The 113,083-nt window shown below is 69.2% G+C and carries 101 protein-coding genes, 2 pseudogenes, 1 riboswitch and 1 other annotated feature (1 of these 105 cut by a window edge); of the genes and pseudogenes, 33 read left to right on the forward strand and 70 right to left on the reverse strand.

The features are described 5' to 3' along the window. Window positions 1-108: 108 nt before the first annotated feature. The 7 genes from ACFQ91_RS00005 to ACFQ91_RS00035 form a co-directional block, all read right to left on the reverse strand. Complete coding sequence (locus ACFQ91_RS00005; protein ID WP_198499363.1) at window positions 109-378, reverse strand: integrase core domain-containing protein; 270 nt, start codon at window positions 376-378, stop codon at window positions 109-111. After that, window positions 362-1,432, reverse strand: a complete 1,071-nt coding sequence (locus ACFQ91_RS00010; RefSeq protein WP_198499364.1) for an IS110 family transposase — start codon at window positions 1,430-1,432, stop codon at window positions 362-364. Before ACFQ91_RS00010 ends, ACFQ91_RS00005 begins: the two co-directional genes overlap by 17 nt. Before the next feature lie 202 nt (window positions 1,433-1,634). After that, complete coding sequence (locus ACFQ91_RS00015; RefSeq protein WP_198499365.1) at window positions 1,635-2,402, reverse strand: IS3 family transposase; 768 nt, start codon at window positions 2,400-2,402, stop codon at window positions 1,635-1,637. Continuing rightward, window positions 2,310-2,438: a sequence feature (AL1L pseudoknot), on the reverse strand. (Overlaps the previous gene by 93 nt.) Further along, on the reverse strand, window positions 2,396-2,638 hold the full coding sequence (locus tag ACFQ91_RS00020) for a transposase (RefSeq protein ID WP_198499366.1): 243 nt from the start codon (window positions 2,636-2,638) through the stop codon (window positions 2,396-2,398). It overlaps the preceding feature by 43 nt. Before ACFQ91_RS00020 ends, ACFQ91_RS00015 begins: the two co-directional genes overlap by 7 nt. Window positions 2,639-2,743: 105 nt before the next feature. After that, a protein-coding gene (locus ACFQ91_RS00025) for an IS3 family transposase (RefSeq protein WP_137826983.1) occupies window positions 2,744-3,978 on the reverse strand; the annotation gives its coding sequence in 2 pieces (ribosomal slippage) (window positions 2,744-3,669 and window positions 3,669-3,978; 1,236 coding nt in all). Between the two features lie 507 nt (window positions 3,979-4,485). Next, window positions 4,486-4,812 carry a helix-turn-helix transcriptional regulator gene (locus ACFQ91_RS00030; protein WP_198499367.1) on the reverse strand — a complete coding sequence of 109 codons (327 nt, stop codon included), beginning with the start codon at window positions 4,810-4,812 and terminating at the stop codon, window positions 4,486-4,488. Continuing rightward, window positions 4,809-5,897, reverse strand: coding sequence for a tyrosine-type recombinase/integrase (locus tag ACFQ91_RS00035; RefSeq protein WP_198499368.1), 1,089 nt, complete (start codon window positions 5,895-5,897; stop codon window positions 4,809-4,811). The genes ACFQ91_RS00030 and ACFQ91_RS00035 overlap by 4 nt, the downstream gene beginning before the upstream one ends. A gap of 312 nt (window positions 5,898-6,209) precedes the next feature. Here ACFQ91_RS00035 and ACFQ91_RS00040 point away from each other — a divergent pair, with 312 nt between their 5' ends. The 4 genes and pseudogenes from ACFQ91_RS00040 to ACFQ91_RS00055 all read left to right on the forward strand — a co-directional run bounded on the left by ACFQ91_RS00040 (window position 6,210) and on the right by ACFQ91_RS00055 (window position 9,820). Next, window positions 6,210-6,740, forward strand: a complete 531-nt coding sequence (locus ACFQ91_RS00040) for a hypothetical protein (protein WP_162228944.1) — start codon at window positions 6,210-6,212, stop codon at window positions 6,738-6,740. 2 nt (window positions 6,741-6,742) lie between these two features. Then, window positions 6,743-8,524: pseudogene (locus tag ACFQ91_RS00045) on the forward strand (TraM recognition domain-containing protein). Window positions 8,525-8,606: 82 nt separating this feature from the next. Further along, the gene (locus tag ACFQ91_RS00050) at window positions 8,607-9,185 is read left to right on the forward strand and encodes a single-stranded DNA-binding protein (protein ID WP_162228823.1); all 579 of its coding nucleotides are present in this window, start codon (window positions 8,607-8,609) and stop codon (window positions 9,183-9,185) included. Window positions 9,186-9,205: 20 nt separating this feature from the next. Further along, window positions 9,206-9,820: a hypothetical protein gene (locus ACFQ91_RS00055; RefSeq protein WP_162228824.1), complete on the forward strand. Its 615-nt coding sequence runs from the start codon at window positions 9,206-9,208 to the stop codon at window positions 9,818-9,820. A 114-nt stretch (window positions 9,821-9,934) separates the two neighbouring features. Here ACFQ91_RS00055 and ACFQ91_RS00060 read toward each other — a convergent pair whose 3' ends face one another. Then, window positions 9,935-11,473, reverse strand: coding sequence for a recombinase family protein (locus ACFQ91_RS00060; protein WP_259864523.1), 1,539 nt, complete (start codon window positions 11,471-11,473; stop codon window positions 9,935-9,937). A gap of 38 nt (window positions 11,474-11,511) precedes the next feature. Here ACFQ91_RS00060 and ACFQ91_RS00065 point away from each other — a divergent pair. The 4 genes and pseudogenes from ACFQ91_RS00065 to ACFQ91_RS00080 all read left to right on the forward strand — a co-directional run. After that, a pseudogene (locus ACFQ91_RS00065) lies at window positions 11,512-12,030 on the forward strand (ABC transporter ATP-binding protein); the annotation flags it as partial. Then, window positions 12,030-12,377 carry a TraR/DksA C4-type zinc finger protein gene (locus ACFQ91_RS00070; RefSeq protein WP_198499369.1) on the forward strand — a complete coding sequence of 116 codons (348 nt, stop codon included), beginning with the start codon at window positions 12,030-12,032 and terminating at the stop codon, window positions 12,375-12,377. The pseudogene ACFQ91_RS00065 and the gene ACFQ91_RS00070, both read left to right, overlap by 1 nt. A gap of 3 nt (window positions 12,378-12,380) precedes the next feature. Continuing rightward, window positions 12,381-12,686: a hypothetical protein gene (locus tag ACFQ91_RS00075; protein WP_198499370.1), complete on the forward strand. Its 306-nt coding sequence runs from the start codon at window positions 12,381-12,383 to the stop codon at window positions 12,684-12,686. A 204-nt stretch (window positions 12,687-12,890) separates the two neighbouring features. Next, window positions 12,891-13,940, forward strand: coding sequence for a homocysteine S-methyltransferase family protein (locus ACFQ91_RS00080; protein ID WP_198499371.1), 1,050 nt, complete (start codon window positions 12,891-12,893; stop codon window positions 13,938-13,940). Window positions 13,941-14,017: 77 nt separating this feature from the next. Here ACFQ91_RS00080 and ACFQ91_RS00085 read toward each other — a convergent pair whose 3' ends face one another. Both ACFQ91_RS00085 and gndA read right to left on the reverse strand, forming a co-directional pair. Further along, the gene (locus ACFQ91_RS00085; RefSeq protein ID WP_198499372.1) at window positions 14,018-15,193 is read right to left on the reverse strand and encodes an aminotransferase class V-fold PLP-dependent enzyme; all 1,176 of its coding nucleotides are present in this window, start codon (window positions 15,191-15,193) and stop codon (window positions 14,018-14,020) included. Between the two features lie 44 nt (window positions 15,194-15,237). Continuing rightward, the gene (gndA, locus tag ACFQ91_RS00090; RefSeq protein ID WP_198499373.1) at window positions 15,238-16,704 is read right to left on the reverse strand and encodes an NADP-dependent phosphogluconate dehydrogenase; all 1,467 of its coding nucleotides are present in this window, start codon (window positions 16,702-16,704) and stop codon (window positions 15,238-15,240) included. A 123-nt stretch (window positions 16,705-16,827) separates the two neighbouring features. On the opposite strand from gndA, the gene ACFQ91_RS00095 reads away from it, so the two are divergent. Together ACFQ91_RS00095 and ACFQ91_RS00100 are read left to right on the forward strand one after the other, a co-directional pair. Then, a complete protein-coding gene (locus ACFQ91_RS00095; RefSeq protein WP_198499374.1) occupies window positions 16,828-17,385 on the forward strand; it encodes a gluconokinase in 558 nt (185 codons plus the stop codon). After that, the gene (locus ACFQ91_RS00100; RefSeq protein ID WP_198499375.1) at window positions 17,382-18,785 is read left to right on the forward strand and encodes a GntP family permease; all 1,404 of its coding nucleotides are present in this window, start codon (window positions 17,382-17,384) and stop codon (window positions 18,783-18,785) included. Before ACFQ91_RS00095 ends, ACFQ91_RS00100 begins: the two co-directional genes overlap by 4 nt. A 66-nt stretch (window positions 18,786-18,851) precedes the next feature. On the opposite strand, the gene ACFQ91_RS00105 is transcribed toward ACFQ91_RS00100, so the two are convergent. Genes ACFQ91_RS00105 through rsmA form a run of 3 tightly spaced genes read right to left on the reverse strand, consistent with a single transcriptional unit; the run spans window position 18,852 to window position 21,441 of the window. Then, window positions 18,852-19,583 carry a FadR/GntR family transcriptional regulator gene (locus tag ACFQ91_RS00105; protein ID WP_198499376.1) on the reverse strand — a complete coding sequence of 244 codons (732 nt, stop codon included), beginning with the start codon at window positions 19,581-19,583 and terminating at the stop codon, window positions 18,852-18,854. Continuing rightward, entirely contained in the window at window positions 19,583-20,533 is a 951-nt protein-coding gene (locus tag ACFQ91_RS00110; protein WP_198499377.1) for a 4-(cytidine 5'-diphospho)-2-C-methyl-D-erythritol kinase, read from the reverse strand. Before ACFQ91_RS00110 ends, ACFQ91_RS00105 begins: the two co-directional genes overlap by 1 nt. Next, window positions 20,530-21,441 (reverse strand): 16S rRNA (adenine(1518)-N(6)/adenine(1519)-N(6))-dimethyltransferase RsmA, encoded by a 912-nt coding sequence (gene rsmA, locus ACFQ91_RS00115; RefSeq protein WP_198499378.1) that lies wholly within the window; start codon window positions 21,439-21,441, stop codon window positions 20,530-20,532. The genes ACFQ91_RS00110 and rsmA overlap by 4 nt, the downstream gene beginning before the upstream one ends. A gap of 99 nt (window positions 21,442-21,540) precedes the next feature. On the opposite strand from rsmA, the gene ACFQ91_RS00120 reads away from it, so the two are divergent. After that, window positions 21,541-22,794, forward strand: a complete 1,254-nt coding sequence (locus ACFQ91_RS00120; protein WP_198499379.1) for a class I SAM-dependent methyltransferase — start codon at window positions 21,541-21,543, stop codon at window positions 22,792-22,794. 61 nt (window positions 22,795-22,855) lie between these two features. Next, the gene (locus tag ACFQ91_RS00125; RefSeq protein ID WP_198499380.1) at window positions 22,856-23,689 is read left to right on the forward strand and encodes a sulfurtransferase; all 834 of its coding nucleotides are present in this window, start codon (window positions 22,856-22,858) and stop codon (window positions 23,687-23,689) included. Here the strand turns inward: ACFQ91_RS00125 and ACFQ91_RS00130 are convergent. Then, window positions 23,626-24,837: a HAMP domain-containing sensor histidine kinase gene (locus ACFQ91_RS00130; RefSeq protein WP_198501043.1), complete on the reverse strand. Its 1,212-nt coding sequence runs from the start codon at window positions 24,835-24,837 to the stop codon at window positions 23,626-23,628. The two genes, ACFQ91_RS00125 and ACFQ91_RS00130, sit on opposite strands and share 64 nt — an antisense overlap. Further along, window positions 24,830-25,516: a response regulator transcription factor gene (locus ACFQ91_RS00135; RefSeq protein WP_198499381.1), complete on the reverse strand. Its 687-nt coding sequence runs from the start codon at window positions 25,514-25,516 to the stop codon at window positions 24,830-24,832. The genes ACFQ91_RS00130 and ACFQ91_RS00135 overlap by 8 nt, the downstream gene beginning before the upstream one ends. Window positions 25,517-25,603: 87 nt before the next feature. On the opposite strand from ACFQ91_RS00135, the gene ACFQ91_RS00140 reads away from it, so the two are divergent. Together ACFQ91_RS00140 and ACFQ91_RS00145 are read left to right on the forward strand one after the other, a co-directional pair. Continuing rightward, window positions 25,604-26,227 carry a M15 family metallopeptidase gene (locus ACFQ91_RS00140; protein WP_198499382.1) on the forward strand — a complete coding sequence of 208 codons (624 nt, stop codon included), beginning with the start codon at window positions 25,604-25,606 and terminating at the stop codon, window positions 26,225-26,227. A gap of 129 nt (window positions 26,228-26,356) precedes the next feature. Continuing rightward, on the forward strand, window positions 26,357-27,403 hold the full coding sequence (locus tag ACFQ91_RS00145; protein ID WP_198499383.1) for an iron-siderophore ABC transporter substrate-binding protein: 1,047 nt from the start codon (window positions 26,357-26,359) through the stop codon (window positions 27,401-27,403). Between the two features lies 1 nt (window position 27,404). On the opposite strand, the gene ACFQ91_RS00150 is transcribed toward ACFQ91_RS00145, so the two are convergent. Further along, on the reverse strand, window positions 27,405-29,036 hold the full coding sequence (locus tag ACFQ91_RS00150) for a glycoside hydrolase family 3 N-terminal domain-containing protein (protein WP_198499384.1): 1,632 nt from the start codon (window positions 29,034-29,036) through the stop codon (window positions 27,405-27,407). A 127-nt stretch (window positions 29,037-29,163) separates the two neighbouring features. On the opposite strand from ACFQ91_RS00150, the gene ACFQ91_RS00155 reads away from it, so the two are divergent. Next, window positions 29,164-30,291, forward strand: coding sequence for a glutamate--cysteine ligase (locus ACFQ91_RS00155; RefSeq protein ID WP_198499385.1), 1,128 nt, complete (start codon window positions 29,164-29,166; stop codon window positions 30,289-30,291). A gap of 48 nt (window positions 30,292-30,339) precedes the next feature. Here ACFQ91_RS00155 and ACFQ91_RS00160 read toward each other — a convergent pair whose 3' ends face one another. From ACFQ91_RS00160 to ACFQ91_RS00175, 4 genes are read right to left on the reverse strand one after another with little or no spacing between them, the layout of a single operon-like run. Beyond that, window positions 30,340-30,924 carry an NUDIX domain-containing protein gene (locus tag ACFQ91_RS00160; RefSeq protein WP_198501026.1) on the reverse strand — a complete coding sequence of 195 codons (585 nt, stop codon included), beginning with the start codon at window positions 30,922-30,924 and terminating at the stop codon, window positions 30,340-30,342. Continuing rightward, the gene (gene tsaD / locus ACFQ91_RS00165) at window positions 30,911-31,990 is read right to left on the reverse strand and encodes a tRNA (adenosine(37)-N6)-threonylcarbamoyltransferase complex transferase subunit TsaD (RefSeq protein ID WP_198499386.1); all 1,080 of its coding nucleotides are present in this window, start codon (window positions 31,988-31,990) and stop codon (window positions 30,911-30,913) included. Before tsaD ends, ACFQ91_RS00160 begins: the two co-directional genes overlap by 14 nt. Then, on the reverse strand, window positions 31,987-32,655 hold the full coding sequence (locus tag ACFQ91_RS00170; RefSeq protein ID WP_198499387.1) for a hypothetical protein: 669 nt from the start codon (window positions 32,653-32,655) through the stop codon (window positions 31,987-31,989). Before ACFQ91_RS00170 ends, tsaD begins: the two co-directional genes overlap by 4 nt. Continuing rightward, a complete protein-coding gene (locus ACFQ91_RS00175) occupies window positions 32,652-33,599 on the reverse strand; it encodes an aldo/keto reductase (RefSeq protein ID WP_376870801.1) in 948 nt (315 codons plus the stop codon). Before ACFQ91_RS00175 ends, ACFQ91_RS00170 begins: the two co-directional genes overlap by 4 nt. Window positions 33,600-33,729: 130 nt before the next feature. Here ACFQ91_RS00175 and ACFQ91_RS00180 point away from each other — a divergent pair, with 130 nt between their 5' ends. Beyond that, window positions 33,730-34,374 carry a heme oxygenase (biliverdin-producing) gene (locus ACFQ91_RS00180; RefSeq protein WP_376870798.1) on the forward strand — a complete coding sequence of 215 codons (645 nt, stop codon included), beginning with the start codon at window positions 33,730-33,732 and terminating at the stop codon, window positions 34,372-34,374. A 43-nt stretch (window positions 34,375-34,417) separates the two neighbouring features. Here the strand turns inward: ACFQ91_RS00180 and ACFQ91_RS00185 are convergent, their stop codons facing one another. Genes ACFQ91_RS00185 through ACFQ91_RS00205 form a run of 5 tightly spaced genes read right to left on the reverse strand, consistent with a single transcriptional unit; the run spans window position 34,418 to window position 39,046 of the window. Further along, window positions 34,418-34,906 carry a GNAT family N-acetyltransferase gene (locus ACFQ91_RS00185; protein ID WP_376870795.1) on the reverse strand — a complete coding sequence of 163 codons (489 nt, stop codon included), beginning with the start codon at window positions 34,904-34,906 and terminating at the stop codon, window positions 34,418-34,420. 8 nt (window positions 34,907-34,914) lie between these two features. Continuing rightward, complete coding sequence (gene tsaB / locus ACFQ91_RS00190) at window positions 34,915-35,628, reverse strand: tRNA (adenosine(37)-N6)-threonylcarbamoyltransferase complex dimerization subunit type 1 TsaB (RefSeq protein ID WP_376870792.1); 714 nt, start codon at window positions 35,626-35,628, stop codon at window positions 34,915-34,917. Window positions 35,629-35,640: 12 nt separating this feature from the next. Beyond that, window positions 35,641-36,273: a tRNA (adenosine(37)-N6)-threonylcarbamoyltransferase complex ATPase subunit type 1 TsaE gene (tsaE, locus tag ACFQ91_RS00195; protein WP_376870789.1), complete on the reverse strand. Its 633-nt coding sequence runs from the start codon at window positions 36,271-36,273 to the stop codon at window positions 35,641-35,643. Then, window positions 36,270-37,529: an alanine racemase gene (alr, locus tag ACFQ91_RS00200; RefSeq protein ID WP_376870786.1), complete on the reverse strand. Its 1,260-nt coding sequence runs from the start codon at window positions 37,527-37,529 to the stop codon at window positions 36,270-36,272. The genes tsaE and alr overlap by 4 nt, the downstream gene beginning before the upstream one ends. Next, a complete protein-coding gene (locus tag ACFQ91_RS00205) occupies window positions 37,526-39,046 on the reverse strand; it encodes a bifunctional ADP-dependent NAD(P)H-hydrate dehydratase/NAD(P)H-hydrate epimerase (protein ID WP_376870783.1) in 1,521 nt (506 codons plus the stop codon). The genes alr and ACFQ91_RS00205 overlap by 4 nt, the downstream gene beginning before the upstream one ends. A gap of 146 nt (window positions 39,047-39,192) precedes the next feature. Here ACFQ91_RS00205 and ACFQ91_RS00210 point away from each other — a divergent pair, with 146 nt between their 5' ends. Beyond that, entirely contained in the window at window positions 39,193-40,152 is a 960-nt protein-coding gene (locus ACFQ91_RS00210) for a hypothetical protein (RefSeq protein ID WP_376903998.1), read from the forward strand. Window positions 40,153-40,204: 52 nt separating this feature from the next. Here ACFQ91_RS00210 and ACFQ91_RS00215 read toward each other — a convergent pair whose 3' ends face one another. The 3 genes from ACFQ91_RS00215 to glmS form a co-directional block, all read right to left on the reverse strand. After that, entirely contained in the window at window positions 40,205-41,617 is a 1,413-nt protein-coding gene (locus ACFQ91_RS00215; RefSeq protein WP_376870777.1) for an amidohydrolase, read from the reverse strand. A 118-nt stretch (window positions 41,618-41,735) separates the two neighbouring features. Continuing rightward, on the reverse strand, window positions 41,736-42,158 hold the full coding sequence (locus tag ACFQ91_RS00220) for a holo-ACP synthase (RefSeq protein WP_137827059.1): 423 nt from the start codon (window positions 42,156-42,158) through the stop codon (window positions 41,736-41,738). A 150-nt stretch (window positions 42,159-42,308) separates the two neighbouring features. Further along, on the reverse strand, window positions 42,309-44,183 hold the full coding sequence (gene glmS / locus ACFQ91_RS00225) for a glutamine--fructose-6-phosphate transaminase (isomerizing) (protein WP_198499395.1): 1,875 nt from the start codon (window positions 44,181-44,183) through the stop codon (window positions 42,309-42,311). Window positions 44,184-44,449: 266 nt separating this feature from the next. Here glmS and coaA point away from each other — a divergent pair, with 266 nt between their 5' ends. Together coaA and ACFQ91_RS00235 are read left to right on the forward strand one after the other, a co-directional pair. Continuing rightward, window positions 44,450-45,487, forward strand: coding sequence for a type I pantothenate kinase (gene coaA, locus ACFQ91_RS00230; RefSeq protein WP_137827057.1), 1,038 nt, complete (start codon window positions 44,450-44,452; stop codon window positions 45,485-45,487). 169 nt (window positions 45,488-45,656) lie between these two features. After that, window positions 45,657-47,519: an ABC transporter ATP-binding protein gene (locus ACFQ91_RS00235; protein WP_198499397.1), complete on the forward strand. Its 1,863-nt coding sequence runs from the start codon at window positions 45,657-45,659 to the stop codon at window positions 47,517-47,519. Between the two features lie 439 nt (window positions 47,520-47,958). On the opposite strand, the gene ACFQ91_RS00240 is transcribed toward ACFQ91_RS00235, so the two are convergent. From ACFQ91_RS00240 to ACFQ91_RS00250, 3 genes are all read right to left on the reverse strand, one after another. Then, window positions 47,959-48,948, reverse strand: a complete 990-nt coding sequence (locus ACFQ91_RS00240; RefSeq protein WP_198499398.1) for a hypothetical protein — start codon at window positions 48,946-48,948, stop codon at window positions 47,959-47,961. 383 nt (window positions 48,949-49,331) lie between these two features. After that, on the reverse strand, window positions 49,332-50,021 hold the full coding sequence (locus ACFQ91_RS00245) for a phosphonatase-like hydrolase (protein ID WP_198499399.1): 690 nt from the start codon (window positions 50,019-50,021) through the stop codon (window positions 49,332-49,334). A gap of 22 nt (window positions 50,022-50,043) precedes the next feature. Next, on the reverse strand, window positions 50,044-50,796 hold the full coding sequence (locus ACFQ91_RS00250) for a GntR family transcriptional regulator (RefSeq protein ID WP_249121027.1): 753 nt from the start codon (window positions 50,794-50,796) through the stop codon (window positions 50,044-50,046). 189 nt (window positions 50,797-50,985) lie between these two features. Here ACFQ91_RS00250 and ACFQ91_RS00255 point away from each other — a divergent pair, with 189 nt between their 5' ends. The 4 genes from ACFQ91_RS00255 to phnE all read left to right on the forward strand — a co-directional run bounded on the left by ACFQ91_RS00255 (window position 50,986) and on the right by phnE (window position 54,889). Next, the gene (locus tag ACFQ91_RS00255) at window positions 50,986-52,134 is read left to right on the forward strand and encodes a TIGR03364 family FAD-dependent oxidoreductase (protein ID WP_211978883.1); all 1,149 of its coding nucleotides are present in this window, start codon (window positions 50,986-50,988) and stop codon (window positions 52,132-52,134) included. Window positions 52,135-52,328: 194 nt separating this feature from the next. Beyond that, complete coding sequence (locus ACFQ91_RS00260) at window positions 52,329-53,234, forward strand: phosphate/phosphite/phosphonate ABC transporter substrate-binding protein (protein WP_198499402.1); 906 nt, start codon at window positions 52,329-52,331, stop codon at window positions 53,232-53,234. A 2-nt stretch (window positions 53,235-53,236) separates the two neighbouring features. Further along, complete coding sequence (locus ACFQ91_RS00265) at window positions 53,237-54,031, forward strand: phosphonate ABC transporter ATP-binding protein (RefSeq protein ID WP_211978882.1); 795 nt, start codon at window positions 53,237-53,239, stop codon at window positions 54,029-54,031. After that, window positions 54,032-54,889 carry a phosphonate ABC transporter, permease protein PhnE gene (phnE, locus tag ACFQ91_RS00270; protein ID WP_376870769.1) on the forward strand — a complete coding sequence of 286 codons (858 nt, stop codon included), beginning with the start codon at window positions 54,032-54,034 and terminating at the stop codon, window positions 54,887-54,889. It abuts the gene before it with no gap. Window positions 54,890-55,016: 127 nt separating this feature from the next. On the opposite strand, the gene glmM is transcribed toward phnE, so the two are convergent. The 3 genes from glmM to rplM form a co-directional block, all read right to left on the reverse strand. Then, complete coding sequence (gene glmM, locus ACFQ91_RS00275) at window positions 55,017-56,369, reverse strand: phosphoglucosamine mutase (RefSeq protein WP_198499405.1); 1,353 nt, start codon at window positions 56,367-56,369, stop codon at window positions 55,017-55,019. Between the two features lie 180 nt (window positions 56,370-56,549). Further along, window positions 56,550-57,053 carry a 30S ribosomal protein S9 gene (gene rpsI, locus ACFQ91_RS00280; RefSeq protein ID WP_009376128.1) on the reverse strand — a complete coding sequence of 168 codons (504 nt, stop codon included), beginning with the start codon at window positions 57,051-57,053 and terminating at the stop codon, window positions 56,550-56,552. Window positions 57,054-57,087: 34 nt separating this feature from the next. Then, window positions 57,088-57,531 (reverse strand): 50S ribosomal protein L13, encoded by a 444-nt coding sequence (gene rplM / locus ACFQ91_RS00285; protein ID WP_137825630.1) that lies wholly within the window; start codon window positions 57,529-57,531, stop codon window positions 57,088-57,090. Window positions 57,532-57,798: 267 nt separating this feature from the next. On the opposite strand from rplM, the gene ACFQ91_RS00290 reads away from it, so the two are divergent. Further along, complete coding sequence (locus tag ACFQ91_RS00290) at window positions 57,799-60,360, forward strand: hypothetical protein (RefSeq protein WP_376870764.1); 2,562 nt, start codon at window positions 57,799-57,801, stop codon at window positions 60,358-60,360. Then, on the forward strand, window positions 60,357-62,696 hold the full coding sequence (locus ACFQ91_RS00295) for a hypothetical protein (RefSeq protein ID WP_376870761.1): 2,340 nt from the start codon (window positions 60,357-60,359) through the stop codon (window positions 62,694-62,696). The genes ACFQ91_RS00290 and ACFQ91_RS00295 overlap by 4 nt, the downstream gene beginning before the upstream one ends. Before the next feature lie 438 nt (window positions 62,697-63,134). Here the strand turns inward: ACFQ91_RS00295 and ACFQ91_RS00300 are convergent, their stop codons facing one another. From ACFQ91_RS00300 to ACFQ91_RS00315, 4 genes are all read right to left on the reverse strand, one after another. Beyond that, the gene (locus ACFQ91_RS00300) at window positions 63,135-65,729 is read right to left on the reverse strand and encodes a 5'-nucleotidase C-terminal domain-containing protein (protein ID WP_344251174.1); all 2,595 of its coding nucleotides are present in this window, start codon (window positions 65,727-65,729) and stop codon (window positions 63,135-63,137) included. Window positions 65,730-66,078: 349 nt separating this feature from the next. Then, window positions 66,079-66,672 (reverse strand): DUF1269 domain-containing protein, encoded by a 594-nt coding sequence (locus ACFQ91_RS00305; protein ID WP_198499408.1) that lies wholly within the window; start codon window positions 66,670-66,672, stop codon window positions 66,079-66,081. A gap of 223 nt (window positions 66,673-66,895) precedes the next feature. Continuing rightward, window positions 66,896-67,750, reverse strand: coding sequence for a tRNA pseudouridine(38-40) synthase TruA (truA, locus tag ACFQ91_RS00310; protein ID WP_211978880.1), 855 nt, complete (start codon window positions 67,748-67,750; stop codon window positions 66,896-66,898). Beyond that, entirely contained in the window at window positions 67,747-68,421 is a 675-nt protein-coding gene (locus tag ACFQ91_RS00315; RefSeq protein WP_376872963.1) for a LemA family protein, read from the reverse strand. The genes truA and ACFQ91_RS00315 overlap by 4 nt, the downstream gene beginning before the upstream one ends. Before the next feature lie 230 nt (window positions 68,422-68,651). Here ACFQ91_RS00315 and ACFQ91_RS00320 point away from each other — a divergent pair, with 230 nt between their 5' ends. After that, window positions 68,652-69,794, forward strand: coding sequence for a glycosyltransferase family 1 protein (locus ACFQ91_RS00320; RefSeq protein ID WP_137825635.1), 1,143 nt, complete (start codon window positions 68,652-68,654; stop codon window positions 69,792-69,794). A gap of 60 nt (window positions 69,795-69,854) precedes the next feature. Here ACFQ91_RS00320 and ACFQ91_RS00325 read toward each other — a convergent pair whose 3' ends face one another. The 10 genes from ACFQ91_RS00325 to ACFQ91_RS00370 form a co-directional block, all read right to left on the reverse strand. Further along, the gene (locus tag ACFQ91_RS00325) at window positions 69,855-70,196 is read right to left on the reverse strand and encodes a hypothetical protein (RefSeq protein ID WP_137825636.1); all 342 of its coding nucleotides are present in this window, start codon (window positions 70,194-70,196) and stop codon (window positions 69,855-69,857) included. A 200-nt stretch (window positions 70,197-70,396) separates the two neighbouring features. Then, window positions 70,397-70,951, reverse strand: a complete 555-nt coding sequence (locus ACFQ91_RS00330; protein WP_137825637.1) for a cysteine hydrolase family protein — start codon at window positions 70,949-70,951, stop codon at window positions 70,397-70,399. A 92-nt stretch (window positions 70,952-71,043) separates the two neighbouring features. Next, complete coding sequence (locus tag ACFQ91_RS00335; RefSeq protein ID WP_249356770.1) at window positions 71,044-71,628, reverse strand: CbiQ family ECF transporter T component; 585 nt, start codon at window positions 71,626-71,628, stop codon at window positions 71,044-71,046. A 160-nt stretch (window positions 71,629-71,788) separates the two neighbouring features. Next, entirely contained in the window at window positions 71,789-72,670 is an 882-nt protein-coding gene (locus ACFQ91_RS00340; RefSeq protein WP_376904000.1) for an energy-coupling factor ABC transporter ATP-binding protein, read from the reverse strand. After that, window positions 72,667-73,314 (reverse strand): biotin transporter BioY, encoded by a 648-nt coding sequence (locus ACFQ91_RS00345; RefSeq protein WP_137825639.1) that lies wholly within the window; start codon window positions 73,312-73,314, stop codon window positions 72,667-72,669. The genes ACFQ91_RS00340 and ACFQ91_RS00345 overlap by 4 nt, the downstream gene beginning before the upstream one ends. A gap of 223 nt (window positions 73,315-73,537) precedes the next feature. Continuing rightward, complete coding sequence (gene guaA / locus ACFQ91_RS00350) at window positions 73,538-75,118, reverse strand: glutamine-hydrolyzing GMP synthase (RefSeq protein ID WP_137825640.1); 1,581 nt, start codon at window positions 75,116-75,118, stop codon at window positions 73,538-73,540. A gap of 80 nt (window positions 75,119-75,198) precedes the next feature. Beyond that, on the reverse strand, window positions 75,199-75,636 hold the full coding sequence (locus ACFQ91_RS00355) for a DUF3817 domain-containing protein (RefSeq protein ID WP_137825641.1): 438 nt from the start codon (window positions 75,634-75,636) through the stop codon (window positions 75,199-75,201). Next, a complete protein-coding gene (locus tag ACFQ91_RS00360) occupies window positions 75,633-76,568 on the reverse strand; it encodes an SURF1 family protein (RefSeq protein WP_249356771.1) in 936 nt (311 codons plus the stop codon). The genes ACFQ91_RS00355 and ACFQ91_RS00360 overlap by 4 nt, the downstream gene beginning before the upstream one ends. Before the next feature lie 55 nt (window positions 76,569-76,623). After that, window positions 76,624-77,757: a GuaB3 family IMP dehydrogenase-related protein gene (locus tag ACFQ91_RS00365; RefSeq protein ID WP_198499416.1), complete on the reverse strand. Its 1,134-nt coding sequence runs from the start codon at window positions 77,755-77,757 to the stop codon at window positions 76,624-76,626. Between the two features lie 217 nt (window positions 77,758-77,974). Next, entirely contained in the window at window positions 77,975-78,874 is a 900-nt protein-coding gene (locus tag ACFQ91_RS00370; protein WP_211978872.1) for a LysR family transcriptional regulator, read from the reverse strand. A gap of 190 nt (window positions 78,875-79,064) precedes the next feature. Here ACFQ91_RS00370 and ACFQ91_RS00375 point away from each other — a divergent pair, with 190 nt between their 5' ends. Further along, window positions 79,065-79,781: a LysE family translocator gene (locus ACFQ91_RS00375; RefSeq protein ID WP_211978871.1), complete on the forward strand. Its 717-nt coding sequence runs from the start codon at window positions 79,065-79,067 to the stop codon at window positions 79,779-79,781. A gap of 970 nt (window positions 79,782-80,751) precedes the next feature. Here ACFQ91_RS00375 and ACFQ91_RS00380 read toward each other — a convergent pair. The 3 genes from ACFQ91_RS00380 to panB all read right to left on the reverse strand — a co-directional run bounded on the left by ACFQ91_RS00380 (window position 80,752) and on the right by panB (window position 84,622). After that, the gene (locus ACFQ91_RS00380) at window positions 80,752-82,401 is read right to left on the reverse strand and encodes a mechanosensitive ion channel (RefSeq protein ID WP_211978870.1); all 1,650 of its coding nucleotides are present in this window, start codon (window positions 82,399-82,401) and stop codon (window positions 80,752-80,754) included. A 437-nt stretch (window positions 82,402-82,838) separates the two neighbouring features. Then, entirely contained in the window at window positions 82,839-83,759 is a 921-nt protein-coding gene (gene panC, locus ACFQ91_RS00385) for a pantoate--beta-alanine ligase (RefSeq protein ID WP_249121022.1), read from the reverse strand. Further along, complete coding sequence (gene panB, locus ACFQ91_RS00390; protein ID WP_198499420.1) at window positions 83,759-84,622, reverse strand: 3-methyl-2-oxobutanoate hydroxymethyltransferase; 864 nt, start codon at window positions 84,620-84,622, stop codon at window positions 83,759-83,761. Before panB ends, panC begins: the two co-directional genes overlap by 1 nt. 224 nt (window positions 84,623-84,846) lie before the next feature. Here panB and nadA point away from each other — a divergent pair, with 224 nt between their 5' ends. The 5 genes from nadA (at window position 84,847) to ACFQ91_RS00415 (ending at window position 90,488) form a co-directional block, all read left to right on the forward strand. Next, entirely contained in the window at window positions 84,847-86,130 is a 1,284-nt protein-coding gene (gene nadA, locus ACFQ91_RS00395) for a quinolinate synthase NadA (protein ID WP_376870572.1), read from the forward strand. 1 nt (window position 86,131) lies between these two features. Next, a complete protein-coding gene (gene nadB, locus ACFQ91_RS00400) occupies window positions 86,132-87,931 on the forward strand; it encodes an L-aspartate oxidase (RefSeq protein ID WP_137825648.1) in 1,800 nt (599 codons plus the stop codon). Continuing rightward, window positions 87,925-88,881, forward strand: a complete 957-nt coding sequence (gene nadC / locus ACFQ91_RS00405; protein ID WP_137825649.1) for a carboxylating nicotinate-nucleotide diphosphorylase — start codon at window positions 87,925-87,927, stop codon at window positions 88,879-88,881. The genes nadB and nadC overlap by 7 nt, the downstream gene beginning before the upstream one ends. 1 nt (window position 88,882) lies before the next feature. Next, window positions 88,883-90,046, forward strand: a complete 1,164-nt coding sequence (locus ACFQ91_RS00410; protein ID WP_137825650.1) for a cysteine desulfurase family protein — start codon at window positions 88,883-88,885, stop codon at window positions 90,044-90,046. Between the two features lie 229 nt (window positions 90,047-90,275). Next, entirely contained in the window at window positions 90,276-90,488 is a 213-nt protein-coding gene (locus ACFQ91_RS00415) for a hypothetical protein (protein ID WP_376870567.1), read from the forward strand. Window positions 90,489-90,603: 115 nt separating this feature from the next. On the opposite strand, the gene ACFQ91_RS00420 is transcribed toward ACFQ91_RS00415, so the two are convergent. From ACFQ91_RS00420 to ACFQ91_RS00490, 15 genes are all read right to left on the reverse strand, one after another. Then, window positions 90,604-91,287, reverse strand: coding sequence for a hypothetical protein (locus ACFQ91_RS00420; protein WP_137825652.1), 684 nt, complete (start codon window positions 91,285-91,287; stop codon window positions 90,604-90,606). Between the two features lie 118 nt (window positions 91,288-91,405). Further along, entirely contained in the window at window positions 91,406-92,128 is a 723-nt protein-coding gene (locus ACFQ91_RS00425) for a TenA family protein (RefSeq protein WP_140954801.1), read from the reverse strand. Window positions 92,129-92,222: 94 nt separating this feature from the next. Beyond that, window positions 92,223-93,092: a bifunctional hydroxymethylpyrimidine kinase/phosphomethylpyrimidine kinase gene (gene thiD / locus ACFQ91_RS00430; protein WP_137825654.1), complete on the reverse strand. Its 870-nt coding sequence runs from the start codon at window positions 93,090-93,092 to the stop codon at window positions 92,223-92,225. Continuing rightward, window positions 93,089-93,814, reverse strand: a complete 726-nt coding sequence (gene thiE / locus ACFQ91_RS00435; RefSeq protein WP_137825655.1) for a thiamine phosphate synthase — start codon at window positions 93,812-93,814, stop codon at window positions 93,089-93,091. Before thiE ends, thiD begins: the two co-directional genes overlap by 4 nt. Then, on the reverse strand, window positions 93,811-94,671 hold the full coding sequence (gene thiM / locus ACFQ91_RS00440; RefSeq protein WP_137825656.1) for a hydroxyethylthiazole kinase: 861 nt from the start codon (window positions 94,669-94,671) through the stop codon (window positions 93,811-93,813). The genes thiE and thiM overlap by 4 nt, the downstream gene beginning before the upstream one ends. After that, a riboswitch (TPP riboswitch) is annotated at window positions 94,659-94,762 on the reverse strand. Its footprint overlaps the gene before it by 13 nt. An 86-nt stretch (window positions 94,763-94,848) precedes the next feature. Then, window positions 94,849-96,060 carry a sugar ABC transporter permease gene (locus ACFQ91_RS00445; protein WP_137825657.1) on the reverse strand — a complete coding sequence of 404 codons (1,212 nt, stop codon included), beginning with the start codon at window positions 96,058-96,060 and terminating at the stop codon, window positions 94,849-94,851. After that, window positions 96,057-96,893: an ATP-binding cassette domain-containing protein gene (locus ACFQ91_RS00450; protein WP_212743320.1), complete on the reverse strand. Its 837-nt coding sequence runs from the start codon at window positions 96,891-96,893 to the stop codon at window positions 96,057-96,059. The genes ACFQ91_RS00445 and ACFQ91_RS00450 overlap by 4 nt, the downstream gene beginning before the upstream one ends. An 18-nt stretch (window positions 96,894-96,911) precedes the next feature. Further along, a complete protein-coding gene (locus ACFQ91_RS00455; protein WP_376870560.1) occupies window positions 96,912-98,054 on the reverse strand; it encodes a substrate-binding domain-containing protein in 1,143 nt (380 codons plus the stop codon). 108 nt (window positions 98,055-98,162) lie between these two features. Further along, entirely contained in the window at window positions 98,163-99,230 is a 1,068-nt protein-coding gene (locus ACFQ91_RS00460; RefSeq protein WP_344251161.1) for a LacI family DNA-binding transcriptional regulator, read from the reverse strand. Window positions 99,231-99,370: 140 nt separating this feature from the next. Continuing rightward, window positions 99,371-101,971: a GNAT family N-acetyltransferase gene (locus ACFQ91_RS00465; RefSeq protein ID WP_249121021.1), complete on the reverse strand. Its 2,601-nt coding sequence runs from the start codon at window positions 101,969-101,971 to the stop codon at window positions 99,371-99,373. Beyond that, complete coding sequence (locus tag ACFQ91_RS00470) at window positions 101,968-103,536, reverse strand: lysine N(6)-hydroxylase/L-ornithine N(5)-oxygenase family protein (RefSeq protein ID WP_211978854.1); 1,569 nt, start codon at window positions 103,534-103,536, stop codon at window positions 101,968-101,970. The genes ACFQ91_RS00465 and ACFQ91_RS00470 overlap by 4 nt, the downstream gene beginning before the upstream one ends. Window positions 103,537-103,943: 407 nt before the next feature. Further along, on the reverse strand, window positions 103,944-105,458 hold the full coding sequence (gene guaB / locus ACFQ91_RS00475) for an IMP dehydrogenase (protein WP_211978853.1): 1,515 nt from the start codon (window positions 105,456-105,458) through the stop codon (window positions 103,944-103,946). Window positions 105,459-105,664: 206 nt separating this feature from the next. Continuing rightward, window positions 105,665-106,327: a GntR family transcriptional regulator gene (locus tag ACFQ91_RS00480; RefSeq protein WP_376870556.1), complete on the reverse strand. Its 663-nt coding sequence runs from the start codon at window positions 106,325-106,327 to the stop codon at window positions 105,665-105,667. 45 nt (window positions 106,328-106,372) lie between these two features. Further along, window positions 106,373-107,428, reverse strand: a complete 1,056-nt coding sequence (locus ACFQ91_RS00485) for a pseudouridine synthase (protein ID WP_198499442.1) — start codon at window positions 107,426-107,428, stop codon at window positions 106,373-106,375. A gap of 10 nt (window positions 107,429-107,438) precedes the next feature. After that, window positions 107,439-108,107, reverse strand: a complete 669-nt coding sequence (locus ACFQ91_RS00490) for a TetR/AcrR family transcriptional regulator (RefSeq protein ID WP_198499443.1) — start codon at window positions 108,105-108,107, stop codon at window positions 107,439-107,441. A gap of 186 nt (window positions 108,108-108,293) precedes the next feature. On the opposite strand from ACFQ91_RS00490, the gene ACFQ91_RS00495 reads away from it, so the two are divergent. Further along, a complete protein-coding gene (locus ACFQ91_RS00495) occupies window positions 108,294-108,692 on the forward strand; it encodes an SRPBCC family protein (RefSeq protein ID WP_198499444.1) in 399 nt (132 codons plus the stop codon). A 124-nt stretch (window positions 108,693-108,816) separates the two neighbouring features. Here the strand turns inward: ACFQ91_RS00495 and groL are convergent, their stop codons facing one another. The 4 genes from groL to ACFQ91_RS00515 all read right to left on the reverse strand — a co-directional run. Then, a complete protein-coding gene (groL, locus tag ACFQ91_RS00500; RefSeq protein WP_137827000.1) occupies window positions 108,817-110,409 on the reverse strand; it encodes a chaperonin GroEL in 1,593 nt (530 codons plus the stop codon). A 36-nt stretch (window positions 110,410-110,445) separates the two neighbouring features. Beyond that, complete coding sequence (groES, locus tag ACFQ91_RS00505) at window positions 110,446-110,739, reverse strand: co-chaperone GroES (RefSeq protein ID WP_009376237.1); 294 nt, start codon at window positions 110,737-110,739, stop codon at window positions 110,446-110,448. Window positions 110,740-111,210: 471 nt separating this feature from the next. Then, window positions 111,211-112,440 carry a resuscitation-promoting factor gene (locus tag ACFQ91_RS00510; RefSeq protein ID WP_198499445.1) on the reverse strand — a complete coding sequence of 410 codons (1,230 nt, stop codon included), beginning with the start codon at window positions 112,438-112,440 and terminating at the stop codon, window positions 111,211-111,213. A 382-nt stretch (window positions 112,441-112,822) separates the two neighbouring features. Further along, window positions 112,823-113,083, reverse strand: partial view of a TatD family hydrolase gene (locus ACFQ91_RS00515; RefSeq protein WP_198499446.1) — the end only. 816 nt of this gene lie beyond the right edge of the window; the window shows 261 of its 1,077 coding nt (coding positions 817-1,077); the start codon falls outside the window, past its right edge; it ends in the stop codon at window positions 112,823-112,825.

Genomic DNA, 113,083 nt, shown 5'->3' on the forward strand with positions numbered 1-113,083 from the left:
GCGATGGAGTCCTTCTTCGCGCTGCTGCAGAAGAACGTCCTGGACCGCAAGCGCTGGCGGACTCGAGAAGAGCTCCGCATCGCGATCATCACCTGAATCGCCCCGGGTTTAGTGGAGGGCGGGTTGTCCCAGCGACGGCTGTCGCTGGGAGGTGTTCTCACGGTAGTACTCGTTCTCCTTCTCGATCGGGGTGAGGTAGCTGATCGAGGAGTGCAGCCGGTTCTCGTTGAACCAGTGGACCCAGGACAACGTCGCCAGTTCGAGGTCATCCGGGCTGCGGAACGGGCCGTCGATCTTGACGCACTCGTTCTTGTAGAGCCCGACGACGGTCTCGGCCAGGGCATTGATGCTCCTATAGTTGTCAACTCGCGATTTCACCGGTTCGGGGGTCGGTCTTGACGAGGTGGTAGACCTCGCGGATCACGTAGCGCTTGAGGCAGCGGATGATGTCGCGCTTGCTCTTGCCCTCGGCGGTGCGGCGGGCGACGTAGGCGATCGTCGGCTCGTGGAACCTCATCCTCACGATCACCGTCCGGTAGATCGCAGCGTTGAGCTGCCGGTGCCCACCATGGTTGATCCTGTGCTTGCCGCTGGTCATGCCCGACCCGGTCGGGACGGGGCTGATACCGGCGAGTTTCGCGAACGCCGCCTCGCTCTTGATGCGCTCAGGATTATCGCCCGCGACGATGAGGATCTCCGCGGCAGTGTCGACACCGATGCCGAACTCGTCCAGCAGGTGAGGCGCGCGCTGGAGCACGAGCTGCTCGATCTGCGCCTCGAGGTCGGTGATCTCGTCGTTCAGCGCGATCCAGCGCTTCGCGATCGACCGCAGCGCGTGACGGTTCGCGTCCTCCGGGGTGTCGAGCCCGCGGGGTCGGAGTGCGGCGCAGTGGCGGGCGATCATCTTCTGCGTCTTGCGCGCCGTCTCCCGACGCAGATCCTCGGTGGCATGGACAAGCATCGCTTTGAGGGTGATCATCGCGCCCGTGCGGTCCTTGACCGCGGTGTCGTGGGCGACTTTCAGCTGCCGGATCATCTCGACGACGCCGTCTGCGGTCTTCGGGATCGCGGTCGCGAACCCGGCGAGTACCGCTCTGGCGGCGTTCTCCGCGTCGAGGGTGTCCGACTTGCCGTTGAGGCGTCGCAGTCGCCGGTCGGGTCGTGAGACCTCGGCGACCTTGTGACCGTGGCGGCGGACGAACGAGGTGAGCGCGGCCCCGTAGGAGCCGGTTCCTTCGATGCCGAACGCGATGATCTTCCCGAACCCGTTCGCCCACTCCAACAGCTGCCGGAACCCGGCCGTGTCGGTCGCGATCGTGAGGGTCGCGAGGATCCCGCCGATGGAGTCCATCACCGCGGCGACGTGGATGTGCTTGTGGGTGTCGACGCCGATGACGACGTGCCCCGAACGGGCGGCCTCGAGTGCGGTCATGTTGTCCTGTTCCTCCTGCGGGTTAGCGTGGTGTCACGCTGTCGCCGGCGGGTGGACAGGACTGTCATGGGGACGCGTTGTCGAGACTGCTCCAGGCTCCTATCAGGTCACGCCCGATCCGGCGGCAGCGGTTACTGCGCGCCCGGCCGGAGGCTCGACAGATCAACGCCAAGGCACCCTGCGGGCCAATCGTATGCAAGGGTCAGAACGCTCCGGCCAGGACTTCCTCATCCTCGCGGGATGCGGCAGAAACAGACTGACAGTCGTAGCTGTCGCCGACGGTGCCGATCGAGGCGATCGCGCCGACCTCGGCGAGCCGGTCCGAGTAGCGCAGGGCGGTGTACTGGGCCCCGGCATCCGAATGCTGGATGACGCCGGTGACATCCTGGCCGGCCCGATCTCTCACCCATAGCGCCATCTCGAGCGCATCGAGCGGCAGCTCGGTCGGCATGCGCGACATCGTCCGCCAGCCGACGATCCGGCGCGAGTAGACATCTGTCACGAACGCCGTGAACGCCATACCCGACCAGGTCGCCACATACGTGAAATCGACGACCCAGAGTTCGTTCGGGCGGTCCGCGCGGAACTGACGCTGCACATGATCTGGCGGCCGAAGCGCTGAGTCGTCGGGCCGGGTGGTGACGACCTGCTTACCGCGACGGATGCCGCGCAACCCCAGTCGGCGCATGAGGCGCTCGACGGTGCAGCGGGCAACCTCGATGCCCTCGCGGCGCAGCAGACGCCAGACCTTCCGCGCCCCGCTGATCCCACGGCCGAGTTTTCGGTCCCAGAACACCCGCTCGATCTCGATGATCAGCGCCTCATCGCGGACTGCCCTGGCCGAGGCGGGGCGGGTCTTGAACGCGTAGTAGCCGGACGGAGCGATCTGGACGCCGTGCTCGGTCAGCACGCGACAGATCGGCTCGACTCCGAACCGGTCACGATGATCATCGATGAACTGAACTACCACGGCAGTCGCGGGTCGAGCTCCCGCGCGAAGAACGACGAGGCCGCCAACAGGATCTCGTTGGCGCGCTTCAGCTCGCGCACTTCCGCCTCGAGCGCTTTGATGCGCTGCGCGTCGCTCGTCGTCGTCCCGGGACGCTCGCCCGCGTCGATCGCGGCCTGCTTGCACCAGCCCCGCAACGTGTCGGCGTTCACGCCGGTCCGCTGCCCGATCCGCACCACCGCCGCGTTCAACGACAACTCCGGATCTTCCTTCCTGGCCTCAGCGACAAGCCGCATCGCACGCGCACGAAGCTCCTGCGGATGGGGCCTTGACCCTCGATCGTGGACACGGTGTCGGTTCGGTTATGCCGCTTCCGCGAGGGTAGCGGATGCGGCGGCTTCGTAGGTGTTCGGGCTGATGTTGCCGATCGCGGAGTGGCGTCGGCGGGTGTTGTAGCGGTTCACCCAGCGGAACACGGCCCGGTAGGCGGTGGCCTGGTCCGGGAACGCCGCGCGTCCGGCGAGGAGCTCACGTTTGAGGGCGGCGTTGAAGCTCTCCGCGAGTGAGTTGTCGGCACTCGTCCCGATCGCTCCCATGGACTGGATGACCTTCAGGTCCTTGCAGAGCTTGACGTAGGCCTTCGAGGTGTAGACCGAGCCGTGGTCGCTGTGGAAGATCGCGCCGGCCAGTGAGCCACGCTCGCGGGCCGCGGCGCGGAGGGCGTCCTCGACGAGCTCGGTGCGCATGTGGTCGGCGACCTGCCAGCCGGCAAGCTTGCGGGAGCCGAGGTCGATCACCGAGACGAGGTAGAGGTTCGAGCCGTCCGCGATGGGCAGGTAGGTGATGTCTCCCACGTACCTGCGGTTCGGCTCGCCGACCGTGAAGTCGCGTTCGATCAGGTCCGGGAAGCGCCTGCCCGACTGGTCCGGGATCGTCGTCTTCACTCGGCGTCGCAGCCGGATTCCGGCGAGCTGGTGCTCGCGCATCACCCGGGCGACCCGCTTGCGATTGACCCGTTCGATCGGCGCGACGCCGTCGTTGAGGTCAGCGGTGATCCGCGGTGCACCATACGCGCGGTCGCCGCCCTGGTCGGGATCCTGCAGCACCCGGATCCGCGCCGCCAACGCCGCGTCCGCAGCGTGACGCTTGGCTCGTCCTGGCGCGGCTGCGAGCCACGCGTAGAACGAGGATCGGGCGATCTGAATGACCTCACACAACCGCTTCACGCCGTAGGCGTCCTTGTGGTCCTCGACGAACTGGAAGCGGTTCACCAGTTCGTCTCCCCGGCGAAATACTTCGCCGCCTGACGGAGTATGTCCCGCTCCGTCTCGAGCTTGCGGGCCTCGGCCTTCAGCGCTGTGTTCTCCGCTTCGAGCCGGGCCACCCGCGCCGCCTGCGACTCCGGCCGCGGCCCATCAGGCACCGCCATGCCACCGCCGACAGTCGTCCCGGAGCCGAGCTTGTCGATCCACTCCTTCAACGCGCCCCGCGAGACCCCAAGATCGCCCGCGATGCCCTTGAGCGTCGCGCCAGGCGTCGACTCGTACAGGTCCACCGCCCGCCGCCGGAACTCGTCGGTGTAGTTCTTCCTTGCCATCCTTGGATTCTCGCTTCCCCAGCATCGTGCTGGAATCAGCGTGTCCAAGATCAGGGGTCAAGCACCGATACTTCCTCGGTGCTGGCATAGTCATCATCCTCTCGGGGAATCAGACCCTCCACGACACCCGGGGCGATTCAACCTGGATCGAACGCACCTACCACCGTCGTCGCCGACAGGCCCGCCTGGGCCGATTGACCCCCATCGAATACGAGACCATCATGAACCCCGCCGTGGATCTCGCGGCCTGACACCCCAACTGTCACCTGAGCGTGCGGCAGTCCCAGCCGATGAAGCCGGGGCTGCCGGGGTGACAGTGGGCGCAGAGTCCTTGGCTGTAATACTCGGTTGATCCGCACTTGCTACAGGCCGGCGGTGTGAACGGGCCGCCGGGGATGCAGTCGTAGCAGAAGTCGATTCGGGGTGTGAGCCACGCGGCCGGCCTCACCCCGCACGCGGTGCAGGGCAACGGCGGACTCAAGGGTCCGTTTGGGCCGCGTGCCGGACTCATAGCGGCGGCGGCCGATCGTTCTTCGGACCGAACCGGGGCGCGACCATATTCGTGCTCCCATTCGCTTCTACCCGCCGACGGGTGCCGGGCTTGCGTGCTCGGACTTTCTCGGGCTCGGGCACCAGCAGATCAGTTGGCTTGCAGGCGAGGACATGGCAGATGACATCGAGATCGTCCAGCCGGATCGTGGTCGGCGTGCCCGTCCACAGCCCGGACATCTTGCCCTGGCTGATCTCTAGCCCGGCGTCGGCGAGCATCCGCCGCAGTTCCGCCGACTTCCAGATGCCGCGCTCGGCGGCCTGGACTCGCAGGTTCCATTTCATCGCGTGGTCATCCCTTCAAATCGGTCTTCCAGCCGTTGGTTGGCTTGCATCCACGAGTCCTCGACGTGCTCGCCCGGGACGTGGATGTACTGCGTCGTGGTCGAGAGCCATTGGTGCCCCAGCAGCTCTTGCAGCGCTTTCAAGTCCATGCCCGCCAGATACAATGATGACGCGCAGTAATGGCGGAGCACATGCGGCGTCATCCGTCCTCCGGCCCAGGCGGGCAAGAACCGTTCAGTCGCTCGGGTCAGGCCCCGCCGGAGCACGTCGTCGCTGGCCCGCCAGGAACGACCGAGTTCGTGGTCGAACCGCTCGGACGGGATCATCGGGGCATCCGGGTTGTCCCAGTCGGGGCCGAAGCGGTGTCGCACATCGCCGAGCCACCAGTCGATGAGCTTGTCCGCCCCGTTGATCGCAGGCACCAGACGCTGCTTCGACCCTCGTCCCCGCGAGCCTTTCCCGAACCGGACATGCAGTTTACCCAGCGCCCCGAGATCGGGCCGCCAGTCACGGATGTCGAGTTTCGTGCTCTCCGTGATGCGCACCCCGACCCTGCGCCAGAGCGACGCAGCGAAGTAGTTCCTCGCGGCGGGCAGATAACGTCGCTCATCTTGGAGCGAGGCGGCCCACCCGCCGAAGAGCCGGCCGATCTCCGCATCGGACGGAGGCACACGGACCTTGCCCAGCGACGAGCCCGACTGCCGGTTGTACTCGTCGACGGGCTGCTCGATCACCCAATCGGTCAGCGCATTGATGTCGCCCTGGTAGCGGGCGATGGCGAAGTCGTAGAACTGCGCGATCGCACCCGCCTTGCTCGCCCGCGTCGTGACCGCCAACCCAGCCCGACGTAGCCCGGCCAGAAAAGCGTCCGCGTCGGAGGGCCTTGCTTGCCACAGCGGGACGTCGAGATGGTGACGGAACTCGAACACGACTGCTCTGGACTGCGCGATGTAGCCGTCGCTGAGCCCGGCGGCAGCCATCGCGAGAGCGTACTGGTCGATGATCTCCTGCTCGAAGTCGGCAGCATCCTCCTCGGACCGCCAGCCCCTGGCAGTTCCGACACTCCGAACCGCAGCGAGCTTCATCACTCCGCAGCTTCACGAATCATGACCATGCATCAAGAATACTGCAAAAGTGTCAGGAATCATGATGGTTCGTCAGAATTCTCGACAAGCGGTAAGTCCGTTGCGGCGGCGGGCGGAGCGCACCTGCGAGGCATGAACCTCGGTCAGAAAGTTGCGGCTCTAGAGATAAACCCCCGCAAGTTCCCCGGATTTCTGACGGTTCTTCACTGTGGCTGACGGTTCGTCAGTATTCCTGAAGGTCTGTCGGAAGCTCTGACGGTTCGCGTGAACATGCGTGTCCGGCGCGGGACGGGCGGGGCGCACCTGGCGGGCATGAGAAAGAACCCCACCAGCCCCACTCCGGCCGCGTCCGCACCGGTGTCATTGCGATCCGTCGTCCTGGACGTCCAGCCGGACGGGTCGATGACCGTCACGATCAACGGCGCCCCGCACCCGCCACCGGAGAACACCGGGGCGTGGTCGCGGAAGATGTTCCCGCAGATCATCGACCAGGCCAGTGATGAGCGGGCGGTGCCGGTGCGGGTCGAGGTGCACGAGGCCGACGGCACCAGCTTCACCGACCTCATCCCTGCCGCGCCCCGCAAGCCCGCCGCCGCCGAACCGGTGCCGCAGAAGAAGGAGAAGCGCACGCCGGGCCGGCCGGTGCTGGTCGAGGTCACCGGGGACGGGTTCGTGCCCGGCGAGGACGTGGCGGTCGCAGTCATCGTCTCCCACACCGATGCCACCGGCGACGGCACCGCCCGCGCCCTGCTCGACCCGGCGCGGTTCGTCGGCTCAGGGGCGGATGAGGTGGTGTTGGTCGGGCGTATCTCCGGCTCCATCGTCGTGGAGACCCTGCGATGAGCATGGCGTCGCAGGGACGGCAGACCGGCAGCCTCGGCGACGAGCTGACCAACGCCGCCATGATCGGACTGGTCGGCCTGTTCGGCCTCGCGCTCATCCTGCGCGCCGCCGGTAGCATCGCCGCGTTCCTCACCGGCACCGACCAGCCGGCGGCCGGGCCGGCGGCCGGGGTCGGGGTGCTGTTCCGGCCCGGCGACCCCGCCGCCGCGCTCGACGCGGACGGGCTGCATCCGTTCGCCTACTGGACGGTCGCCGTCGTGCTGCTCACCGCTCTCGCCGCCGCGGGCGGCTGGGTGTGGGTGCGGCTGCGCCGCCACGCCCGCAAGGTCGAGACCGACCCGCACACCACCGCCGGGATCGCCACCTCGCATGAGATCACCACCACGGCCTCAGCGCGGGCGCTGCTCCAACGCGCCGCGAACCTCCGCCCCTCCCTGGACAACCCGACACCGGCAGACGTGGGGTACCGGCTCGGCACCAGCAAGGGCAAAGAGGTATGGGCATCGGTCGAAGACTCGATCCTGCTGATCGGGCCGCCCCGTTCCGGCAAGGGCCTGCATGTGGTGATCCCGGCGATCCTCGATGCTCCCGGCGCGGTGATCACCACCAGCACCCGGCCCGACAACCTCACCGCGACTCTGCGCGCCCGCAAACGGATCGGGCCCGTGGCCGTGTTCGACCCTCAACACTTGGCCGAGGGCGTGCCGGCGGGGATGCGCTGGTCACCCATCCGCGGCTGCGCCGACCCGCTCACGGCGATGATCCGCGCCACCGGCCTCGCCTCCGCTACCGGTTTGTCGGCGGGCGGGGTGGAGTCCGGCGGGTTCTGGGAGGGGAAGACCCGCACCGCTCTCCAAGCCTTGCTGCACGCCGCCGCCCTCGACCACCGGAGCCCGGAGGAGCTGTTCCGGTGGACTCTCGACCCCTCGGCGGCGGCCGAGGCGGTCGCGATCCTCACCAACCACCCCGACGCGGCGACCGGCTGGGCGGACTCGCTGGAATCCATGATCGACGCCGACCCCCGCACGCGGGACTCGATCTGGTAGGGCGTGTCCCTCGCCCTGGGTGCGCTGGCCGACCCGCGGGTGCTCGATGCTGTCAGCCCCGGCCCCGGCGAGGATTTCGACCCCGAACGGTTCATCCGCGACAAAGGCACCCTGTTCCTGCTCGCCACCGGCGCCGGTGCCGGCGCATCCGCCGCGCTGGTGGCCGCCCTGGTGGAAGACCTCGTGGAGACCGCTCGCCGGATCGCGGCCCGCTCGCCGGGAGCCCGGCTGGACCCGCCGGTGCTGCTCGCGTTGGATGAGATAGCCAATCTCGCACCGCTGCCGAGCCTGCCGGTGCTGATGGCCGAAGGCGGCGGCACCGGCATCACCTGCGTGCCCGTCTTGCAATCCCTCGCCCAAGCCCGCGACAAGTGGAACGAGAACCAGGCGAACGCGATCTGGGACGCCTCGATCGTGAAGATCATCCTCGGCGGCGCCTCCAACAGCAAAGATCTCCAAGACCTCTCCTCGCTGATCGGTGAGCGCGACGAGTACACCGACAGTGTGACCCTCGGCGATCACGGCACCCGGCAGAACCAACGCTCGGTACGGCGGGTGTCGGTCTTCCCGCCCGACCGGCTGCGGACCTTGCCCTTTGGCACTGCCGTCACCCTGCTGCGCGCCGCACCACCGATCGTCACCGATCTGACCCCGTGGCCGGCCCGGCCCGACGCCGCCCAGCTGAAGACGGACCGCGGCGAGATCGAGGCACTGCTGCGCCGCCCCCGTTCCGCGTAGAGCTCAGGACAGCGGGTGTGCACCTGCCTGTCACGACGGTCACCGCCCTCGGTGACCCGATGAGGCAGACAGGAGCAGAGCGATGGCCGAGGAAGCACACCCCGAGCAGGCCCCGGAGCCGGAGGCGGATGTCCGCCAGTCCTTCAAGGGACGCATCGTGTCCACCCCGTCGCTGGACACCACGTCGACGGGCAAGGCGAAGTTCTACGCGAAGGTCGAGCAGCGGCACTGGAACTACGAAAGCGACGGCACCTACACGCGGCTGCCGAACAGCTACCACGATCTGGTCGCCTACAAGGGCGCTGCCGTCCGCGCGTACAAGAATCTCCTCCGTGGCGACTACTTCATCGCCGAGGGTCGCATGGAGGAGTACACCAGCAAGTCCACCGGCGAGATGAAGGAGCGGTTCGTCGCCACCGGGCTCGGGCACGACATGGCCCACACCCGCTACGACGTCGACCGCAGTCCCCGCCGCGAGGTCGCCGAACGCGCCGCCGGGCAGCAGACCCCCGAACGAGACACGTCCCACCAACGGGCCCCGGAGCCGGAGGGGGCACGGTCGCGGCCGGCCCAGCCGCCGCCCGGGCCGCGGGAGCAGGTGTCTGCCTTCGAGGCGTCGGCGCGGCGTCCTGTGCAGCAGCCGCCGGCGATGGGCCTGTGAGGACGAGGGAGACCGCGATCATGAGCGACCTGACCTCCGACCACAACAGCCCCGCCGAGCCGCAGGCCGATGGCCTGCCCGGCGACGACTTCGACCTGGACGAGGACTACGACGAGTACGACACCGAAGAGGGCGAGGAGGATGCCGGCCCGCCTGGACCGGTGAACTGGTACCTGCTGCGCGCTGACGTGCTCGAAAAGGAGTGGTACGCCCTGAACCGGTGGGTCGAAAGGCTGCGCCGCACCTACGGGCTGCCCGCCAGCGTGATCCCGCCGTTCTGGCACCGCCACGACGAACTGGTCTGGGAACTGTCTGCTCTCCATCTGCATTGGCTGTGCGCCTACCACCCCGAGCAGGACGGGTCCGCCCCGTTCGGGTGGCATCGCGACTTCGCCGACGCCCGCGCCCGGCTGCGCGAATGGGTCGCCGCCTCCGGCACCCGTCTGGACCGCGACCGGCCCACCCGGCAGACCGCCTGGCCCGGCGAGGACCCGCCCGACCCGATCGAGGACGTGTTCGTCGCCGACCGCGACCGCGACTTCGTGGACTACGTCGCCGCACGAGTCGCCGAGCGCCGCGCCGCCGAAGACGCCTTCTACGCCGGCGCCGACCCCGAAACCGGAGAACTGCCATGACCACCACCACCACCGCAGTGCAGAAAGAGAACGCCGAGCTCTCGCGACTCCAGGATCGGGGGCGAGAGCTCGGCGCGTCGTTCCTGCCTCCGACCGAGCGGCAGGGCGCTGCGATCAGGACGATTCTGCTCGCTTCCACTGATACGTCTCGGGAACCGAGTAGCGAGGCGTGATCTTGATCCGATCCGGGTTGAAGTACGGCCCCATCTGGATCGCCTTCTCCACACGGATGTCCAGCAGCATCTTCAGCAGCCGACGCTTCTCGACCAGCTCCAGACGGTCCCATGCCGCCTCCAGATCGCTCTCCTGGATGAACGAGAGCAACTGCTTGTCAGCGACGGGAGGAACCGCAGCCTTCGCGGCCTGCTCGATCTGCGGAATCAGTCGACGTTCGATGCTGGTGAGCATCGTCATGCTGATCCGGCCCTCGGCGTACTCGCTCGCCGCCTCGTCCAGTCGCTGACGCAACGCAGCGGCCTGCTCCTCAGCCTCCCGGACCCGCTCACTCCAATCGTCCTCCGGGCCGATGATCACCGCCAAGCTCTCCGGCTTCGACAACCAGCCCAGCAACACGCCGGTGACGTACACGTCGGTGTTGCGCATATCGATGCTGACCTTGCGGCAGCCGGGGCGCCCGCAGCTGTAGTTGTCAGAACGCAGCCCGGTGCGCTTGCGCACCTTCGTGCCGTGAATCCGCACCAGCGGATGGAGGCAGTACCCGCACCTCGCTATGAACGTCAGCAGCCAGCGCGGATGGCTGGGGTTGTCCTCGGGAACGTAGCGGGTGCGCCTGGCTCGGTCATCGAGCAGATGGTTGACCTGCTCCCACTTCTTGACCGGAATGATCGCGGGCCAGTCCGCCTCGCCGATCACCTCGCCCTGGTACATCCGCAATCCCGCGATCGTCGGGCTCTTGATGATCTGCCGGATCGTGGCAGTCGTCCAGCCGCGCGAGTGATCAGAGGTCGCCTTCATCGGCGTGGGCACGCCCTGACGATTGAGGCGCGTCACGATCTGGTTGATCGACCCGCCGTCGAGAATCTCGTCAACCGCTGAGACGATGATCGCCGCCTTCTCCGGGTCTACCTCCTGGCGAACGAGCGCACGGGTATGCTCGTCGTAGACCCTCCGGTACCCGAACGGCAGCCGCCCGTGCGGGCGGCCCTTCTGCGCGTTCAGCCGCACCGTGCGCAACTGCCGGTCGCGGATGATCGCCGCGTCCTTCTCCGCACTCAGAAACTCCAGGCCCATCATGAAGCTGTCATCGTGGCGGGCGAAGTCGTAGACACGACCCTTCGTCAGGTACAGCACCCCGGCCTCCTGACAGGCGGCGCGCAGCTGCACATAGGCCAGGAGCTCACGACCGGCACGTGAGGGCTCCCACGTCACGAAGGCGTCGTACTCCTTCGACGCGATCAGTTCCAGAGCCTCCTCGAATCCTTCGCGCTCGCGGGTGCGCCAGCGCGACGCGGATCGGTTGGCGTCGGTGATGACCTTGGCGACCGTCCACTTCTCCTGCTCGCACCAGGCGCGGCAGTCGGTCTCCTGGTCGGTGGTGGATCGCATGAGGTAGTGGCGATCCATCGAGGCACGTGTGTAGATGAGTGCTCTGACTTCCGAGGCGACCGGCAGAGCGAGTGATTGAGTTTCCATGGCAGACAGGTGCTCCCTTGGGATCTGCCATCGAATTTCTGGGTGAGCCGACCAACGACGTCGACTCCGACATGCTCGCCGCGATGGAGGACCTCCTCGACTCGTGGCCGGGCACCCTCATCGTCGTCTCCCACGACCGCTACCTGCTCGAGCGGGTCACCGATCAGCAGTACGCGATCCTCGGCCACCGTCTGCGGCACGTGCCCGGCGGGGTCGACGAGTACCTGCGCCTGCGCGCGGAGGAGGCCGCGGGGTCGAGCCCGGCAACGAGGTCGAACAGTGCAGATCCCGCCGGGACCGCCTCGGCGGAGGAGTCGTCGGCACCGAAGCTCAGCGGCGCCGAACGGCGGGCCGCGACGAAGGAGGTCTCGGCGATCGAGCGGCGCATGGACAAGCTGAGCACGCAGGTGGCCGCCCTCCACGAGGAGATGGCCGTCCACGATCAGGCCGACTTCGAGGGACTCGCCGCGCTCACCGCGCAGGTCCGGGAACTCGAGGATAAGACGGCAGCGCTTGAGGAGCGCTGGCTCGAGGCCACCGAGGCGCTGGAGGCGTAGTGGACTGGCGTCAGCGGCTGGCCGACGAGGAGGCGGAGACCCGTGCGCTCCTCGCGTCGCTGAGCGCCTCGATCGACGGTCTCTCCGCTGCCCGGCAGGGCGACAACAGCGACGACGAGCACGACCCCGAGGGCTCGACGATCGCGTTCGAACGCAGCCAGGCCGACGCGCTGCGGCAGCAGGCCGGTGACCGCCTCGACGCGATCGCCGCGGCGATGACCCGGCTCGATGACGGGACGTTCGGGATCTGCGCCGCCTGCTCACAGCCGATCGCCCCGGCGCGACTCGACGCTCGCCCGTACGCGGCGCTGTGCGTGATGTGCGCGAGCAGGGACACCGGGAGGTAGACGATGGCCGCCGGAGTCGTCCTCATCGTTCTCCCCCCGCTGCTCCTGCTCCTCGCCGGCGTGCTCGTCCTCGTCCAGGCCGCCCGGGGCCGGCGCACCGGGTCGACGCCCGGTTTCGTCCTCCGCCTCATCGCCGGCATCGGCGTCCTCCTCTGCGCACTCCTCGCACTGTCGGGGCTGTGGCTCGAGATCAACTACGCGGTGGTGTTCTTCCCCGTCATCGCTCTCATCCTCGGCGGGGTGTGGCTCATCGCCTTCCTCGGCGCCGCGCTGCTCGCCGACTGGCTGACCGCCCGCGGCGGGAACTGACGAACTCGGGACGGAAGTCTAGGCGCCTGGGGAGGGCGGGCCGCCTCGGCGACATGACCTTCTGTGACGGAATGCGGCGCGAATCTGACCTTCTGTGACGGTCGACGGCGGACAGCGACGCTGCCTGTGATGAGCTGGCTGAGTCCTCAATGCGACGGAGCTCGGTCATCGGGCCCGACGATCTCAGCTCTACCGGGAGAACTCATGTCACAGTCCAACGCCCTCACCGAGCGCCTCGACGCCGGTCCCGTGATCTGCGCGGAAGGCTTCCTCTTCGAACTCGAGAAGCGCGGTTACCTCTCCGCGGGAGAATTCGTGCCCGAGGTCGCGCTCGAGTTCCCCGAGGCGCTGCGCAGCCTCCACGTCGACTTCCAGCGGGCCGGCTCCGACATCGTCGAGGCCTTCACGTACAACGGACACCGCGAGAAGATGCGGGTCATCGGCAAGGAGGACCTCCTCGAGCCTCTCAACCGCTCGGCCCTGCAGATCGCGCGCTCCGTCGCCGACGCCAAGCCCGGCAACTTCATGGCCGGCAACATCTCGAACTCGAACATCTGGGATCCCGCCGACCCCGCGAAGCAGGACGAGGTCCGCGCGATGTTCTCCGAGATGGTCGGCTGGGCCGTCGAGGAAGGCGCCGACCTCATCATCGGTGAGACCTTCTACTTCGCCGGTGAGGCCATCGCCGCCGCCGAGATCGCGAAGGCCAGCGGCCTGCCCGTCGTCCTCACCCTCGCGCCGATGGCGTTTCAGGAGATGGCCGACGGGGCCGGGATCGTCGAGACCGCCCAGCGCCTCGAGCAGCTCGGCGTCGACGTCGTCGGCCTCAACTGCTTCCGCGGACCGGCGACGATGCTGCCGTGGCTCAAAGAGATCCGCGCGGCCGTCTCGTGTCACGTCGGCGCCCTGCCGATCCCCTACCGGACGACCGAGGAGGAGCCGACCTTCTTCAACCTCTCCGACCCCCACGCCGCGGTGCCGTCCCCGCACGGCCGGACCTTCCCCACCGCGCTCGATCCGCTGCAGACCAACCGCTACGAGATCGGTGCCTTCGCGAAGGAAGCGCACGAGCTCGGCGTCAACTACCTCGGCGTGTGCTGCGGGGCGACCCCGATGCACATCCGCGAGGTCGCCGAGGCGGTCGGCCTGACGACGGAGGCGAGCCGGTTCTCGGAGAACATGAGCAACCACTTCATGTACGGCACGAACGAGCGCCTCGCCGACAACGTCGTCGCCCTCGGCGACCGGGCGTAGGAGCGCCTCGGGCGGACCAGCGCCTCGGGTGCAGCAGCGTGTGAAGCGGTCGGCGGCCGATGCCGCCGGCCGCCGCTTTACTTTCCGGTGACGTCGATCCGGTCGAGGGCGGCTTCGAGGCGGGCGACGGTGCCGTCGATGTCACCGAGCTTGTCGAGCCCGAAGAGCCCGATGCGGAACGTCGTGAAGCCCTCCGGCTCCCCGGCGTGCAGCGGCACACCCGCCGCGACCTGGAGTCCGACCTCCTTGAACGCCGCGCCGTTGGCCAGCTGAGGGTTGGTCGTGTGGACGACGACCACGCTCGGCGCCTGGAACCCCGGGGCCGCCACCGAGGGCAGACCGCGGGCGGCGAAGACCGCGCGCACCCGCTCGCCGAGTTCGAACTGCGCCGTCTCGAGCTTGTCGAAGCCGCGCTCCTCGGTCTCGCGCATGAGAGCGGCGTTGTGGGCGAGCGCATCCGTCGGCATCGTCGCGTGGTACGGTGCGCGCCCGGCCTCGTACTCGTCGGCGATGAACAGCCACTTCTTCAGGTCCATCGCGAAGCTCGTCGAGGTGCCGGCCTCGACCGCGGCCCGACCGGCCTCCCCGAGCATGACGTAGCCCGCGCACGGCGACCCGCTCCACCCCTTCTGCGGGGCGCTGATGAGGACGTCGACGCCGAGCTCGGCCATCGACACCCACACCGCACCCGAGGCGATGCAGTCGAGGACGAAGACTCCCCCGACGGAGTGGACGGCATCGGCGACGGCCCGGATGTACTCGTCGGGCAGGAGCATCCCCGAGGCCGTCTCGACGTGGGGAGCGAACACGACGGCCGGGCGTTCGCGCTCGATGGCGGCGACCACCTCGGCGATGGGGGCAGGCGACCACGCGGCCCGGACATCGTCGGAGTCCGGCTGAGCCGGGAGGACGACGGTCTCGCTCGCGATCGCTCCGGCGTCGAGGATCTGCGACCACCGGAACGAGAAGAGCCCGTTGCGGATGATCAGGCACTTCTTTCCCGTCGCGATCTGCCGGGCCACCGATTCCATCGCATAGGACCCGCCACCGGGGACGATGGCCGCACTCTGCGCGTCGAAGGCGGTCCGCAGGATGCGGTTGACGTCCTGCATGACGGAGACGAAGCGCGCCGACATGTGGTTGAGCGAACGGTCGGTGAAGACGACCGAGTACTCGAGCAGACCGCCGGGATCGACGTCGTCGTGGGGCAGGGTCGGATCGTGGGGCTGCGGCGCATCATGTGGCTGAGTCATAGATCCCACAGTGCCACGTTCCCCGCGCCGGGGCCACCGGCGGCTCAGACCTCGACTTCGCTGCGGTCGCCCGACCACAGCGTGTGGAAGACCCCGGGACGGTCGACCCGCCCGTACGTGTGCGAGCCGAAGAAGTCCCGCTGGGCCTGGATGATCGCCGCCGAGGACCGGGGCGTGCGGAGGCCGTCGACGTAGGCCAGCGCCGAGGCGAGCGCCGGGACCGCGATCCCCGCCGCGACCGCGTCGCCGACGGTCGAGCGCAGAGCGGCCTGGTCGGCCTCAAGCGACTGCCGGACATCATCGGCGGCGAGCAGGCTGCTGAGATCCGGCTGCGCGTCGTAGGCGGCGACGATCCGGTTGAGCAGTCGCGCGCGGATGATGCACCCGGCCCGCCAGATCGACGCGAGCTCGCCGAGGCTGATGTCCCAGCCGTGCTCGCGGGCGCCCGCGGCGATCTCGTCGAAGCCCTGGACGTACGCGAGGATCTTGCCCATGTACAGCGCCCGGCGGACCGTCTCGATCGCCTCGCCGAGGCGGTCGGCAGGGGCCGTGTCCGCCGATGCCGTGTCCGCCGGGGCCGGTCCGCCGAGGGCCTCCCCCTGGGCGCGCAGATCCGCCGCCTGGGACAGCGACCGCGCGAAGACCGCCTCGGCGATCGTCGGCACGGGAACCCCGAGGTCGAGACCCGACTGCGCCGTCCACGCCCCGGTCCCCTTGGCACCGGCGGCATCGGCGACGATGTCGACGAAGGGACGCCCCGTCGCGGCATCGGTGTGGGCGAAGACCTCGGCGGTGACCTCGATGAGGTAGGACTCGAGTTCGCCCGCGTTCCACTCGGTGAGCACCGCGGAGATCTCGGCGGGGGTGAGCCCGAGCCCGTCGCGGAGGATCGTGCACGCCTCGGCGATGAGCTGCATGTCGGCGTACTCGATGCCGTTGTGGACCATCTTGACGAAATGACCGGCGCCGTCCGTGCCGATGTGGGCCACGCACGGGACCGGCTCGACCGACCCCGGCACCTCGGCACGGGCGGCGATCGGCGTGAGGAGGGGACGCAGGCGCTCCCAGGCGGCGTCGGAGCCGCCGACCATGAGCGAGGGCCCCTCGAGCGCGCCGACCTCACCGCCGGAGATCCCGACGCCGACGAACTCGATGCCCGTCTCGGCCAACCGCCGCCCGCGGGCGATCGTGTCGGTGAAGTGGGAGTTGCCGCCGTCGACGATGATGTCGCCGGGGGCGAACACCTCGGCGATGCTGCCGATCGCGGCGTCCGTCGCCGCCCCGGCATTGACCATGAGGATCGCGACGCGGGGCGCCTGCAGCATCCCGGCGAGCTCGGCGGGAGAGGTCGCGACGAGGAACTCGGCCTCCGGGTGGTTCGCGGCCACCGCCCGCGCGCGGTCGACGTCGAGGTCGTAGAGCGCGACGCGCAGACCCTCCTGCCCGGCGAGGTTGCGAGCGAGGTTCGACCCCATCACTCCGGTCCCGATCACAGCGACATCGGCGTTCATCAGCAGTCCTCTTCGTTGCAGGGTCACGTTGTTGACAGTCTTCCGCAGAAGAAATACGGTTCAATAACTCTGATTTATTCTGCAGAGCATATCAATATCATCATATGTTTTCGAGAGATTCTTATGGACCTGGGACAGACCCTTCCACCACTCGTCATCATGGGAGTGTCGGGGACGGGCAAGACCGTCGTCGGCCAGCAGGTCGCCGAGGCTCTCGGGGTGACGTTCATCGACGGCGATGACCTGCACACCCCGGCGAACAAGGCGAAGATGGCCGCCGGCATTCCGCTCACCGACACCGACCGGATGCCGTGGCTCGCCGCGATCGCCACCGAGCTCAGCCGCCTCCCCGCCCCGCTCATCGCCTGCTCGGCGCTCAAGCGCCGCTACCGTGACCGCCTGCGCATCGATGCCCCGGCGACATTCTTCATCCACCTCGACGGTCCCCGCGCCGTCATCGCCGACCACCTGGCCCGGCGCGCCCACGAGTTCATGTCGCCGACGCTGCTCGACTCGCAGCTGTCCACCCTCGAGGCCCTCGAGCCCGACGAGGCGCACATGGTCGTCTCGATCGAGCAGAGCCTGCCCGAGGTGCGGCAGACGATCCTCGATCTCCTGCCCGCCGAACTCTCCCGCATCGCCCTCCACCGCCGCACCCGCCTCGAGGAAGAGGATCAATGACCGACATCGAACTCGCGTGGACGCTGCCGGCGCCCGCGCTGCTCGGCCTTGCCGCCGCGGCGATCGCCCTCCTGCTGCTGCTCATCATCAAGCTCCGGCTCCACGCGTTCGTCGCCCTCGTCGTCGTCAGCGTGCTGACGGCACTCGCGGCCGGCATCACCCCCGGTGACCTCGTCACCGTGCTCTACGACGGGTTCGGCTCGACCCTGGCCAGCGTCGCCCTCCTCGTCGGCCTCGGCGCGATGCTCGGGCGCCTCCTCGAGCTCTCCGGCGGCGCAGAGGTGCTCACCGACCGTCTCATCAAGGCCTTCGGTGAGAAGCGCGCCCCGCTCGCGCTCGGGGTGACGTCCCTGCTCTTCGGGTTCCCGATCTTCTTCGACGCCGGCCTCGTCGTCATGCTCCCGATCATCTTCACCGTCGCGCGCCGCCTCGGCGGGTCGCTGCTCCTCTACGCGATGCCCGCGGCGATGGCGTTCTCCGCGATGCACATCTTCGTGCCCCCGCACCCGGGTCCCGTCGCCGCCTCCGGCCTCCTCGGCGCCAATGTCGGTCTCGTCCTCATCTGCGGCATCCTCATCGCGATCCCCGCGTGGTACCTGTGCGGGTACCTCTTCGGTCTCTTCATCGGCCGGCGCTTCGACGTTCCCGTGCCGACGATCCTCTCCGCCGGCGGCGACGACGAGTATGCGAGCTTCAAGTCGACACCGAGCCTGACCACCGTCATCACCCTCCTCGTCCTCCCCCTCATCCTTATCTTCTTCAACACCGGACTCGGCTTCGCCGCCGAGGCAGGCTGGGTCGACGGCGAATCCACCCTGGTGACGAGCCTGCGGATGCTCGGCGAGACGCCGATCGCGCTGCTCATCACCGTGCTCGCGGCGATGTGGCTGCTCGGGTGGCGGAAGAACAAGAGCCGCTCGCTCGTCGACTCGATCGTCGACTCCGCACTCGGACCGGTGTGCTCGATCGTCCTCATCACCGGGGCCGGCGGCATGTTCGGCGGGGTGCTGCGGGCCAGCGGCATCGGCGACTCGATCGCCGACTCCCTCGCCGCGCTCGGCTTGCCGGTCATCGTCGCCGGCTTCCTCATCGCCGCCATCGTCCGCGTCGCCCAGGGATCGGCGACCGTGGCGCTGACGACGGCCGCCGCGCTCGTCCAGCCGATCGTCGTCGGCAATCCGGACTTCTCGAGCCTCCAGGTCGTCGCGATCGTCCTCGCCCTCGCCGCGGGCTCCGTCTTCGCCAGCCACGTCAACGACTCGGGCTTCTGGCTCGTCTCACGGTTCTTCGGCATGGACACGAAGACGACGCTGAAGACGTGGACGGTCGGGCAGGCGCTCCTCGGCGTCGTCGGCTTCGCCTTCAGCCTCATCCTCTACGCCGTCGTCAGCGCGTTCTGAGGCGCGCGGGACTTCCCGCGTTCTGAGAGGCGCGCGGGCCTCAGCGCCTTGTGAGACGCGGGCCTCTCACGTCCGCCGGGGCTCGCCGTCCCAGACCGAGGACATCTCGTCGTAGGCCTTCGCGACGATCTTCGCCATCGCCTGCCGGGCCCGATCCGGCTCCTCACCGCCGATCGCATCGGCGACGTCGAAGTGCCACTGGAGCGCATCGGGATGGGGGAACTGCGGCTGCAGCCCCTCCGCGGTGCGACCGGCGAGGATCTCGGCGACGACGGTGTCGAACGACGCGAAGAGCTCGTTGCCGCCGGCGCGCAGGACAGCGCGGTGGAACGCGGCATCGGCATCGAGGAAGGCGCTCACGTCACCGGTCCGCCCGGCCGCCCTCATCCGCGCGGCCAGGCGCATGATCTCCTCAGCCGCCTCGGCGTCGGCATAGGTCGCCGCGAGACCCGCGGCCTCGGGCTCGATCGCCACCCGCAGCTCGGTCAGGGACCGCAGCTGACGAGCGGGACGGACCGCCATCCGCCAGCGGACGACGAGCGGATCGAGGATCGTCCACTCCGACATCGCGAGGATGACGAGACCGAGCCGGCGCACCGGTCGAACCATCCCGAGGGACTCGAGGACGCGCACGGCCTCCCGGATGACCGAGAGCGAGACGTCGTAGCGGGCGCGCAGCTCCTCGGCCTTGACGACGACGCCCGGGGGCAGCGCCTCGGAGACGATGTCGCGTCCGATCGCCTCGACGACCTGACCGTGGAGGTTCTCCCGCGGCGGCGGGTTCGCATCGGCGGCCATCAGCCGCTCGGCACCACGTGGGCGCCCGCCGCGGGACCCGTCGTCCGCAGCGCTTCCTTGACTCCCCGCGTGGCCTGGAGGAGAACGGCGAGGTCGAGGGCGTGGTGGGCGTCGCGGGCGAGGAACCCGATCGTCGGTCCCGAGCCGCTGAGCAGGGGCAGGACCGCGCCGGCCTCGCGTCCGGCCTCGAGCACCTCGGCGAGTTCCGGCCGGAAGGACACGGCCGCCTCGGTGAGGTCGTTGCCGGCGGCGGCCGCGAGCGCGTCGACGTCACCGGCGGCGAGCGCCTTGAGCACCTCCGGCGGGACCTCGGCCGGAGCCGGGTCGGGGGTGAGTTCGTCAAAGCGGCCGTAGACCGCAGGCGTCGAGAGCTGCCCCGCCGAGGTGGCCATCACCCAGTGGAAGGTCCCGCGGGTGAGGACGGGGCTGAGCTTCTCCCCGCGGCCGTGGCCGATCGCCGTGCCCCCGCGCAGGAGGAACGGGACGTCGGCGCCGATGTCGACGGCGAGGTCGGCGAGCACTTCGGTCTCGACTCCCCCGATGAGGTGCGCGGCACCGGTCAGTGCCGCTGCGGCATCGGCGGAGCCCCCGCCCATCCCCCCGGAGACGGGCACCTGCTTGTCGATGACGATGTCGAGCCCGCGCAGCGCATCGACGTTCCGTTCGGCCTCGAAGGTGCTGATGAGGAGGTCGACGGCACGGCGGGCGAGGTTCGCCTCCCCGCGCGGCACGGTGTCATCGGCGTAGCGCCCCTGGACGATGATCGCCCCCGTCCCGCCGGGGATGAGGGTGAGCGTCTCGGTGAGGTCGAGGGCCTGGAAGACCGTCGCGAGCTCGTGGTAGCCGTCCTCGCCGACTCCGCCGACGCCGAGGTGGACGTTGATCTTCCCCGGTGCGCGCACTCTCACCGGGGTCGGGGCGCCGGGGCGCGGGGACAGCTGCTCGGTCATGCGGAGCGACCGCCCTCCGGGTCGGCGTCCGGGCTCGGTTCCGCTGCCGGACGACTGTCATCGGCGGCGAGTCGGGCCTCGGCGGCGGCGAGGCGTGCGAAGTCGGCGACGCCGAGCGCCTCCCCCCGGGTGCGCGGGTCGATGTCGGCGGCGCGGAGGACCTCCTCGGCGCGTGCCGGGCTGCCGGCCCACGTCGCGAGGGCCGCGCGCAGGGTCTTGCGGCGCTGCGCGAACGCGGCGTCGACGAGGGAGAAGAGGCGTGTGCGCTCGGCGGGGTCCCTCTCGCTGCGGGTGACGTCGATGCGGACAAGTCCCGAGTCGATGTTCGGGGCCGGCCAGAAGACGTTCTTGCCGATCCGCCCGGCCAGTCCGACCTCGCCGTACCACTGGGCCTTGACGCTCGGCACGCCGTACGTCCGCGAGCCGGGCCCCGCGGCGAGGCGCTCGGCGACCTCGAGCTGGACCATGACGAGGACGGTCCTCAGGCTCGGGAAGATCTCGAGGAAACGGAGGAGGACGGGCACGGCGACGTTGTAGGGCAGGTTCGCCACGAGCGCGTCCGGGGCCTGCGGCAGCTCGGTGACCTTGAGTGCGTCGGCGCCGACGAGATCGAACCGGTCGACGGCCTCCGGCGCGAACTCCGCGATCGTTGCGGGCAGGCGGGCGGCGAGCACCTCGTCGATCTCGACGGCGGTGACGGCATGACCGGCCTCGAGCAGGCCGAGGGTGAGCGACCCGAGTCCGGGACCGATCTCGACGACGTTCTGCGCCCCGGCGAGGTCGGCTGTCGCGACGATCGAGCGCACGGTGTTGGGGTCGATGACGAAGTTCTGCCCCTTCTGCTTCGTCGGGCGCAGACCGATGTCAGCGGCGATGTCGCGGATGTCGCGTGCGGTCAGTAACGTCACACCCAACAACCTACCTCACGGTCTCGGCAGACCTCACCGTGACGGCGCCCGTGATCCCCCGTGACCTGCGGGTGACCCGGAAACGTTAGGCTGGCCCCCATGGATCGCACGACTCTGGCCGAACTCCTCGACGTCTCCGTCCTCGACCGTCTCGACCGGATCGATGATCTGCCCACAGGCGACCTCGCCCGTTCAGCGGCGCTGCGCAAGGAGGGGTTCTCCGCCGAGGTGACCGCGGCCCTGCTCACGCAGGCGCAGCTGCGCACGGAGGCCGTCGGCAAGCTCGGCCCCTACGCCGCGGAGATGCTCTTCACCCGTGACGGCCTCGCCCAGGCCACCCGCCTGCCCGTCGCCGCCCACCACGCGCAGCGGTTGCTCGCCGCCGGACGAGCCGACGGCTCCGACGCCCCCGTCCGCATCGCCGACCTCGGCTGCGGGATCGGCGTCGATGCGTTCGCGTTCGCCGGCCTCGGCGCCGAGGTCCGCGCCGTCGACGCCGACGAGGTCACCGCCGCGATCGCCGCCTTCAACCTCCGGCACCTGCCCGGTGCCGAGGTCGCTCACGGGCTGGCCGAGGACGCCGAGATCGACGGCGCCGACGCCCTATGGTTCGATCCGGCTCGCCGCCGCGTCGGTCGCGCGAACGCCCGCGGGGCGACCGCGCGCATCGCCGACCCCGACGAGTTCTCCCCGTCGCTGACCTGGGTCGTCGACCGCGCGGCGAAGGCCCATGCGGCCGGGGTCAAGCTGGGCCCCGCCCTCGACCATGACCTCATTCCCGCGTCAGCCGAGGCCCAGTGGGTCTCCCACGACGGCGACGTCGTCGAGGTGTGCCTCTACTTCGGAGCGGCCCGGCAGCGCCCCGGACGCAGCGCACTCGTCATGGGCGAGCGCACCCTCCTCGTCCACGAGGACGATGTGCCGGCGACCGACGAGGACGGCATCGGCCGCCTCGGCGCGTATCTCCTCGAACCCGACGGCGCGATCGTCCGCGCGGGGCTCGTCACGGCGCTCACCGGTCCCCTGCAGGCGCGCCGGCTCAACCCGTCGATCGCCTACCTCACAACCGATGTCGCCCCGACCGGGCCGGCCGCGGCCGGGGTCACCGCGTACGAGATCGTCGATGTCCTCCCGGCGAAGATCCCGAGCCTGCGCAAGGAGCTCATCGCCCGCGGCATCGGCTCCGTCGTCATCAAGAAGCGCGGCGCCGACATCGTCCCCGACCAGGTGCGACGCCAGCTCAAGCTGCCGAAGGGCGAGCGCGCCACCCTCGTCTTCACCCGCCTCGGCGACAAGCACGTCGTCCTCCTCACCCAGCCGTTCACGGCACCCGGGACTGCCACGGAGTCCTGAGGGGACGTAGAGTCAGCAGCGGAGGCGATCGCAGGAGATCGACCCGAGCCAAGGAGATCCGATGACCCGAACCGATGTCCTCATCACCGCGCAAGAGCTCCTCACCCAGGCGATGGGCCGGACCCCGCCGAGGCTGCTCGACGTCCGCTGGACCCAGCTCAAACCCGATGGCCGGGACGACTTCGCACGCGGTCACCTGCCGCACGCGCTCTACGTCGACCTCGACACCGACCTCGCCGATCACGGTCAGACCGATCCGCGCGCCGGGCGCCATCCCCTGCCGAGTCCCGAACAGTTCCAGACCACGGTCCGGACCTGGGGCATCACCCCGGAGACCGAGGTCGTCGTCTATGACGACAACTCCGGACTCGGCGCGGCGAGAGCCTGGTGGCTGCTGCGCTGGGCGGGACTGCACGCCCGTGTCCTCGACGGTGGGATCGACGCTTGGGTCTCCGCCGGCGGCGACCTCGAATTCGGTGAGGCCGCTGCCGTCGACCCCTCCACCGTCGTCATCACTCCCGGGTCGATGCCCGTCATCGACGCCGACACCGCCGAGTCCTGGGACGGGGTGCTCCTCGACGCCCGCGCCCCCGAGCGCTTCCGCGGGGAGACCGAACCCCTCGACGCGGTCGCCGGCCACATTCCCGGAGCGCGGAACGCCCCGGCGACGGAGAACACCGCCGACGGCTACATCCTCTCCGAGGTCGACCTCCGCGAGCGCTTCGGCGACCTCGGCGCCCTCGAGGAGTCGGTCGCCGTCTACTGCGGGTCCGGGGTCACCGCGTGCCACAACGCGATGGTGCTCGCGACCCTCGGGGTCGGCTCGAGCCTCTATTCGGCGAGCTGGTCCGGCTGGTCGTCCGACCCGGGTCGCGGGATCGCCACAGGCAGCTGAGCATCCGTGCCGCGGTCCGCTATGCTCCGCCCCTGAACCGGCTGGTGGGCTGCGGGCAGACCGACGTCGACGCGGAGTCCCCCGCCGGCCAGCGGGGTGAGGGTGAGACTGCCGTGATGAGTGGCGATGATGCGCGCGACGATCGCGAGGCCGAGGCCGACCCCTGCGTGGCTGCTGTCGCGGGTGCGCCTGCCGCCGCGCTGGAACGGTTCGGTGAGGGTCGCAACCGCTTCGGGGCTGATGACCGCTCCGGTGTTCTCGACGCTCACCCACGCCCACGGGCCGATGCCGCCCGGTGCCGGCTGCCGGCCGGTGCGCACGCGCAGCGAGCCGCCGGCCGGGAGGTTGTGGACGATGGCGTTGTGGACGAGGTTCGTCACCACCTGGGACAGCAGCACCGGCGACCCCAGCGCTGTGGCCGGCTGAGTGTCGAATTCGACGTCGATCCCCCGCGATTCGGCGAACGGCAGCAGGGTCTCCACGGCATCCTCGGCGAGGAGGGAGAGGTCGACCGGCTCGACGTCGCGGATCTCATTGCCGGCGCGGCTGAGCAGGAGGAGCGCCTCGGTGAGCGCGATCGCACGGTCGTTGACCGCGCGCAGCTGAGCGAGATCCGCGCTGTGCTCGCGGTCGGGCTCGCGCTGTGCGACATCGAGGACCGCCTGCGTGATGGCCAGCGGGGTCCGCAGCTCATGGGAGGCGTTCGCGGCGAAGCGCTGCTGCTCGGCGACATGGGCCTCGACCCGGGTGAGCATCGCATCGAAGACGTCGGCGAGCTCCCGGATCTCGTCCTGGCGCCCGCTCATCCGGATGCGGTGGGAGAACTCGCCGGCGGACACCGCCCGGGCCGCCCGGGTGATCCTCTCCAGCGGGGTGAGCATGCGGCCGGCGAGGAACCATCCCCCGGCCAGCCCGACGACGAGGAGGAACCCCAAGGTCGCCGCCGCGGCGGGGAAGAACGCCCGCTGCAGATCGGAGCGATTGGGGACGAAGCCGTCGGGGGCGCTGATCGGCACGTTGGGGACATAGCGCAGGAGGAAGATCCAGACGACGGCGAGCAGGAGGATGCCGGCGACGATGAGGAACCCGGCGTAGCTGAGCGTCAGCTGCCACCGGACGCTCAGTCCGCGGGGCCGCGGCTCAGCCACGGTCGGCCGCCTCGGCGCTCGGGTCCGCGATGCGATAGCCGACACCGGGCACCGTCGCGATGAGCCAGGGCTCGCCGAGGCGCTTGCGCAGAGCCGAGACCGTGATCCGCACGGCATTGGTGAAGGGGTCGGCGTTCTCGTCCCAGGCCTTCTCGAGCAGCTCCTCGGCGCTGACGACTCCCCCGTCGGCGCGCATGAGCACCTCGAGCACCGCGAACTGCTTGCGGGTGAGTGCGACATACCGGCCGTCTCGGTAGATCTCCCGGCGGAACGGGTCGAGGCGAAGACCCGCGACCTCGAGCACCGGTGCGCGGTGCTGGGACCGGCGCCGGTCGAGGGAGCGCAGACGCAGCACGAGCTCGGCGAGCTCGAAGGGCTTCGTCAGGTAGTCGTCGGCGCCGAGGGCGAACCCCGTCGTCTTGTCGTCGAGGCGGTCGGCGGCGGTGAGCATGAGGATCGGCATGCCGGTGCCGGCGGCGACGATCTGGCGGGCCACCTCGTCGCCGGAGGGTCCGGGGATGTCACGGTCGAGCACGGCGATGTCGTAGTCGTTGACCGCGAGCATCTCGAGCGCCTGGTCACCGTCGCCGGCGATGTCGGCGGCGATGGCCTCCAGGCGGAGTCCGCTGCGGACGGCCTCGGCCATCTCGGGTTCGTCCTCGACGATCAGTACGCGCATAGGGATCAGCGTATCGGCCCGGATGTATCGCGGACATATCGATTTCCGCATACGCTCCGGCAACAGGCGACGGCGTTGACTGAAGGCATGACCACGAGAACCGCAGCATCCGTCCCGACAACCACCGACCGCCTCGGCGTCCTCGCCGTGGCCGTCGGACTCGCCGTCCTGCTCATCGCCGCCCTCGCCGGCTGCGCAGTGCAGGCGGAGTCCCCGACCGGCGAGTCGGGAGTCGGGGCGTCGATCGACGCGAACGTTCGCGACACCGACAACGGCGCCCTGCCCGACGACGCCCGCATCACCGACACCGAACTGCCGGGCATCTCCGGGCTCGACGCCGATCTGCGCACAGCGGTGACCGCGGCCGCCGAGTCCGCGCGCCTCGACGGCGTGACGTTCACCGTCAACAGCGGGTGGCGATCGGCGGCCTACCAGGCCGGTCTGCTCGACGACGCCGTCTCCACCTACGGGTCGAAGGCCGAAGCCGCACGGTGGGTCGCCACCCCCGAGACCTCACCGCACGTGTCCGGAGACGCCGTCGACATCGGCCCGATGGACGCCTCGAGCTGGCTCTCCCAGCACGGCGCCGACTTCGGGCTGTGCCAGATCTACGGCAACGAGGCGTGGCACTACGAGCTCCGGCCGGAAGCGCAGACCGACGGCTGCCCGCAGCAGTACGCCGACCCCACCGAGGACCCCCGGATGCGGTGATTCCGCGGTGCGGTGAGGGGCAGGGTGTGCGGCTCGTCTCATTCATCGATGCGCAGGGCCATCCGTCCCGCAGCTGAGGCTAGGCTAATCTTGCACGCCGATTCCCTGAGGACGAAAGAGGACTGCTCCGTGCCCGAGACCCTGCCATCCGGCTCCCTGTCCACCGGCTCCCGCCTCGACAGCGCCCGCCGTTGCCCGACGCGATCGGGCCGGCTCTCAGCCGTGCGCGGCAGCCTCGCGCTGTCGGCCGCCGTGCTCACGGTCAGTGTCCTCAGCGGGTGCGGCACCGACGCGGAGACAGCGGGGGCCGCCTCGGCGAACACCTACTCCGTGGAGACCGAGCTCGGCACCTTCGAGGCCCCGACCGACTATGAACGGGTCGTCGTCACGTCGACGGCGCTCCTCGACTCGAGCGTCGCAGCCGGAGTCACGCCCGTCGGCTCGCCGATGTCGTTCGCGGGTCTGCCCGACTACGTCGGCCTCGACGACGACTCGGTCACGCGCATCGGGGACTCCGACGAGGAGATCGACCTCGAGTCCGTGGCCGCGCTCGAACCCGACCTCATCCTCATGAACGCCTCGGGCGGTGCCGGCCTCGATGACACGATGTTCGACGAGTACTCCGACATCGCACCGACGGTGCCCGTCGTCGTCGGCGAGCAGGACCCCAAGGGCCTTGCCGCCCAGGTCGGGGCCGCTCTCGACCGCACCGCGGAGATGGATGAGGCCGCCCGGGCCTACGAGTCCCGCGCTGCCGACCTCAAGGCGCAGCTCGCCGACGATCCCGAAGCGGCCAAGCCGGTCTCGCAGGTGCGCCTGCGGCCCGACGAGGTGCGCGTGATGATGGAGGAGACGAACGCCGGGGTTGCGATGACCGACGCCGGGCTGACGTTCGCTCCGCCGGCCGAGGGCGCGAGCGTCGGCGAGGGCGGCTATGTCGAGACGAGCCTCGAGCTGCTGCCGGGCAGCCTCGGCGACCACATCTTCGTCTACAGCACCGAGGAGGGCGTCGTCGATGAGGTCGCGGCCTCACCGATCTGGCAGGCCATCCCCGCCGTCGAGGCCGGCAACGTCCACACCGTCGACTTCGAGGCGTGGATGCGCGGGCAGGGCTACCTCGCGCTGAACACCGTCCTCGACGACATCGCCGCCGCATACGGCAAGCAGCTCGACTGACTCACCCGCTGCACGACGGCGCCGCGTCGCTGCCGTCGTACTCGACCGGCAGCGATCCCGTGGCGGTGAGGTCGCCCTTGAGCCACTTCGCGACCGCCTCGAGCGCGTAGGGATTGGAATCGTAGGCGGTCACCGCGGTCTTCGCCGTGGTGCTGCGCATGGTCCACGGGGCAGCGGTGCCGACGGCCACCTCGGCGGAGGTCTTCGGACTCAGACTCACCGTCGTCCCACCGGAGCCGACGGTCAACCCCGCGGACTCGGCCGCCTTGCCCAGAGCGGCCTTCTCCTTCTCGCTGCCGCCGACGATCGAGATCGACTCGGTGCCCGCGAACTCGCAGTCGCCCTTGAGCACGGTCAACGACTTCTCGGCGACCTCGGTGAGCACGGCCTCGGGATCCTCGGCGCCATTGCCAGCGTCTGACCCGGCGATGCCCTTCTGCGTCTCCGCGGTGGCCAGCTGCATCGCAACGACCCGGCGGGACTTCTCGACGAGGTCGTCCTTCGCCAGCGTCCCATCCCCCAGCGCCGCGACGATCGCCTTCTGTGCGGCTGCGGCGTCCGGGGGCATGAGCGCGAGGTCGGCGCCGGCCTTGAGCGCGGTCACGGTCTCCCCGCCGTTCTCGTTCTGGGGCACGGCCTCCATGTTGAGCGCATCGGTGATCGCGACCCCGTCGAAGCCGAGCTTGTCCCGCATCGCCGCGTAGGCGTCCGGGTTGAGGCTCGCCGGGGTCGTCTTCGCGTCCGGCAGACCGATGTGGCCCATCATCACGAGCGGCACCCCAGCCTCGACCGCGGACTTGAAGGGCAGCAGGTCCGTGCTCTCGAGCTCGTCGATCGACTTCTCCGACACCGGCAGGCTCTCGTGCGAGTCGACGGTGAGGCGTCCGTGGCCGGGGAAGTGCTTCGCGGAGCTCGCGACCCCGCCCGCTTCGTAGCCGTCGACGGCCTGGGCGACCACCTCGGCGACGGCCTTCGGATCGCCGCCGGCCGAGCGCACGTTGATCGCGACGTCCTCGGGTCCGACCGTGACATCGGAGTCGGGGGCGAAGTCGATCGTGAAGCCGAGGTCGGTGAGGTTGCGCGCCTGCACCGTCGTCGCCGTCGTCGTCAGCTGCCCGTCCCCGGTGGCGGCAAGCGCCATGAGCGGCGGGAACGGCAGCGCCGCGGTGCTCAGGCGCGAGACCGGGCCGCCTTCCTGATCGACGCCGATCGACACCGGCTGGCCCGTGGTCCGCGCGCCGGCGATGTCCTTGGTCAGGGCGCTCACCTCGTCGGCCGTGGGGGTCTCCGTGAGGTTGTCGGCCATGACGATGACCCCGCCGAGGCTGTTCTGCCTGACCATGTCGACCGCGCCCTGGGAGCCCGCTCCGGCCCAGGTGCCGATGATGAGGGACCCGGCGAGCTGCTCGTCGGAGAAGGAGTCGACGATCTCGGCGGCCTCGTCGGCGAAGTCCTCAGGCTGGGCCGGGGGCGCGCTCGTCGGCGCGCTCGTGGGGGCGGCCGAGCTCGCCCCCGCCTCGGCGCTCGAGGGATCCGTCGTGGCATCCGTTTCCCCCGCGCTGCCGCCGGAACAGCCGGCGAGGACAAGGGTGAGTGCCGCGGTCAGTGCCGTGAGGGTGAGACGTGTTGGCATGCTCCCATGCTAGTGGGCGCACCTGAACCCGGTCCGCGCGCTCGGCCGGCGGGTGGGAGACCGATCTCATGCCCGTGTGGGCAAGACGGCGTCTCGAGTCGGGGACGCGCGCCACTATGATCGATCCATGGTCGATTTCGCACGTTCACCCCGTTCCACCCTCGGTGTCGAATGGGAACTGGCTCTCCTCGACGGGGAGAGTCTCGATCTCACCCCCGCAGCGGAGAGCCTGCTGGCCGATGTCGCCGACCGCGCACCCGCATTCGAGAAGCGGATCGTCGGCGAGATGCTGACGAACACGATCGAGCTCGTCACCGATGTGCAGACGACGGTGTCCGGTGTCGCCGAGGACCTCGCGACCTCGATGGGCGCGCTGCGGACGCTGACGGAGGATCGCGGCATCGAGCTGATGTCGGCGGGCACCCACCCGTTCGCCCAGTGGCAGACGCAGGAGGTGCGGGCGAAGGACCGGTACCTCGAACTCGTCGACCGCACGCAGTGGTGGGGTCGGAACATGCTGATCTTCGGCGTCCACGTCCACGTCGGCGTCGATTCGCGCGACAAGGTCCTGCCGATCATCAACGCGCTCCTCGCCTACGTCCCCCACCTGCAGGCGCTCAGCGCCTCCTCCCCGTTCTGGGGCGGGACGGACACCGGGTACGCGTCGAATCGGGCGATGATGTTCCAGCAGCTGCCGACGGCCGGTCTGCCGTTCCAGTTCGATTCGTGGGCGGCGTATGAGAAGTACGTCGACGACATGCTCACGACCGGCATCATCGACCATCTCAACGAGATCCGCTGGGACATCCGGCCCGCGCCGAACTGGGGCACCGTCGAGGTGCGGGTGTGCGACGGGCTGCCGACGCTCGAGGAGATCACCGCGATGACCGCGTTCATCCAGTGCCTCATCGACGACTTCTCCGCCCGCCTCGACGCCGGAGAGACCCTGCCGACGATGCCCGACTGGTTCCACGACGAGAACAAGTGGCGGGCGGCGCGGTACGGGATGGACGCGATCATCATCGAGAACGCGCAAGCCGATGAGCGGCTCGTCACCGAGTGCATCGCCGACGAGCTCGTCCGTCTGGCGCCGGTGGCCGAGAGGCTCGGATGCGCGCGCGAGCTCGCCTCGATCAGCGATCTCATGGCGCGCGGGGTGCCCTACCAGCGCCTGCAGGACGTGTTCCACACGACCGGATCGCTCACCGAAGTGACGCGCTCGCTCATCCGGGATCTGCGCACCTCGTACGTGTGAGGCGCGGGGCCTGCTCGCGGGCCGGGGCTGCCTAGAGGTGCGGGCTGCCTAGAGGTGCGGGGCGAGGAGCTCTTCGAGTTCCGGCAGGCTCGCCTCCACCCCCGGGTGGAGATCGAGGTCGCGGAGTTCGTCGAGCGGCACCCAGCGCAGCTCGATGCTCTCAGGATCGTTGATCACCGGCTCGAGGTGCCGCAGGGTCTTCGCGATGACCGTCGTGTACGACCATGTGCCGAGGTTGAGGACATGGCAGTCGACGATCGTGAAGTCGTTGCCCTCGGGATCGGGCACACCCGCCTCCTCGTGGGATTCGCGGATCGCGGCATCGATCGCCGACTCCCCCATGTCGCGGGCCCCGCCGGGGAATCCCCACGTGCCGCCGGCCACCGACCACAGCGCCCGGTGCTGCATGAGCACTCCGCGATCGGGGTCGATGAGCATGAGTCCGGCCGCGCCGTTGAGACCCCAGTGCTTCTCTCCGTCGGAGCCGACGGTCCACCCGTCACCCGAGCGCCGAGGCGGCAGGGAGTCGGGCAGGCGCTCTGACCGGGCGGGCGAGGAGGCCTCACCGGAGTGGTTCGCGGTCGCGTCTTCCGGGGCCTCGTCAGAGCGTCGGGCTCCGTCAGACGAGGACATCATCGACATCCAACGACGAGACCGCGGCCAAGCCGAGATCGCTCGGGGCGGCACCGCGGGAGACGAGTTCCGCACCGAGTGCGGCGACCATCGCCCCGTTGTCGGTGCAGAGGCTGAGCGGAGGCACCCTCAGTGTCACACCCGCCTCGGCGCAGCGGGCGGCCAGCACCTCGCGCAGGTGCGCGTTCGCCGCCACCCCGCCCCCGAGGACGACGTGGTCGATGCCCGTGTCAGAGGCGGCGAGTAGGGTCTTCGTCACGAGGACGTCGACGACGGCGTCTTCGAACCCGGCGGCGATGTCGGCCACCCTCAGGTCGCTGCCGAGTGCCTCAGCCTTCGTCACCTCACGCAGGGCCGCAGTCTTGAGCCCGGAGAAGGAGAAGTTGAACCGACGCTCGGGATCGCGCAGATCGTCCTTCTTCGCAAGCCCGCGCGGGAACCGCACCGCCGTGCGGTCACCGGGCACACCCGTGCCGTCGAGGAGGCCGAGCGCGGCCTTCGAGATGTTCGGGCCCCCGGGGTAGCTCAGCCCGAGCAGCCGAGCAGTCTTGTCGAACGCCTCACCGGCGGCATCGTCGATCGTCGCCCCGAGGAGCTCGATGTCGTCGACGATGTCGCCGATGCGGAGGATCTCCGTGTGCCCGCCCGAGACGAGCAGGGCGATCGTCGGCGTCCGCAGACCGTCGATGTCGTCGGCGACGAGGTCGACGGCGACGTGGGCGGCGAGATGGTTGACGCCGTAGAGCGGCAGCCCAAGCGCCGTGGCCAGTCCCTTCGCGGCGCCCACGCCGACCATGAGCGCCCCGGACAGTCCGGGTCCTGCGGTCACCGCGATCGCGTCGAGATCGCCGAGGGCGACCCCGGCCTCATCGCACGCGGCGACGATCGCGGGACCGATCGCCTGGACGTGGGCGCGGGAGGCGACCTCGGGGACGACTCCGCCGAACCGGATATGGTCGTCCATCGACGACGACACCGTGTTCGTCAGCAGCGTGCGCCCGCGCACGATGCCGACCCCGGTCTCGTCGCACGAGGATTCGATGCCGAGGACGAGGGGGTCGCTCATCGGCTCTCCGTACCGCGGTGCGGCTCGCCGACGCGGGCGTCCTCCGGTTCAGCGGTCCCGAGATCGTCGAGATCCGGATCGCCGAGGTCGTCCTCAGCGGCGTCATCGACCTCGAGTTCGAGGTCGGCGTACGTGCGCAGCAGGTCGTCGTCGTCGGCCTCAGGCGCCTCGACGCCGAGGCTGCGGGCGAACATCCGCAGGTGCGTGTCCCACATCGGACCGAAGTCGGCGGCCTTCTGGCGGGCCGCCTCGGCGTCGGTGGCCGACTGGGTGAACACGAGGACGGTGCCGTCGGTCTCATCCGCGGCAGCCACGGTCGCCGCCTCCGGACCCAGCGACGGGTCAGCAGACGCGGCGGCGGCATCGACCGCGACGGGCAGCAGCTGGATGCCGAGGACGCCGAATTCGACGAACTCGACGAGGACGTGCTCCTCGTCCTCGCAGCTGAGGATCTCCCCGACGAGTTCGGTCTGCCCGAGTTCGGAGACGCCGAGGTCGAAGGACACGGAGTCGCCGTCGACGGTGAAGGGAGCGAACCAGTCACCGGCGCGCTCCCCGTCGGTCAGGCGTGCCCACGCCGCCGCCGGCGTCACCGTCAGCGGCAGCTCGATGACGAGGTCGGTGCCGTTCTCCCAGGTCACAAGGCGCGGATCGGGCGCGATCATGCGTCGGCCCACGCGTCGTCGAGCTGCGCGATCTCGGCATCGGTGAGGGTGAGCTCGGTGCCGGCGAGGAGCTCGGTGAGCTGCTCGGGCACCCGCGCCGAGGCGATCGTCGAGGGAATGAAGTCATGGCTGAGCTGCCAGGCGATCGCCGTCGCGGTCATCGACGCATCGTGGGAGGCGGCGACGTCGTGGAGGACTTCGAGGGCGCGGAGGGCGTTCTGGTCCTCGAGGAGGTCTCCGACCCGTTCGCCGCGGACGCTGCCGGTGGCGTCACCGCCGGTGTGCTTGCCGGTGAGGAAGCCCGAGGCCAGCGAGTGGTAGGGCAGTTCGGCGATGCCGCGGCTGCGGAGGTACTCCTGCTTATCGGCATCGACGGCGCCCCGGGAGACGAGGTTGAACTTGTCCTGAACGACCCGGTAGTGCGCGAGCGAGTACTTCTCGCTGATCTTCATCGCCGACTTCAGCCGGTCGAGGGAGAAGTTCGAGGCACCGAGGTAGCTGACCTTGCCCGAGCGGACGAGCGCGTCGAACGTCTCCGCGACGGCGACCTGGTCGACCTTCTCATCATCGATGTGCGCGTAGTAGAGGTCGACGCGGTCGGTGCCGAGCCGACGCAGTGAGGCATCGAGGGCCTCGCGGATGTTGACCGGGTCGAGCCCCTTCTGCTTCGGGAGCATCCCGACCTTCGTCGCGATGACCATCTCGTCGCGGTTGTCGCGGGCGGCCATCCATTCGCCGATGATCGTCTCCGACTCCCCACCCGAGTTGCCCTCGACCCAGACCGAGTAGGCATCGGCGGTGTCGATGAAATTACCCCCCGCCTCGGCGTAGGCATCGAGGACGGCGAAGCTCTCGTCCCGATCAGCGCCCCACCCGAACGGATTGCCGCCCAGCTGCAGGGGGTGAACCATGAGATTCGTGTCTGCCAGTTGCACTCGTGTCATGTCTCCACCCTACTCGCCGAGGCGGTTCTCCGTCCTCAGGTCGGGTTGAGGATGGAGGGGGTGCGAACCCAGCGGTCACGGAGCCTGCCGCGATAGACTCTGTCCACCCGGCGACATCAGAGGAGCAGCCATGACCGACCCGTTCTCCGCTCGTCTCAAGGGCAGCACGGCGACGATCCACGACGAGGTCGAGCACACGGACTTCATGGTCGAGCTCATGGAGGGCCGGCTCGATGCGGCTGCGTACGCGACACTGCTCAGGCAGTACGAGGTCATCTACGCAGCCCTCGAGGCACGGGCCCGTGACTTCGCCGCCTCTCCCGTGTTCGCCCCGTTCCACGACCCCCGGCTAGAGCGCTCCGCGCGGATCAGCGCCGACCTCGCCGCCCTCGATCGCGTCGACGGCATCGACGTCTCCGGGATCGCGGTGACGACGAGTGCGCAGGCCTATGCCGATCATCTCGCCGCCCTCGGCACCCCCGAGCAGATGATCGCGCACCATTACACCCGCTACCTCGGCGATCTCTCCGGCGGGCAGGCGATAGGCACCCTCATGGGCAGGCATTACGGGCTTCCCGAGGAGGCGCTGACGATGTGGGACTTCACCGCGCTCGGCAAGGGGAAGCCGTACAAGGACGCCTATCGCGGTCGTCTCGACGAGGTCGCGGCGACCGGCGGCGACGAGGAGGCCGTCATCGCCGAGACGCTGCGGGCTTTCGACCTCAACGGGGCGCTGCTCTCCGAGCTCAGTGACCGGTCCGCCCCGGTCGCGTAAGACCCGCGTCAGGCCGCGGGCTCATTCGCTCGAGGCGACGTCGCTAGCGCAGGCTGCGGCGCATGAGGATCGCGTCGGCGCCCGGATAGTAGTCGGGGCGCCTTCCCCATTCCTCGAAGCCGAGCGACCGATAGAGGCCGAGCGCCGCGTCATTGCCGTCGGCGACCTCGAGGTGGACGATCTCGGCACCCTGGCGGGCAGCCCAGTCGAGCCCGGCGGTGAGGAGACTGCGGCCGACCCCGTGTCCGCGGGCCGCCTCGGTGGTCGCGATCGTCATGACATCGGCTTCCGCACCGATCGCCGACATGACCACCCAGCCCGCGAGCACCCCAGAAGACGCATGATCGGGAGGCCCACCGGTCACCGCCTCGTCCTCCCCGACCTCCGGGAGACGCGCGGCGAACATCGCCGTGCCCGGTTGGGCCCGCACCGCCCAGTAGTACTGGACGGTCCAGGCGGTGGGGCCGAAGATGCGCGCATCGGCCTCGGCCACCTCGGCGAGGTCCCACCACGGGAGGTCGGCGATCTGCACGGGCGCGGCTACTTGAGCGTGCTCTGGCGCACGGGCGTCGCCGCGGCATCGGGTTCGCGGAGGTACTCGGGGACCGGTTCGCCGAGCTCTCGCCCCGCCGCGAGCTCACGGGCGGCGGCGAAGGCGAGGAACTCGGCCCTGGGGTCGACGATGTCGGGTCGGGTCGAGGCGCCGAGGAGGTCGGAGTAGAGGGCGAAGCCGCGCCCGAGACGCTCGCCGATCGCCGCGTCATCAACGCCGTGGGCGGTCAGCTCCACGGCGAGGTCGGCGGGTTTCGCGACGAGCGGGCCGGCGACGAGATCGGCGGCGGGCGAGTACACGCTCGCGTAGACCTCCTTGCGGCGCGCGTCCCCGGCGATGAGGACGAGTCCCGAGTCACCGCCGGCGGTGCCCGGAGCATCAGGAGGCGTGTTCAGGCGGCGGAACTCCTCGGCGATCGCCGCCTGCGAATGGAGGCCGTGGACGGGGATCTCGCGCGCGAGACCGACCGCGATGCCCGCGGCGATGCCGACCCGCAGACCGGTGAACGGCCCCGGGCCGGTGCCGGTGACGACGAGGTCGGGCGCCGCGGGGTGGGCGAGCACGCGCTCGAGCGCCGGTCCGATGAACTCGACGTGTCGGCGCTGGTCATCGGCCTGTTCCGCCGCGAGCACCTCCCCCGATTCGGTGTCGATGAGCGCCACCGAGGCGGCCTGAGAGGTGTCGATGCCGAGAATGATCATGCGTGGTCCTCCTTACGACCCATCGTCCCCGGGACCATCGGCGACGTCGAATCCGGCGGTGCGGATCGCCGTGGCGAGACCGCCGAGGCGGCTCTCCCACCCGGGCCCGTGGCCGACGATGTCGACGGTGCGGTTCTCGTCGACGAGGTAGTCGTCATCGGCGGGATCGTCGAGGTCGAAGTCGCCGGTCGCCTCGGCGTCGCTTGAGTCAGTGCTGCCCGCCCCGGCGTCCAACGAATCAGGGTCGCCCGCCTCGGCGGTGCCGGGATGGGTGATCGTGAGATCGAGGTAGTCGGCGCTCAGCTGCTCGGCCAGTCCCTCGCCCCACTCGACGACGGTCACCGACTCCTCGAGCTCCGAGTCGAGGTCGAGGTCGGAGAGCTCCTCGGCGGCACCGAGGCGGTAGGCATCGACGTGGACGAGCGCAGGCCCGCCGTGGGTCGACGGGTGCTCCCGCGCGATGACGAACGTCGGCGAGGTGATCCGCCCCGCGACCCCGAGGCCGGCGCCGAGGGACTGCGTGAACGTCGTCTTCCCCGCCCCGAGATCGCCGGTGAGGATGAGCAGGTCACCGGCGCGCAGCTGCTCGGCGACCGCCTCGGCGAGGGTGCGCATCCGCTCCAGGGAGGTGACGCGGATCCTCATGGCGCCCCCTCACGCCCGCCGGTGACGATGTCGACTCCGCTGCCGTCGACGTCGACTCCGCTGCCGTCGACGTCGACATCGGCACGGGTGACGTCGACGCCGAGGCGGTCGACGCGGGCGCTGATGCGCGTGACGATCTCGTAGTTGATCGTGTCCGCCCACGCCCCCCACTCGTCGGCGCTCGGGCCGTCGGGACCGAAGATGACGACCTCATCGCCGACAGCCACCTCGGCGTCGCCGACGTCGACGATGAACTGATCCATGGCGATGCGCCCGATGACGGGGAAGCGCCGCCCGCGGATCGTCACCGCTGCGCGGTTCGACGCCGACCGCGGCAGCCCATCGCCGTACCCTCCGGGCACGAGGGCGAATCGCGTGTCGGTCTCCGCGGTGTACGTCAGCCCGTAGGAGGCCCCGTGACCTGCGGGGATGTCCTTGAGGTTGACGACCTCCGAGACGAGGCGCATGACCGGGGTGAGGCCGAGATCCCGCGCCGACCGGTCCTCGAGCGGGGAGAGCCCGTAGAGGGCGAGCCCGACCCGGGCCGCGGTGCCGGGCACGGGCCGCAGGGTGAGTGCGGCCGGGGAGTTCGCGATGTGGATGTCGAGTTCGTCGACTTCGCCGAGGCGACCGCCGGCGGCCTCGAGGACGGCGACGAGGTCGTCGCGCACGGTGTCGAAGACCTGCTGCTGCTGCGCGGTTTCGGGGCGGTCGGGTTCGTCGGCGACGGCGAAGTGGCTCATGACCCCGGCGACGACGAGGCGGGGACGGTCCGCGGCGGCACAAGCCCTGAGCTTCGCGAGCACGGCGGCGACATCGTCGGGCGTCAGACCGTTGCGCCCGAGCCCGCTGTCGATCTTGAGGTGGATCCGCGCGGTCGTGCCCGTCCGCTCGGTCGCCTCGAGGATCCGGTCGAGGGCCCCGAGTGTGGACACACCGAGGGCGATGTCGGCGTGCAGGGGTCCGTCGAGGTCGGATTCGGGACCGTAGAGCCAGGCCATGATGTCCGCGTCGGGACCGAGGAGACCGCGCAGATGCAGCGCCTCGTCGAGGGTGGCGACGCAGAACTCGCGGTGTCCGGCGGCGTGGAGGGCCGTCGCGACGATGTCGACGCCGTGCCCGTAGGCGTTGGCCTTGACGACGCATTTGAGTCTGGCCGGCGCGATTCCCGCAGCGAGGACGGCGGCATTGGCGCGCAGGGCGGCCGCATCGATCTCAGCTCTGACGACAGAGCCCTGGGATTCGCGAGAAGTCACTGGACAAGGATACCGTCCCCGTGGACGAGGGCGGTCGTCACCGTGCCGGTCGCGGTGACGAGCTGTTCGGCGTTGATCGACAGCTCCCCGGCCGCATTGTGGAGCAGCACGCCGAGGCCGGCCGTGTGCGCGGCGGCGCGCGCAGGCAGCGGTCCGTCCTCGCCACGGGTCCGCCGCCGTGCCTGGGCCGCGGCGAGCAGGGTGCCGATGATGCCGGTGAGGACGTCGCCGGACCCGGCCGTCGCGAGGCTCGCCGGCCCCGGCGACGGGAGCACCGCGAAGCCGTCGGGACAGGCGATGACCGTCTGCGCGCCCTTGAGGAGGACGACGTGCCCGGTCACCGCGGCGGCCTTCCGCGCCCAGTGGAGGGGGTCCGCCGCGACCCGGCGGGAGGTGATGATCTCGCCGAGGAGGCGGCTGAGCAGGCGGGAGAGCTCACCCGCGTGCGGGGTGAGAACGACCGGTCGGTTCGCATCGGGCTCGTCGTGTCCGACGAGGTCGAGGGCTCCGGCGTCGAGGACGAGCGGCACCGTAGTCTCGGCGATCGCGCCGAGTGCGGCCTCGACGAACCCCTGCTCGGGATCCCCTGATCCGACGACGAGGGCGTCGATGCGACCGGCGGCGAGGACCACCTCGGCGTGCCGGTCGAGGATCCGGTCCCCGACCTCCCCGTCGCCGAGGTAGCGGACCATCCCGGCCGCGGTGTTCACCGCCGCACCCGAGGTGAGCACGCCCGCGCCCGGGTACATCGCGGACCCCGCGACGACGCCGAGGACCCCGCGGGAGTACTTGTGATCGGCGGCGACGGGGCGGGGGAACTCGGCGATGAGGTCGCCGATGTCGAGGACCTCGGCGACCGCCTCGGCGGGGTCGAGATCGAGCCCGATGTCGACGACGTCGACGGCCCCGGTGAAGGCGGCGGCCCGGGGGTCGACGAGGCCGGCCTTGAGTCCGCCGAACGTCAGCGTGGCATCGGCGTGGATGCGGGCGTCGGGTGCGGAGTCGGCAGAGGTGTCGAGGTCGGAGGGGACGTCGACGGCGATGACAGCGCCGGTCGGGTCGCCGGCCCGCCAGTTGCGGATGAGCGCGGTGACGGGGCCCGGCAGCCCGCGGCGGCCGCCCGTGCCGAGGATGCCGTCGAGGACGAGGTCGGCGCGATCGAGTGCGGTGAGCGCTTCGGCATGGGCGGGCTCACCGGCGGCGAGGACAGCGGCTCCCGCGCGCTGTGCGGCGGTCAGTCCCTCGGCATGGGTGCGGTCTAAGAGGGTGATGACATCGACGAGGGCACCGCGGCGGGCCAGTGCGGCGGCGGCGAAGAGCGCGTCGCCGGCGTTGTTGCCGGGTCCGGCGAGCACGCACACCCGCGCTCCGGCGATCTGTCCGCGCGCGGAGCGCAGGGTCTGCGCGGCATACCGTGCGAGGGCACCGGCGGCCCGAGCCATGAGCGGGACGCCTGCCTCGAGGAGAGGCGCCTCGGCGTCCCTGATCACCTGACTCGGATACGCGAACGTGCTCATCGAATGCTCCTTCTGACTGCAGACGGCAAAGTCACCGACAACGCACGCCCGACGACACGAGTCTAAGCCCGTGCAACGCTGAATTTGAGAAGGTGATCACCCTCGGAATCGGATTCAGACTGGGACAGCTCAGGGATAATTGCGGAATGCCCCGATCTCTCACTCCCCACTCCTTTCCTTGGTCTTTCGTCCTGCTCGTCACCACTATCCCCCTCCTCCTGTGGATTGCCGCCAGCATGGGCGTGCTCAGCCTCTTCGACGAGAACAACCCGGACGAGACCGGTGCTGCTGCTGTCCTCGTTGTGATTCTCGGAGCGGTCGCTGTCGTCGCGCTCTCAGGGTTCATTGCCGGGTTGCTCTGTCGTCCTGAGTTCGCCGATGGTGACCTTGACGATGATGAGCCGCATTCCACTTCGCCCTACGCCCATAGCGATCTCGTCCCCGCTGCGCGCAAGAAGGTATGGAGGCAGCTCACCGACAAATATGACGGGGACGATGACTTCGCGTTATGGATCATTGACCAAGCAGACCCTGAGGACAGCCCGGAGACGTTGATCCGCCTCGCCGCACAGCGCTGGGGCGAGTGGTTTAACGCTGAGAGCGAGCACGAAGTCGCGCGACATGAAGCCTCACATGTCGCAGTCGGAATGGCCTTGGGTCGCTGTCCCCGAATGGCCGCGATCTGGGATGAAGATGGTGAGTTCGAAGGCGAAACCTCGTTCTACCCGGCCTTTCCTCCCATCGACCCAGTCGATGAACTCTGGCAGGACCTTCGCATAGCGGTATCCGGAATCGCAGCACAGAGACACTCAGCGTTGTCCGCCCACGGCGACGGTGGCGATTTCGAGCAAGCGGAGAAGATCGCTCTCAAACTCGTGGCACGGGGACGAACCCCGCAGGGCTTCACGGCCGAGGGCACTGTGGAGAACTATCTTCGAGTGGCCAGCGACCAGGCAACGGAAATCCTCGCTGCCCACGCAGACGAGGTGAATGCACTGACACTGGAGATCGCGGACCGCTCAGTGATCGGCGGTCAGGAATTGCGAACAATCTTTGCGACGCGTCAAACGCCCGCCCGCTCTGCGGAAAATCCTCGCAGATCCTGACGGGCGTGTCTGGCAGATTCCCGGAAACCAGATTCGGTCGACACGGATCAACTCACTCCCCCGCCAGCTGCTTGAGCTTCCGCCCGGCGAGGTGGGCGAGGAAGAGCGCCTGGTCAGCCAGGCCCTCGTCGCTGTGCCGGGCCCGCGGTGAGTGGTTGGCTTCGCGCTCGGCGACGGGCAGGGTGGGCAGGGCGACGCCGAAGTGCCCGTAGGCGCCGGGCACCTCGGCGAGCACACGGGAGAAGTCCTCGGACCCCGGCAGCGGGTTCGCCCTGGTGACGGTGCGGTCGGCGCCGAAGAGGTCGGCGAAGGTCGCGAGGAAGAAGTCCGCCTCGGCGTCGTCGTTGATCGTCGGCGGGAGGATCCGCTCGTAGTCGACCTCGGCTTCGAGCCCGTGCGCGGCGACGAGCGTGGTGACGAGATGGGGCAGCTCCGCCTCGGCGCGGGTCGTCACCTCGTCGGAGAACGTGCGCACGCTGACGACGAGGGTGGCGAAGTCGGGGATGACGTTGGGGGCGGTGCCGCCGTTGAACTGGCCGACGGTGACGACGATGGGGTCGAAGATGTCGAAGCGGCGGGTGACGTACTCCTGGAGCTGGCCGACGAGCATCGCCCCGACCTCGATGGGGTCGCGACCGCTGGCCGGGCGGGACGCGTGCGTGCCCAGCCCGCGGACGGTGATCGTCATCTTCGCGAACGCGGCCATGTACGACCCTCGCCGGGAGGAGCCGACGCCGAGGTCCTGATCAGCGGAGACGTGGATGCCGTAGGCGGCTTTGACCCGCGGTCCGGCCGCGTCGAGGACGCCTTCGTCGAGCATCCACCCGGCACCGTCGTAGCCCTCCTCGCCGGGCTGGAACATGATGACGACGTCGCCGGGCAGCTCGGCGCGCTTGTCGTGGAGGAGGCGCAGCGCCCCGACGAGTCCGGCGGTGTGGAGGTCATGGCCGCACGCGTGCATGTTCCCGTTCGTCGCGGCGAAGTCGAAGCCGGTCGCCTCGGTGATGGGGAGGGCATCCATGTCACCGCGGAGGAGGACCGCGGGCACGACGCCGGTCGAGTCCGCGGTGCGCTTGCCGCCGCGGAGGACGGCGACGAGGGAGGACAGCGCGTGGCCCGCGGTGAGCTCGACGTCGAGATCGGCGATGGCGTCCCTGACGAGGGCCTGCGTCGCGGGCAGGTCGAGGCCGACCTCCGGATTCGCGTGGAGGGCCCGGCGCAGGGCGACGAGGTCCCCGGCGATGGCCGCGGCGTCAGCGGGGGTGGGGAGGCCTGCCGCAGTGGTGCCGGGGTGCGCCGCCGAGGTGGTGTCCGGGAGGGGCTCCGCGGTGGCGGTCGCGGGGGTGTCGGAGGGAGCCGCCGAGGTGGTGGACGCGGCGGATTCAGCGGAGGAGGGGTCGGCGGAGTCGGCCTCGGTGGCGGACGCAGGGGATTCGGGGTCGCGGGGGTCGGCGGCGGAGGTCATGGGATGAGTCTATTCCTGCCCACGGCGAGCTCCGAGACGATTTTCCGGACGCAGAGTGTCGATGTGCGAGTCCGAAATCGACACTTTGCGACCTCGATTCGGTCGCACCGGCCGGCGTCTACCCGAAGTGGTTCGCGTCCCACTCGACGCCGGGGCTGAGTGAGGGCCCCTCACCCTCGGCGATGACGAAGGTCATCGTCACGTTCGCGTCGTGGGTGATCGACAGGTGGAGGTTCGTGCCGCCGATGAGGCGGAAGTGCTCGAGAACGAGCCCGCGCAGACGGAACGAGGGGGCACCGGATCGGGCGGGGACCACCTCGGCGGACTGCCATGGCAGCCAGCCGGGGAACCCGATCGCCTTCTTCAGCGCCTCCTTCGCGGAGAACCGCGCCGCCAGGGACGCGTCCGTGCGGCGCTTCCCGTTGCGCTTGAGCTGTTCGGCAGGGGTGAGGAGGCGGTCGAGGAGTTCCGGCACGCGTTCGATGTGCTCGGCGAAGCGCGGCACATCGGCGATGTCGGTGCCGATTCCCAGAATGGCCATGGCCTCCCCTGTTCTCCAGAGTGACAGTTCTCCGGTCCGACGTTCTCCAGTGCGACTCGGATGCGTGCCATGCGACTGGTCAGCGTGCGCCCGGTCAGTGTGAGACTCGAGCCCGGGCCGCATCATGCGCGGCCCGGGCTCGAGGGTGCGTCATTCGACGGTGACGGACTTCGCGAGGTTGCGGGGCTGGTCGACGTCGAGTCCCTTCGCCGTCGCGAGCTCCATCGCGAAGATCTGCAGCGGCACGGTGGTCAGCAGCGGCGCCATGAGCGTCGTCGTCTCCGGGACGTAGATGACCTCGGATGCGAACTCGCGCACCTCCTCGTCACCCTCCTCGGCGATGACCACGGTGTTCGCACCGCGGGCGCGGACCTCCTGGATGTTCGAGATCACCTTCGCGTGGAGCGAGTCGCGGCCGCGCTTCGACGGCACGACGATGATGACGAGCTGGCCGTCGTCGATGAGCGCGATCGGGCCGTGCTTGAGCTCACCGGCGGCGAAGCCCTCGGCGTGGATGTAGGCGAGCTCCTTGAGCTTGAGCGCACCCTCCATCGCGACCGGGTAGCCGACGTGGCGGCCGAGGAAGAGCACCGAGCCGACATCCTCGTTGCGCCGCGCGAGCTCGAGGACCTGGTCCTTGCCCTCGTCGAGGATCCGCTGGATCTTCTCCGGGATCGTCTGCAGCTCCTTGAGGATGAGCGAGATCTCGTCGCGGAACTTGTTCCCGCGCAGCTGCGCGAGGTAGAGGCCGAGCAGGTAGCAGGCGACGACCTGCGAGAGGAACGCCTTCGTCGAGGCCACGGCGATCTCCGGACCGGCGTGCGTGTAGAGCACGGCGTCGGATTCGCGCGGGATCGTCGAGCCGAAGGTGTTGCAGATCGCGATGACCTTGGCACCCTGCTGGCGGGCGTGGCGGACGGCCATGATCGTGTCCATCGTCTCGCCCGACTGGGAGATCGCGACGATGAGCGTCTTCTCGTTGACGACGGGGTCCCGGTAACGGAACTCGTGGGCGAGTTCGACCTCGACGGGGATCCGGCACCAGTGCTCGATCGCGTACTTCGCGACCTGACCGGCGTAGGCGGCGGTGCCGCACGCGACGACGACGATCTTGTCGATCGTCTTGAGCACGGCCTCGTCGATGTTCATCTCGTCGAGCGAGAGCTTGCCGTCGGTGTCGAAGCGCCCGAGCAGGGTGTCGCCGACGGCCTGCGGCTGATCGTGGATCTCCTTGTCCATGAAGGAGGAGAATCCGCCCTTCTCCGCCGAGGCGGTGTCCCAGTCGACCTCGAACTGCTCACCGGGCACGACCTTGCCGGCGAGGTCGGTGATGACGACCGAGTCGGGCGTGATCGTCACGACCTCGTCCTGGCCGATCTCCACGGCTGTGCGCGTGTAGTCGATGAATGCGGCGACGTCGGAGCCGAGGAAGTTCTCCCCTTCGCCGAGGCCGATGACCAGCGGCGAGTTGCGGCGCGCGGCGACGACGGTGCCGGGCAGGTCGGCGTGGACGGCGAGCAGGGTGAACGCGCCCTCGAGCTGCTGCGCGGTCTCGCGCATCGCGGCGGTGAGGTCACCGGTGGCGCGGTAGTTCTTCGCGAGCTGCGCGGCGGCCACCTCGGTGTCGGTCTCCGAGGTGAACTCGAAGCCCTCGGCGACGAGCGGAGCCTTGAGCTGCGCGAAGTTCTCGATGATGCCGTTGTGGATGAGCGCGAGGCGCCCTCCGTCGGCGACATGGGGGTGGGCATTGACGTCGGTCGGTCCGCCGTGGGTCGCCCACCGGGTGTGGCCGATGCCCGTCTGCGCGAGCGGCAGCTCGTTCGCTTCGAGGTCATCGGTCAGGTTGGAGAGCTTGCCTGCCTTCTTCGCCGTGGCGAGTTCGCCATCGGGGGTGACGAGGGCGACTCCAGCGGAGTCATATCCTCGGTATTCGAGCCGTTTGAGACCGGCGAGCACAACGTCGAGCGCAGTATGGTCGACATCGGCGACCGGCGCACTGGAGACATAACCTACGATTCCACACATGAGCAGAATTTTACTGGGCCGCGTCAAGCCCACCGCTCACCGGGTCCCCCGCTCTCCCGCCGAGGTGACCGGCCCCACTGCGCGGCCGTGACCGGCCCCACTGCGCGGGCGTGACCAGGGGCACGACGCGGGCGTGAACGGAGGCACTGCGCCGAGGCGACCGACCCACCGCACGGCCGTGACGACCGCTGCCCCACCTCGGCGAGGACGCTGCCGGTGACCGGGTGCGCACGGCACCTCACATGACGCATGACACAATTGTCCCCATGCCTCATGTCGACCCCCAGCTGGACCGTGCGCGCCGCCTCGCCGGACTCAACACCGCGAAGAAGATCGAGGACCAGCCGAGCTCGCCGTTCTGGGAGTTCGACCGGGAGGTGTGGGGGAAGCTCGCGCAGTCGACGCCGCTGCCGCTGACCCAGCGCGACATCGAGCGGCTGCGAGGCCTCGGCGATCGCATCGACCTCGACGAGGTGGCTCAGGTCTACCTGCCGCTCTCCCGCCTGCTCAACCTCTACGTCTCCGCCCGGCAGGGCAAGCACCAGATGACGCGGGAGTTCTTCTCCCCCCTCCACGAGCTCGGGCTCGAACCGCAGGACGCCAAGCGCACCCCGTTCGTCATCGGCGTCGCCGGGTCGGTCGCGGTCGGCAAGTCGACGACGGCGCGCGTGCTCCGCGAGCTCCTCGCCCGGTGGCCCGACACCCCGCGCGTCGAGCTCATCACCACCGACGGCTTCCTCTACCCCAATGCCGAACTCGAACGCCGTCACCTGGGCGGACGCAAGGGCTTCCCCGAGTCGTACGATCGTCGCAGGCTCCTCCGGTTCCTCTCGGCCGTGAAGTCCGGTGCCCCCGAGGTCCGCGCGCCCGTGTACTCCCACCACACGTACGACATCGTTCCCGGCGCCGAGGTGGTCGTCCGCTCCCCCGATGTCCTCATCGTCGAGGGCCTCAACGTCCTCCAGCCGGCCCGACCCCGCCCCGACGGCACCGTGGGCCTGTCGACGAGCGACTACTTCGACTTCACCGTCTACGTCGATGCCCGTTCCCGCGACATCCGCGAGTGGTACGTCTCCCGCTTCCTCAAGCTCAAGCACGGCGCGTTCCAGGACCCCGACTCCTACTTCCACCGGTACTCGAAGCTCAGCGACGACGAGGCGGTGACGCTGGCGACGGAGATCTGGGACTCGATCAACTTCCCCAACCTGCGGGAGAACGTCCTGCCCAGCCGCGGCCGCGCCGACCTCGTCCTCCACAAGTCCGCCGACCACACGATCCGCAAGGTGCAGCTGCGCAAGCTCTGACCGCCTCGGTGCGGCATCTCCTGCGGATCTCGGAAATAGAATCGCCGCGCAAATAGTTGCACAGGGTGCACAGTTCGAGATCTCCGAGGAGGCGATGCGCCTTCGCCCGGGCCGCTGCGCGATCACGAGCACGCGACGCCGAGGGGCGAGAAGAGGAAATGAGGCCACGATGAGCATGCAGTCAGCCCACCGACTGATGTACACCTCGGTGAAGAACAAGCGCACCCCGGACACGAAGATCCAGCCGGGCACCTACCGGCGGATCGTCGGCTTCGCCAAACGGCACAAGAAGAAGCTCGCCGTCTTCCTCACCCTCTCCGTCGGATCGGCGATCATCGGCGTGCTCAACCCCGTCCTCGCCGGTGACGTCGTCAATGCGATCACCGGGGGCGGCCCCGTCGCCACGGTCGTGTGGATCGCCGTGGCCATCGGTGCCCTGGCGATCGCCGATGCCGCGATCAGCATCTCCAACCGCTACCTGTCCTCGCAGATCGGCGAGGGCCTCATCTTCGACCTGCGCACGGCCGTCTACGAGCACGTGCAGTCGATGCCGATCGCGTTCTTCAACCGCACCCGCACCGGCGCACTCGTCTCCCGCCTCAACACCGATGTCATCGGTGCGCAACGGGCGTTCTCGAACACCCTGTCGGGGATCGTGTCGAACATCGTCTCGCTCATCCTCACCGTCGGCGTGATGGTGACGATCTCCTGGCAGGTCACCGCCCTGTCGATCCTCCTGCTCCCGCTCTTCATCATTCCCACCAGGCTGCTCAGCGGGAAGCTCGCGTCCCTGCAGTTCCAGGCCGCGGAGAACAGCGCGGACATGTCGACGCGGATGACCGAGCGGTTCTCCGCCGGGGGTGCCACGCTCATCAAGCTCTTCGGAAATCCGGCCACGGAGAACCGCGAGTTCGCCGATCGTGCCGGTCAGGTCCGCGACATCGGCGTCAAGGTCGCGATGCTCCAGTCGACGTTCGTCTCCTCGCTCACCCTCGTCTCCGCCCTCGCCCTCGCTCTCGTCTACGGCATCGGCGGCGCCCAGGCCGTCCTCGGCAATCTCAACGCCGGTCAGGTCGTCACCCTCGCGCTCCTGCTCACCCGGCTCTACACGCCGCTGACGATGCTCGCGAACGCCCGACTCGACATCATGAGCGCGGTCGTCAGCTTCCAGCGGGTCTTCGAGATCCTCGACCTCGTGCCCTTCATCAAGCAGCCGACCCAGCCCAAGGAGCTGCCGGCGACCGGGCTCGACATCCGATTCGACGATGTCAGCTTCGCGTACCCGAGCGCACAGCAGGTCAGCCTCGCGAGCCTCGAGGACGTCTCCGTCCTCGACTCCCGCGGCGGGCAGGAGGTCCTCCACGACCTCGACTTCACGATCCCGGCCGGGCACACCGTCGCCCTCGTCGGGTCCTCGGGAGCCGGCAAGTCGACGATCGCCTCTCTCCTGCCGCGCCTCTACGACGTGACGAAGGGAGCGATCACGATCGGCGGCGTCGATGTCCGCGAGCTCTCCGCCGAGACGCTGCGCCGCACCGTCGGGGTCGTCACCCAGGACGGTCACGTCTTCCACGAGTCGATCCGCTCGAACCTGCTGCTCGCGAAGCCCGATGCCACCGAGGCGGAACTCGCCGACGCTCTCGACCGGGCGCAGCTGCACACCGTCATCGCGAGCCTGCCCGACGGCCTCGACACGGTCGTCGGCGAGCGCGGCTACCGGCTCTCCGGCGGCGAGCGCCAGCGCCTGACGATCGCGCGGATGCTGCTCGCGGCCCCGGAGATCGTCGTCCTCGACGAGGCCACCTCGGCGCTCGATTCGACCAACGAGGCGGCCGTGCAGCAGGCGCTGACGCAGGCGATGTCGGGGCGCACCGCGCTCGTCATCGCCCACCGGCTCTCGACGATCCGGCAGGCCGACACGATCCTCGTCGTCGAAGACGGTCGCATCGTCGAATCCGGCTCGCACTCCGAGCTGCTCTCCCGCGGCGGCCGCTACGCGGAGCTCTACGCGACGCAGTTCTCCGCCAGCTGAGGCCCGGGAAGGGGCCCGAGCGGTTAGCAGAGCGAGGGGTGCCCGGACGAGTTAAAGAGTGCGGAGTTGCGGAGCGGGGAGCCCGGGCAGGTTGCGCGGCGCGCTGTCGCTCAACATTTCGCGTGAATATCAGTGCTTCCCCGAGCCCGAACTCCCTCGGTCAACAGTTGGCGCGAAAATGTGGCCTTTGGAGACCACATTTTCGCGCCAACTGTCGAATGAGCAGAGCAAAGGCACCACTCAGCCTGCCGTTGAGCGTATAAGCCGCTGCGGGGAGCCCGGGCAGGTTGCGCGGCGCGCTGTCGCTCAACATTTCGCGTGAATATCAGCGCTTCCCCGAGCCCGAACTCCCTCGCTCAGCAGTTGGCGCGAAAATGTGGCCTTTGGAGACCACATTTTCGCGTTAACTGTTGATTGAGCAGAGCACGGGCAGCGGCACTCAGCCTGCGGTTGAGCGTACAGGCCGCGGTGGTGTCCGTCGTTCGATCGCCGCTTTGATTCGGAGAAACTGGGTCGCGGCGAAGAGGTCCTGCCACGTCAGTCGAAATACCTCGTATCCGAGATTGCGGAGGGCGTACTCTCTGCGCCGCTCCTGCTCGAATGCCTTCTTCGGGTCCACACCTTTGAGGTGGTACTTCCCTGCGCCATCGAACTCGGCAACCACCTTGGCCTGCCTGTTCGCGAAGTCGGTGCGTGCGACGAACCGGCCGTTCTCGTCGACGATGACGACCTGCGGTTCGACCCCCGGAACGGAGAACTCCACGAAGCGGACTGCGGTGATCGACTCTCCCACCGATTCGCGACGCCCGTCGACGTTCTCCATCACTGTGTCGATCCGTCGCTGCCGGGTGCGCACGGGATGGTCGGCGACGTAGGTCTGGAGCTGTGCCTCGGTGATGACCGATCGATGCAGAGCGTCGTCGATCGCAGCGACAGCGAGGGCGAGCGGATAGTCCCGCGCGAGATCGAACAGAGTGCGGAGGACTGAGGTGACCGGAATCCCGTCGACACGGACGATGTCTCGCTCGTCGAGCGAGCGGCGCCTCACCTGCATCGACGGCCTGCGCAGACCACACCGTTGATGGACTGACTCGGCGAACACATCACGCTCATGCTCGATGTAGGGGACAGCGAGTCCGTGGATGATGAGCGCACTGCGGTGGGAGAACACCGCGTGCGGCAGAATCTTGCCGACGTACGACCGGACCAGGATGCGCAGATCTTCGTTGCGCTTGAGCTGCCCTTCTGTCTCGCGAGGGAGGTCGGTGGCGTCATCCGCAGCGACGTTCGAGACGAACCGGTGAGCATCCACCGCACATGACTTGGTGACGACGTAGATTCCCCGGCGGACGCGCCGCAGGCAGCACTTCTCGGCTCTGAGAATGTCGTACTCGCTCAGGCCTGCCGTTCTCAGCTCCGCAGCGCTCATGCATATGAACATGCATCAAGAGTGATCAAAAGACAGCACTGTGACAATACCTCTGGATCAATCTGTGGATAACTTGTCACTTGAGTGCACAGGTCGCGCAATTTTCAGGGCTGGTAGTGGGCTTCGGTGCAGGCTGTCGCTCAACACTTCGCGTGAATGTCAGCGCTTCGCCGAACCCGAAGTCCCTCGTTCAACAGTTGGCGCGAAAAAGCGGCCTTTGGGGACCATTTATTCGCGCCAACTGTTGAACGAGCAGAAGAACCCGGGAGGAGGTGTGCGGAGCTGAAGGCACCGGGCGGCGGGGTACGGCGCGGACGGCCCCACGCGGGAAGCCCGGCCGGGCTGCGGCGCCGGCGGCCGGGCTGCGGCGCGTTGGGAGCCCCTCAGTCGCGGAGGCCGAGGTACTGCGGGATCTCGGCGACCGAGGGCAGGGACTGCGCCCCGTCCTGCGCCGCGAAGTCGGCGGCGGTGAGTTTGCCGGTCTCGACCCCGAGGACGACACCGGCGCCGGCGGCGGCTCCGGCCTCGACGTCGACGACGGTGTCACCGGCGACGAGCACCGCGGCCACGTCCTTCGTGCCGGTGCGCTCCATCGCGCGCTGGATCATGTACGGGTAGGGGCGCCCGGCGGCGACCTCATCGGAGCAGACGACCGCGTCGAGGTTGCCGTCCTCCCCCGTCGCCCAGCCGAGTCCCTCGAGCAGAGGCCCGGCGACATCGGTCGAGAACCCCGTCGTCAGCGCCACCTTGACGCCGTTGCAGCGGAGTTCGGCGAGCGCCTCGGGGATGCCGGGCAGCGGCTCGGGCGGGGTCGCTGCATAGAAGTCGCGGAGTAGCGCGCGGAAGCGGTCGAACGAGGCCGCCACCGTCGCCTCGTCGCCGGCGTGCCCGCCGAGGCGGAGCAGGCTGCGGATCGCCTCGACCTTGTCCGCGCCCATCCACGTCTGGAGGTTCTCGTCGGAGACCTCGACGCCGTTCTCCTCGACGCTCTGGCGCAGTGCGCGGTAGACGTCGCCGTGTTCGTTGAGGGTGGTGCCGGCCATGTCGAAGACGGCGAGTTCGATGGTGGTCATGGGTGTGCTCCTTGAGTGAGTGTCAGGTGTCGGGAATGAGGCGGACGACGGAGTTCGCCGCCCCCGCGGTGTTGTTGATCGTGAACGTGACCTGGTCGGGCAGATAGTGGTCGTCGGAGTACTCGACGGGCACGCCCGACCCGGTCGAGGTGATGCGCCGTTCGCGCAGCAGCGGCGAACCGACGGGGACGTCGAGAAGTTCGGCGTCGACGTCGCCTGCGGCGATCGCGTCGAAGGTGTGCCGGGCGGCGACGAGTTCGACGTCGTTGGCTTTGAGGTGGGCGAAGATCGACCCGCTGTCGGTGTCGAAGTCGAAGAGGTGGCGTCCCGCGTCGAGGGTGAACGCCGTGCGCTCGACCATGACGGGCACCTCGTCGAGGAGGCGGAGGCGGATGATCTCGACGACGAGCTCTCCGACCGGGACGCCGAGGTTGAGCGCGACGTCCTGGTTCGCCGCGCGCTTGGCGAGTTCGACCGTGCGCTGGCCCGGGGTCCGGTTCGTCGAATGCGCCCACTCGGAGAACGAGAGGAAGCTCGTCATCGACTGCGTCGGGATCGAGCCGACGACGTGCGCGACCGCCCCCTGTCCGCCGGCGATGATCCCCTCGGCCCGCAGCGCCGACAGCGCCTGGCGCACCGGGCCGCGGGAGACGGAGAACTCACGACACAGCTCGGCTTCGCTCGGGACTGCGGCTCCGATCGGCAGGCGGCCATCGGTGATCCGCGCGCGGAGTTCGTCGCCGATGACCCGGTGCAGCGCGGTGCGCGGCTCCATAGGTGAACGAGAACTTGTCATCATAGGTTCGACCCTAACCCACTCCCCACGTCCCGACCGGCATCTCGTTTGAACGCCGGGTGAACAGATTCTGACTCTGCGGGATCGTATATGAACGGCTCAACAACTTATATATACATGCCCCGAATCGGCTTGTCCCAGACGTTCCCGACACGGCAGTCTCGAGGCATGAACCATTCTCACATCATCGTCGTCGGGGCCGGCATCGTCGGTCTCGCCCACGCTCGGGCCGCTGCCCGGCGGGGGCATTCGGTGACGATCCTCGACGTCGACACCGCCCCGCGCGGTGCCTCGGTGCGCAATTTCGGACATGCCTGCATCACCGGTCAGACCGACGAGTTCGCCGAGCTCGCCTCCGCCGGCCGCGACCAGTGGATCGCCGCGGCCGCCGAGTCCGGCTTCTGGGCCGCGGAGACCGGGGCGTACGTCGTCGCCACCTCCCACGCGCAGATGGCCGTGCTCGAACAGGCACGACTGTCCAAGGCGCCCGGCGCCATCGACCTCCTCACCCCCGAACGGCTCGCCACCGCCGTCACCGGTGACCCGCACGCTCGCCTGCGCGGCGCCGTCGGCGGCGCCCACCTCACGGCCGACCTCCGGGTCGACCCGCGCACCGCGGCACCGCGGATCGCGCAGACCCTGGCGGCCGCCTCGGCGATCGAGCTCCGCACCGGAGTCCGGGTCGGTCGGGTGGGCGACGGCGTCGTCGAGACCAACCGGGGCACGTTCACCGCCGACCACGTCATCGTCTGCACGGGGCACCAGCTGCCCGCGCTCTTCCCCGAGCTCGCCGCCGAGGCGGGCCTCGTCGAATGCGCGCTGTCGATGGCCCTGGCCGCGACCCCGGAGCACATCCGCACCGATGCCGCGATCCTCTCCCGCACCTCGCTGCTGCGCTACGACGCGTTCGCCACGATGCCCGCCGCCGAGGCGGTCCGCGACGAGGTCGCCCGCAGCGCTCCCGAACTCCTCGCGGTCGGCGCGAACGTCATGTTCGGACCCCGGCCCGACGGGACGATCATCATCGGCGACTCCCACGTCTACGGGGAGAACGTCGACCCGTTCCTGCCCGAATCGACGACGGAGGTCCTGCTCGCCGAGGCGGCCGCCGTCCTCGATCAGCCCACCGGGTTCTCGATCCGCCAGCGCTGGCAGGGGGTCTACGCCTCGAGCGAGTCCCGCCCGCTCATCGTCGAGTCCGTCGATGAGCGGACCACGGTCGCGACCGTGGCGACCGGGATCGGGATGACCATCGCCTTCGGACTCGCCGAGCGCACCCTCGCCGGCATCCGCCGCGCCGACCGCCCCGCCGCCTGAGGAGGCAGGGCACGGCAGAGACTGCCGCGCCCTGCCCGCCCGTGCCCACAGACCTGACCTGACCGAACTCCGTCCTGACCAGACCCTGTCCGTCCACACCACAGTCCTGTCCACAACTCCGTCCTGCCCGCAATCGACCCCGTCACCACGCACCGATCACCAGACACCAACCACCACACACCAGAAGGATCGCCATGAAACGCTCTCATATCGCCCTTGCCACCGCCGCTCTCGTCCTCGCCCCCGTCGTCCTCGCCGGCTGCACTCCGGCCGCGGAGGCCGAATCGGCCACGTGCCCCGACGGCAAGATCACGTTCGGCATCGAGCCGTTCGAGGATCCGCAGAAGCTCGAACCCGCCTACCAGGCTGTCGGCGCCTCCCTCGGTGAGGCCCTCGACTGCGAGGTCGAGGTCCAGGTCCTCGAGGACTACTCCGCCGAGGTGCTCGCCATGGAGAACGGCAAGCTCGACATCGGCCAGTTCGGCCCGCTCGGCTACGTCTTCGCCTCCGAGCGCGCCGGCGCCGAACCGCTCGTGTCCTTCGGCACCGCCGACGGTGAGCTCAGCTCCTACACCGGCGGCATCTGGGTCGCCAAGGACTCCGACATCGAGACGCTCGAAGACCTGCGCGGCAAGGACCTCGCGCTCGGCAGCGTGGGCTCGACCTCGGGTGACGCCCTCCCCCGCTTCGCGCTCGCCGAGGCGAACATCGCCGAATCCGACATCAACCTCAACTACGCCGGCGGCCACCCCGAGTCGCTGCTCGCCCTGACCAACGGCGCCGTCGACGCCGCGCAGATCAACTCGCAGACGATGGGCACCGCGATCAAGGAGGGCACCTTCAACGAAGAGGACTTCCGTCAGATCTGGCAGTCCGATCCCATCCCGAACGACCCGATGACCGTCCGCGCCGACGCCGACCCCGAGTTCAAGGCCGCCGTCAAGGACGCCCTGCTCAACATGCCCGCCGATGACCTCGAAGAGGTTGCCGGCTACCTCGGTGTCACCCCGGCCGGCCAGCTCATCGAGGTCGACAAGTCGACCTACCAGCCGCTGTTCGACCTCGCGGAGACGATGAACCTCACCGAAGAGGACGTGTGAGCATGGCGACGAAGACCGTGAAGCCCGCGTCCGCCGAGGAGGCGGCCGGGTCAGCGGGAAGCGACGACTCGGCGCCTCCCCTGCTCCGGGTGGACGGCCTCGCGGTGTCCTTCGGGTCGAAGCGGGTGCTCGACGATGTCAGCTTCAGCGTCGCCCCCGGTGAGCTGCTCGCGTTCCTCGGCGCCAACGGCTCGGGCAAGTCGACGACGCTGCGTGCCGTCGCCGGTCTCACTCCCTACCAGAGCGGGGACATCGAGGTCGGCGGCAGCCACGGCCGCCCGGCCATGGTGTTCCAGAAGATCCACCTCGTCGCCCGCCGCTCGGTGCTCGACAACGTGTGCGCGGGAGCGCTGGGCCGGATGTCGAGCCTCGCCTCGCTCCATCCGTGGCTCTTCCCGGCGGCGATCCGCCGGGAGGCCATGGTCGCCCTCGACCGCGTCGGTCTCGCCGACCGGGCGACCGACCGGGCCGGCACGCTCTCGGGCGGTCAGCAGCAGCGTGTGGCAGTCGCCCGGGCATTGTGCCAGGGCGCCGAGGTGCTGCTGGCCGACGAACCCGTCGCCGCCCTCGACCCGCAGGCCGCGCGCACGGTGATGTCCCTGCTGCGCGATCTCGCGCACAACGAGGGCCTCGCCGTCGCCGCCGTCCTCCATCAGCCGGATCTCGCCCGGGAGTTCGCCGATACGATCATCGGCCTGCAGTCCGGGGAGATCGTGCTGCGGGGCACCTCCGAGGAGGTCTCCGCCGAGGCGATCACCTCCCTGTACACGACCGCCCCGATCGCGGAGGACGAGTAGATGAAGACGATTCCCGACACCCGCGGCACCACCCTGCGGACCGTGCCGCTGAGGAACACGACCTCAGCGCTCCAGCCGCCTATCCGCCGCTTCGGCGGGTGGCAGCTGGCGACGGCGATCGTCGTCATCGTCCTCCTCCACGTCGTCGCGATCCGGGAGACGGACTTCTCGTTCGTCACCCTCCTCGACGGTCGCCAAGGGATGATCAACTTCCTCTCCGAGGCATTCCCGCCGAACCTCAGCTGGGAGGACACGCTGTGGCCCGGCATCGAGGCCACGGGCATCACCCTGTGGATCGGCCTGCTCGGCACGACCCTGTCGATCCCCACCTCGGCGCTGCTCGCAGTGCTCGGATCGCGCACGACGTCACCGAACCGGTTCGTCTACCAGATCGCGCGCTCGATCATGTCGTTCCTCCGCGCGGTGCCCGACATCGTCTTCGCGCTCGTCTTCGTCACCGCGGTCGGCCTCGGGCCCTTCCTCGGCGTGCTCGCGCTCATCTTCCACAACACGGGAGTCATGGGCAAGCTGTGGTCGGAGGCGATCGAGGAGATCGATCCGGGACCGTCGGAGGCGCTGAAGACCGCCGGGGCCTCCCGCGGACAGATCGTCGCGAACGCGACGTTCCCGCAGGTCGTCCCCCAGCTCTTCGGGCTGCTCCTCTACCGGTTCGACGTCAATGTCCGGTCCTCGCTCGTCCTCGGCCTCGTCGGGGCCGGCGGCATCGGACTGCTCATCAACCAGGCGATCAAGTCGTTCCAGTTCGACTCGATGCTCACCTACATCCTCATCGTGCTCGTTCTCATCATCGCCGTCGACCTCTTCTCCGCCGGCGTGCGCAAGAAGCTCGCCCTGTGAGGAGATGATCCCGCCGAGGCGGTCGCTGAGGCAGATCGCCCGCCGAGGCGGTGCGACCGACCAGCGTGAATGACCGAGGGGCCCTGCAGCAGAGATCTGCTGCAGGGCCCCTCGTCGTCGTGTGCGCTCAGAGCGCGAGGTGCTCCTTGACGACAGCGGCGAGGCGCTCGGCCTGCACCTGCGAGACCTCTTCGGTCTCGGCTTCGACCATGACGCGGATGAGCGGTTCGGTGCCCGAGGCGCGCAGCAGCACCCGGCCGGTGCCGTTGAGTTCCGTCTCCACGGCGGCCACCTCGGCGGCGACCTCCGGAATGTCGACACGGTGCTTGTCGACGCCCTTGACGTTGACGAGCGCCTGCGGCAGCTGCGGGATCTCGGCGGCGAGATCGGCCAGGGTCCGCTTCGCGTCGGCCATCCGCTTCATCAGGTGCAGGGCCGTCTGCACGCCGTCACCGGTCGTGCCGTGATCGAGCATGAGGACGTGACCGGACTGCTCTCCGCCGAGCGCGAAGTCATCGGCGAGCATCCGCTCGAGGACGTAGCGGTCGCCGACGGCCGTCTGCACGGTGCTGATGCCGTGCTTGTCCATCGCCAGGCGCAGGCCGAGGTTCGACATCACCGTGGTGACGAGCGTGTTCCCGCGCAGCTCCCCGAGCTCCTTGAGTCCGATCGCGAGGATGCCCATGAGCTGGTCGCCGTTGACGACGCGGCCGAGGGAGTCGACGGCGAGGCAGCGGTCGGCGTCACCGTCGAAGGCGACGCCGAGGTCGGACTGGGTCTCGACGACGAGGCGCTGGAGGGATTCGAGGTGGGTCGACCCGACACCGTCGTTGATGTTGAGGCCGTCGGGTTCGGCGGCGGAGACGATGACCTCGGCCCCAGCCTGACGCAGTGCGGCGGGACCGACGATCGATGCGGCGCCGTGAGCGCAGTCGGCGACGACCTTGAGGCCCGAGAGGGGGCGCACGCCGTCGGGCGCGATCGAGCGGACGAGCTTCTCGGTGTATTCGTCGGCGGCGGCCGGGTACCGGGAGATGCGGCCGACGTCGGAGCCGATGGGGCGCTCCCACTCCTGGTCGAGGATGTCGAGGATCGCGTCCTCGACGGCGTCGTCGAGCTTCGTGCCGCCGGCGGCGAAGAACTTGATGCCGTTGTCGGGCATGGGGTTGTGGGAGGCGGAGATGACGACGCCGAAGGCCGCTCCGGTGTCCTTGACGACGCTGGCGATGCCCGGAGTGGGCAGCATGCCCGCGTCGAGGACGTCCACACCTGCCGAGGCGATGCCCGCACTCGTGGCCGCGGAGAGGAACTCTCCCGAGACGCGGGTGTCGCGTCCGATGACGGCGAAGGGGCGGCGGTCGCCGTCCCAGGAGCGGGTGAGCACGCGGGAGGCGGCGACGGAGAGCTGGAGCGCGAGCTTCGCGGTGATGTCGCGATTGGCGAGTCCGCGCACTCCGTCGGTACCGAAGAGTCTGGCCATGGGCAAGTCCTTTCCTCAAGGTTCGTTTCGATGTTAGTCGATGGTCATCTGCGCGTTGAGGAGCGCGCGGTGACCATTCGGCGGTGAATGCACGAAGTGCGGCCCCGAACGGGTTCGGGGCCGCACGTGCGCCGCCGACTGCGCATCAGTGGCAGACCATGCGCAGACGGTGCGAGCGGATCAGCGCTTCGAGAACTGCGGAGCCTTGCGGGCCTTCTTGAGACCGGCCTTCTTGCGTTCCTTGACGCGAGCGTCGCGGCGCAGGAAGCCTGCCTTCTTCAGTTCGGGGCGGTTCGACTCAGCGTCGATCTGGTTGAGCGAACGAGCGATGCCCAGACGGACGGCACCGGCCTGTCCGGAGGGCCCGCCGCCCGAGATGCGCACGACGACGTCGAAGCGGCCTTCGAGGTCGAGCAGGCGGAAGGGCTCGTTGACGAGCTGCTGGTGCAGCTTGTTCGGGAAGTACTCCTCGAGAGTGCGTCCGTTGATCGTCCACTCGCCGGAGCCCGGGATGAGGCGGACGCGGGCGATCGCCTGCTTGCGGCGGCCCACTCCGTTGCCGGGGGCGGTGAGGGACTGTCCGCGTCCACCGGCGGTCTGGTCGCCCAGGCCGGCGTCTGCGGGGGTCTCGGAGGTGTATTCGGTCAGTTCTTCGACTTCGGTCGCGTTGGCGGTGTCAGCCACGGTTCTCCTCGGTATCTCTGTGACTCAAGCGCGCTTACTGCGCGACCTGGTTGAGTTCGTACGGCTGCGGGTTCTGCGAGGCGTGCGGGTGCTCGGCGCCCGCGTAGACCTTGAGTTTCCGCATCTGGGCGCGTCCGAGGCGAGTCTTCGGAACCATGCCGGCGACAGCCTTCTCGACTGCGCGCTCGGGGTTCGACGCGAGCAGCTCGGCGTAGTTGACGCTCTTGAGGCCGCCCGGGTAGCCCGAGTGGTGGTAAGCGCGCTTCTGCTCGAGCTTCGCGCCGGTCAGCGCGACCTTGTCGGCGTTGATGATGATGACGAAGTCACCGGAATCGATGTGCGGGGCGAACGTGGTCTTGTGCTTGCCGCGCAGCAGGCGTGCAACCTGGGTGGCAAGACGACCGAGCACAACGTCAGTGGCGTCGATGACGTGCCACTGGCGCTCGACATCGCCGGGCTTGGGGGTGTACGTACGCAAAAGTAGCCTTCTTTTCGTATCTCATGGGGCCAGTGCCTGGGCGGACTCATCGGGTCGTGAGGCTGATGCGTCCGAACACTGTCTGTCTTCAATCGGGTCCGTTCGTCGAGTGCTTCCCCACCTACGGGCCTGCAACGCAAGAGGCTATGCAAGGGAGCACGACGAGCGCACACAACGACAATCAAATATACATGCCCCGCGGCCCGGTGAGCAAACGTCCAGGTCGGGGTCAGGAGGGTGAAATGCCGCACCCGATACCATTGTCCTGTGCCGCCTCAATCCGTCCTGCCCCGCCGCCTTCCCTCCCACCGGCTCCTGGTGCTGGGGATCATCGTCGGGCTCGTGGCACTCTTCGTCTCCCCCGCGTCATCTCCCGCGTGGGCGCAGTCGACTCCGGCACCCCCCGCCGAGGCGCCGGCCGACTCCAGTGACAGCGCCGCTGCGGCTGCTGAGAGCAAGACGGTTGTCTTCGGCATACCGGGTCTGACCATAGGAGATATCGACCCGGAGCGGACTCCGAATCTCTTCGAGGTCTTCCGCACCGGGTCGGCGGCGAACCTCAACGTCCGCACGATCGGGTCCGCGACGTGCCCGGCATCGGGCTGGCTGTCCTTCGGATCCGGTGCCCGCGCCGAGGCGGGTCCCCCTCACGAACCCGACGTCGACAACCCTGCCCGCTGCCCTGCCCTCATCGCCCCGTCGACGAGCACCGATCCGGCCGCCGACGACGAGGTCGAGGTCGCCGAAGGGCCTGAGGGTGATGAAAGTCTCCTCACTCGCCCCGGACAGACGGTGCCGGCGACGATTCCCGACTTCGACGCCGTCAAGGAGCCGAATCAGGGCACCGGCTACACCGTCGACTACGGAATGCTCTCCCGCCTCGTCGGTGAGGCAGGCGCGCCTGCCGGCCTCGACGCCTGCGTCGCCGCCGAGGGTCCGGGAGCGGCGTACGCCGTCGCCGATGAGAACGGGCAGATCGGCAACTACACCGAGGACGCGATCGCGGCTAACTGCCGCCTCGCACTCGTCGATCTCGGATCGATCGGCTCCCGTTCGTGGCTGTTCGACCCGATCCCCAACTACTCCTACACCGTGCCCACCGACTACGACCGGCGCGCCTCCGTCGAGGAGGCCGACCGCCGCCTCGGTGATCGGCTCGAGCAGCTGCGCTCCCAGTCGGAGGCGGAGCCGACCGTCATCATCGCCGGACTCGGAGACAGTTCGAGCTCTCCCCGGCTGCGGGCCTTCCTCGCCTCGGGACCCGGTTTCGTTCCGGGCACGCTCTCCTCGGCGTCGACGCGGACGGAGGGTCTGCTCCAGATCACCGACCTCGCCCCGGGCATCCTCGAGCACCTCGGCATCGACTCCCCGAGCGGGATCTCCCTCGACGTCACCCCGTCATCGGCGTCACCGGAGGACCGTCGCCTCGACCTCGAGACCGAGGCGACGAAATCGGAGTTCGTCTACGAGAACCTCTCGACGTTCTCCCTCTTCCTCGACATCGCCTTCTACGTCCTCGTCATCCTCTGCGGGCTTCTGCTCAGCACGATCTTCATCGACCGCTGGGCCCCCGGCCTCCGCAGCGCCATCGCCCGCAGCGCCATCGCCCGTCGCTCCGGTCGCCTGATCGCGGCCCACACCGCGGAGGCCCCGGACGCCGGCAGTGCCGGACTCGCCGACGCTGCAACGGCCCAGACCACCGGCGCCTGGGTCCACCGCACGCTGGCGTGGATCGCCTTCGTCCTCGCGACGATTCCCATGGGGGCGTTCCTCGCGGGACTGCTGCCGTGGGCGCGGTTCCCGCACCCGCAGTTCGGTCTCTTCCTCTCCGTGGCCCTCGGGGCCGCAGCGATGCTCCTCCTCTCCCTGCTCCCGCCGTGGGGTCGGACGTGGCGGGGACGCGTCGCCGCGCTCTCCCTCCTCACCGTCGTCGTCATCGCCGTCGACCTGGCAACGGGGTCACGGCTGCAGGCGAATTCGCTGCTCGGCTACAACCCGATCGTCGGCGGCCGCTACTACGGGCTCGGCAATCAGGGCGCTGCGATCTTCATCGCGAGCCTCTTCGTCTTCCTCGGCCTCCTCGTCTCCCGACTGCGTGCCGCAGGCCACCGGCGGCTCGTCCTCATCGTCCCCGCCATCATCGGCCTGCTCGCGGTGTTCGTCTCCGGGAACCCGTCGTGGGGAGCGAAGTTCGGCGGCACGATCGCCACCCTCGCCGGTCTCCTCGTCCTCCTCGCCCTCGTCAGCCGCATCCGGCTCTCGCTGCTGCGGCTCGGGCTCATCGGCGTCGCGTCACTGGCGGCGCTCATCGGCATCGCGTTCCTCGACTGGCTGCGACCGGCGGGCAGCCGCTCCCATTTCGGGAACTTCTTCGACCAGCTCGTCACCGGTGAGGCGCTGCAGGTCGTCGGTCGAAAGCTCAGCGCGAACCTCCACATCATCCAGGTGAATCCGGCGCTGTCGATCGTCACCCCTCTCGCGGTCATCGCGATCCTCGTCTTCCTCCGCTACCTCCTCCACTTCCCCCGGTTCCAGGGGCCGACCCGGACCGCGCGATTCCTCGACCACTGGCGGGGACGCCTGCCCGAGGTCTTCGCCGACGAGGACCTCCACTTCGGCTTCCTCGCCGCCGTCACCGGGCTCACCGTCGGTCTCGTGCTCACGGACTCCGGCATCGCCGTGCCCTCCACCGGTGCGATGGTCCTCCTGCCCTACCTCCTCGCGCTCTGCGCCGATGACCTCACCGTCCCACACGGCACTGACACGACACGCGGTGCCGCCGCTCTCCTCACGCCCGCCGCCGACGCGACCCGGGAACCGGGCCGATGAGCGCTGCTGTGCGTCCGTGGCTGCTGCGCGTCGTCCTCGGGGCGCTGGCCGCCCTCGTCCTCATCACCGGCCTGCCGCAGGCCGGGCAGGCTGTCAGTGCCGGCCACTCCGCGGACATCGCGCACTCCGCGAGCACCGCGCAGGCGGCAGGTTCCGGCCAGGCAGCCGACGCCCCCCGCCCCGCGGAGAACGCCCCGATCCTCATCGGCACCTCGGGGTTCACGTTCGAGGACCTCGACCCGCAGACGACTCCGAACCTCTGGGCGATGATGCAGTCCTCCCAGATCGGGACGATGACCCCGCGCAGCGTCCGCTCCGTCAGCTGCCCAGTCGACGGGTGGCTCGCCGTGGGATCGGGCCGCCGTGCCGCCGACGAACCGCGGCAGCAGTGCCGCAAGCCCCAGCCGCCGCTCGACGGCTGGGTCGCTGACTGGGACGTCTTTCAGCAGGTCGCACGCGGGGACAACTACGACGCCGCCCTCGGCGGTCTCGCCGAAGCCGTCCCGGCGGTCTCCGCCTACGGTCCGGGAGCCGCGATCGCCGCGGCCGATCCGAGCGGTCGCATCGGCCAGTGGGAGCCGATCGCCGATGACATCGGCCTCCGGGCCGCCTCGTCGTCGGAGTCCGGCGAGCTCGCCATCGTCGACCTCGGCAATTCGGAGGCCGACGGCTACTCGCTCAAAGACCTCGACCGCCGGGTCGGGGCGATCCTCACCGCGACCGGCTGGCTCGGCGCCGACCCGGCGGCCGGCATCGGCGAGGGCACCTCGCCGATCATCTTCGCCTCGATCGCCGACGGCACCCACGACGGGTCCTCGATGCAGGCGACGATGATGCTCGAACCCGGGGCCGAGCCGGGTCTCCTCACCTCCTCGTCGACGCGGCAGCCGGGGCTCATCCAGGTGCCCGACATCGCGCCCACGCTCGTCCAGCTGAGCGGCGGGGAGACGATGGGCAACGTCGCCGGGGCGCCGATGACATCGAACCCCGGCGGGTCGTGGGAGTCGCGCTTCCAGTCGGTGCTCGACCGGCAGGTCGCGGTGACGACGCAGAACGAGATCTCGACGTGGTTCTTCCCCGTCGTCGCCTCGCTCATGGCCGGGCTGCTCGCCCTCGCGTGGTTCCTCCGCCGCCGCCATCGCGAGCTCGTCCACTCCACGGCGTACCGCCTCGGCGTCGTCTTCGCGGCGATGCCCGTGTCGACGTACCTCGTCAACGTCCTCCCGTGGGAGCGGGCGACGAACCCGGACATCGCGATGCTCGGTGCGCTCGTCGGGTGGTCCGTCGTGCTCGGAGCACTCGCGCTCCTCGGGCCGTGGCGCCGGTCGCAGCTCGGCCCCGTCCTCTTCGTCTCCGCCGTCACGGTGGGCGTGCTCGCCTACGACGTCATCACCGGCTCGCAGCTGCAGATGTCGACCCTCCTCGGCGAGCCCCTCCTCATCGCCTCCCGGTTCTACGGGATCGGCAACTCCGCGCTCGCGCTCTACTGCTGCGCCCTGCTGCTCGCCGTCGCCGGCTTCGCCTCCCTCGCGAGACGACCGCTGACGCGCCTGGCGATCGTCCTCGTGCCCGTCCTCCTCTCCTGCGTGCTGCTGGCCGCTCCGGGGCTCGGCACGAAGTTCGGGTCGGTGCCCACGCTCATCATCGGCGTCGCCTACCTCGCCCTCGCCTCGGCGGGCATCCGCTTCTCGGTCAAACGGCTCGGCCTCACCGTCGGCATCGCCGGCTTCGTCATGCTCCTCGTCCTCTTCCTCGACTGGCTGCGCCCGGCTGCCCAGCGCACGCACTTCGGCCGCTTCTTCGACTCGCTCATCAACGGTGAGGCCCTCGGGGTGCTCGCGCGCAAGATCGACATGAACATCGACATCCTCACGCAGTCGTGGATGACGGTCATCCTGCCGCTCATCATCATCGCCGTGTTCTGGGTCGCACTCACCCCCGCGCGCTTCTCGATGCACGGGCTCACCGACCTCTACGCGCGCTTCCCGCTGCTGCGCGCGGCGATGATCAGCCTCGCGATCCTCCTCGGCGTCGGCACCTTCATCAACGACTCCGGAATCGTCGTCCCCGCCGTCGGCATCCTCTTCCTCGTCCCCGTCCTCGCCCATCTCGAGACGCACCCCCGCGCCGAGGCGACCGCGGGCTCCGGGCGCGCAACGCCGGGTCTCGGTGGGGCGTCCGGTGGCGCTGACGGGGTCTCCGCTGACGGTGACGCGTCGGATGGCGCTGACGCTCGTGCGAGGTCGGCGACGCACCGCGGTGCGTCGGTCGGCGCCGAAGCGCCGGCCGGTCGCGAGGACGCCGGAACCTCCGGCGACCGTCAGTCGTCCAACTGACCCTGCCGCGAACGCAGAATGATGACGACGGCAATGCCCTGTCACCGGCGATCACATCCTGGCACCGGCGGCCACGTCTCGTCCGGACGGTCCCGACGACTGCGACGTCTGGACGAGTCCCGATGTCAGCGGCGTCTGCCTGTGGCGACGGGGCGTCCTGCGGCGGAGCAGTCCGGACACCAGTGACGACGTCCGGAGAACAACGACGCACTCCGGCGTACAGCGGCTGCGTCGGGGCAACAGCAACAATCGGGATGAGATAGTCAGTCGAGAGGACAGCGAGGGGCCGGGGAGATCACTCCCCGGCCCCTCATCCAAGCGCTGCGCTCAGTCCTGGTCACGGCTCACGTCGCGCCAGCGGCGACGGCGCCCGGCGTAAACCAGCGGCGCTCACCGCGCCCCCGCAGCACTCGTGTCACGGGCTGAGCGCTCTCATTCTCAGATGCTGATGTTCGCCTTCCTGCGCCGCACCACGGCGATGGCAGCGCCGCCGGCGACGATGAGTGCAAGTGCGGTGGCGACGAGATTGAGGGCCTCGAAACCGGTGCGCGGCAGGTCACCGCCATCCTTCGAGCCGGACGCGTTCGACGCCGAGTCCGAACCGGCACCCGAGCCCGCTCCCCCGCCGTTCGACGAGGCGTTCGCACCGTCTGCGGAAGCGTTCGCACCGTTCGCATCCGAGGCGCCCTGGTCCGAGCTGTCGGCGCTGCCGCCGTTCGACGACGCGTCCGAACCGCCCTGATCCGAGCCATCGGCACTGCCGCCATCAGCATCCGCACTGCCGCCGTCGGCGTCGGCTCCGGCATCGGAACCGGACCCGCCGACGATCTGCGCCGTCGCCTCGAACGGGTGCGGCAGCGGCATCGGGTTGTTGTCCCACCAGTCGGCCTCGCCCGCCTGCAGCGTCGTCGTCACGGTGACTTCACCGGAGGCGTCCTCGGGTGCGGTGACGGTGATCGGAACCTCGCTCGTCCCGGCCGGGATCCCGTCGAGCGTGATCGTCGCGGCAGCGGCCTGGGCCCCCGCCTCGGCGGCAGACGCCTTGGCCGTCGCCGACTGCGGGGTCCCCGCCTCGACGCTGTAGCCCTCGGGCACGTCGACGGTGACGTCGATGGGTCCGGGCACCTCGCCCTTCGAATCCGTCTTCAGGACGAAGTCTCCGCTGGCACCTGGGGCGATGCCGTCGGCCGGGGCGGTCAGCTCGGCGGTGACGTCACCGGTGCTGATGACGTCCTGGGCCGCGTCGGCCTGCCGTTCGGACTTGTCGGGCGCCACCGGCGAGTTCTTCTGGAAGTAGTTCGTCCACGTCTCGAAGTCCGTGAGGCCCGAGAGCTCGAACGACCCCTTCGCGAAGGAGGAGAAGTTGTCACCGCCGGCGGCGAGGAAGCTCAGGGTCGCGACGCGGTAGTCCCGGTTCGGATCGATCTCCTCACCGTTGACCTTGACCGACTTCACGCGTTCGCCGCGGGCCGCGGTCGAATCGTAGACGACGTCGAGCTCCTTGGAGATGCCGAGGTGGAGGAACGGGCGCGAGGCGCCGTCGGGCTGCCACTGCTCTTCGAAGAGACCGATGACGTCGGCGCCCTTCATCGTCACGACGCCGTGGTCGTTGGCGAACGGCAGCACCGCGTTGAGTTCGGCGGCCGTGACCTCGCACGGCTGCTCGTTGTTGTAGATGTCGTCGCACTTGAGATCCGTGCGCAGTCCGCCGGGGTTGGTGATGCCGAAGTCCGCGGGCGCGAGCTGGGAGTCCTCGACCCCGTCCTTGAGGGAGTCGGCGACGAGGTTGCCGAGCGTCGACTCCGCCCCGCGGTCCTCCGCACCGTCCTCGGTGAACGCGCGCGTGATGTCCTCGGTGATCGTGCCCTCGACGACGGAGCCCGGACCCTTCGCCTGCTCCTCGGCGTCGGCGACGATCTGCTTCACCTCGTCGACGACCGGCGAGGCGTAGTCCTTGTCCTCGGTCGACAGCAGATCCGAACTCGATGTCGTCCAATTGCCCGCACCGTCGGATTCGAGCTTGATCTGCCCGACATAGGAGCCGTAGTTCCCCGCCTGGAGAACCGGCCGCGTGCGCTCGGGGTCGCCGGGGACGGGGGCGTTGAAGTTCGATGCGAGGTGCGTATGACCGGTGAGCAGGGCGTCGACGGAGGCATCGGCCTCGGTGACGAGCTTCTTGAACTCCGCGTTCGAGGCCTCCGCGGCCTCGAGGCTGTCGGTGGCAGAGGCGCCGAGGTGGGCCTCGACGACCGTCATGTCCGGCTGCTGATCCTCCGGCAGGGCCTCGATCTCACCGACGACGCGGTTGACGGCGTCCGTCGGGTCGCCGAAGTCGACGTTGGCGATGCCCGCCGGGGAGACGAGTGAGGTGGTGTCCTGGGTGACGACCCCGATGACGGCGATCTTCACACCTCCGACGTCGAGCGTCGTGTAGTCCTCGAGACCGTCGACGACGTCGGTCGTGCCCTTGTCGTAGACGTTCGCGGCGAGGTACGGGAAGTCGGCTTCCGAGACGACGCGGCCGGTGAGGTCGTCGATGCCCCTGTCGTATTCGTGGTTGCCCGTGGCCGAGCCCTGGAGTCCGATCGCGTTGAGGACGTCGATCGTCGGCGAATCCTCCTGCGAGGACGACACGTAGGTCGAGGCGCCGATGCTGTCACCGGCGGCGATGAAGGCGGTACCGGCGGCGTTGTCCTCGGCTGCGAACTTCGCGCGCTCCTCTTCGACCACCGAGGCGACCTGGGCTCCGGCTTCGGAGATCCGACCGTGGAAGTCGGTGATCCCCATGAGCTGGACCTTCGTGCCGGCCGAAGCGGCATTGGGATCGGCGGTCGGGGCAGTCGTCGGGGCAGGCGAGGCGTCACCGGGATCCGATGCACCGGTCTCTGCCGGTGCGCTGTCGTCGGTCGGCTCCTGGGTCGAGGTCGTTGAGGACTCTCCGAGTCCGGCCGCGGCGACCGGCGCGGTTCCGGGCAGCGTCAGCAGCGAGACGGCGGCGCCGGCGGCGAGCACCTTGGGAAGAAGCTTCGACATAGATTCGCATCCTTGTGGTCGTGGCGTCCGCCGCCGGGCGGCGGGAGGAGAAGAGGAACGAGCGTGATCATCGTGTCGCAGCGAAGCGAACGATGAGTGACGTGTACGTGAATCTACACAGGATTCTCACACCTGGGAAGAGGATTCCTCTCAAAATCGCGACCGATGACGACAAGGACAGCAGTCGGAAACCGCGCTGTCGGGCCGCCGCCCTGGGCACGGAGAGCGGCGCACGACCCGGCGTTCGGGCCGTGCGCCGCCGTCTGAGCTCAGCGCGAGTCGGGCCCAGCGCGAGCCAGACTCAGTGCGAGTCCGGCTCTGCGCGAGCCAGGCTCAGCATAAGTCGGGCTCAGAGCTTCGCCTTGATCTTGTCGATGCGCTCCTGGCGCTTCTCCTTGCGTTCGGCCTTCTTCTCCTCCTTGACCTTCTGACGCGCGGCTTCGGCGGCGGCGTAGGCGGCGTCCTCGGCCGCGGCGACCTCGTCGAGCACTTCGTCCTCGGGACGGCGCAGCAGCGTCGCACCGGTCGACTTCGCGAAGTCGTCGAGGACGGTGGGATCGGATTCGACGACCTCGGCGATCACACCGGTCTTCCCCGCCGGCAGAGCCGCACTGAACACGGAGAGCGCGTCCTCGGCGTCGAAGGAGCGCTCCGCGTCGACCGTCGAGCCGATGAGCGCACCGGCGGCGAAGCCGAGGAGCATCCCGAGCGGTCCGCCGAGGACGCCGATGAGCGCGCCGATGCCGCCCCCGCCGAGGGTCGAGAGGCCGAGGTCGTTGTCCTGACCGTCGGTGACCCGCAGCTGGCCCTTGTCATTGCGTTCGACGACCGCCGAGGCGACGATCGAGAGCGCCTCGGAGTCGAGGTCGCGGAACTTGCTGAAGGCTTCATAGGCGGATCCTGAGTTGTCCCAGGTGAGGAGAATGATGTTGGTTTCTGACATGACACGCACCTGCTTTCTCCACGCGGCTCGGTCAGCCGCGAGGGTGGGGATGGAACGCCCCATCGGGGTCGGTGGGGTACTGAGAACTCCACCATCCCTGTAGTAAAGGGTCAATGACGGGTCATCAAGACGGATTGTTTTCCCAGGGGGCGGTCAGAGTCGCTCGACCGACCCGGCCGCTGCTCAGCCGACCCGGTCGTTGCTCGACCGACCCGGCTCCTGCTCAGCCGAGGTCGCGGCGGGCCATCGTCTGCGCGGCCCGGGCCGCGTAGTCGGCCGGATCCGGGTAGCCGACCCCGGTGAGGACGAGACCGTGGGCCGGGGTGACGTGCATCGGTCCGGTCGCGGTGATCCCGGCGTCCGCCTCGGCGAGGAGTTCCGCGGGCCGGGTCACCGGCCACGCCCCCGACCCGACGCGGATGAGGCCGCCGACGAGCGCGCGGACCATGTGATGGCAGAACGCGTCGGCGCGGAGGTCGATCGTGATGACGGCGTCTTGGTCGCGGGCGACATCGAGGTCGTGGAGGGTGCGGATCGTCGTCGCCCCGTCCCGGGGCTTGCAGAACGGGAGGAAGTCGTGGAGTCCGCGCGCCTCGTGCGCGGCCTCGGCCATCGCCTCGGCATCGAGCTCCCCCTTGTGCCGGGGCGTCATCGCGGTGAGCAGCGGGTCGAGGAACGACCGGTGGTCGGCGAGACGGTACTGGTAGGAGCGCCACAGTGCGGAGAAGCGGGCGTCGAAGTCGGCGGGCACCTCGGTCACGGCGTGGATGACGAGGTCGTCGGAGCCGTCGACGGTGAGCACCCCGCGCAGGCGCGAGAGCAGGGCCTGCTCCGGTGAGCGCCCCGACCGTCCGATGAGCTTGGCCAGGCCGGCCTCGTCGACGTCGATGTGGACGACCTGACGCCGGGCGTGGACGCCGGCGTCGGTGCGGCCGGCGACGACGGTGGCCACCTCGGTGCCGGTGACCCGGGCGAGCCCGTCCTCAAGGCTGCCCTGCACGGTGCGCAGGCCCGGCTGCTTCGCCCAGCCGTGGAAGTCCGTGCCCCGGTAGCCGAGGTCGAGGCGGAAGCGGGTCACGCCTCGACCACTCCCCGTTCCGGTCCCTGGTCGGCGCTGTCCGCATCGCGCGCCGAGGTGGTCGTCCCCGGTCCGCGGGTCACTGTCCTGTCCGTTGTGCGGGGCACGGCGGAGTCCGCGAGCGCCTCGGTGAAGTGCTCCCGCGGGGTGAAGACCCGACCGAAGAGGCGCGAGAGCGTGCGGCGGCGCTGGTGGTGGTAGCGGTCGACGTTGGCGTTGTAGAGCCGGGAGACGGCGATGATGCGCTCGGAGAGGACGCTGAGCTGACCGTGGAGCAGCTGGACGGTCATGTCGAGTTCGTCGCGCATCCCCGTCGAGGCGTCGGGTCCGCCGGTCGCCTCGGCGCGGCGTCCCGGGAGAGCCGCGGCATCGTTGATCTCCGCCGTCAGGGCGTTCTCCGCGGCCGCTCCCCGAGGGCCGAACGGCGCGCGTTCGGCGGAGGCGAGCGCGAGTTCGAGCGGGGAGAGATCACGCGTCGTCACCTGCTGGAGGGTGCCGAGGTAGGCCGGGACGAGGGCATGCCGGGCGCGGAGTTCGACGACGAGCTGCCGTTTCGCCTCGTCGCAGAGGGAGCGGGCCATCGAGAGCTGGTTGAACCGGAGGATGATGAGCATGACCGCGGCGACGACGAGAACCGAGACCGCACCGGCGGTGACGATGGTCCAGAACACCCGGGCTCCTCTCACGTGCAGTCGGCCGAGGTGCCGGCGACCGCCTCGGCGGTTCAAGTTTACGCAGGGTTCACCCTCGTCGCGAACGCGTCGACCCCCGGTCACCTGGCCGGGCCGATTTCCGACAGTGGTCGCCGACACGTCGCCTGTCCGTCGCCGTGTCTTCACTCTGGCGGCGTGGACTGAGTGCTGTGAGAGTAGCGATCATTGCAGAATCCTTCCTCCCCAACATGAACGGGGTCACCCACTCACTCCTGCGGGTCCTCGAGCATCTGTCCGATCGCGGCGACGAGGTCCTCGTCATCGCCCCGGGCACTCGCCGCGACGGCCCCAAAGAGGTGTCGGGGGCGAGGATCGTGCGCGTCCCCTCGATCGCCCTGCCGAAGTACCGGCGCATCCGCGTCGCTCCCGGCGGCGTCACCCGGATCCGGCGTCTGCTCGAGAAGTTCTCCCCCGATGTCGTCCATCTCGCCAGTCCCTTCGTCCTCGGGTGGCGCGGGGTGCTCGCCGCGCAGAGCCTCGACCTGCCGACCGTGGCGATCTACCAGACCGAGGTGCCCGCCTATGCCGCGCGCTACGGGATGCACGGCATCGAGGCGATGCTGTGGACCCACGTGCGCAACATCCACCAGCACGCCTCCCTCACCCTCGCGCCCTCGTCGTACACGATCGCGCAGCTCCAGGGTCTCGGCGTCGCCGAGGTCGATCACTGGGCCCGCGGAGTCGACTCGAGCCGCTTCGACCCCAGCCACCGCTCCGAGCAGTGGCGGCGCTCGGTGGCTCCGAACGGGGAGCGGATCATCGGCTTCGTCGGTCGGCTCGCCGCGGAGAAGCAGGTCGAGGACCTCAGCGTGCTCGCCGATGTGCCCCATGCCAAGCTCGTCATCGTCGGCGACGGTCCGTGGCGGTCGAAGCTCGAGCGTCTGCTGCCGAACGCCCACTTCGCGGGCTTCCTCGGCGGGGACGCCCTCGCTCAGGCGGTCGCGAGCTTCGACCTCATGGTCGCTCCCGGTGAGCTCGAGACGTTCTGCCAGACGATCCAGGAGGCCATGGCCTCCGAAGTGCCGGTCATCGCCCCGGCCCGCGGCGGTCCCCTCGATCTCGTCGACTCCTCGCACACCGGGTGGCTGTATGCACCGAAGGACCTCGCCGCAATGCGTCAGCACGTCGTCGATCTCCTCGGCGACGAGGCCAAGCGCCGGGCCTTCGGCGTCGCCGGACGCCAGCAGGTGCTGTCTCGGTCGTGGAAGAGCGTGTGCTCCCAGCTCGTCGGCCACTATTCCCGCGCAATCGAGAATCCCACCCCGCAGGTCATGGGCCGCAGCTTCAACGTCCTCGCCTGGGCGGGTGCGGAAGGCACCACGACCCGCTGACGATCGAGCCGCCAGTGCCGGTGGCAGGCTGCGCACCCGGCCAACGCACCCGGCTGCGGCTCACTCCGTGCCGTCAGCGTTCGCGCCCTGCGCACGGGTGACCAGCCACGCGACATAGAACGAGAGGGGCAGCGCAGTGGCGTAGATCGCGATCGGCGAGACGATGCCGCTGCTGAGGGTCATCATGACGACGAGATAGACGAGAGCCCCGAGGAGCGCGAACCGGTCGGCCGGGACTGCTCGAACCTTCCGCCGCAGGCTCACCCACAGTCCCGCACCAGCGAGGATTGCGGCGATGACCTGGACGGATGACAATGCGCTCGCGGTCTCGGGCACGCTCTGTCCGTTGCGGCCGACGCTGATGACGGAGAAGAGCAGAGCGGCGATGATGACCAGGGGCATGCGATCCTCTCTTCGGTTGCGGTCCGCTTCCACCGTAACAGGACCACGCACACACGGATTCGCGTGCTCGCGGCGGCTCAACCCGCAGGTCATGGGCCGCAGCTTGGGCCTCCCTGAAATCGAGACGGACACTTCGCGTCGAGACCGACAGTTGTCAGTGCCGGTCTCGACGCGAAGTGTCCGTCTCGATGGCTGGGGCGTTACTTCCCGACCCACTCGGCGACGGTGACGACATCGGCCTGCCAGGGCAGCACCTTCTCGATGAGGACTCGGTGGACCTCCTCGTCGCGGTCGGCGCAGGCATCGGCGAGGATCGTCACGGGATAGTCGAGGTCGGCGGCCTGCCGCATCGTGGCGAGGACGACGCCGCGGGTGGCGATCCCGGCGAGCACGAGCTCGGTGGCCCCGAGGCCCCGGAGCACCTCGGCGAGGTCGCTGCCGCTGAACGCCCCGACGCGGCGCTTCGTCACGAGCAGCTCATCGTCCCGGCGCCCCATGACATCGAGGATCTGCGTCGCCTCGCTCTCCTCGGACAGGTCGCCGTGGGAGGCGATGCGCATGAACGGTGAGGTCTCGGGCAGCTCGGGATAACCGGGTCGCAGCGCCACGTGCACCCAGACGACGGGGATGCCGACCTGCCTGGCGTGGGCGATCGCGTCCTTCGTGCGGGCGACGACGTCAGCCTCGGCGAAGGGCCCGGCGATGCCGTTCTGGAAGTCCATGGCCAGCAGGACGGTGCCGGTGTGGTTCTTCATGAGCATCTCCCCTCTGTGCGGGGTCACTCGCCCCGCTGTCTCCGACGGTACTCCGGAGATCGGGTCATCGGGGTGGGCATCTCTGCTGGCGATCAGTCGACGATGCCGCGGGCGTCGAGGGCGCGCCCCGTGTCCTGCGCGTACTTCACCGATCGGAGGATCGCGGGCACGACCCGAGCCCTGAGGCTCGTCTCGAGCCCACGGGCGCGGGCGGCCCGGTCGGCGTCGGTCAGCAGCCCCGAGATGTGCGAGATCGCGCGGACCATGAGTCCGGCGGTCAGGGCGATGACCTCGGTGTCGACGCCGAGGCGGCGCAGCGGGGAGACGATCGCCGCGAACGCGTCGAGGAGCTGGCCGACGGTCGTCGTCAGAGTGAGCAGCAGTGCCGCCTGGACGCAGGCGAAGACGGTGCCGGCCACGGCCAGACCGGCCTGCAGGGTTCCGAAGAAGACCTGGAGGACCATGACGATGACGACGAGAACCGCCGCATACGCCCAGGTCAGGGCGAACCGTCGGACGGGCAGGCGGGCGCTGAAGCCGACGAGGACAAGGACGGCGAAGATCGACCAGTTGATGATCGGGTCGCGGAAGATCAGGGCGACAAGACCGATGACGGCGATTGCCGCGAGCTTCCACCCCGTCGGCACCCCGTGCAGCCAGCCCCGTTGCCTGCTCACCGTTCCGAAGAACTGAGGGCGACGCCGGACCCCGGCCCGCGACCGGCCCGCGCTTCGTGCCTGGCCGGCTTGGGTCTGCGCTGCCTGGGTCTGCCCTGCTTGGGTCTGCCCGGCTTGGGTCTGCGCTGCCTGGGTCTGCCCTGCTTGGTTCTGCCCTGACTCAGTCATGGGTCTCGCTCATGACGATCTCCCGGTAGGCCGCGACCGCCTCGGTGGGGGTGCCGTCGTGGGCGATGCGCCCGGCCTCGACGACGATGGCGCGGTCGGCGATCCCGGCGAACTCGAGGTCGTGTGTGGAGACGATGATGCGGACGCCGCGTCGGGCCACGAGGTCGTTCAGCCGTGCGCGCAGCCGCTCCCGGTTGCGCAGGTCGAGCAGGGTCGTCGGTTCGTCGAGGACGAGGATCTGCGGGTCGACGGCGAGGACGGCGGCGAGGGCGACGAGCTGCCGCTGCCCGCCGGAGAGCTCATAGACGCTGCGGTCGGCGAGGTCGGCGATCCCGAGTTCGTCGAGCACGGCGAGGGCCGCCGCCCGGCGTTCGCGTTTGGGCACGCGGCGGCGCAGGGAGAGTTCGATGTCCTCGAGTGGGGTCGGCATGACGAGCTGTGCGGCCGGGTCAGTGAAGACGAAGCCGACGTGAGAGCGCACCTCGGCGGGCTGCCGGGCGGGATCGATGCCGTCGATGAGGACCTGTCCGGCGTTGGCGGTGACGAGTCCGTTGAGCAGCTGGAGCAGCGTCGACTTGCCCGATCCGTTCGCCCCGATGACGGCGACCGCGGGCTCGGTGAGCCGCAGGTCGATGTCGGTGAGGATCGGCCGGAAGGCATCGCCTGTGGGAGTGTCGTCGACGACGCCGACCGTCACCCCGGACAGGGAGATCTCCCGGTGGTCCCTCGCCCGGGCAGGGGTGGATCCGGCCGACACCGAGGCGGCCCCGGGGTCTGCGGCGGACCCGGGCACCGCCTCGGGGTCGGCTGCGGACCCGGGCACCGCCTCGGCGGTCGATGGGGCGTTCGATGATGGGCGGCGGCGGAAGATCACTCGGCGTCCGGGATCTGGGGGCGGACGCCTCGGCGGCGGAGGATGTCGGGGAAGGCCCGGTGGATGAGCAGGGCCACGGACACCGCGAGGATGTTCTTGATGATGTCACCGGGCCAGTAGATGAGGTCCGCAGCGAAGGCGACGCCGAGCGGGAGGTCGCCGTTGATCGACATGCCGAGGATGCCGAGCGGGTGGTTGAGCAGGAAGCTCGCGCCGAGGGAGCCGAGGAACATCGCGACCCACAGGGCCGCGCCCCGATAGCGGCGCAGCGCCCAACGGGCGACGAATCCGGCGGCCAGGGCGTAGAGGGTGAAGGAGATGATGTAGCCGGCGCTCGGGCCGGCGAGGACGGCGATGCCGCCGCGCATCCCCGAGAAGATCGGCAGTCCGAGCAATCCGAGGACGACGTAGAGCCCGACGGCGGCGGCCCCGCGCCACGGGCCGAGGACGAGGCCGCACAGCGCCACAGCGAAGGTCTGCAGGGTGATCGGCACGCCCACCGGGCCGACGGGGATCGGGGGCAGCATCGCGAACGCCGCGAGCAGGGCGGCGAAGACCGCGATGAGCGCGATGTCGCCGGCCCGGCTCGGGGTCTTGAGCGAAGCGGTGCCCGCCGAGGCGGCGGTGCTGTCTGCGTGGGTCATGGGTTCTCCAACGGTCGGGTCGTCCCGGGCCTCACCCGGGCTGACCCCACTGTAGCTGAACACCGTTCAGGAGTTGTCGGCGGGGCACAGATCGTGCCCCGCTTCTTGGCAGGGCTCGACCCAGCGCCCGACCCAGGGCCCGACGCGGCACCCGACCCAGCGCCCGACTCGGCACCGGTCGCGGCACCCGCGGACGCCCGAGGTCACCGCACACGAGCGGCGCTCACTCCCATTCGATCGTGCCCGGAGGCTTCGAGGTGACGTCGAGGACGACGCGGTTGATGTCATCGACCTCGTTGGTGATCCGGTTCGAGATCACCGAGAGCGTGTCGTAGGGGATCCGCGTCCAGTCGGCGGTCATCGCATCCTCGCTCGAGACCGGTCGGAGGACGACGGGGTGGCCGTACGTGCGGCCGTCACCCTGGACGCCGACGGAGCGGACATCGGCGAGGAGGACGACCGGGCACTGCCAGATCTCACCGTCGAGGCCGGCCTTCGTCAGCTCCTCACGGGCGATCGCGTCGGCCCGGCGGAGGATCGCCAGGCGCTCCTCGGTGACCTCGCCGATGATGCGGATGCCGAGGCCCGGGCCCGGGAAGGGCTGACGGGAGACGATAGCCTCGGGCACGCCGAGTTCACGGCCGATCGCGCGCACCTCGTCCTTGAACAGGGCGCGCAGGGGTTCGATGAGCTGGAACTGGATGTCCTCGGGCAGCCCGCCGACGTTGTGGTGGCTCTTGATGTTCGCGGTGCCCGACCCGCCGCCGGATTCGACGACGTCGGGATAGAGGGTGCCCTGGACGAGGAAGCCGATCTCCTCGCCTTCGTCCTTGGCCTCGAGGACGAGGTCGGCGGCGGCGGTCTCGAAGGTGCGGATGAATTCGCGCCCGATGATCTTGCGCTTCTCCTCCGGGTCGGTCACCCCGGCGAGCTCCTTCATAAACCGCTCACGGGCGTCGACGGTGACGAGGCGGACGCCGATCGAGTTGACGTAGTCGTTCTCGACCTGTTCCCGTTCGCCTTCGCGCAGCAGCCCGTGGTCGACGAAGACGCAGGTGAGCTGATCGCCGATCGCCTTGTGGACGAGGGCGGCCGCGACCGAGGAGTCGACGCCGCCGGAGAGCGCGCAGATGACCTGCTTGTCCCCGACCTGCTGGCGGATGAGGTCGACCTGTTCGTCGATGACGGACTCGTTCGTCCAGTCGGCCTCAAGACCGGCGACCCGGTAGAGGAAGTTCTCGAGGATCTTCTGCCCGTTCTCGGAATGGAGGACCTCAGGGTGCCACTGGACGCCGGCGAACTTCCGTTCGGGGTGCTCGAACGCCGCGACCGGGGTGTCGGGAGTCGAGGCGAGGACAGTGAAGTCCGCGGGCGCCTCGGCGACGGAGTCCCCGTGGGACATCCACACGGTGTAGGCATCGGGGGTCTCGGCGAGCAGTGCCCCCTGGTCGGCGACGGCGACCGGAGTCGAGCCGTACTCGCGCTTGTCGGTCTTCGCGACGCGACCGCCGAGGCTCGTCGACATGAGCTGGAACCCGTAGCAGATGCCCATCGTCGGGACGCCGAGGTCGAAGACCGCCTCGTCGAAGGGCGGCGCCGCCTCGTCGTTGACGCTCGAGGGTCCGCCGGAGAGCACGATGGCCACGGGGTTCTTGGCCGCGAACTCGGCCGCCGGGGCGTCATGGGCGATGATCTCGGAATACAGTCCCGCCTCACGGATCCGGCGGGCGATGAGCTGCGCGTACTGCGCGCCGAAATCGACCACGAGAACAGGAGGCACCTGTGTGCTCTGGGGGTTCGTCATGCCCCCAAGTCTAATCAACGGCAGGACGCGCCGGATCGCCGGCTCCGGACGGAACTCAGCGACCGCCTCGGCGAGGGTCCTCAGCTCCTGGGAGCGACGACGACCGCGGCGGCGAGCTCAGCTTCGACCTGACGGTGGATGCGGCGCTCGAGGATGAACGACATCACCGGAACGACGCCGGCGAGGGCGAGGATGAGGTAGCGGCCGAGGCTCCAGCGCATCTGCTGATTGAGCCAGAAGCAGCCGATGAGGTAGACGACGTAGCACCAGCCGTGGCTGATCGCGATCGCCGCGGCGAGATTGAAGTCACCGAACATCAGCGCCGTCGACGGGTCCGGGGCGATGAGGTACTTGTAGATCATCTCGACCGTGAGGATCATGAGCATCGTGCCGGTGATGATCGCCATGACGCGATAGAACTTCAGGGCATTGCGCGCCGAGGTGAAGCGCTTGACGCTCCACAGGTTCGACTCGTCGACCTCGGGGCGGGAATCGAGGTTCTCGGGGTGGTCGCTCACGCTTCGGGTCCTTCGGTCGTGGTGCTGGCAGTCGGGGAGGGCTGGGTCTGGCTGTCGGCTCTGCGCGGTTTCGCCCCGCCGTGCCGGTGGGCGGGCAGTCCGGTCAGCCCGGACATCACCTCGGGGTCGATCCGCGCCTGGCCGGCAGGTTTGACGATGACGTAGTCGCCGCCGGTGGACGGGTCCTTCCCGTTGCCCCCGGCCTCGCCGAGGCGGGTCCTGACGTAGTCGTCGCGCAGCAGCTGCCACCACATGTAGAGGGCCATGCCGGCGAAGATCAGCCATTCGATGGCGTAGACCGCCGACTGCAGGTTGAAGCCGCCCTCGTCGCGGGTCGTCGTCGTGTCGACCTGGGTCAGTCCCCCGGTGCCCACCGAGGCGGCCGCGCCGGTGGCGGACTCGGGCATGAGGAAGCCGGAGTACGTGAGCAGGTCGGGGAAGAGGTTGATGAGCTGCGAGGTCGAGACCGTCTTCACCTGCCCTGGCGGCAGGTCGGTGCCGGGTTCGGGCCCTTCGACGGGACCGATGCGCGCCACGAGCGACACCGGGCCCTCGAGCGCCCGTGAGTTCATCGCCGTCGCCTCGTCGGTGGTGAAGCCGCGGAGGACGGGGATGGCGATCGTCTTGCCGGTCGTGTCCGCGACGGCTCCCTCGCCGAGGCGGGCGTCATCGGGGGCGAACATCGTGACGACCCAGTACCCCTCTTCCCCGTCGTTGATCCGGCCGGGAACGACGACCTGGTCGTCGGGCAGCCAGCGGCCGGTGAGACTGACCCGCTGATCGGCGAGGATGCCCGGCATCGGGGCCTGGGCGCCCATCAGCTCGTTGAAGTCCTTCGTCTCGTCGACATCGGTCGAGGACACGACCTCGTTCTTGTGCTGGGCACGGTCGACCTGCCATGCCGACAGTCCGACGAAGCAGCTGACGAGCACGAGGACGAAGACCAGGGACCCCAGCCATTTGGGAGTCAGTGCCAGACGGAACAGATCAGACCACCGATCCAGGCTGGTACGGGGACACGGTGACGTCGACGCGCTGGAACTCCTTGAGGTCGACGTACCCGGTCGTGGCGAGCGCCCGGCGCAGCGCACCGGCGAGGTTGAGTTCGCCGATCGCAGTGCGACCGGGACCGAAGAGGACCTGTTCGAGGCTGCCGACCGTGCCGAGTTCGACGCGGTGGCCGCGGGGCAGCTCGGGGTGGTGGGCTTCGGCACCCCAGTGCATGCCGCGGCCGGGGGCTTCGGTGGCGCGGGCGAGCGCGGTGCCGAGCATGACGGCGTCGGCGCCGACGCCGAAGGCCTTGACGATCTCGCCGCTCGTGCCCAGACCGCCGTCGGCGATGACGTGGACGTAGCGGCCGCCGGATTCGTCCATGTAGTCGCGGCGGGCGGCGTGGACGTCGGCGATCGCGGTGGCCATCGGGGCGTGGATGCCGAGCGTGCGCCGCGTCGTCGCCGCCGCTCCCCCGCCGAAGCCGACGAGGACGCCGGCAGCGCCCGTGCGCATGAGGTGGAGGGCGGCGGTGTACGTGGCGGCCCCGCCGACGATGACGGGGACGTCGAGTTCGTAGATGAACTGCTTGAGGTTGAGCGGCTCGGCCTGGGAGGAGACGTGTTCGGCCGAGACGGTCGTGCCGCGGATGACGAAGATGTCGACACCGGCATCGACGACCGTCTTGTAGAACTGCTGCGTGCGCTGCGGGGTCAGGGCCCCGGCGACGGTGACGCCGGCGTCGCGGATCTCCGCGAGGCGGGCGGTGATGAGGTCGGCGCGGATCGGGGCGGAGTAGAGCTCCTGCATCCGGGAGGTCGCCATGTCCGAGGGCAGCTGGGCGATCTCGGCGAGCAGCGGGGCGGGATCGTCGTAGCGGGTCCACAGGCCCTCGAGGTCGAGGACGCCGAGACCGCCGAGGCGCCCGAGCGCGATGGCGGTGTCCGGTGACATCGCCGAGTCCATGGGCGCGCCGATGAACGGCAGCTCGAAGTGGTAGGCGTCGATCTGCCAGGACAGGGAGACATCCTCGGGATCGCGGGTGCGACGTGCGGGGATGATGGCGATGTCGTCGAGCGAATAGCCCCGACGACCGCGCTTGCCTTTGCCGATCTCGATTTCAGAACTCACGCGCACAGCCTATCCCACCGGACTCTCAGGAGGTCTCAGCCGACTGTGAGGGAGGCAGCGGCTGCCGAGGCGGGTCGGTGCCGGGGCGCGGCCGTGGGAATTGCCTCCCGGAGGTGGATCCCGCTCGATTTTCGCCGCGAAGTCGAGCGGGATCCACCTCGGGGAGCGCCCCAACCGCAGTCCGGGGTGCGGTGTCCGGGGGAAGCCGGACGACTGTTCAGGGGAAGCGGTCGGCGGCGACCGCCTCGGCGGCGGAGGCGAAGGCCCGCACGTGCGGCAGGTGGGCTTCACGGTCACGGACGTGCATGACGACGCGGCGCACCGGGGTGGGGTCGGTGAGGTCGACGGCGACGAGGCCGGGCGGCAGGTGCTCGGTCGAGAGCCGGGGCAGCACGGTCACGGCGAGGTTCGCCGCGACGAGGGCGAGTGCGGCGTAGTCGTCCTCGGAGGCGGCGAACATCGTCGGCTCGAATCCTGCGGCAGCGCACGCGAGATCGACGACGCGGCTCGTCGGACCGTTCCACAGGTCGTAGTTGACCCAGCGTTCGTCGGCGAGCTCCTTGAACGGCACGAAGTCGCGGCCGGCGAAGGGATGGCGTTCGGAGACGACGACCCGGTAGTCGTCGTCGAAGAGCACGGTCCGCGACATCCCCGGCAGGCTGCCCTCCTCGTCCTGGGGGACCTCGTTGCGGATCTCGATCGTGCAGTGGCTGCGGCGGACCTTCGCCGGTTCGTTGAGCTGGATGTCGAAGCGCAGGTCCTCGTGTTCGAGGGCGACGGGGCCGATGATGTCGGGCAGGAGGACGGCGTTGAAGGAGGTGAACGCCGCGATGCGCATCCGCGGGCGGTGGACGGCGCTAAAGCTCTCGACGAGGCCGTCGAGGCGGCCGAGGCCGGTGAAGACGTCGGAGGACTCCTCGGCGAGGCGGCGCCCGAGTTCGGTGATCTCGATCCCGCGTCCCGACCGGCGGTAGAGCTCGGCGCCGACCGCCTTCTGCAGAGTCGTGATGTGCTGGCTCACAGTGGCCGGGGTGTAGTTGAGGCTGCGCGCGGCGGCGACGACCGAGCCGGTCGCGACGACGGCCCGCCACACGCGCAGGCGCTGGAGGTCCCACATCCGTCCAGGGTAGCCGAGATCGTTCGGTGCCGCCTGATGATCGTTTGAGAATGATTGCTTTTCGCAACGCTTTTTCTGCGGCAGACTGGTCATCGGCGTGATTCGCGCCGCCGCGTCTCGGCCGCAATCGGCCGGCATCCGGCTCGTTCGTCCTCGCCAGCACTCGCACCACCACCCCGACAGGAGTCCCATGACCGGTCCTGAGCTCATCACCATCGCCGGCGCCGCCACCGTTCTCGCGGTCACCCCCGGACCCGAGACGATCCTCACCGTGCGTCTCTCGGCACTGCGCCGCAAGGCCGGGCTCATCTACTCCCTCGGTTCGGCGACCGGCATGACGATCTGGATGATCGCCGCGCTCACCGGGATCTCCGCACTCCTCACCGCCTACCCCTCGGCGCTCCTCGTGCTCAAGATCGTCGGCGGTGCCTACCTCTGCTTCCTCGGCGTCCTCGCTGCCCGGCAGGCGCTGAAGATCCGCAGCGAACTGCGCGGCACCGCCCCGCTCGGCCCCGTCGGCGAGATCGCGGCGGCCACCGATGACATCGTCGCCGATGACCTCGTCGCCGAGGTGGCCCCGGCCAAGGGCGCCCACCCGTGGGGCCAGCTCGCCTCGATCATCTCCTACCGCCGCGGCCTGCTCTCCTCCCTGTCCAACCCCAAGGCGGGCCTCTTCTTCCTCGCCGTCATGCCGACGCTCGTCCCCGCCTCCCCCGCGGGCACCGACTACGTGCTCCTCGTCGCGATCGTCGTCGGCCTGCTGCTCGCCTACCAGATCCTGCTCGCCCTCATCGCCGGATACGCCGCCGCTGCCCTCCAGCGCCGCAGCACCGACTTCTGGATCGAAGCCGTCTCCGCCGGCATCCTCGCCGTCATGGGCATCACGGTCGCCGCCATCCCCATGTGACGCCCCCGCTGGGGTTGTGGCGCAGGTGGTGCGCCGCGGTCGGTGCGACATGGCCGGACAACGTCGTGTCTGCCGCTACACAGTCGGCGCTGCGGCCCGCGGCTGCCGCGACACTGCCCGTGCGGCGCGGCGCAGCCCCCACCGCACGGTCCGCCGCGGCGACACACCTTCTCCACGGCCCCTGTCGGCCAAAAGTAAAACTGCAGGGAACTAAACGCCCGCAGTTCTACTTTTGGCCCGCAGAACACGCGCACCCCGAACTTCTCGCCAGCAGAACAACTTCTCGCCAGCGCCACATCCGGCGCGCCATTGCCGATCGGTGCGACGCGGCGGGCGACAGCGAGCCAGTCATTACACAATCGGCGCTGCGGCCCGCGTCTACCGCGCGAGACACCGCCCGTGCGGCGCGGCCTCGCAACACGATCGGTGCGACGACACACCTTCGCCACAGCCCATGTCGGCCAAAAGTAGAACTGCGGACGACTGAAAGCCCGCAGTTCTACTTTTGGCCCGCAGAACCTGCGCGCCCCGAACTTTTCGCCTGCCGAACACCTTTTCGCCATCGCCACATGCGGCGCGCCATTGCCGATCGGTGCGACGCGGCGGGGCGACAGCGAGCCAGTCACTACACAGTCGGTGCTGCGGCCCGCGGCTACCGCGACACTGCCCGTACGGCGCAGCTCCTCGCCACACGATCAGTGCGACGACACGCCTTCGCCACGGCCCATGTCGGCCAAAAGTAGATTTGTGGACGACTGATCGCCCGCAGTTCTACTTTTGGCCCGCAGAACCCGCGCGCCCCGAACTTCTCGCCTGCAGAACAACTTTTCGCAAGCGCCACATCCGGCGCGCCATCGCGCGAAACGGCGCCGGTGCCCGAGATCGCTCTCGGACACCGGCGCCGCTGACTGCCATTCCGGCCGAGCTGCCCCCGCGGAGAATGCGGCGAGCGGCTCGAGCCGGACGAGGTTCAGTCGCTGTGGTTGGGGCCGTCGCTGCGGGGGCCGTCACCGACCGAGCCCGTACCAGGGCCGGCACCGGGAGCCGCACCGCCGCCGACTGGGCCGGCACCGCCGACCGGACCGGCACCGGGAGCGCGGCCGGTCGCACCGCCGAGGCGGTCGCCGGTCGGATCGCCGACCGAGGACTCGACGACGTCGGCCGCCTCATCCTCGACCTTGCCGAGCAGCCGTGCTGCGGCCTCTCGACCGCCGAGGCCGAAGGCGAGTGCCGCGGCGGCGGCTCCACCGATGACAACGGCACCGAACGCGAGGTTGATGATCGAGTCCGCGATGCCCATGTAGCGCAGGCCCATCGCAATGAACAGAGCGATCGCCGAATAGCGCAGCACCTTGCTCGCGATGTTGTTCGTGATGAACTTTCCGATGAGCGCCGCGATGAGGAAGCCGGCCGCGATGATCACCGCACCGAAGAGGACGCTGCCGCCCAGCGCGAGGATCTCATTGAGGATGTTGGTGATCTCGGGGAAGCCGAGCATCCTCGTGGCCATGATCGCGAAGAAGATCATGATGGCGACTTGGACGATCTTCGTGATCACCGACGACGCGCTCGTGCCCGCGGGGAAGATGCCGATCGAGTCGATCGCCTTATCGGTGCCGACACCGCGGAGGATCTCCTCGAGCAGGTTGCCGAGGAACTTCGCGATCACCCAGCCGATGGTGAGCAGGATCGCCGCGGCGATGATGAGCGGGATCGCCTGGAGGAACATCTCGAGCATCTGCTGCGCGGGATCGGAGATAGCTGCGATGCCGAGCACCTGAAGCGCCGCGATCGAGACGACGATGATGATGATTCCGAAGACGAGATTGCCGACGAGGTTGACCACCCGAGCGTTCGCATCGGCCTGCGCGTTCGGCTGACCGTAGCCCTGCTGGCCAGGGTGTCCCTGCTGGCCGGGGTGCCCCTGCTGACCGGGATGCCCCGGCTGACCGTAGCCCTGCTGGCCCGGATGGCCCTGGCCGGGATGGCCCTGACCCGGATGACCCTGGCCGGGCTGACCCTGCGGCGGCATCGGCTGATCCTGCGGCGGCTGACCACCGGGCTGGCCCGGTCCCGCCGGTCCGCCCTGACCCATGGGCGCGCCCTGAGGATTGACCTGGTCGAGGTTCGCCGTCGGCTGCGATGTGCCACCGGGACGACGGAAGCCTCCATCGGAGTCCGCGACGCTGACCGCGCGATCACCGATCGACCGGAACTTCGAGGTCAGCCGGCTGAGATCGACGGTGCCGAGGGCGGTGACGACGAGCTGTTTGGCGATCTTCGCGAACACGTAGCCGATGAGGAAGATGAAACCGGCGCCGATGATGTTCGGCAGGAACCCGAAGATTCCGTTCGCCAGTCCCTGCAGCGGCGTGAGCACCTGATCGAGGGCGAACAGCTGGAGTACCGCGATGAGACCGAGGATCCAGATGACGAGGCCCGCGATCTGCCCGACCGAGCGGCCGATCTGCTGGCCGTTGTGCCCGTCTCTCTGCAGAGCCGGGATCTTGGCCACGAGCTTGCCGATCGCCCATTTGACGATCGAGGCGACGATCCACGTGACGATGAGAATGAGAATTGCAAGGCCCACATTGATGAGGACCGGCCATATGTCTTGCATTTCCGTTGTCTCCTTCGGATTCTGCGGACTAACAAGGCGTCATTGCCGCTTGTTGATTCGGAGCCTATTCGAATGGAGCACACCGGACAAGGGTGTGTCAGCTTTCATCTCGGATTTCGGCCGAAATGGCAATTGACGGCGGCGGCATTCATGCGTTTATTTCAATGCCTTAACAAGACGTTCATATGGCGATCACAATTGCGCATCGAGATCGCTTTCCAGCACCCCGAGGACGGGCCTCGCGCACCGCTCTGACCTGAGACGGAAGACGCCGGTGGCGAATAGGAGACGGCCCGAGATCGATCTGCGAAATGCCGGGCACTGAGACCGTGCCGGCTCATCGTCGCGCACCGGCGGGAATCGCACACGTGCCACCGGAATAACCTCGGCGGAAACGTCAGACAATCATCTCGTGATCGTCGGGAATGATCCGGCAATTACTCTGCGGCGAATTCCAAGGGCACGTTGTCGATGAGCCGGGTCGTACCAACGGTGACTGCGGCGAGCAGCAGCGCCGAACCGCGGAAATGGTCGGAGACCGGCTGCAGGGTCGCCGCGTCGACGAGGCTGAGGTAGTGGACCCTGACGTCGGGTCCGCCCTCCGCCCGGGCCGTCGCGAGGCCGATGCCGAGCGTCCGGCGGGCGACGTCGAGGGTGTCGGGCGGCAGCGCATGGTCGATGCGCACCGCCTTCTCCGCTGCCGCCAGTGCGCGGGGAATCGCGAGCGCCGCGGCCCTCTCCCCCGGGCTGAGGTATTCGTTCCGGCTCGAGGTCGCCAGGCCGTCGCGGTCACGGACGACGGGCAGACCGATGAGCTCGATGTCGAAGTCGAGGTCGGCGATGAGCCGCCTGACCAGGGAGAACTGCTGAATGTCCTTGAGTCCGAAGACGGTGACATCGGGGTCGATGAGAGTGAAGAGCTTCGACACGACCGTGAGCACACCATCGAAGTGGCCCGGCCGGTCGGCGCCTTCGAACACCGCGCCCATGCGTCCGCCGGTGACGGTGACCTCGGGAGCCGACGGGTACATCTCGATGAACGCCGGGGCGAAGACGAAGTCGGCTCCGGCCTCCTCGCACGCGGCGATGTCCTCGGCGAAGGGCCGCGGGTAGCGCGTGAAGTCCTCGCCGGGGCCGAACTGGAGCGGATTGACGAAGATCGACACGACGAGGTGGTCGGCCGTCTGCCGGGCACGCTCCATGAGCGCGCGGTGCCCGGAGTGGAGGGCGCCCATCGTCGGCACGAGCGCGACCGTCCCCGTCTGCCGTTTGCGCCATGCGCGCAGCGCGGGAATCCCGCCGATCTCCAGGCCGCCCGCCCGGCTCTCCGTCCCCGATGCCGCCTGCGCCGACGACATCACTCGAAGCTCCGCTCGGGTTCGGGGAACTGCCCGCCGGCCACCTCGGCGACATAGGTCTCGACCGCCTCGGTGAGGACGGAGCGGACATCGGCGTAGCGCTTGACGAAGCGAGGCGCCTTCCCGGGCCGCAGCCCGGCCATGTCCTGCCACACGAGGACCTGCGCGTCGCAGTCCGCGCCGGCCCCGATGCCGACGGTCGGGATGGTCAGCTCGGCGGTGACCTGGGCGGCCAGCGGGGCGGGCACCATCTCCATGACCACGGAGAACGCTCCCGCCTCGGCGACGGCCCGGGCATCGGCGAGCAGCGCGTCGGCGGCGTCACCGCGGCCCTGCACGCGATATCCGCCGAGGTTGTGCTCGGCCTGCGGGGTGAAGCCGATGTGCGCCATGACGGGTATCCCGGCCGCCGTGATCGCGCGGATCCGGGAGGCCACCTGCTGCCCGCCTTCGAGCTTGACGGCGTGGACCTCGGCCTCCTTCATGAATCGCACGGCCGTGGCGACGGCCTGTTCGTCGGAGATCTCGTAGCTGCCGAAGGGCAGGTCGGCGACGATGAGCGCGCGCGAGGTCGCGCGGGCGACGGCGCGGGCGAGCGGAATGAGCTCGTCGACGGTCACCGGCAGAGTCGTGTCGTAGCCGAAGACGTTGTTCGCCGCGGAGTCGCCGACGAGGAGCGCCTCGACTCCCGCCTCCTCGAAGAGCGCGGCCGTGTACTGGTCGTAGCTGGTCAGCATCGCCCAGCGCCGCCCCGCGGCCTTCGCCTTGAGCAGGTCGACGGTGCGCACCCGCCGAGGCGGTGGACCCGCCGCGTACACGGGTGTCGTCTCTGCCTGCCTGCTGTCGTCTGCCGCATCGGGCATGGGAATCCTCTGTGGTTGGCTGTCTCGGCGTGCGCGGTGGGCCGGGGCATCCGCGCGGTCGCGCACTGCCCGCCTGCACCGGTCGCAAGCACCGTCGTCATGGAGCCGGCCCGGATCGCGAGCCTGCCACCAGCGTACCCGGGTCCGCGTCGGTTGCACTTTCCCGCCACAGGTGATTAAGCTCAAAAGTGCGTAAATAAGGCGCCGAACCCCGAAGGACGACGATGACCACGACAGCCTCGATCGAGCTCACCCTCAAAGACATCTCCGCCGGCACCGCCGCGGGGTCGATGTGCGGCGACGAGCTCATCACCGCCCCCTGGGACGTCGACGCCTCCCCCGGCTACGGCCCCGGCGCCTCGACCGCCGACCCGATCCCCGCCTCCGCCCCGCGCCAGGGTGAGATCCCGCAGGAGTACCGGGACGCCTCGGCGGAGGAGCTGCGGGAGCGGATCATCGCCGCCAAGGCCGCGCTCGGCGACCGCGTCGTCCTCCTCGGCCATCACTACCAGCGCGTCGAAGTCGTCGAGCACGCCGACTACATCGGCGACTCGTTCATGCTCGCCGGGGCCGCACAGAACCATCCCGACGCCGAGGCGATCGTCTTCTGCGGCGTCCACTTCATGGCCGAGACCGCCGACCTCCTCTCCACCCCCGACCAGGCCGTCATCCTCCCCAACCTCGCCGCCGGGTGCTCGATGGCCGACATGGCGACGATCGATGAGGTCGAGGACTGCTGGGAGCAACTGGCCGAGCTGTGGGGCACCGCACCCGACGCATCCGGCAAGGTGCCCGTCGTCCCCGTGACGTACATGAACTCCTCGGCCGCGATCAAGGGATTCTGCGGCCGCAACGGCGGAATCGTGTGCACCTCATCGAACGCCGAGGTGGTGCTCGACTGGGCCTTCGAACGCGGGCACCGCGTCCTCTTCTTCCCCGACCAGCACCTCGGCCGCAACACCGCCATCGACATGGGCATCGACCCCGGCCGGATGCCCCTGTGGAACCCCCGCCGACCGCTGGGCAACAACACCGCCGAGGTCCTCGACGACGCCCGCGTCATCCTCTGGCAGGGCTTCTGCTCCGTCCACAAGCGCTTCACTCCCGCCCAGATCGCTGCCGCCCGTGCCGCGAATCCGGACGTCCGCGTCATCGTCCACCCCGAGTGCCCGCGCGAGACCGTCGCCGCCGCCGACGAGTCCGGGTCGACGGCCTACATCACGAAGGCGATCGAAACCGCTGCCGAACCGACCGCGTTCGCCATCGGCACGGAGATCAACCTCGTCCAGCGGCTCGCCGCCGACCATCCCCAGCACGAGATCTCCTGTCTCGACCCCGTCGTGTGCCCGTGCTCGACGATGTACCGCATCCACCCCGGCTACATCGCGTGGGTCCTCGAATCCCTCCTCGACGGTCGGGTCGTCAATCAGATCACGGTCGATGCCGAGGTGGCCGACCCGGCCCGGGTGGCACTCGACCGGATGCTCGCCGCGAAGCCGAGGATCTGACGTGGGCCACGTCGTCGTCATCGGCTCCGGCATCGCCGGCCTGACCACGGCCCGGCACCTGGCCGGCGCCCACGAGGTCACCCTCGTGACGAAGGACCGCCTCGGCGACTCGAACACGGCGCTGGCCCAGGGCGGTATCGCCGGAGTGCTCAGCCCCGATGACTCCGCTGCCGCCCACATCGCCGACACGCTGACCGCCGGTGTCGGGCTCTGCGATGCGAGCGCCGTCCGGGTGCTCTGCACCGAGGGTCCCGCGCGCATCCGTGAGCTCGCGGAGACCGGGGTGCGCTTCGATCGCCGAGGCGGGACCGGCGATCCCGGGCCTGCCGGCGGGCTGGAGCCCCGCGTCGATCCGCTCGATCCCGCAGGGTGGGAGCGGGGCCTCGAGGGCGCGCATTCCGCGGCCCGGATCTATCACTCCGGCAGGGATGCGACGGGGCGGGCGATCGTCGAGGCCCTCGGCTCCGCGGTCCGCACCGAGGCGGACGCCGGCCGGATCGCAGTGCGGACGGAGACGATGCTCGTCGACCTCGTCACCGGGCCTGCGCAGTCCGCCGAGCCTGCGGCGGCTGCCGGGGCGCCGGCGGTGACAGGGGTCCGCGTGCATGGGCGCGACGGCGTTGTCGAGTGCATCGCCGCCGATGCCGTCGTCCTCGCGACCGGCGGGGCCGGACAGCTCTTCGCCCACACGACGAATCCGCCGGCGGCGACCGGTGACGGTCTCGCCGCGGCGATCCGCGCGGGCGCGGCCGTCAGCGACCTCGAGTTCGTCCAATTCCATCCCACGGCGTTCGCCGGATCGGGCTTCCTCGTCTCCGAGGCCGTCCGCGGTGCAGGGGCGCTGCTCCGCGATGCCCGCGGTCGACGGTTCATGCCCGCGATCGATCCGCGCGCCGAGCTCGCACCGCGCAATGTCGTCGCCCTCGCCCTCCGCCGGACGATGGCCGGACAGAACGGTCGGCCCTGTCACCTCGATGCGCGGGCGATCCCCGACGTCGATGCCCGGTTCCCGAGCATCGCCGCGCACCTGTCTGCCCACGGGCTCTCGCTCGCCGACGACCTCATACCCGTCACCCCCGCCGCGCACTACGTCATGGGCGGCATCACCACCGACCTCGAGGGGCGCACCTCGCTCGAGGGCCTCTTCGCCGTCGGCGAGGCAGCCTGCACGGGCGTCCACGGAGCCAACCGTCTCGCCTCGAACTCCCTGCTCGAAGGCGCGGTCTTCGGAGCGCGGGCCGCCGCCGCGATCACCGCCGACCTCGACGAGGAGACGCACAGCGGAATGACGCTCGCCGGCACGACGGCATCCGGCACCAGAGCCGAGGAGAACCGAACCGCATCGGCACCGAACCGGGAGACCGCCTCGGCGACCGACGAGCTCCATCGCCCAGCGCCGCTGTCGCGCACGGCGCTGCAGGCGCTGGCCTGGCAGCACCTCGGCCTCGAACGCACCGCTGCCGGCCTCACCGAACTCCTCGACCACCTCGGCGCCGGATCGAACGACCGCCCAGGCACGCCACAAGGAGACGACCTTCGCCCGAGTGACGACGTTGTGCTCGAACGGCATGACCTCGAAACCGCGAATCTCACGCTCATCGCACGGACGATGGCCGGGCACGCTCTGGCTCGCACCGAGAGCATCGGCGCTCATGTCCGCACCGACGAACCTCATCGGCCCGACGCCCTGCCCGATGCGACCTGCGCCGAGGCGGCCCCTGCGGCCTCGACGCCCGTGACCACTGGGTCCGGGGGTCGGACGACGATCCACCCCCACACCGAGGAGGCGGCTTCATGCTGACGACGGCGACGATCGAGACGGCAGTGCGGACTGCGCTGACCGAGGACGCACCCTGGGGTGACATCACCGGCGAGGTGTTCGTTCCCGCGGAGGCCACGGCCACCGCTGAGCTGCGCGCCCGGGAGGACGGCGTCTTCGCAGGCGGTGAGGTCTTCGCCGCCGCGTTCGCCCTCACCGATCCGACGATCGACGTCGAGGTGAGTCTGGCCGACGGGGATGCCTTCGCCGCCGGCCAGGTGCTCGCGTCCGTGTCGGGGCCGGCGCGCGGTGTGCTGCGCGCCGAGCGGATCGCTCTCAACTTCACCCAGCGGATGAGCGGAATTGCGACTCTGACCAGGGCATTCGTCGATGCCGCTGGGGGCAGGACACGGATCGCCGACACTCGGAAGACCACTCCGGGCCTCCGCGCGTTCGAGAAGCACGCGGTGCGCTGCGGGGGTGGGCACAGTCATCGGTTCGGGCTCTCGGATGCGGTCATGGTCAAGGACAACCACCTCGGCGTGCTCACCGGCGCCGGCGGCGACGTCACCGCCGCGCTGCTGACGGCGCGGGAGCGGCTCGGGCACACGACGATGATCGAGGTCGAGGTCGACCGGCTCGAGCAGATTCCCGCGGTCCTCGACGGCGGGGCCGACATCATCATGCTCGACAATTTCTCGCTGGCCGATCTGCGCCGTGGGGTCACCCTCATCGGCGATCAGGCGATCGTCGAAGCCAGCGGCAACGTCTCGCTCGAGACGGTCGAGGCGATCGCGGCCACCGGCGTCGATGTCATCTCCTCCGGTGCGCTCACGCACAGTGTCCGGTCGATCGACCTCGGCCTCGACCTCGTGCTCACCGCCGCCGCGGCGGCACCCGCGGCCGATGATGCGCCGATTCCAGCACCCGGGGCGAGCGCGGATCCTGCCTCCGCGGCCGCTGATCCAGTCATCCGCACGGCGGCCGACTGAGATGGACCCGCTCTACCTCGACACCGCCTCCGCCGCGCCGGTGCGGCGCGAAGCTCTTGAGGCGGCATGGCCGTATCTCGCCGGGGCCTTCGGCAATCCGTCGAGCCATCATGAGATCGGGCGGCGCTCCGCGGAGGCCCTCGACGACGCCCGGGCGCGAGTCGCCCGGGTCCTCGGGAGGCGGAGCACGGACATCGTCTTCACCGGTGGCGGCACCGAGGCGGCGAATCTCGCGGTCATCGGGATGGCGCTCGGCGGCCTGCCGGAGGACGGTGGCACCGCCCGCCGCCGCCACCTCGTGACCTCACCGCTCGAGCACGAGGCGGTGCTCGCCTCGGCGGATCATCTGCGCCGACGTCACGGCTTCACCGTCTCCTTCGTCGACGTCGAGCCCGACGGCACGGTCACCGCCGAGGCTCTGCGCGCGGTGCTGCGAGAGGACACCGCCGTCGTCAGCCTCGGGTATGCCAACAATGAGATCGGCACGGTCGCCGATGTCTCGACGCTGTCCGACATCGCCCGCGAGGTCGGTGCGCTCACGCACACCGATGCCGTCCAAGCCGCCGGATGGCTGCCGCTGGGCGATCTCGGGGTCGACGCCCTCACGCTCGCCGGGCACAAGATCGGGGCGCCGAAGGGCATCGGGGTCGCCGCGATCCGTGCCCGGGTCCCGGTCGAGCCGATCATCCACGGCGGGGGTCAGGAGTCGGGGCGTCGGTCGGGCACGGAGAACGTCGCCCTGGCCGTCGCGTTCGCCACGGCCCTCGAACTCGCCGAGGCGGAACGGGTCGAGGCGGCCGCACGGGTGGCCCGCATCCGGGATGCCTTCATCGCCGAGGTGGTCGGGGCGGTCGACGGCGCACTGCTCACGGGCAGCGCTGCGGCGCGGACCCCCAACCATGCCTCGTTCTGCTTCTCGCGCACGAGCGGGGAGGCGGTGCTCCTCGAGCTCGAGCGGCTCGGTGTCACGGCATCGAGCGGATCGGCGTGCGCGGTCGGCTCCGATGAGCCCTCGCATGTGCTCCTCGCTCTCGGCATCGACGCCGAGGTTGCGAAGACGAGTGTGCGCTTCACCTTTCCGGCCTCGATCACCCCCGAACAGGGGGCGGCAGCCGCGGCCGCCGTCGTCGAGTCGGCGAAGCGGTTGAGCCTCGCATTCTCCTGAGCCTCGCGGTCTCCTGAGTCCCGCAGGCCCCTGAGCCTCGCGGTCTCCTGAGCCTCGGGGTCACCTGAGGACTCGGTCCGGACTGCGGTCTCACGCCGTTCAGCCCTCACACGGCCCCTCTCACCTGCCGCGAAGAGTCCACTGATGAGCGATTGGACTCTTTCCAAGCTCTGGATGCGGAGAGACACTGGAATCACAGGATCCGCTTCGGCTGGGAGGAGGCACCGTCATGGATCTCGTGGCCCTGCTCTTCATCGCAGCGAGCTTCACGGGCATCGTCTTCCTCATCGGACGGCTGACGCGTCCGCGCCGCGATCGGGTGCCGCTGACGGAGGTCGACGGCGTCATCCTCTGGACCACGCTGTGCCGCGGGTGGCTGGCGATGAGCGCGATCGCTCCGCTCACCCTCATCATCGACGACCGTCCGGACAGCGCTGCCTAAAAGCGAATCGGGCTAAAAAATTGACCTCTTGCTGCGATAGATGCGGAATTGGCGAGTGACCAAGTGCTAGATGATGTGGACACCCGCCTCGCCCTTCTGTTTGCCTATTTGAAGGCTAACGACCAGCGCCAATGGCGAACTGAGCGTAGCCTTGAAACCCGAGAGCTGCCCAAGCAGCTCCGTACTTGATGAATCCGGTTGCGACATTCTTTACTTGACTTGCCGCCGCCGCCCATCGCGATTTTTCATCCTCCGACGCGCCCTGAGCAGCTAAGAGTGCAACCCACAGTTGCTCCATCGCATGGCCAAAGTCGAATTCTTGTCCAAGGCCGTTCCGTTCAATGTTGGCTCGAATCGAGCTTAAGAGTTCGTTGATGTACCGCTTCATTTCGCCGCTGATCGACTCGTCTTCGACGAGAATTTGGCGGACTTCGCCGAGGAGATCGTCCACCCGGGGAGCGTGCCGCGTGTTCTCGTCGAGGATTCTCTGTACATCGTAAGCGGCGAGGCGTAAGGCCTCCATCATCACCGGATCGAAGTTGTATGAGTCGAGCTGGCTACTATCCCAGCTGGACTGTACAGCCAGAATCGCGCGGGCCATCTTGGGAACGTGCTGGAGACAACGCTCAGCGACCAAGCTGTGGGTGCTGAGGAACTCAAGAGTACGACGAGTTTCAGTGAAGAGCTCCATCGCCTCAATGTGACGTTGAGTCGCTTGGCCTGGATCCCGTTTGAACCCCCGGCTCGTTTTGGGCGTTTCGTTGGTATTCCATGCATCAAACAGATCGGCAAGTTCCATTACCGGATTGCCATCAGATCTCGTTCCCATACACCATATCCAACCACAATACGGAAGTCAGCACTGTCGTCATCGGTGATTCCGGAGGGTCGGCCGTAGTTTCCTTGGCGTCCGCCCCTCACCTCGCGAAGACGGAGGCGTCCCAATTCTGCATCGCATGCGCTGAGGCCCAGAAGTGGAGTTCGTAGACGCATGCGCGTTCGAACGCCGCGCGCATCCGTGCGGCTTCGTCAGCCGGAACCCGGTCGAACTCGCGCTCTAAGATCGCCACGGCCTGCCGGGTCGATTCGTCGAACTCCGGGGAGTCATAGGTCTGCACCCACGTCCGGTACGGGTGATTCTCGCTCATCGTTCCCGCCTTCTCGACGAGCACTTTGCCCATGTGCGCGTAGACCCAGAAGCACGGGAGGACACCGGCGACACCTTCCCCGTACGACCGGCTCGCCGCAGTGGCGACGAGGAACGACACGTAGCCGAGCGTCGTCGGCGACGGTCCCAGATGGTCGGTGGCCTCGAGCTCGGCGTGGGCCACGGCGAGCCGCTCATCGGAGAGCAGCTGAGCGTGCATCTCCTCCTCCACCGTGATCGCCTCCGCCGCCGAGGTCGACCAGAACCGGGACTCTCCTCTGTCCGCTGTCTTCCCGGCGAGGAACGACATCGCCTTCGCATACCCGCTCAAGTAGATGCTGTCCTGCGTGATGTAGTTCGTGAACGCGAGCGGGGCGAGCGTGCCCTCGGCGAGCTGGGTGAGGAACGGCAGCGCTTCGATCTCGTCGATGATCGGGCGCACGTCCTCCCACAGCGCGGTGGTGTGCGGTCCGGCGGCGAAGTTCATGCTCATGAGTGGTCTCTCCTCGGGGTCGGAATGGGACGGGAATCAGACGGGAATCGGACTGTCCGGAATCAGCCGGGTGGGAAGCGGCCGGGTCGACAGGCTATCCGCGACGGCGGACGTCGACCTGGTGGTCGACGGGCCCGTGCGCACCGGCCGCATCGAGGCTGACCTGCCAGTCCGCGGCCGAGGCGAGCGCGCGGGCGAGGAAGTCGAGTCCGCGCTCGACGGCCCCGTGCACCTCCTCGGCACTCAGCGCCTCTCCGCCGTTCGCCCGCCTGAGCACGGCCGCCTCGGCGGTGATCGCAGCCGACAGGGTGCACCCGGTGCCGTGCGTGTTCGGGGTGGAGATCCGGGGGTGGGAGAACTCGGCGATCTCCCCATCAGCGGTGACGAGAATGTCGGCGACGTCCCCGTCCGCGGCGTGACCGCCCTTGAGGAGCACCGCCCGGGCACCCCGGGCGATGAGCTCGCGTGCCTGGTCGCGCATCTGAGCCGGGGTCTGGGCCTCAGCGACATCGTCGCCGAGGAGGAGGGCGGCCTCGGGGAGGTTCGGGGTGATGAGATCGGCGAAGGGCAGGAGACGCTCCCGCACGGCGGCGACCGCATCGACCTCGAGGAGGCGGTGCCCGGACGTCGACACCATGACCGGGTCGACGGTGAAGAACCCGAGATCGGAGGTGCGCGCCCGATCGACGACGAGGTCGACGAGCGACGTCGACCCGAGCATCCCCGTCTTCGTCGCATCGACGGGCATGTCGTTCAGGACACTGTCGAGCTCGGCGACGACGAAGTCCTCATCGATCGGGTAGACGCGGGAGACCCCGTGCGTGTTCTGCGCGACGAGCGCGGTGATCGCCGTGGTCCCCAGCACCCCGAGGGCGGTGAACGTCTTGAGGTCGGCGTGGATGCCCGCCCCGCCCGAGGGGTCGGTGCCGGCGATCGACAGGGTGATCGGTGGCCGCGTGCTCATGCCGCTCCCCCGTCCTCGCCGGCACCCGGCGCGGTCCCGTCGCCGTACGCGGTGAGCAGCTCCCGGGCCGCCCGTTCCGGGTCGGCAGCCCGGCAGATCGCCGAGACGACGCAGAAGCCGAGCAGTCCGCGGCCGCGCAGCTGCGGGACCCGGCTGGCATCGATGCCGCCGATCGCCACCGCCGGCAGACCCGCCTCGGCCGTGAGTTCGCCGAGGCGGTCGGGACCGATCCCGGCCGGTGCGTCGGTCTTCGTCGTCGTGTCGAAGACGGGCCCGATCCCGACGAGGTCGACGGCGCCGGCAGCCCGGGCGGCGGCGAACTCGGCGTCGCTGGCGGCGGAGAGACCGATGAGCGGGTCGGGTCCGACGAGGTCGCGCACCTCGGCGACGGGAGTGTCGGTCTGTCCGACATGGATGTGGACGTCGGCGCCCTCATCGAGGAGGTGCCGGGTGACGGCGACCCGGTCGTTGAGGACAACGGGCACGCGGCGGTCCGTACCCGCCACCGCCTCGGCGACGGCGGCAATGACCTCCCTGGTCAGGGTCAGGAACTCGGTGTCGTCGATGTCCTTGTCGCGGACCTGGACCATGCCGACTCCCCCGCGCACGGCCGCGAGCACGGTCTCGGCGACGGTGCGTCCGGCCTCCCGGCTCTGGGCGGAATCGGTGACGAGGTAGAGGCGGGCGTCGACGCCGGCCAGGCGCTCACTCGTCGCGCTCATGCTCTCGTCACTTCGACCCGTGCCTGACCGATGCGCGCATCGTCGGTGGTGTAGAGGGCGTCGAGGAAGTGTTCGGCATAGCTGCCCGGTCCGGCGGCACCGGCCGCTGCGGCTTCGCCGGCGACGGCGAAGTGGGCGTGGGCGGCGACGACGGCGGTGAACTGTTCGAACGCCGCGAGTCCGGCCGGCCCCGCACCGGAACTCGAACCGGCCGGCGGCACGGCGGCGAGGTAGGCGGAGGTCACGGCACCGAGCGAGCACCCGGTGCCGATGACGAGCGGCATGAACTCATGGCCCCCGTCGACACGGGCGATGTGATCGACGCCGTCGATGTGGGCGACGATCGCGTCGCGTCTGCCCGAGACGGCGACGATCGCCCCACTGGTCCGTGCGAGCTCGGCCGCCGCGGGGAGGACGGCGTCGACCTCGTCGGTGGATTCGACGCCGCGCCCGCCGGCCCCGGCTCCTGCCAGGGCCGCGATCTCCGAGGCGTTGCCGCGGATCGCGGTCGGGCGATCGGCGGCGGCCCGGCGGATGCGGGTGGTGCGGTGGTCGACTGCGCCGATGCTCACCGGGTCGAGCACCCACGGAGTCGAGTCCGCGGTGACGGCTCCGATCGCGGCGTCGGCGGCGAGGAACTGCTGGTTCGTCGCGGTTCCGAAGTTGACGAGCAGACCGCCGGCGAGGTGCGCGAACTGTGCGGCGTCGGCTTCATGGTCGAGCATCGCCGGGGACGCACCGACGGCGAGCAGCACGTTCGCGCTGAACTGCTGCACGACCGTGTTCGTGATGCATTGGATGAGCGGATTCGCCGCGCGCAGACGTGCGTGCGCCGACGACAGATCGATGTCAGTCATGACGATCCCTTCGCTAGCATGGCCCAGATCAGGTTCGATGGGTGTCCTCTCAGCCCGGCGCGACTGCCGCCGGGCACCCCATGTCATTGCCCATGACTGTACCAAAATCGCCGAGGCGGGGGTGAGGTGGGGTCACCCCCTGACCTCGCCCCCGCCTCGGCGCTGGTGGAGCAGACCTCACCCCCTGCCGACGTACCGCTGTCCGCGCCGGCTGACGGCGTCGATGACGACGGCGGTGAGGAGGACGAGGGCGGTGATGATCTGCTGCATATCGGAGTTGAAGCCGATGAGGTAGAGACCGTTGTTGATCGCGCCGACGACGAACGCCCCGAGGACCGCGGCCCACGCCGACCCCCGCCCGCCGAAGAGGGAGGTGCCGCCGATGACGGCCGCGGCGATCGCGTTGAGGAGGTCCTGGGTGCCCACGAGCGTCGACCCGGCGTTCGTCGTCACTCCGGCCTTGACGAAGCCGAAGAGGGCGGCGAGGACCCCGGCGGTCATGAACACGCTGATGCGCACCCACGTCACCCGGATGCCGGCGCGCCGGGCGGCTTCGACCTTGCCGCCGACGGCGTAGATCGAGCGTCCGTAGCGGGTCTTGCGCAGCACGAGGTCGATGATGATCGCGATGACCATCATGAGGAAGAACGGCAGCGCGAGTCCGAAGTCCTGGTTGACGAGGATGAGGAAGCCGAAGACGATCGCCGCGAGGACGACGATGCGCACGATGACGGCCGTCCAGCTCGGGCTGTCGAGGCCTGCGGAGTGCCGACGCAGCTTCGAATGGATGATGCCGGCGGCGAAGCCGATGACGGCGATCGCCCCGAAGACGTAGGCCCAGAACGCCGGGAAGTAGTAGCTGGCGAAGTCGAAGACGAACGTATCGGCCATCGAGAGGTTCTTCTGGGTGCCGAGCACCGTGAGCGTGAGCCCCGTGAACGCGAGCAGACCGGCAAGGGTGACGACGAACGCGGGAATCCCGACGACGGCGAAGAACCAGCCCTGGATCGCCCCGATGACGAGGCCGAGCAGGAGGATGATCGTCACCGCGATCACCGGCGGGACCCCCTGCCGGACGACGAGGACACCGAGCACCGAGGCGGCGAGACCGCCGAGCTGGGCGAGCGAGAGGTCGATCTCGCCGAGGAGGAGGATGAGGTTGATCCCGAGTGCGAGGATCGCCAGGTAGGCGACCTGGGTGGAGAGGTTGACGAGATTCGCCGGTGAGAGGAAGTTGCTGTTCGCCGACTGGAAGACGATGACGATGACGACGAGGGCGAGGATGACGGGGAACGACCCGAGCTGGCCTTCCCGGATCCGGCGGACGAACGTCCGCACGAGCCCCTCGTCGGAGATCCGCTCGTCGGTGATGAGGGAATTGCGGGTCATCGGCGCTCACCCCTCCGCGCGGCCCGCTGGGTCACGACGTTGTCGTTGGCTCCGGTGATCGCGGCGACGAGGACGTCGGTGCGCTCGTCTCCCGGGAAGTCCCCGGCGTCCTTGCCCAGCCGCAGCACGTGGACACGGTCGCACACGGCCTGGACATCGGCCATGTTGTGGCTGACGAGGAGCACCCCGAGGTCACGGTCACGGAGGCGTTCGATGAGGTTGAGCACCTCGGCGGTCTGGGCGACGCCGAGGGCGGCCGTCGGTTCGTCGAGCATGACGAGCGAGGGTTCGCCGAGGAGGGACCGGGCGATCGCCACCGTCTGGCGCTGGCCGCCGGACAGGGCGGCGATCGGCACGCGCACGCTCGGGATCTTCGCGGACAGGCTGCGCAGCAGCTCCCACGACTTCGCCTCCATCGCGACTTCGTCGAGGACGCCGCCGCGGGTGTGCTCGTGACCGAGGAAGAGGTTGGCGACGACGTCGAGGTTCTCGCAGAGTGCGAGATCCTGGAACACCGTGGCCACCCCGGCTCGCTGTGCGTCCTTCGGGGAGGAGAACTTCTGCGGGCGTCCGCCCATGATGAGCTCGCCTCCGTCGGCGGAGTGGACGCCGGCGATGATCTTGATGAGCGTCGACTTGCCGGCGCCGTTGTCGCCGACGAGGCCGACGACCTCGCCGCGGCCGATCGTGAGGTTGATGTCGGTGAGCGCCTGGACGGCGCCGAATCGCTTGTCGATCCCGCGCAGCTGGAGCACGGGCTGGGAAGCAGTGGACTGGGGCGTCTCCGACGCCCGCCCGGAAGCGGGCGTCGGATCGTTCGTCTGTGAGGTCATCGGGCTGGTCGGACCGTCCTACTTGATTCCGGCATCCGTGCACAGCTTCTCATCGATGCCCGAGCAGATGTCGGAGGCCTTGATCTGATCGCCGACGATGTCCTTGATCGTGTCCTTCGTCACGACCTTCGCCTCGACGAAGTCCGTCGGGGTGTCCTTGTACGTCGTGCCGGCCTCGGGCTTCTCCCCGTTGGCCAGTGCGACCGCGGCCTTCGCCGCGTATTCGGCCTGCGGCGGGATCGACTTGTAGATCGTCGCGTACTGCTCGCCCTTGAGGATGTTCTGCAGTCCGTCGACCTCGGCGTCCTGCCCGGTGACGACGGGATCCTGCTTCGCCTTCGTCGTCGCCGCGAGCACCCCGCCGGCGGTGCCGTCATTGGCCGCGTAGATCGCGATCGGCTTCTCACCCCCGCCCTGCAGCTGGCCCTCGACCCACTGGCGGGCATCGTCGGGGTTCCAATCGAGCGTGTCGTGGTTGGCGGCGATGTCGACGCCGGCACCCTTGAGCGTCTCCTCGGCACCGGCCTTGAAGTCCGCGGCGTTGGGGTCCTTCGGGTCGCCGTTGACCATCCACACCGGTCCGGACGTCGGGTCGACGCCCTTGGCCTCGAGTCCGTCGAGGAGGGCCTGACCCTGGAGGTTGCCGATCTTCTTGTTGTCGAACGACGTGTAGTAGTCGGCTCCCTCGAAGAACCGGTCGTAGGAGACGACGGGGATCTGCTTCGCTTCGGCCTTCGCCAGGGAGGAGGAGACCGCCGAGGCGTCGACGGGGTCGAGGACGATGACGTCGACGCCCTCGGTGACCGCGGCTTCGAACTGCTGTTGCTGCTGGGTCGCGTCCTGGTTGGCGTTGCGGTACTCGACCTTTGCATCGGGGCTCGCCTCGGCGACGTACTTCTCGAAGTTCGGCTTGTCGAGGGATTCGTAGCGCGTCGTCTTCGACTCCGGCAGGAGGAGGGCGATCGTCACCGGGCCGTCACCGCCGCCGGAATCGGCGGCCTCGTTGCCCTGGCCCTTCTGATTGCCGCAGCCGCTGAGCGCGAGGGCGGAGATCGCGACCGCGGCGCCGAGCACCGCGAGCCGGCGCGGCTTCCTCAGCGAGGAGGGCACGGCGGTGAGAGACGATTTCTGTGCGTGTGACTGGGGGCGGAACCTGCGCATTCGCGAAACCTTTCATCATTCTGACAACGTTGTCAGGCTGGTCAACATATTTCGCCCACCGGTGTCGTTTGTCAACCATCTGTCCGGTGATTCCTCTGTCGCGTCGACTCAGCGCCCGGAGACCTGCCGGGGTGACTCCTCACCGCTGCCGCGGCGGATGAGGTGGACGCGGGCGAATGCCGCGGTGTCGCCTCGCGCCCCGTTGCCCCGCCCCGCCCCACGCTCCGGCACGCCCCCGTCGAGGAGCCGGACCGCCTCGGCGGACATCGCATCGATGTCGGCGTCGACGACGGTGACGTCGAGCAGATCCGCGCCGGGGAAGTCGTCGATCCCGACGACGGCCGGCCACTGGTCGAGGCGGCGACTGGCGTCGATCGCGCCCTTCGTCACGGTCGCCGAGAGCGTGATGAGCGCGGTCGGAGCGGCCCGGGAGCCGAGGAGGGCGGCGACGACGTTCTTCGCACTCGCCTGGTCGTGCGCATCCTCGTCGAGGAAGGCCCGCCACCCGATGTCGCCGCGGTCGCCGAGGACCTCGCGGATCCCGGCGAGCCTGCGCTTCTGCGATTCAAGGTGGGCTCGGTCTCCGATGACGCCGATGCTGATGTGGCCGTGGCGCACGAGCTGTTCGGCGGCCCGCCGTCCGGCGTCGACATCGTCGGCGGCGAGCGTGACGATGCCCGGCCCCGTGACCGCCGGGTCGAGGGAGACGACGGCCATCTCACCGGTCTTCGCCGCGGCGGGACCCCGGGAGATCGTCGCGTAGATGCTCGCCGACTCCGGCTGGGAGCAGACGACGCAGATGCCCGACATGTCACCGCTGAGGCATTCGTCGACGAAGGTGCGTTCGAGCTCCGCGTCTCCCCCGGTGACGGTGACGACGGTCCGCAGCCCCCGCTCGGCCAGGTCGGCTTCGAGCCGCGCGAGGAGGCGGACCTGGAGGGGGTCGTCCATGTCGGAGAGGACGACCCCGATGTAGGGCGAGCGGCTGCCTTCGCGCAGGCGCCGGGCCGCGGAGTTGAGGCGGAAGCCGAGCTCCTCGGCGGCCGTCTCGACCTTCGCGGCCGTGGCGCTGGCGACGTGCTTCTCCCCGTTGAGCACCCGGGACGCGGTCTTGATGCTCACACCGGCGCGTTCGGCGACCGTGGCCAGTGTCGGCCGGTCGTTCTGCTTGCCCATGTGTGCGCCTTCGAAACGGTCCGGTGCCTCGACCCCGGCGACCGCCCCGGAATGGGCGGCCGTGGGATCGATATTACCGGCACCGCCGAACCCCGCCCAGCGTCACCGCGCGGGATCAGCGTACGGGTCCCCGCGCGGGATCAGCGCCCCACCGGGTTGCGCATGGTGCCGGCGAAGATCAGCGAGTCGGCTTGGTTGCCGATGTCGACCATCTCCTTCGTGTTGCGCAGCTGCAGCCGGTTGAGGCACGAATGCTTGAACCGCGGCGCCCGCAGATCGATGTCGCCGGCGATGCCGCGTGCCGCCTCGGCCTTCTCTCCCTGATAGGCGTCGAGCACCTCGGCGACGAGCGCCCAGAACCGGGAGGCCTCGAGCAGTCCGTCGACGTCGAGGATCCCCGCCAGGTGCCGCAGCACCCCGTCGAAGACATCGGTGAAGATCGCGAGCGCTTTCTCCTCACCGGGAACGACCGCGCGGATCCGCTCGACGGCGGGCGGCAGCTTCCCCTCGCCGAGGTAGGCGACCTCCTCGCCGATGTCCTTCATGAAGACCCCGGTGACGACATCGGCGTCGAGGATGAGGATGAGATTCTCCCCGTGCGGCATGAACACGAGATCATGAGCGAGCAGCCCGTGGACGAGCGGCTGCAGATACGCCCCCAGGTAGGCCCGCACCCAGTCCTCCGCACCCAGACCCGACCGGCGGATGAGGTGGGAGACGAGGGATTCGCCGAGGTGGTCGCGGTGAAGCAGGGCCGCCATCGTCATCGTCCGCTGGCCGTCGGTGAGCAGCGGCAGCGGGTTCTCCCGCCACAGCCCGGCGAGCATCTTCCGGTGCGGGTTCGTCGCACGGGTGCGGTGGTAGACGTCGCCGGTGTAGCCGATCGCGCTGCGTTCGCGCAGCAGACGGAACCCGGAGGCGGCGAACGCGGGGTCACCGTCGACGAGGCGAGCGACCCAGTCGTTGATCGCGGGGGTGTCGCGCATATAGGTCGGCGAGAGTCCGCGGAGGAACCCCATGTTCTGCACCGCGAGCGCGACCTTGACATACGGCGCGCCCGGTCGCGAATGGTTGAAGAACGTCCGCAGCGACTGCTGCGCCTGGTGTTCGTCGAGGCCGGGCCCGAGCGGGATGAGTCCGCCGCGGGCGATGTCGGCGGCGAACGTGATCGCCAGCCGGTGGTCGGCCTGCCACGGATGGATCGGCATGAGGTGCACGTCCTCGAGGCGCCTGCCGGCGGCGGCGAGGCGGCTGCCGAAGAGCTCGCGTTCGTCGTCGCTGAGCGCCCACCTGAGGTGGTCGTCCTCATCGAGTCCGTCGCTGAGCGCCAGGTGCGACTGCTCCCGGTCGACGGCGACCCATTCGAGGCGGTTGCGTGTGCCGGTCTCCGGCGCCCACCTGCGGTAGTCGCGCAGTCCGAATCCGATGCGCCCGTTGTTCGCGATGAAGCCGGGGTGGCCTTCGGTCATCGCCGCCTCGATCGTCTGGAAGTCGGCATCGGCGAGCGCCGCGGAATCCGGGCGCTCACCCCTGCGCGCCGCGGTGAGCTTGAACGCGCTGCCGGCCACCGTCGAGGCGAGTTCCTCGAGGTACGTCGAGATGAGGTCCTCGGGCACGCCGAGGCTGTCCTGGAGTTCGAGGACGAACTCCTGCGCATCGAGGTTGACCGCCCGCCCGTCCCGGAACCGCGTGATGCTCGCTTCGTCGATGACCCAGTGCTCGAGCGGGAGGACGCGCGCCTCGAACGTGTAGTGGATGACGGGGGCACCCGAGTGGTCATCCAGCTCGCTTCCCGGGTCGTCGGGGTCGGCCGGGATCACCAGCATCCAGGCGTGCTCGCCGGCCTCAGCGTTCTGGCTGGGGGCGATGAGCCGTTCGTGGGCGAACTCGGCGATCGCCTTCGCGACGAGATAGCGGCTCACCACGGCGAACGTCTCAGGAGTGAGGTGGGCATAGTCGTCCTGCGTGAGATGCTCGGGGTCGCTCCCGCCCTTCCCGGTGCCACCGGCTCCGGCGAGGAGCCGCCCGAGGCGGCTGGTCGCGAAGTCAGAGCGGGTGCACGTGCTCACGAGCGCGGTCTTCGTCGCCTCCCCCAGCGGCACCTCCGCCTCGGCGATGACGCGGAAGCCGGCGGCCGCGTTCTTCGCGTGGATCGCCGCATTCCCGACGTCGGGTTCGACGACGACGCGGCTGGCCCCGCGTCCGCCCTGCGCATGCGGGCGCAGGCAGAAGTCGATGACGCGCGCCATGACGGCGTCGGTGAGGCCGCGGCGGGGCCGGCCCTGCGGTGGGGCGATGAGGAGGTGCATCCCGATGTCGCCGGGCTCCTCGGCGACGACAGCGGTGGGGATGAGCAGCGACGGCGCATAGGTTTCGACGTAGAAGGCAGGCTCCCCGTCGATGAGCCCGATCCAGCCGTTCTCATCCGGTGAGGAGCGGATCGCCTCGAGGTAGGACCGCACGGCCTGCCGGTCGAAGTCGGTCATCTGCCAGAAGTGCGAACGCGGGTGGGTCAGCCAGGCGTGGACCTCCTCGGCGTGGCCCTTCGGGTCGAGCGGAACGATCGAGATCGACCGGGCGATCTCGGCGGCTCCGGCATCCCCTGCCGCGGGCAGCGTGGTCGCGGCAGGTCCGCTCGCCGCAGTTCCGGTCGTGCGGCTGGTGTCGGTCGTCGGGCAGGTGTCGAGGTCAGTGCCTGCACCGGCATCGTCCATCGTGTCGGTCGTCGTCGCGGTGCTCATGCGTGGGTCATCTCCTTCGTGGGGACGGATGCGTCGGCGGCGTGCGCGGTCTCCTCGGTGGGGCGGCCTGGCTCGGCGGCCGCCTCGGTGCCGGGTACCCCGAAGGTCTGGAATGCGATCGACCGCTCGATGGGATAGGGTTCACGGCCTGTGACCCGGGAGAGCACCACGGAGGCCCGCCACGGTCCGAAACCGAGGTCGGGCCCGGTGACGCCGTGAGTGTGCTCCTCGATGCCGAGGGCGTGGATCGTGCCGGCCGCATTGACGGTGTAGTCGCGGCTGATGTCGAGGCGCCCCTCCCGGTCGCGGCGGATCTCCGAGCCCAGCGGACCGAGGAACGCCGGGACACCGGCGCGGTACCCGGTGGCGGCGACGACGGCGCCGGCCGCCCGGGTGAAGGTCTGCCCGAGCACAGGGCTGCGGAAGGTCAGCGCGTACCCGGCGGCCGCCTCGGCGGGACGGGCGGAGATGAGCTCCGCATCGGTGACGAGGGTCGTCAGGAGTCGCCGACCGCCGCGGCTGAGCCGGTAGAGCGTGTCGTGGATGTCGTCGATGAGGTCCGCGCTGATGCCCTTGTAGAGGCTGCGCTGCTCGCGTCCGATGCGTCCGCGCAGGTCATCGGGCAGGGCGCGGAAGTGGTCGGTGTACTCCGGTGACGTCATCTCCAGGGTGAGCTTCGTGTACTCCATCGGAAAGAACCGGGGCGAGCGGGTGATCCAGTCGACGCTCACCCCGCGGTCCTCGGCGTCCTCGATGAGGTCCCGGTAGATCTCCGCGGCGGACTGTCCGCTGCCGACGATCGTCACCGACCCCGCCGCGAGCAGCCGCTCACGGTTGGCCAGGTAGTCCGCGGTGTGGATGACGGGGCCGTTGCCGGCCGCTTCGGCGTCACCGCTGGTCAGGGCCTGCAGCGCCGGGGGAAGGACCGGTGCGGTGCCGACGCCGAGAACGACGTGCTTCGCGCGGTAGGTCTCGGTGTCGACGATCCGACCGGAGGCGTCGGTCACCTCGGCGATGATCCGGTAGATGCCGCCGTCATTGGTCACCGAGGTGACCGTGCGGTTCCAGCGCAGCGTCCTCAGCTGGGCGGCCACCCACCGGCAGTACTCGTCGTATTCGGCACGCAGCGGGTAGAAGGATTCGCGGATGAAGAACGGGTAGAGGCGCTCGCGGTCCTTGAGGAACTGGAGGAACGAGTACGGCGATGTGGGATCGGCCATGGTCACGAGGTCGGCGAGGAAGGGCACCTGGATGGTCGCGCCTTCGATCATCATGCCCGGATGCCAGCGGAACTCCGCGCGCTGGTCGAGGAAGACGGCGTCGACGTCGGGCAGCGGATCGGACAGGGCGGCGAGCCCGAGTCCGAAGGGCCCGATGCCGATGCCGACGATGTCGTGGATGTGGGTGTCGTCGTCGTGTGCGCCAGGGCTGTGCGCGTCGTCGTGCACGCCAAGGTTATGCGCGTCGTGGACGTGCACGCCAGGGTCGTGCGGGTCGTAGTCGTGTGAGTAGTCGTCGCGTGTGGGGGACGGCGGTGCGGGTGTCACTGAGTGCTGAGCAGTCATGAGCGTTCGTTGCCTCCTTCGTCTGCGTCCCGGGTCAACCCGGATGCATTAGGGAAACCTACCCTAAGTAAGACGAAAAGTGCTGAGCGAAAGCCCAGGTCAGAGGACTACAGGCGTGACTGCCGGGTGCCGGAGAGGTGCCATCGGGCGCGAGCGCGCGCGGATCGCGACGGTCACGGCCACGTCGAGAACCGCCCGAGAATTCGTCGTGTGATGCTCATCACAGACAACGGCTGCGACCCCCGAACCCGGGGGGCGCAGCCGTTCGTCGATGTCGTCGCGTGGACCGCGAAGCAGGGCGCATCCGCACCGTGAGTCGGACCGCGGCCCCACCTCGGTGAGGGCCGCTCACAAGCTCACTGTGCTCAGCCGCTCACTGTGCTCAGCCGCTCACTGCGACCAGACGCTCACTTCGAGACGTAGTTCGGTGCCTCGACGGTCATCTGGATGTCGTGCGGGTGGCTCTCCTTGAGCCCAGCAGTCGTCAGGCGGACGAACTTGCCCTTGGCCTTGAGCTCGTCGATCGTGCGGGCGCCGACGTAGAACATCGTCTGGCGCAGTCCGCCGGTGAGCTGGTGGGCGACCTGCTTGAGGTGTCCGCGGTAGGCGACGCGGCCTTCGATGCCCTCGGGGATGAGCTCGGTGTCGGTGGCGATGTCGGCCTGGAAGTAGCGGTCCTTCGAGTACGACTTGCCCTTGCGGGGGGCCATCGCGCCGAGCGAGCCCATGCCGCGGTAGGCCTTGTACTGCTTGCCGTTGACGAAGATCAGCTCGCCCGGGGACTCGTCGCAGCCGGCGAGAAGCGAGCCGAGCATGACGGTGTCGGCACCGGCGACGAGCGCCTTGCCGATGTCACCGGAGTACTGGAGGCCGCCGTCGCCGATGACCGGGACGCCGGCGGCGCGGGCGGCCTGGGCGGCGAGGTGGATGGCGGTGACCTGCGGGACGCCGACACCGGCGACGACGCGGGTCGTGCAGATCGATCCCGGTCCGACGCCGACCTTGACGGCGTCGACTCCGGCGTCGATGAGTGCCTGCGCGCCCTCCTGCGTGGCGACGTTGCCGCCGATGATCTGGACGTGGGAGAACGCCGGGTCGGCCTTGATCGTCTTGATCATGTCGGTCACGCCGCGGGCGTGGCCGTTCGCGGTGTCGACGACGAGGACGTCGACGCCCGCCTCGGCGAGGAGACCGGCGCGATCGTAGGCGTCACCGTAGAAGCCGACGGCCGCGCCGACGCGCAGACGGCCCTCGGCGTCCTTCGTCGCGAGCGGGTACTCCTCGGTCTTGACGAAGTCCTTGACGGTGATGAGGCCCTTGATGACGTTGTTCTCGTCGACGAGCGGGAGCTTCTCGACCTTGTTGTCGGCGAGGAGTTCGAACGCCTTCTCGGGTGCGACGCCGACGGGGGCAGTGACGATCGGCATCGGGGTCATCGTCTCGGCGACGGTGCGCGTGGGGAATTCGCTGCGGGAGACGAAGCGGAGGTCGCGGTTGGTGACGATGCCGAGCAGCACATCGTTCTCGTCGACGACGGGCAGACCGGAGATGCGGTAGCGACCGCAGAGTTCGTCGAGCTCCTCGAGCGTCTTCTCCGGCGTGATCGTCAGGGGGTCGTTGATCATCCCGGACTCGGACCGCTTGACGTAGTCGACCTGGTCGGCCTGGTCTTCCTTCGACAGGTTGCGGTGGATGATGCCGAGTCCTCCGATGCGGGCCATGGCGATGGCCATCCGCGATTCGGTGACGGTGTCCATGGCCGCGGAGACGAGCGGGATGTTGAGCTCGATCTCCTTGGTCAGGCGCGTCGTCGTCGAGGCTTCCGAGGGAATGACGTCGGTGTCGCCGGGCAGGAGCAGAACGTCGTCATACGTGAGCCCAGTGAGAGAGAACGGATCGTTTGCGGGCTCGAGGTTCCCCATGAGACCAGCCTTTCGACGCGGAGAGATCAGTTGATCAATGGTATCGAAGCGGCATGTGGACGATCCACAGTTTCAACTGCCGCGGGCTGTGAGAATGGACACCCCGCCGAGGCGGTCGGACGGGTGCCCTGGTCAGCCCGCCGAGGCGGTCGGACGGGTGTCCTGGTCAGCTCACCGAGGCGGTCGGGACGGTGCCCGCCCCAGCCTCAGCGGCCGGCGCCGACGGAGCGGGCGAGGTCGAGCGTCGAGGCCTCGGAGTCGTCGAGGTGGATGCGCAGCAGCCCTTCGGCGCCCTGTCGGTCGCCCGATTTGATCTTCTCGAGGATGTCGCGGTGCGGGTTCGCCCAGTGCGAATGGTATTTGCCCGGCTCCGGGGAGCGGGAGAACGTCGTCGACAGCCGCGCCATGAGGTTGAGGTAGAACTCGTCGAGCAGCGGCGAGCCGAGCAGACCGACGATCGCCCGGTGGAACGAGGCCGAGTGCTCCTGGGCATCGGCCCAGCTCTCGTTCTCCGGGGCGGTCTCGGCGCGGACGACGGAGACCTCGACAGCGGCCATCGCCTCGTCGGAGGCGTCCTGGGATTCCTGGACGGCGCGGATCTCGAAGACCCGGCGGGCCCGGTAGAGATCCTTGAGCTCGTCGATGCCGAAGGTGCGGACGAAGAAGCCGCGGTTGGGCTCCTGGGTGAGCAGGCCGGCGTGACGGAGCAGGCTGAGGGACTCGCGGGCGGTATTGCGCGAGACGTTGAATTCCTTCGCGAGCGCACCATCGCGCACCGGTGACCCCGCAGGGTACTCACCGTTCGTGATTCGGGTCCGGACCAGGGCGACGATCGCCTCAGAGGTGCATCCGGGGGCGTTGGGACTCATACCTCCAGGCTACCGTGTCCGTCTCATTTCCGCGTCGCCGACCCACTACGCCTGCCGCATCCCCTGTCCCGTGCGGTCGAGGTCGAGCCCGGTCTCGAAGTGCCGGAGGCTGCCGGTCAGCGGGTCGGTGAAGTCGATCATCGCGGCGAGCAGCTGGAGCGGTGCGGAGAAGTCGTAGGGGTCGGGGCTGCGATCGACCGGGTAGACCGGATCGCCGAGCAGCGGCAGCCCGAGGGCGTTCATGTGCACGCGCAGCTGATGGGTCTTGCCGGTGAGGGGTGCGAGCCGGTATTCGCTCACCCGTCCGGTCCCGCGGCCGTGGGATTCGATCTCGCCGAGGTGGTCGATCCGGCTGATCGCATTGACCTCCCCGGGCACCTCGATGACCTGCCGGCCCCCGGCGGGCTTGTGGAGGCGGGTGCGCCGTTCGAGGGGGAAGGACAGGTCGGCGGGCGGGGTGGGCGCGAGCGCCCGGTACGTCTTCGTCACCTGCCGGTCCTGGAAGAGCCGCTGGTAGCGGCCGCGGGTCGCCGGCCGCTTCGAGAGGATGAGGAGGCCGGCGGTGATGCGGTCGAGGCGGTGGATGGCGACGAGGTCGGGCTGGTCGAGGTCGACGCGGAGTCGGGTGACGACGCATTCGCGGACGAAGCGGCCGTTGGGAGTGCTCGCGAGGAAGTGCGGCTTGTCGACGACGAGGAGGTCCTCGTCCTCGAAGACGATCGCCACCTCGTAGGGAATCCGCGCCTCGGCGGGCACCGGTCGGTGGAAGAAGTAGAAGCCGCCGGGATCGACGGGATCACCCCAGGCCACCGGCCTGCCGGCGGCATCGCTGAGCTGACCGGGAATGAGGTCGCCCCCGTCACGCGGGGCAGAGTGGTGGCGTTCGTCGGCCGCGGCGCGCAGACCCTCGAGCTCGGTCGTCGACCGGGCGACCAGGCTGCGGAGCTCGAGGTCGGTGGCGTGAGGGAATTCGGATACCAGCCAGGCGCCGATCGAGGTGGGCACGGGCAGGTGGGCCTTGTCATGGGTGGCCAGACCCCCGGGCGCCCGCAGCGACGTTGCCGAGATGCCGTCTCGGGGCGGAAGGGGGCTGCGGGGCATGGTGCCCAGTCTACGAGGCGGAGATACCCGGGCGCCCTGCGGAGGCCTGCGGGGTCACGGTGAGGGCACCGTCGCGGGGCACTGCGGTCAGCGCTGCCCGGGAGAACGCGGAGACGCGGTCGACGATCCATTCGACTTCGAGCGGGTTCGGGGTGCTCCGGGCCGGATCGAGGAGGTCGACGACGTTCTCGCTGACGGCTCCGACAAGCGATCGGGCGAAGAGCTCGGTGGGGAATTCGGGGCCGAGGCAGCGCATGAGCGCCGTGGAGATCGCGGCGACGAATCCGCGGCGCAGGGCACGGCGCTGGGCTTGGATGGGTTCGGGAACCTCTTCGAGGAGGAGAGCGTAGGCCAGCCCGCGGCCGGCGACCGCTCGGCGGATGAAGACGTCGACGACGGCCCCGACGACGGCCTCGGGCGTCGAGCACGCGTCGACCGCCTCGGTGATGACCGTGAGCTCACGTCCGGCGGCAGCGGCGAACACCGACGCCAGGAGCTCGTCGCGGTCGTCGAAGCAGCTGTCGATGACCCCCGTGGTGCACGACGCGGCGTGGGCGACGGCGGGGACGGTCGCGGCGGCGAACCCGCCGTCGGCGACGACGAAGCGCGCCGCATGTTCGATGCGTGCGCGCCGCTGCGCGGTGTTGGCACGACTTCGGGCAGTCTCCAGGTGGGCCACAGCGCCCCTCTCTCGCAAAGGTGAATGAATATTCAACCGTTGACGAGTATGGCACCCCTCACATGATGAATCAACGGAGGGCCTGTGACCTCGGGGTTTGCCCGCGGCCGACCCTGCCCCGCCTTCCTGGAGCGCGAATTCACGTTGCCGGAGGCCGATCTCGCGCTCCTGTGGTCTACTGGGGCCATGGATGATGCGACGCGCACGATCTCCCGACTCATCGACCGCTCCCCCGCCGCGGTGGCCGCGTACGCCGGCGACCCGGCGAACCTGCCGGCGTGGGCGGCGGGGCTGAGCTCGGGAATCCGGCTTGAGGGAGGGCGCTGGATCACCGACTCCCCGATGGGCACGGTCGAAGTCCGGTTCACCGGCGATCGGAGTGCCGGCGTCCTCGACCACGACGTCGTGTTCCCCGACGGCACGGTCAATCACAATCCCTTCCGGGTCCTCCCCCACGGCGAGGTCAGCGAGGTCGCCTTCACCGTCGTCCACCGCGCGGGGATGAGCGCTGCGGACGTCGACCGCGACGCGGCGGCGGTGGCCGCCGACCTCGATCGGCTCGCCGCGATCCTCGAAGCGGACTGAAACGCACGAATGGCCCGGAACGCAGTGTTCCGGGCCATTCGCGGTGTCCTCGGGCCGACCGGGCCGTCAGGCTGCTCGAGCCTGCGGTGATCCGATCAGCCCGTGAGGGGACGGGTCGGGGAGGTCAGTCCTCGTCCTCGTCGTCCTTCTTCTCGACGACCAGGGTCTCGGTGGTGAGCACCAGGGCCGCGATCGACGCTGCGTTGCGCAGAGCCGAACGGGTGACCTTGACCGGGTCGATGATGCCTGCGGAGATGAGGTCGCCGTAGGAGTCGGTGGCGGCGTTGTATCCCTGGCCGGACTCGAGGTCCTGCACCTTGGAGACGACGACGTAGCCGTCCTGGCCGGCGTTCTCGGCGATCCAGCGCAGGGGCTGGACGATTCCGCGCTTGACGATCTCCACACCGGTGGCACCGTCGTAGTCGAGACCGAAGTCCTTGCCGTCGAGCACCTTGGCGGCGTGGATGAGTGCCGAACCGCCACCGGCGACGACACCTTCCTCGATGGCCGCACGGGTCGCGGACACGGCGTCTTCGACGCGGTGCTTGCGCTCCTTGAGCTCCACCTCGGTGGCGGCGCCGACCTTGATGACCGCAACGCCACCGGAGAGCTTGGCCAAGCGCTCCTGCAGCTTCTCACGATCCCAGTCGGAGTCGGTGTTCTCGATCTCGGAGCGGATCTGGGCGACGCGCCCGGCCACTGCGTCATCGGCACCGGCACCATCGACGATGGTGGTGGTGTCCTTGGTGACGGTGATCGTGCGGGCGTTGCCGAGCTCGTCGAGGGTGACCTGGTCGAGCTTCATGCCCATGTCCGGGGTGACGACCTGACCACCGGTGAGGACGGCGAGGTCCTCGAGGATGGCCTTGCGGCGGTCACCGAAACCGGGAGCCTTGACGGCGCAGACGTTGAGGATGCCGCGCAGCTTGTTGACCACCAGCGTCGACAGCGCTTCGCCCTCGATGTCCTCGGCGATGATGAACAGCGGCTTGCCGGCCTGCTGCACCTTCTCGAGGACGGGCAGGAGCTCCTGGATGTTGGAGATCTTGCCCTGGTTGATGAGGATGAGCGCATCGGACAGGATGGCTTCCTGGCGGTCGGCGTCGGTGACGAAGTGCGGGGACAGGTAGCCCTTGTCGAACTGCATGCCCTCGGTGATCTCCAGCTCCACGTCGGAAGCCTGGGATTCGTCGATGGTGATGACGCCGTCCTTGCCGACCTTGTCGAAGGCATCGGCGATGAGCGAGCCGATCTCCTCGGACTGGGCGGACAGACCGGCCACGTGGGCGATCTCCTCGGAACCGGCGACATCGCGGGAGATGGAGCCGAGTTCGTCCGAGACGGCCTCGACGGCGGTCTCGATGCCGCGCTTGAGCGCGCCGGGGGCGGCACCTGCGGCGACATTGCGCAGACCTTCGTTGACGAAGGCCTGAGCCAGGACGGTCGCGGTGGTGGTTCCGTCACCGGCGATGTCGTTGGTCTTGGTGGCGACTTCCTTGGCCAGCTGTGCGCCGAGGTTCTCGTAGGGATCGTCGAGCTCGACCTCACGCGCGATGGTGACACCATCGTTCGTGATCGTGGGGGCGCCCCACTTCTTGTCGAGAACGACGTTGCGTCCGCGGGGTCCCAGGGTCACCTTGACGGTGTCAGCGAGAGTGTTGACACCCTTTTCGAGTGAACGACGGGCCTCGTCGTTGAATTCCAGATTCTTAGGCATTCGTCCTCCTGTTCTCTAAGCGTTGTTCAGGTGGATTCAGCCGATGACGGCGAGCACGTCGCGCGCCGAGAGAACGAGGTACTCTTCGCCGGCGTACTTGACTTCGGTGCCGCCGTACTTCGAGTAGATGACCTTGTCGCCGACAGCGACGTCGACGGGAACGCGGTTGCCGTTGTCAGCAACGCGGCCGGGGCCCACTGCGACGACTTCGCCTTCCTGCGGCTTCTCCTTGGCGGTATCGGGAATGACCAGACCGCTGGCAGTGGTCTGCTCGGCTTCGACCTGACGGATGACGATCCGATCTTCGAGTGGCTTGATGGAGACCGACATATCGGGCTCTCTCCCTTCGCTGGGTGAATAACTTGCGTGAAGTCAGACGGCGGCGGCTGCCTGAGGAACCTCTCGTCGTCGCGGGTGCCGAGGAGTTCGACCGTCTTCATGAAACTGGCACTCACTGAGCGTCAGTGCTAATTCGACTCTATGACTCCTTTAGCACTCGGTCAACTCGAGTGCCAAAGAATTGTCACGCTCTCGGCGAAAGCTCAGGGTGAGGGGAAGGCCGCTTGGCGTCGGGGCGGGGAGGCCGCCTCGGCGAGGGTGCCGACGCAGGCGGAACGGGCACGCCCGGTGGCCGCGGTGGACCGCCTCGGCGAGGGCCCGGACGGACACGCTTCGGCGGGGATGCGGAAGAGGGACCCCGGAATCTTCCGGAGTCCCTCTTCTGCCATTCAGCTGTTCTGCTCGCGCAACCGCCCTGCTCAGGCCGCCGCGCTCAGCGCGTTACTGCTCAGACGAGGCAGGTCACGCGCAGGCCCACTGGCCCCAGCCGGCCTTCGCCTGCAGCTTCTTCGCACGGTCGAACTGCTCCTGCGGGCTGGCGTCGATCGGGTTGCCCGATCCGCCGACGCTGCGCCAGGTGGCGAGCTTGAACTGGAAGAGTCCGAAGTGCGCGTTGTTCTGCTTGTTGACCGCGCGGGGGTTGAAGTTCGATTCGCACTTGGCGACCTGGTACCACTTCGAGCCGGGTCCGCCGAGCATCGCCTTGATCTCCTCGGTCGACATCGAACCGCCGCCACTGGAGCCCGAACCCGAGTCGCCGGAGTCGCTGCCGCCGGAGCCGGAGTCACCGGAGTCGCTGCCACCGGAGCCGGAACCGGAGTCGTCCTTCGGCGCCGGGGCTTCCTTCTTCTTCGTGCCCTCGACGACGACCTTGGCCTGCGGTTCGGAGAGGACCTTCTCGCCCTTCTTCTCCTTCTCGACCTCGTCGCCGTTGATGGTCTTGACCGCGTACTCGACTTCCTTCTCACCGGCCTTGCCCTTGTCCTCGACCTTCGTCTCGCCGACGTAGAGCGAGTCCGACTTCTTGGTCTGGGTCTCGGGCTTGATGTCTTCCTTCTCCTTGACGGTCTTGTTCTCCACCCGGTTGACGGTGAGAACCTGGCCGTCGGTGACCGATGCGCTCATCGGCACGGAGAGGAAGTCGTCCTTGCCGAGTTCGACCTTCGCCTCGCTGAGGGCGTCCTCTGCGGTCTCGACCGGAGCCGTGACCTTGACGTCCTTGCCGTCGGCGACGACGGTGAGCGCCTTGGCGGTCGTCACCGCGATGTCGGTCGGGCTCTCGACCTCGAGCTTGTCGTTGGCATCGGCGCTGAGGTCGGCGTCCTTGGCGTCGACGCCGAGGTCGGCGAGCGCCTGACCCACGGTGTTCGCGTTCGTCCACTCGTCGGTCTTCTTGCCGTCGACGGTGAGCGAGATGTCCTTGGCGGTGTTGACCGTGACCGTCATATCGCGGTCGATCTTCGTGTCGATGCCGGGCTTGACCTCATCGTTCTTCTCGAGGTCGATGTCCTGGCTGTCGAGAATCTGGCCGACGGTTCCGCCGAACGTGCGGATCTCCTTCGGCTCGCCGTTCACCTCGAGGGTGACGGGCTTGTTCATGGTGAGTACGGCGCCGGTGCCACCGACGAGACCGGTGATGACGACCGCCTGTGCGGCGATCTGCACCTTGCGGTTCTTGAGAAAATCAATCACAGAAATATCCCCGAGCAGAGTTGATCAGCTGTTTGCAACTCGTCCACTGTAACCGATTCGTTACATGTAACGCAAAAGATCACGAATCCGTAACAGGAAGTTCCCAGACTCCCGGATTCTCGGCGATCGCGGCCGTTGCCATCGTCGCAGGTCACGTGCCGTCAGGACCGTTTCCCGGGTTCTCAGGGTGAGACGGACACCACCGCCGAGGCGGCCGTGACCTCACCGTCGTGACCCGTCGTCTCCGCGTGGTCGGCGCCGCCGTTCGATGCAGCCATTCGGCGTCACCTAGCCCCGGCCGGTCACACGTGGCTGGTCAGCTGTGGCCGCGATGCCGGTCCGCCCCGGTCGCCATACCGGCTGACTCGCAGGCTCCCCGTCATCAGTCCCAGCTGCCGAGCGCGGTCTCCGCGTTCGTCCAGACCGCCTCGGCGAGGTCACCGGCGTCCATCCCGCGCACCTCGGCGAGCTTTCTCGCGGTGATCGGGGTGAGGTACGGACCGCCGGGCTTGCCGCGGTAGGGGTGCGGGGTGAGGAATGGGGCGTCGGTCTCGGTGAGGAGCAGCTCGAGCGGGGCGCTCGCGGCGGCCCTGCGCAGCTCATCGGCGTTCTTGAACGTGATGTTGCCGGCGAACGACATGAA

The sequence above is a fragment of the Brevibacterium sp. NPDC056726 genome (assembly GCF_042790515.1).
Taxonomy (GTDB): Bacteria; Actinomycetota; Actinomycetes; order Actinomycetales; family Brevibacteriaceae; genus Brevibacterium; species Brevibacterium sanguinis.

Bases quoted from the DNA above. Each gene is read 5' to 3' on its own strand.
- tsaB (WP_376870792.1), bottom strand. From the start codon at position 35,628: ATGATCATTCTCGGCATCGACACCTCTCAGGCCGCCTCGGTGGCGCTC.
- ACFQ91_RS00325 (WP_137825636.1), bottom strand. From the start codon at position 70,196: ATGCCCCTGGTCATCATCGCCGCTCTGCTCTTCTCCGTCATCAGCGTC.
- thiM (WP_137825656.1), bottom strand. From the start codon at position 94,671: ATGACTGACATCGATCTGTCGTCGGCGCACGCACGTCTGCGCGCGGCG.
- ACFQ91_RS00465 (WP_249121021.1), bottom strand. From the start codon at position 101,971: ATGAGCACCGCGACGACGACCGACACGATGGACGATGCCGGTGCAGGC.
- ACFQ91_RS00150 (WP_198499384.1), bottom strand. From the start codon at position 29,036: ATGCCAACACGTCTCACCCTCACGGCACTGACCGCGGCACTCACCCTT.
- ACFQ91_RS00125 (WP_198499380.1), top strand. From the start codon at position 22,856: ATGACCCGAACCGATGTCCTCATCACCGCGCAAGAGCTCCTCACCCAG.
- ACFQ91_RS00460 (WP_344251161.1), bottom strand. From the start codon at position 99,230: ATGGGCAAGCAGAACGACCGGCCGACACTGGCCACGGTCGCCGAACGC.
- groL (WP_137827000.1), bottom strand. From the start codon at position 110,409: ATGCCTAAGAATCTGGAATTCAACGACGAGGCCCGTCGTTCACTCGAA.
- glmS (WP_198499395.1), bottom strand. From the start codon at position 44,183: ATGTGTGGAATCGTAGGTTATGTCTCCAGTGCGCCGGTCGCCGATGTC.
- ACFQ91_RS00245 (WP_198499399.1), bottom strand. From the start codon at position 50,021: ATGACCACCATCGAACTCGCCGTCTTCGACATGGCCGGCACCACCCTC.
- ACFQ91_RS00160 (WP_198501026.1), bottom strand. From the start codon at position 30,924: ATGTCCTCGTCTGACGGAGCCCGACGCTCTGACGAGGCCCCGGAAGAC.
- ACFQ91_RS00485 (WP_198499442.1), bottom strand. From the start codon at position 107,428: ATGCCCCGCAGCCCCCTTCCGCCCCGAGACGGCATCTCGGCAACGTCG.
- glmM (WP_198499405.1), bottom strand. From the start codon at position 56,369: ATGGCCAGACTCTTCGGTACCGACGGAGTGCGCGGACTCGCCAATCGC.
- ACFQ91_RS00480 (WP_376870556.1), bottom strand. From the start codon at position 106,327: ATGAGTCCCAACGCCCCCGGATGCACCTCTGAGGCGATCGTCGCCCTG.
- ACFQ91_RS00375 (WP_211978871.1), top strand. From the start codon at position 79,065: ATGACCGGTCCTGAGCTCATCACCATCGCCGGCGCCGCCACCGTTCTC.
- ACFQ91_RS00445 (WP_137825657.1), bottom strand. From the start codon at position 96,060: ATGACCCGCAATTCCCTCATCACCGACGAGCGGATCTCCGACGAGGGG.
- ACFQ91_RS00345 (WP_137825639.1), bottom strand. From the start codon at position 73,314: ATGACCCACGCAGACAGCACCGCCGCCTCGGCGGGCACCGCTTCGCTC.
- thiD (WP_137825654.1), bottom strand. From the start codon at position 93,092: ATGAGCACGCGGCCACCGATCACCCTGTCGATCGCCGGCACCGACCCC.
- ACFQ91_RS00040 (WP_162228944.1), top strand. From the start codon at position 6,210: ATGAGAAAGAACCCCACCAGCCCCACTCCGGCCGCGTCCGCACCGGTG.
- groES (WP_009376237.1), bottom strand. From the start codon at position 110,739: ATGTCGGTCTCCATCAAGCCACTCGAAGATCGGATCGTCATCCGTCAG.
- ACFQ91_RS00110 (WP_198499377.1), bottom strand. From the start codon at position 20,533: ATGACCGAGCAGCTGTCCCCGCGCCCCGGCGCCCCGACCCCGGTGAGA.
- ACFQ91_RS00470 (WP_211978854.1), bottom strand. From the start codon at position 103,536: ATGACTGCTCAGCACTCAGTGACACCCGCACCGCCGTCCCCCACACGC.
- ACFQ91_RS00455 (WP_376870560.1), bottom strand. From the start codon at position 98,054: ATGCGCAGGTTCCGCCCCCAGTCACACGCACAGAAATCGTCTCTCACC.
- ACFQ91_RS00250 (WP_249121027.1), bottom strand. From the start codon at position 50,796: ATGGAGCCGCGCACCGCGCTGCACCGGGTCATCGGCGACGAACTCCGC.
- ACFQ91_RS00170 (WP_198499387.1), bottom strand. From the start codon at position 32,655: ATGATCGCGCCCGATCCGCGCCTTGTGACCTGGGAGAACGGCACCGAC.
- ACFQ91_RS00420 (WP_137825652.1), bottom strand. From the start codon at position 91,287: ATGGAACTTGCCGATCTGTTTGATGCATGGAATACCAACGAAACGCCC.
- ACFQ91_RS00295 (WP_376870761.1), top strand. From the start codon at position 60,357: ATGAGCGCTGCTGTGCGTCCGTGGCTGCTGCGCGTCGTCCTCGGGGCG.
- thiE (WP_137825655.1), bottom strand. From the start codon at position 93,814: ATGAGCGCGACGAGTGAGCGCCTGGCCGGCGTCGACGCCCGCCTCTAC.
- ACFQ91_RS00100 (WP_198499375.1), top strand. From the start codon at position 17,382: ATGACCGACATCGAACTCGCGTGGACGCTGCCGGCGCCCGCGCTGCTC.
- nadC (WP_137825649.1), top strand. From the start codon at position 87,925: ATGCTGACGACGGCGACGATCGAGACGGCAGTGCGGACTGCGCTGACC.
- ACFQ91_RS00030 (WP_198499367.1), bottom strand. From the start codon at position 4,812: ATGAAATGGAACCTGCGAGTCCAGGCCGCCGAGCGCGGCATCTGGAAG.
- ACFQ91_RS00075 (WP_198499370.1), top strand. From the start codon at position 12,381: ATGGCCGCCGGAGTCGTCCTCATCGTTCTCCCCCCGCTGCTCCTGCTC.
- panC (WP_249121022.1), bottom strand. From the start codon at position 83,759: ATGTCGTCGGCGCAGGCGGCATCGGGGACGGAGAGCCGGGCGGGCGGC.
- ACFQ91_RS00205 (WP_376870783.1), bottom strand. From the start codon at position 39,046: ATGAGCACGTTCGCGTATCCGAGTCAGGTGATCAGGGACGCCGAGGCG.
- ACFQ91_RS00060 (WP_259864523.1), bottom strand. From the start codon at position 11,473: ATGGAAACTCAATCACTCGCTCTGCCGGTCGCCTCGGAAGTCAGAGCA.
- phnE (WP_376870769.1), top strand. From the start codon at position 54,032: ATGAAGACGATTCCCGACACCCGCGGCACCACCCTGCGGACCGTGCCG.
- ACFQ91_RS00450 (WP_212743320.1), bottom strand. From the start codon at position 96,893: ATGACCTCACAGACGAACGATCCGACGCCCGCTTCCGGGCGGGCGTCG.
- ACFQ91_RS00120 (WP_198499379.1), top strand. From the start codon at position 21,541: ATGGATCGCACGACTCTGGCCGAACTCCTCGACGTCTCCGTCCTCGAC.
- ACFQ91_RS00080 (WP_198499371.1), top strand. From the start codon at position 12,891: ATGTCACAGTCCAACGCCCTCACCGAGCGCCTCGACGCCGGTCCCGTG.
- ACFQ91_RS00425 (WP_140954801.1), bottom strand. From the start codon at position 92,128: ATGAGCATGAACTTCGCCGCCGGACCGCACACCACCGCGCTGTGGGAG.
- ACFQ91_RS00175 (WP_376870801.1), bottom strand. From the start codon at position 33,599: ATGACACGAGTGCAACTGGCAGACACGAATCTCATGGTTCACCCCCTG.
- tsaD (WP_198499386.1), bottom strand. From the start codon at position 31,990: ATGAGCGACCCCCTCGTCCTCGGCATCGAATCCTCGTGCGACGAGACC.
- ACFQ91_RS00140 (WP_198499382.1), top strand. From the start codon at position 25,604: ATGACCACGAGAACCGCAGCATCCGTCCCGACAACCACCGACCGCCTC.
- ACFQ91_RS00320 (WP_137825635.1), top strand. From the start codon at position 68,652: ATGAACGGGGTCACCCACTCACTCCTGCGGGTCCTCGAGCATCTGTCC.
- ACFQ91_RS00035 (WP_198499368.1), bottom strand. From the start codon at position 5,897: ATGAAGCTCGCTGCGGTTCGGAGTGTCGGAACTGCCAGGGGCTGGCGG.
- ACFQ91_RS00050 (WP_162228823.1), top strand. From the start codon at position 8,607: ATGGCCGAGGAAGCACACCCCGAGCAGGCCCCGGAGCCGGAGGCGGAT.
- ACFQ91_RS00155 (WP_198499385.1), top strand. From the start codon at position 29,164: ATGGTCGATTTCGCACGTTCACCCCGTTCCACCCTCGGTGTCGAATGG.
- ACFQ91_RS00210 (WP_376903998.1), top strand. From the start codon at position 39,193: ATGCCCCGATCTCTCACTCCCCACTCCTTTCCTTGGTCTTTCGTCCTG.
- ACFQ91_RS00380 (WP_211978870.1), bottom strand. From the start codon at position 82,401: ATGCAAGACATATGGCCGGTCCTCATCAATGTGGGCCTTGCAATTCTC.
- ACFQ91_RS00085 (WP_198499372.1), bottom strand. From the start codon at position 15,193: ATGACTCAGCCACATGATGCGCCGCAGCCCCACGATCCGACCCTGCCC.
- ACFQ91_RS00410 (WP_137825650.1), top strand. From the start codon at position 88,883: ATGGACCCGCTCTACCTCGACACCGCCTCCGCCGCGCCGGTGCGGCGC.
- ACFQ91_RS00240 (WP_198499398.1), bottom strand. From the start codon at position 48,948: ATGAGCGCTGCGGAGCTGAGAACGGCAGGCCTGAGCGAGTACGACATT.
- ACFQ91_RS00095 (WP_198499374.1), top strand. From the start codon at position 16,828: ATGGACCTGGGACAGACCCTTCCACCACTCGTCATCATGGGAGTGTCG.
- ACFQ91_RS00105 (WP_198499376.1), bottom strand. From the start codon at position 19,583: ATGGCCGCCGATGCGAACCCGCCGCCGCGGGAGAACCTCCACGGTCAG.
- panB (WP_198499420.1), bottom strand. From the start codon at position 84,622: ATGCCCGATGCGGCAGACGACAGCAGGCAGGCAGAGACGACACCCGTG.
- ACFQ91_RS00415 (WP_376870567.1), top strand. From the start codon at position 90,276: ATGGATCTCGTGGCCCTGCTCTTCATCGCAGCGAGCTTCACGGGCATC.
- ACFQ91_RS00305 (WP_198499408.1), bottom strand. From the start codon at position 66,672: ATGTCAGAAACCAACATCATTCTCCTCACCTGGGACAACTCAGGATCC.
- nadA (WP_376870572.1), top strand. From the start codon at position 84,847: ATGACCACGACAGCCTCGATCGAGCTCACCCTCAAAGACATCTCCGCC.
- gndA (WP_198499373.1), bottom strand. From the start codon at position 16,704: ATGAACGCCGATGTCGCTGTGATCGGGACCGGAGTGATGGGGTCGAAC.
- ACFQ91_RS00370 (WP_211978872.1), bottom strand. From the start codon at position 78,874: ATGTGGGACCTCCAGCGCCTGCGCGTGTGGCGGGCCGTCGTCGCGACC.
- ACFQ91_RS00265 (WP_211978882.1), top strand. From the start codon at position 53,237: ATGGCGACGAAGACCGTGAAGCCCGCGTCCGCCGAGGAGGCGGCCGGG.
- ACFQ91_RS00260 (WP_198499402.1), top strand. From the start codon at position 52,329: ATGAAACGCTCTCATATCGCCCTTGCCACCGCCGCTCTCGTCCTCGCC.
- ACFQ91_RS00010 (WP_198499364.1), bottom strand. From the start codon at position 1,432: ATGACCGCACTCGAGGCCGCCCGTTCGGGGCACGTCGTCATCGGCGTC.
- ACFQ91_RS00180 (WP_376870798.1), top strand. From the start codon at position 33,730: ATGACCGACCCGTTCTCCGCTCGTCTCAAGGGCAGCACGGCGACGATC.
- ACFQ91_RS00255 (WP_211978883.1), top strand. From the start codon at position 50,986: ATGAACCATTCTCACATCATCGTCGTCGGGGCCGGCATCGTCGGTCTC.
- coaA (WP_137827057.1), top strand. From the start codon at position 44,450: ATGCCTCATGTCGACCCCCAGCTGGACCGTGCGCGCCGCCTCGCCGGA.
- ACFQ91_RS00495 (WP_198499444.1), top strand. From the start codon at position 108,294: ATGGATGATGCGACGCGCACGATCTCCCGACTCATCGACCGCTCCCCC.
- ACFQ91_RS00215 (WP_376870777.1), bottom strand. From the start codon at position 41,617: ATGACCTCCGCCGCCGACCCCCGCGACCCCGAATCCCCTGCGTCCGCC.
- guaA (WP_137825640.1), bottom strand. From the start codon at position 75,118: ATGACGAACCCCCAGAGCACACAGGTGCCTCCTGTTCTCGTGGTCGAT.
- ACFQ91_RS00135 (WP_198499381.1), bottom strand. From the start codon at position 25,516: ATGCGCGTACTGATCGTCGAGGACGAACCCGAGATGGCCGAGGCCGTC.
- tsaE (WP_376870789.1), bottom strand. From the start codon at position 36,273: ATGAGGATCCGCGTCACCTCCCTGGAGCGGATGCGCACCCTCGCCGAG.
- guaB (WP_211978853.1), bottom strand. From the start codon at position 105,458: ATGGGGAACCTCGAGCCCGCAAACGATCCGTTCTCTCTCACTGGGCTC.
- ACFQ91_RS00300 (WP_344251174.1), bottom strand. From the start codon at position 65,729: ATGTCGAAGCTTCTTCCCAAGGTGCTCGCCGCCGGCGCCGCCGTCTCG.
- ACFQ91_RS00235 (WP_198499397.1), top strand. From the start codon at position 45,657: ATGAGCATGCAGTCAGCCCACCGACTGATGTACACCTCGGTGAAGAAC.
- ACFQ91_RS00220 (WP_137827059.1), bottom strand. From the start codon at position 42,158: ATGGCCATTCTGGGAATCGGCACCGACATCGCCGATGTGCCGCGCTTC.
- ACFQ91_RS00330 (WP_137825637.1), bottom strand. From the start codon at position 70,951: ATGAAGAACCACACCGGCACCGTCCTGCTGGCCATGGACTTCCAGAAC.
- ACFQ91_RS00055 (WP_162228824.1), top strand. From the start codon at position 9,206: ATGAGCGACCTGACCTCCGACCACAACAGCCCCGCCGAGCCGCAGGCC.